The 112,018-nt window shown below is 67.7% G+C and carries 101 protein-coding genes and 3 tRNA genes (1 of these 104 cut by a window edge); 38 read left to right on the top strand and 66 right to left on the bottom strand.

Annotated elements, in window-relative coordinates:
* The first annotated feature begins 210 nt into the window (after window positions 1–210).
* Window positions 211–1,347, top strand: coding sequence for a C45 family autoproteolytic acyltransferase/hydrolase (locus tag H0523_RS01560; RefSeq protein WP_006393373.1), 1,137 nt, complete (start codon window positions 211–213; stop codon window positions 1,345–1,347).
* Window positions 1,348–1,420: 73 nt separating this feature from the next.
* A complete protein-coding gene (locus H0523_RS01555) occupies window positions 1,421–2,983 on the top strand; it encodes an ABC transporter substrate-binding protein (protein ID WP_054429680.1) in 1,563 nt (520 codons plus the stop codon).
* Window positions 2,984–3,290: 307 nt separating this feature from the next.
* On the opposite strand, the gene H0523_RS01550 is transcribed toward H0523_RS01555, so the two are convergent.
* From H0523_RS01550 to H0523_RS01520, 7 genes are all read right to left on the bottom strand, one after another.
* Entirely contained in the window at window positions 3,291–4,850 is a 1,560-nt protein-coding gene (locus H0523_RS01550) for an ABC transporter substrate-binding protein (protein ID WP_054433390.1), read from the bottom strand.
* A gap of 190 nt (window positions 4,851–5,040) precedes the next feature.
* Window positions 5,041–5,661: a GntR family transcriptional regulator gene (locus H0523_RS01545; protein ID WP_054433391.1), complete on the bottom strand. Its 621-nt coding sequence runs from the start codon at window positions 5,659–5,661 to the stop codon at window positions 5,041–5,043.
* 91 nt (window positions 5,662–5,752) lie between these two features.
* Window positions 5,753–7,408 (bottom strand): ABC transporter ATP-binding protein, encoded by a 1,656-nt coding sequence (locus H0523_RS01540; RefSeq protein ID WP_054433392.1) that lies wholly within the window; start codon window positions 7,406–7,408, stop codon window positions 5,753–5,755.
* The gene (locus H0523_RS01535) at window positions 7,405–8,226 is read right to left on the bottom strand and encodes an ABC transporter permease (RefSeq protein ID WP_054433393.1); all 822 of its coding nucleotides are present in this window, start codon (window positions 8,224–8,226) and stop codon (window positions 7,405–7,407) included. The genes H0523_RS01540 and H0523_RS01535 overlap by 4 nt, the downstream gene beginning before the upstream one ends.
* On the bottom strand, window positions 8,223–9,167 hold the full coding sequence (locus H0523_RS01530; protein WP_006393367.1) for an ABC transporter permease: 945 nt from the start codon (window positions 9,165–9,167) through the stop codon (window positions 8,223–8,225). The genes H0523_RS01535 and H0523_RS01530 overlap by 4 nt, the downstream gene beginning before the upstream one ends.
* 61 nt (window positions 9,168–9,228) lie before the next feature.
* Window positions 9,229–10,092, bottom strand: a complete 864-nt coding sequence (locus tag H0523_RS01525; protein WP_054433394.1) for an alpha/beta hydrolase family protein — start codon at window positions 10,090–10,092, stop codon at window positions 9,229–9,231.
* Between the two features lie 641 nt (window positions 10,093–10,733).
* Window positions 10,734–11,159 (bottom strand): Lrp/AsnC family transcriptional regulator, encoded by a 426-nt coding sequence (locus tag H0523_RS01520; RefSeq protein WP_025137021.1) that lies wholly within the window; start codon window positions 11,157–11,159, stop codon window positions 10,734–10,736.
* A 299-nt stretch (window positions 11,160–11,458) separates the two neighbouring features.
* Here H0523_RS01520 and H0523_RS01515 point away from each other — a divergent pair, with 299 nt between their 5' ends.
* Window positions 11,459–11,767 carry a DUF1272 domain-containing protein gene (locus tag H0523_RS01515; protein ID WP_054433395.1) on the top strand — a complete coding sequence of 103 codons (309 nt, stop codon included), beginning with the start codon at window positions 11,459–11,461 and terminating at the stop codon, window positions 11,765–11,767.
* Here H0523_RS01515 and ytfE read toward each other — a convergent pair.
* On the bottom strand, window positions 11,764–12,444 hold the full coding sequence (gene ytfE / locus H0523_RS01510; protein ID WP_054433396.1) for an iron-sulfur cluster repair protein YtfE: 681 nt from the start codon (window positions 12,442–12,444) through the stop codon (window positions 11,764–11,766). The two genes, H0523_RS01515 and ytfE, sit on opposite strands and share 4 nt — an antisense overlap.
* 150 nt (window positions 12,445–12,594) lie before the next feature.
* Here ytfE and norR point away from each other — a divergent pair, with 150 nt between their 5' ends.
* On the top strand, window positions 12,595–14,115 hold the full coding sequence (gene norR, locus H0523_RS01505) for a nitric oxide reductase transcriptional regulator NorR (protein ID WP_054433397.1): 1,521 nt from the start codon (window positions 12,595–12,597) through the stop codon (window positions 14,113–14,115).
* Window positions 14,116–14,136: 21 nt separating this feature from the next.
* Here the strand turns inward: norR and H0523_RS01500 are convergent, their stop codons facing one another.
* Window positions 14,137–14,481 carry a gamma-glutamylcyclotransferase family protein gene (locus H0523_RS01500; RefSeq protein WP_054433398.1) on the bottom strand — a complete coding sequence of 115 codons (345 nt, stop codon included), beginning with the start codon at window positions 14,479–14,481 and terminating at the stop codon, window positions 14,137–14,139.
* Window positions 14,482–14,720: 239 nt separating this feature from the next.
* Between H0523_RS01500 and H0523_RS01495 the strand changes: the two genes are divergently transcribed.
* Entirely contained in the window at window positions 14,721–14,891 is a 171-nt protein-coding gene (locus H0523_RS01495; RefSeq protein ID WP_180179996.1) for a hypothetical protein, read from the top strand.
* Window positions 14,892–15,059: 168 nt separating this feature from the next.
* On the opposite strand, the gene H0523_RS01490 is transcribed toward H0523_RS01495, so the two are convergent.
* Window positions 15,060–15,419, bottom strand: a complete 360-nt coding sequence (locus tag H0523_RS01490; RefSeq protein ID WP_231689971.1) for a hypothetical protein — start codon at window positions 15,417–15,419, stop codon at window positions 15,060–15,062.
* A gap of 206 nt (window positions 15,420–15,625) precedes the next feature.
* On the opposite strand from H0523_RS01490, the gene H0523_RS01485 reads away from it, so the two are divergent.
* From H0523_RS01485 to H0523_RS01475, 3 genes are all read left to right on the top strand, one after another.
* Complete coding sequence (locus H0523_RS01485; protein WP_054433399.1) at window positions 15,626–16,390, top strand: SDR family oxidoreductase; 765 nt, start codon at window positions 15,626–15,628, stop codon at window positions 16,388–16,390.
* A gap of 187 nt (window positions 16,391–16,577) precedes the next feature.
* A complete protein-coding gene (locus tag H0523_RS01480) occupies window positions 16,578–16,832 on the top strand; it encodes a type II toxin-antitoxin system RelE family toxin (RefSeq protein ID WP_054501956.1) in 255 nt (84 codons plus the stop codon).
* A gap of 19 nt (window positions 16,833–16,851) precedes the next feature.
* Entirely contained in the window at window positions 16,852–17,211 is a 360-nt protein-coding gene (locus H0523_RS01475; RefSeq protein WP_054433400.1) for a helix-turn-helix domain-containing protein, read from the top strand.
* A 103-nt stretch (window positions 17,212–17,314) separates the two neighbouring features.
* Here H0523_RS01475 and phbB read toward each other — a convergent pair whose 3' ends face one another.
* A complete protein-coding gene (gene phbB, locus H0523_RS01470) occupies window positions 17,315–18,055 on the bottom strand; it encodes an acetoacetyl-CoA reductase (protein WP_054433401.1) in 741 nt (246 codons plus the stop codon).
* 39 nt (window positions 18,056–18,094) lie between these two features.
* Window positions 18,095–19,435 (bottom strand): CitMHS family transporter, encoded by a 1,341-nt coding sequence (locus tag H0523_RS01465; protein ID WP_054433402.1) that lies wholly within the window; start codon window positions 19,433–19,435, stop codon window positions 18,095–18,097.
* A 538-nt stretch (window positions 19,436–19,973) separates the two neighbouring features.
* On the opposite strand from H0523_RS01465, the gene H0523_RS01460 reads away from it, so the two are divergent.
* Genes H0523_RS01460 through H0523_RS01450 form a run of 3 tightly spaced genes read left to right on the top strand, consistent with a single transcriptional unit; the run spans window position 19,974 to window position 23,155 of the window.
* A complete protein-coding gene (locus H0523_RS01460; RefSeq protein WP_054433403.1) occupies window positions 19,974–20,672 on the top strand; it encodes a response regulator transcription factor in 699 nt (232 codons plus the stop codon).
* On the top strand, window positions 20,641–22,083 hold the full coding sequence (locus H0523_RS01455) for a sensor histidine kinase (protein WP_054433404.1): 1,443 nt from the start codon (window positions 20,641–20,643) through the stop codon (window positions 22,081–22,083). Before H0523_RS01460 ends, H0523_RS01455 begins: the two co-directional genes overlap by 32 nt.
* Window positions 22,073–23,155: an ABC transporter substrate-binding protein gene (locus H0523_RS01450; protein WP_054433405.1), complete on the top strand. Its 1,083-nt coding sequence runs from the start codon at window positions 22,073–22,075 to the stop codon at window positions 23,153–23,155. Before H0523_RS01455 ends, H0523_RS01450 begins: the two co-directional genes overlap by 11 nt.
* A 130-nt stretch (window positions 23,156–23,285) precedes the next feature.
* Here H0523_RS01450 and H0523_RS01445 read toward each other — a convergent pair whose 3' ends face one another.
* The 7 genes from H0523_RS01445 to H0523_RS01415 form a co-directional block, all read right to left on the bottom strand.
* Entirely contained in the window at window positions 23,286–23,909 is a 624-nt protein-coding gene (locus H0523_RS01445) for a response regulator transcription factor (RefSeq protein WP_054433406.1), read from the bottom strand.
* On the bottom strand, window positions 23,906–24,985 hold the full coding sequence (locus H0523_RS01440) for a sensor histidine kinase (RefSeq protein ID WP_082404692.1): 1,080 nt from the start codon (window positions 24,983–24,985) through the stop codon (window positions 23,906–23,908). The genes H0523_RS01445 and H0523_RS01440 overlap by 4 nt, the downstream gene beginning before the upstream one ends.
* Before the next feature lie 389 nt (window positions 24,986–25,374).
* Entirely contained in the window at window positions 25,375–25,569 is a 195-nt protein-coding gene (locus H0523_RS01435; protein ID WP_054461150.1) for a hypothetical protein, read from the bottom strand.
* An 18-nt stretch (window positions 25,570–25,587) separates the two neighbouring features.
* Window positions 25,588–28,359: a magnesium-translocating P-type ATPase gene (gene mgtA / locus H0523_RS01430; RefSeq protein ID WP_054433407.1), complete on the bottom strand. Its 2,772-nt coding sequence runs from the start codon at window positions 28,357–28,359 to the stop codon at window positions 25,588–25,590.
* Between the two features lie 116 nt (window positions 28,360–28,475).
* On the bottom strand, window positions 28,476–28,817 hold the full coding sequence (locus H0523_RS01425; protein ID WP_054433408.1) for a hypothetical protein: 342 nt from the start codon (window positions 28,815–28,817) through the stop codon (window positions 28,476–28,478).
* 312 nt (window positions 28,818–29,129) lie between these two features.
* Window positions 29,130–32,075 carry a TonB-dependent receptor gene (locus tag H0523_RS01420; RefSeq protein ID WP_082404694.1) on the bottom strand — a complete coding sequence of 982 codons (2,946 nt, stop codon included), beginning with the start codon at window positions 32,073–32,075 and terminating at the stop codon, window positions 29,130–29,132.
* Between the two features lie 164 nt (window positions 32,076–32,239).
* Window positions 32,240–33,295: a hypothetical protein gene (locus H0523_RS01415; RefSeq protein WP_054433410.1), complete on the bottom strand. Its 1,056-nt coding sequence runs from the start codon at window positions 33,293–33,295 to the stop codon at window positions 32,240–32,242.
* A 246-nt stretch (window positions 33,296–33,541) separates the two neighbouring features.
* Between H0523_RS01415 and H0523_RS01410 the strand changes: the two genes are divergently transcribed.
* Both H0523_RS01410 and H0523_RS01405 read left to right on the top strand, forming a co-directional pair.
* On the top strand, window positions 33,542–34,048 hold the full coding sequence (locus tag H0523_RS01410) for a sigma-70 family RNA polymerase sigma factor (RefSeq protein WP_054433411.1): 507 nt from the start codon (window positions 33,542–33,544) through the stop codon (window positions 34,046–34,048).
* Window positions 34,049–34,075: 27 nt separating this feature from the next.
* Window positions 34,076–35,002, top strand: coding sequence for a FecR domain-containing protein (locus tag H0523_RS01405; RefSeq protein ID WP_054433412.1), 927 nt, complete (start codon window positions 34,076–34,078; stop codon window positions 35,000–35,002).
* A 31-nt stretch (window positions 35,003–35,033) separates the two neighbouring features.
* Here H0523_RS01405 and H0523_RS01400 read toward each other — a convergent pair whose 3' ends face one another.
* The 7 genes from H0523_RS01400 to H0523_RS01370 form a co-directional block, all read right to left on the bottom strand.
* Complete coding sequence (locus H0523_RS01400) at window positions 35,034–37,448, bottom strand: TonB-dependent siderophore receptor (RefSeq protein WP_054433413.1); 2,415 nt, start codon at window positions 37,446–37,448, stop codon at window positions 35,034–35,036.
* 99 nt (window positions 37,449–37,547) lie between these two features.
* On the bottom strand, window positions 37,548–39,992 hold the full coding sequence (locus H0523_RS01395) for a TonB-dependent siderophore receptor (protein WP_054433414.1): 2,445 nt from the start codon (window positions 39,990–39,992) through the stop codon (window positions 37,548–37,550).
* An 88-nt stretch (window positions 39,993–40,080) separates the two neighbouring features.
* A complete protein-coding gene (locus tag H0523_RS01390; protein ID WP_054433415.1) occupies window positions 40,081–41,031 on the bottom strand; it encodes a FecR domain-containing protein in 951 nt (316 codons plus the stop codon).
* 6 nt (window positions 41,032–41,037) lie between these two features.
* Window positions 41,038–41,565, bottom strand: coding sequence for a sigma-70 family RNA polymerase sigma factor (locus tag H0523_RS01385; protein WP_054433416.1), 528 nt, complete (start codon window positions 41,563–41,565; stop codon window positions 41,038–41,040).
* A 117-nt stretch (window positions 41,566–41,682) separates the two neighbouring features.
* Window positions 41,683–44,112 carry a TonB-dependent siderophore receptor gene (locus H0523_RS01380; protein ID WP_054433417.1) on the bottom strand — a complete coding sequence of 810 codons (2,430 nt, stop codon included), beginning with the start codon at window positions 44,110–44,112 and terminating at the stop codon, window positions 41,683–41,685.
* A gap of 68 nt (window positions 44,113–44,180) precedes the next feature.
* The gene (locus tag H0523_RS01375; RefSeq protein ID WP_054433418.1) at window positions 44,181–45,170 is read right to left on the bottom strand and encodes a FecR domain-containing protein; all 990 of its coding nucleotides are present in this window, start codon (window positions 45,168–45,170) and stop codon (window positions 44,181–44,183) included.
* The gene (locus H0523_RS01370; RefSeq protein WP_049055481.1) at window positions 45,167–45,673 is read right to left on the bottom strand and encodes a sigma-70 family RNA polymerase sigma factor; all 507 of its coding nucleotides are present in this window, start codon (window positions 45,671–45,673) and stop codon (window positions 45,167–45,169) included. Before H0523_RS01370 ends, H0523_RS01375 begins: the two co-directional genes overlap by 4 nt.
* 304 nt (window positions 45,674–45,977) lie before the next feature.
* Here H0523_RS01370 and hxsB point away from each other — a divergent pair, with 304 nt between their 5' ends.
* The 3 genes from hxsB to hxsA are packed head-to-tail and all read left to right on the top strand — an operon-like array spanning window position 45,978 to window position 49,203.
* On the top strand, window positions 45,978–47,426 hold the full coding sequence (gene hxsB, locus H0523_RS01365) for a His-Xaa-Ser system radical SAM maturase HxsB (RefSeq protein WP_054433419.1): 1,449 nt from the start codon (window positions 45,978–45,980) through the stop codon (window positions 47,424–47,426).
* Window positions 47,414–48,553 (top strand): His-Xaa-Ser system radical SAM maturase HxsC, encoded by a 1,140-nt coding sequence (gene hxsC, locus H0523_RS01360; protein ID WP_082404695.1) that lies wholly within the window; start codon window positions 47,414–47,416, stop codon window positions 48,551–48,553. The genes hxsB and hxsC overlap by 13 nt, the downstream gene beginning before the upstream one ends.
* On the top strand, window positions 48,550–49,203 hold the full coding sequence (gene hxsA, locus H0523_RS01355; RefSeq protein WP_082380370.1) for a His-Xaa-Ser repeat protein HxsA: 654 nt from the start codon (window positions 48,550–48,552) through the stop codon (window positions 49,201–49,203). Before hxsC ends, hxsA begins: the two co-directional genes overlap by 4 nt.
* A 39-nt stretch (window positions 49,204–49,242) precedes the next feature.
* On the opposite strand, the gene H0523_RS01350 is transcribed toward hxsA, so the two are convergent.
* The 5 genes from H0523_RS01350 to H0523_RS01330 all read right to left on the bottom strand — a co-directional run bounded on the left by H0523_RS01350 (window position 49,243) and on the right by H0523_RS01330 (window position 54,393).
* Window positions 49,243–49,686: a CopD family copper resistance protein gene (locus H0523_RS01350; protein WP_054461155.1), complete on the bottom strand. Its 444-nt coding sequence runs from the start codon at window positions 49,684–49,686 to the stop codon at window positions 49,243–49,245.
* A 20-nt stretch (window positions 49,687–49,706) separates the two neighbouring features.
* Complete coding sequence (locus H0523_RS01345; RefSeq protein WP_054433421.1) at window positions 49,707–51,836, bottom strand: TonB-dependent receptor family protein; 2,130 nt, start codon at window positions 51,834–51,836, stop codon at window positions 49,707–49,709.
* 94 nt (window positions 51,837–51,930) lie between these two features.
* A complete protein-coding gene (locus tag H0523_RS01340; protein WP_054433422.1) occupies window positions 51,931–52,614 on the bottom strand; it encodes an ABC transporter ATP-binding protein in 684 nt (227 codons plus the stop codon).
* Window positions 52,607–53,401 carry an ABC transporter permease gene (locus tag H0523_RS01335; protein ID WP_054433423.1) on the bottom strand — a complete coding sequence of 265 codons (795 nt, stop codon included), beginning with the start codon at window positions 53,399–53,401 and terminating at the stop codon, window positions 52,607–52,609. The genes H0523_RS01340 and H0523_RS01335 overlap by 8 nt, the downstream gene beginning before the upstream one ends.
* A complete protein-coding gene (locus H0523_RS01330; protein ID WP_054433424.1) occupies window positions 53,398–54,393 on the bottom strand; it encodes an ABC transporter substrate-binding protein in 996 nt (331 codons plus the stop codon). The genes H0523_RS01335 and H0523_RS01330 overlap by 4 nt, the downstream gene beginning before the upstream one ends.
* Window positions 54,394–54,454: 61 nt before the next feature.
* Between H0523_RS01330 and H0523_RS01325 the strand changes: the two genes are divergently transcribed.
* Both H0523_RS01325 and H0523_RS01320 read left to right on the top strand, forming a co-directional pair.
* Window positions 54,455–55,174 carry a Crp/Fnr family transcriptional regulator gene (locus tag H0523_RS01325; protein ID WP_054433425.1) on the top strand — a complete coding sequence of 240 codons (720 nt, stop codon included), beginning with the start codon at window positions 54,455–54,457 and terminating at the stop codon, window positions 55,172–55,174.
* 129 nt (window positions 55,175–55,303) lie between these two features.
* Window positions 55,304–56,035, top strand: coding sequence for a TehB-like domain-containing protein (locus H0523_RS01320; protein WP_054433426.1), 732 nt, complete (start codon window positions 55,304–55,306; stop codon window positions 56,033–56,035).
* Between the two features lie 30 nt (window positions 56,036–56,065).
* Here H0523_RS01320 and H0523_RS01315 read toward each other — a convergent pair whose 3' ends face one another.
* Window positions 56,066–56,791 carry an META and DUF4377 domain-containing protein gene (locus tag H0523_RS01315; protein ID WP_054433427.1) on the bottom strand — a complete coding sequence of 242 codons (726 nt, stop codon included), beginning with the start codon at window positions 56,789–56,791 and terminating at the stop codon, window positions 56,066–56,068.
* A 566-nt stretch (window positions 56,792–57,357) separates the two neighbouring features.
* Between H0523_RS01315 and H0523_RS01310 the strand changes: the two genes are divergently transcribed.
* Window positions 57,358–58,128, top strand: coding sequence for an extracellular solute-binding protein (locus H0523_RS01310; protein ID WP_054433428.1), 771 nt, complete (start codon window positions 57,358–57,360; stop codon window positions 58,126–58,128).
* Window positions 58,129–58,207: 79 nt separating this feature from the next.
* Window positions 58,208–59,140 (top strand): hypothetical protein, encoded by a 933-nt coding sequence (locus H0523_RS01305; RefSeq protein WP_054433429.1) that lies wholly within the window; start codon window positions 58,208–58,210, stop codon window positions 59,138–59,140.
* Window positions 59,141–59,145: 5 nt separating this feature from the next.
* Here H0523_RS01305 and H0523_RS01300 read toward each other — a convergent pair whose 3' ends face one another.
* Together H0523_RS01300 and H0523_RS01295 are read right to left on the bottom strand one after the other, a co-directional pair.
* A complete protein-coding gene (locus H0523_RS01300) occupies window positions 59,146–59,760 on the bottom strand; it encodes a hypothetical protein (RefSeq protein ID WP_054433430.1) in 615 nt (204 codons plus the stop codon).
* Between the two features lie 207 nt (window positions 59,761–59,967).
* Window positions 59,968–60,567: a nitroreductase family protein gene (locus H0523_RS01295; RefSeq protein WP_054433431.1), complete on the bottom strand. Its 600-nt coding sequence runs from the start codon at window positions 60,565–60,567 to the stop codon at window positions 59,968–59,970.
* A 39-nt stretch (window positions 60,568–60,606) separates the two neighbouring features.
* Here H0523_RS01295 and H0523_RS01290 point away from each other — a divergent pair, with 39 nt between their 5' ends.
* Together H0523_RS01290 and H0523_RS01285 are read left to right on the top strand one after the other, a co-directional pair.
* On the top strand, window positions 60,607–60,813 hold the full coding sequence (locus H0523_RS01290; RefSeq protein WP_156350395.1) for a hypothetical protein: 207 nt from the start codon (window positions 60,607–60,609) through the stop codon (window positions 60,811–60,813).
* A gap of 133 nt (window positions 60,814–60,946) precedes the next feature.
* Window positions 60,947–61,762, top strand: a complete 816-nt coding sequence (locus H0523_RS01285) for an aminotransferase class IV family protein (RefSeq protein ID WP_054433432.1) — start codon at window positions 60,947–60,949, stop codon at window positions 61,760–61,762.
* 36 nt (window positions 61,763–61,798) lie between these two features.
* Here H0523_RS01285 and H0523_RS01280 read toward each other — a convergent pair whose 3' ends face one another.
* On the bottom strand, window positions 61,799–63,388 hold the full coding sequence (locus H0523_RS01280) for a methyl-accepting chemotaxis protein (RefSeq protein ID WP_241065441.1): 1,590 nt from the start codon (window positions 63,386–63,388) through the stop codon (window positions 61,799–61,801).
* 410 nt (window positions 63,389–63,798) lie between these two features.
* Between H0523_RS01280 and H0523_RS01275 the strand changes: the two genes are divergently transcribed.
* Window positions 63,799–64,104, top strand: a complete 306-nt coding sequence (locus H0523_RS01275; RefSeq protein WP_054433434.1) for a hypothetical protein — start codon at window positions 63,799–63,801, stop codon at window positions 64,102–64,104.
* Between the two features lie 141 nt (window positions 64,105–64,245).
* Here H0523_RS01275 and H0523_RS01270 read toward each other — a convergent pair whose 3' ends face one another.
* Together H0523_RS01270 and H0523_RS01265 are read right to left on the bottom strand one after the other, a co-directional pair.
* Entirely contained in the window at window positions 64,246–66,342 is a 2,097-nt protein-coding gene (locus H0523_RS01270) for a PhoX family protein (RefSeq protein WP_054433435.1), read from the bottom strand.
* A 212-nt stretch (window positions 66,343–66,554) separates the two neighbouring features.
* A tRNA-Leu gene (locus H0523_RS01265) sits at window positions 66,555–66,639 on the bottom strand.
* A 337-nt stretch (window positions 66,640–66,976) separates the two neighbouring features.
* Between H0523_RS01265 and H0523_RS01260 the strand changes: the two genes are divergently transcribed.
* On the top strand, window positions 66,977–67,156 hold the full coding sequence (locus tag H0523_RS01260) for a hypothetical protein (protein WP_054433436.1): 180 nt from the start codon (window positions 66,977–66,979) through the stop codon (window positions 67,154–67,156).
* 91 nt (window positions 67,157–67,247) lie between these two features.
* Here the strand turns inward: H0523_RS01260 and secG are convergent, their stop codons facing one another.
* The 3 genes from secG to H0523_RS01245 form a co-directional block, all read right to left on the bottom strand.
* Entirely contained in the window at window positions 67,248–67,742 is a 495-nt protein-coding gene (secG, locus tag H0523_RS01255) for a preprotein translocase subunit SecG (RefSeq protein WP_054433437.1), read from the bottom strand.
* Between the two features lie 21 nt (window positions 67,743–67,763).
* A complete protein-coding gene (gene tpiA / locus H0523_RS01250) occupies window positions 67,764–68,510 on the bottom strand; it encodes a triose-phosphate isomerase (protein ID WP_054433438.1) in 747 nt (248 codons plus the stop codon).
* Window positions 68,511–68,638: 128 nt separating this feature from the next.
* On the bottom strand, window positions 68,639–69,616 hold the full coding sequence (locus H0523_RS01245; protein ID WP_054433439.1) for an NAD(P)H-quinone oxidoreductase: 978 nt from the start codon (window positions 69,614–69,616) through the stop codon (window positions 68,639–68,641).
* A gap of 121 nt (window positions 69,617–69,737) precedes the next feature.
* Between H0523_RS01245 and H0523_RS01240 the strand changes: the two genes are divergently transcribed.
* Window positions 69,738–69,827 (top strand) — tRNA-Ser (locus tag H0523_RS01240).
* Window positions 69,828–70,040: 213 nt separating this feature from the next.
* Window positions 70,041–70,673, top strand: a complete 633-nt coding sequence (locus tag H0523_RS01235; protein ID WP_054433440.1) for a class I SAM-dependent methyltransferase — start codon at window positions 70,041–70,043, stop codon at window positions 70,671–70,673.
* 25 nt (window positions 70,674–70,698) lie between these two features.
* Here H0523_RS01235 and H0523_RS01230 read toward each other — a convergent pair whose 3' ends face one another.
* The 5 genes from H0523_RS01230 to H0523_RS01210 form a co-directional block, all read right to left on the bottom strand.
* A complete protein-coding gene (locus H0523_RS01230) occupies window positions 70,699–71,967 on the bottom strand; it encodes a hypothetical protein (RefSeq protein WP_054433441.1) in 1,269 nt (422 codons plus the stop codon).
* A 75-nt stretch (window positions 71,968–72,042) separates the two neighbouring features.
* Entirely contained in the window at window positions 72,043–72,969 is a 927-nt protein-coding gene (locus H0523_RS01225) for a hydroxymethylglutaryl-CoA lyase (RefSeq protein WP_054433442.1), read from the bottom strand.
* Window positions 72,970–72,998: 29 nt separating this feature from the next.
* On the bottom strand, window positions 72,999–73,958 hold the full coding sequence (locus H0523_RS01220; RefSeq protein ID WP_054433443.1) for a Bug family tripartite tricarboxylate transporter substrate binding protein: 960 nt from the start codon (window positions 73,956–73,958) through the stop codon (window positions 72,999–73,001).
* Between the two features lie 73 nt (window positions 73,959–74,031).
* A complete protein-coding gene (locus tag H0523_RS01215) occupies window positions 74,032–75,255 on the bottom strand; it encodes a CaiB/BaiF CoA transferase family protein (protein WP_156333487.1) in 1,224 nt (407 codons plus the stop codon).
* Window positions 75,256–75,396: 141 nt separating this feature from the next.
* Window positions 75,397–76,317 (bottom strand): LysR family transcriptional regulator, encoded by a 921-nt coding sequence (locus H0523_RS01210; protein ID WP_054433445.1) that lies wholly within the window; start codon window positions 76,315–76,317, stop codon window positions 75,397–75,399.
* A gap of 159 nt (window positions 76,318–76,476) precedes the next feature.
* On the opposite strand from H0523_RS01210, the gene H0523_RS01205 reads away from it, so the two are divergent.
* Both H0523_RS01205 and H0523_RS01200 read left to right on the top strand, forming a co-directional pair.
* Entirely contained in the window at window positions 76,477–77,526 is a 1,050-nt protein-coding gene (locus H0523_RS01205; protein WP_054433490.1) for an RDD family protein, read from the top strand.
* 27 nt (window positions 77,527–77,553) lie between these two features.
* The gene (locus H0523_RS01200) at window positions 77,554–79,089 is read left to right on the top strand and encodes a tetratricopeptide repeat protein (RefSeq protein WP_180179995.1); all 1,536 of its coding nucleotides are present in this window, start codon (window positions 77,554–77,556) and stop codon (window positions 79,087–79,089) included.
* A gap of 70 nt (window positions 79,090–79,159) precedes the next feature.
* On the opposite strand, the gene H0523_RS01195 is transcribed toward H0523_RS01200, so the two are convergent.
* Window positions 79,160–80,104 carry a LysR substrate-binding domain-containing protein gene (locus H0523_RS01195; RefSeq protein WP_054433447.1) on the bottom strand — a complete coding sequence of 315 codons (945 nt, stop codon included), beginning with the start codon at window positions 80,102–80,104 and terminating at the stop codon, window positions 79,160–79,162.
* A 91-nt stretch (window positions 80,105–80,195) separates the two neighbouring features.
* On the opposite strand from H0523_RS01195, the gene H0523_RS01190 reads away from it, so the two are divergent.
* The 3 genes from H0523_RS01190 (at window position 80,196) to H0523_RS01180 (ending at window position 83,149) form a co-directional block, all read left to right on the top strand.
* Window positions 80,196–81,119, top strand: a complete 924-nt coding sequence (locus H0523_RS01190; RefSeq protein ID WP_054433448.1) for a carbon-nitrogen hydrolase family protein — start codon at window positions 80,196–80,198, stop codon at window positions 81,117–81,119.
* Between the two features lie 473 nt (window positions 81,120–81,592).
* Window positions 81,593–82,525, top strand: a complete 933-nt coding sequence (locus H0523_RS01185) for an alpha/beta hydrolase (RefSeq protein WP_231689870.1) — start codon at window positions 81,593–81,595, stop codon at window positions 82,523–82,525.
* A gap of 63 nt (window positions 82,526–82,588) precedes the next feature.
* Window positions 82,589–83,149, top strand: a complete 561-nt coding sequence (locus H0523_RS01180) for a PIN domain-containing protein (RefSeq protein WP_054433449.1) — start codon at window positions 82,589–82,591, stop codon at window positions 83,147–83,149.
* Window position 83,150: 1 nt separating this feature from the next.
* Here the strand turns inward: H0523_RS01180 and H0523_RS01175 are convergent, their stop codons facing one another.
* From H0523_RS01175 to rpsO, 4 genes are all read right to left on the bottom strand, one after another.
* Window positions 83,151–84,368: a threonine ammonia-lyase gene (locus H0523_RS01175; RefSeq protein WP_054433450.1), complete on the bottom strand. Its 1,218-nt coding sequence runs from the start codon at window positions 84,366–84,368 to the stop codon at window positions 83,151–83,153.
* A gap of 13 nt (window positions 84,369–84,381) precedes the next feature.
* Window positions 84,382–85,107 (bottom strand): hypothetical protein, encoded by a 726-nt coding sequence (locus H0523_RS01170; protein WP_054433451.1) that lies wholly within the window; start codon window positions 85,105–85,107, stop codon window positions 84,382–84,384.
* A 203-nt stretch (window positions 85,108–85,310) separates the two neighbouring features.
* A complete protein-coding gene (pnp, locus tag H0523_RS01165) occupies window positions 85,311–87,467 on the bottom strand; it encodes a polyribonucleotide nucleotidyltransferase (protein WP_054433452.1) in 2,157 nt (718 codons plus the stop codon).
* 90 nt (window positions 87,468–87,557) lie between these two features.
* Window positions 87,558–87,827 carry a 30S ribosomal protein S15 gene (rpsO, locus tag H0523_RS01160; RefSeq protein WP_006223612.1) on the bottom strand — a complete coding sequence of 90 codons (270 nt, stop codon included), beginning with the start codon at window positions 87,825–87,827 and terminating at the stop codon, window positions 87,558–87,560.
* Between the two features lie 318 nt (window positions 87,828–88,145).
* Here rpsO and H0523_RS01155 point away from each other — a divergent pair, with 318 nt between their 5' ends.
* Window positions 88,146–88,664, top strand: a complete 519-nt coding sequence (locus H0523_RS01155) for a hypothetical protein (protein WP_054433453.1) — start codon at window positions 88,146–88,148, stop codon at window positions 88,662–88,664.
* A gap of 63 nt (window positions 88,665–88,727) precedes the next feature.
* Here the strand turns inward: H0523_RS01155 and pssA are convergent, their stop codons facing one another.
* The 4 genes from pssA to H0523_RS01135 all read right to left on the bottom strand — a co-directional run bounded on the left by pssA (window position 88,728) and on the right by H0523_RS01135 (window position 93,093).
* The gene (pssA, locus tag H0523_RS01150) at window positions 88,728–89,501 is read right to left on the bottom strand and encodes a CDP-diacylglycerol--serine O-phosphatidyltransferase (protein ID WP_006389119.1); all 774 of its coding nucleotides are present in this window, start codon (window positions 89,499–89,501) and stop codon (window positions 88,728–88,730) included.
* Window positions 89,502–89,736: 235 nt separating this feature from the next.
* Window positions 89,737–90,753: a ketol-acid reductoisomerase gene (ilvC, locus tag H0523_RS01145; protein ID WP_054433454.1), complete on the bottom strand. Its 1,017-nt coding sequence runs from the start codon at window positions 90,751–90,753 to the stop codon at window positions 89,737–89,739.
* 68 nt (window positions 90,754–90,821) lie between these two features.
* Window positions 90,822–91,313, bottom strand: coding sequence for an acetolactate synthase small subunit (gene ilvN / locus H0523_RS01140; protein WP_006217868.1), 492 nt, complete (start codon window positions 91,311–91,313; stop codon window positions 90,822–90,824).
* 10 nt (window positions 91,314–91,323) lie between these two features.
* Window positions 91,324–93,093 carry an acetolactate synthase 3 catalytic subunit gene (locus tag H0523_RS01135; RefSeq protein WP_255353196.1) on the bottom strand — a complete coding sequence of 590 codons (1,770 nt, stop codon included), beginning with the start codon at window positions 93,091–93,093 and terminating at the stop codon, window positions 91,324–91,326.
* A 440-nt stretch (window positions 93,094–93,533) separates the two neighbouring features.
* Here H0523_RS01135 and H0523_RS01130 point away from each other — a divergent pair, with 440 nt between their 5' ends.
* On the top strand, window positions 93,534–95,756 hold the full coding sequence (locus H0523_RS01130; RefSeq protein ID WP_054433455.1) for an FUSC family protein: 2,223 nt from the start codon (window positions 93,534–93,536) through the stop codon (window positions 95,754–95,756).
* Window positions 95,757–95,835: 79 nt separating this feature from the next.
* On the opposite strand, the gene yaaA is transcribed toward H0523_RS01130, so the two are convergent.
* The 3 genes from yaaA to H0523_RS01115 form a co-directional block, all read right to left on the bottom strand.
* Complete coding sequence (gene yaaA / locus H0523_RS01125; RefSeq protein ID WP_054433456.1) at window positions 95,836–96,606, bottom strand: peroxide stress protein YaaA; 771 nt, start codon at window positions 96,604–96,606, stop codon at window positions 95,836–95,838.
* Window positions 96,607–96,622: 16 nt separating this feature from the next.
* Window positions 96,623–97,405: a 3-hydroxybutyrate dehydrogenase gene (locus tag H0523_RS01120; protein WP_049071820.1), complete on the bottom strand. Its 783-nt coding sequence runs from the start codon at window positions 97,403–97,405 to the stop codon at window positions 96,623–96,625.
* 148 nt (window positions 97,406–97,553) lie between these two features.
* On the bottom strand, window positions 97,554–98,798 hold the full coding sequence (locus H0523_RS01115; RefSeq protein ID WP_054433457.1) for a cation:proton antiporter domain-containing protein: 1,245 nt from the start codon (window positions 98,796–98,798) through the stop codon (window positions 97,554–97,556).
* 257 nt (window positions 98,799–99,055) lie between these two features.
* On the opposite strand from H0523_RS01115, the gene H0523_RS01110 reads away from it, so the two are divergent.
* Window positions 99,056–99,146 (top strand) — tRNA-Ser (locus H0523_RS01110).
* Between the two features lie 78 nt (window positions 99,147–99,224).
* On the opposite strand, the gene H0523_RS01105 is transcribed toward H0523_RS01110, so the two are convergent.
* From H0523_RS01105 to H0523_RS01095, 3 genes are all read right to left on the bottom strand, one after another.
* A complete protein-coding gene (locus H0523_RS01105) occupies window positions 99,225–100,205 on the bottom strand; it encodes a Bug family tripartite tricarboxylate transporter substrate binding protein (RefSeq protein ID WP_054433065.1) in 981 nt (326 codons plus the stop codon).
* 102 nt (window positions 100,206–100,307) lie between these two features.
* Window positions 100,308–101,216 carry a dihydrodipicolinate synthase family protein gene (locus H0523_RS01100; RefSeq protein ID WP_054433064.1) on the bottom strand — a complete coding sequence of 303 codons (909 nt, stop codon included), beginning with the start codon at window positions 101,214–101,216 and terminating at the stop codon, window positions 100,308–100,310.
* A gap of 13 nt (window positions 101,217–101,229) precedes the next feature.
* Window positions 101,230–102,357, bottom strand: coding sequence for a mandelate racemase/muconate lactonizing enzyme family protein (locus H0523_RS01095; RefSeq protein ID WP_054433092.1), 1,128 nt, complete (start codon window positions 102,355–102,357; stop codon window positions 101,230–101,232).
* A 158-nt stretch (window positions 102,358–102,515) separates the two neighbouring features.
* Between H0523_RS01095 and H0523_RS01090 the strand changes: the two genes are divergently transcribed.
* A complete protein-coding gene (locus tag H0523_RS01090) occupies window positions 102,516–103,391 on the top strand; it encodes a LysR family transcriptional regulator (protein ID WP_054433063.1) in 876 nt (291 codons plus the stop codon).
* A 41-nt stretch (window positions 103,392–103,432) separates the two neighbouring features.
* On the opposite strand, the gene H0523_RS01085 is transcribed toward H0523_RS01090, so the two are convergent.
* Window positions 103,433–104,632 (bottom strand): amidohydrolase family protein, encoded by a 1,200-nt coding sequence (locus H0523_RS01085; protein WP_054433061.1) that lies wholly within the window; start codon window positions 104,630–104,632, stop codon window positions 103,433–103,435.
* A 38-nt stretch (window positions 104,633–104,670) separates the two neighbouring features.
* Window positions 104,671–104,871 (bottom strand): hypothetical protein, encoded by a 201-nt coding sequence (locus H0523_RS01080; protein WP_054433060.1) that lies wholly within the window; start codon window positions 104,869–104,871, stop codon window positions 104,671–104,673.
* 190 nt (window positions 104,872–105,061) lie between these two features.
* On the opposite strand from H0523_RS01080, the gene H0523_RS01075 reads away from it, so the two are divergent.
* A complete protein-coding gene (locus H0523_RS01075) occupies window positions 105,062–105,565 on the top strand; it encodes an ASCH domain-containing protein (protein WP_054433058.1) in 504 nt (167 codons plus the stop codon).
* A gap of 349 nt (window positions 105,566–105,914) precedes the next feature.
* Complete coding sequence (locus tag H0523_RS01070; RefSeq protein WP_054433055.1) at window positions 105,915–106,253, top strand: virulence factor; 339 nt, start codon at window positions 105,915–105,917, stop codon at window positions 106,251–106,253.
* 256 nt (window positions 106,254–106,509) lie between these two features.
* Here the strand turns inward: H0523_RS01070 and H0523_RS01065 are convergent, their stop codons facing one another.
* From H0523_RS01065 to H0523_RS01050, 4 genes are all read right to left on the bottom strand, one after another.
* Window positions 106,510–106,758 (bottom strand): hypothetical protein, encoded by a 249-nt coding sequence (locus H0523_RS01065; protein ID WP_082380555.1) that lies wholly within the window; start codon window positions 106,756–106,758, stop codon window positions 106,510–106,512.
* 294 nt (window positions 106,759–107,052) lie between these two features.
* Window positions 107,053–108,399, bottom strand: a complete 1,347-nt coding sequence (serS, locus tag H0523_RS01060; RefSeq protein WP_054433054.1) for a serine--tRNA ligase — start codon at window positions 108,397–108,399, stop codon at window positions 107,053–107,055.
* Between the two features lie 42 nt (window positions 108,400–108,441).
* Complete coding sequence (locus H0523_RS01055; protein WP_054433052.1) at window positions 108,442–109,782, bottom strand: replication-associated recombination protein A; 1,341 nt, start codon at window positions 109,780–109,782, stop codon at window positions 108,442–108,444.
* A gap of 135 nt (window positions 109,783–109,917) precedes the next feature.
* A complete protein-coding gene (locus H0523_RS01050; protein WP_082385573.1) occupies window positions 109,918–110,709 on the bottom strand; it encodes a deaminated glutathione amidase in 792 nt (263 codons plus the stop codon).
* Window positions 110,710–110,939: 230 nt separating this feature from the next.
* On the opposite strand from H0523_RS01050, the gene H0523_RS01045 reads away from it, so the two are divergent.
* On the top strand, window positions 110,940–112,018 hold the 5' portion of the coding sequence (locus H0523_RS01045) for an amino acid deaminase (RefSeq protein ID WP_054433050.1). Its footprint extends 193 nt past the window's final position; the window shows 1,079 of its 1,272 coding nt (coding positions 1–1,079); its start codon is at window positions 110,940–110,942; its stop codon lies beyond the right edge, outside the window.

Raw genomic sequence — 112,018 nt, 5'->3', positions numbered from 1 at the left:
GCCGGCGCGGCCTGTCCGCCGGCCTGGCGGCGGGAGCCGGCGGACGCGGCGGCGCCCCTCCCAGACCGCTGCCGCGGGTCTTTCGCGGGTCCTGGCGGACCGTTATCCCCGGGCAAACCCTGGGTAATATTGGCGCCAAAATAAGCTAATATTTTTGCAACATTCCCTCCTCTCCCCCGACCTCACGGCGCCTTGCGCCGCTATCCGTCCATGACCCAGATCACCCAATTCCCGTTCGTATCGGTCTCCGGTACCCCCGAGGCCCGCGGCCGCGCCTACGGCCAGCAGGCCGCCGACCGCGTGCGCAAGAGCGCCGCCATGTACGGCCAGACGCTGGTCGACCTGGGCTACGACGCCATGGCGCGCACCCGCCTGATCGAAAGCTTCGCCCGCGAGATCGAGAACTTCGCGCCGCATTACCTCGAGGAAATGCGCGGCATCGCCGCCGGCGCCAACGTGCCCTTCGAAGACATCGTGATGGTCAACGCCCGCACCGAAGTCATCGCCAAGGCCCGCGCCGAAAAGAAGAAGGCCGCCGAGCTCGAACCGGGCGACGGCTGCACCGGCGCCCTGATCCTGCCGACCCGCTCGGCCAACGGCCGCCTGATCCACGGCCAGAACTGGGACTGGCGCGCCGAGTGCGCCGAGACCGCCATCGTGCTGCGCGTGCGCAACGACAACGGCCCGGACATCCTGACCTTCGTCGAGGCCGGCGGCCTGGCCCGCAGCGGCCTGAACAGCGCCGGCGTGTCGATCACCGCCAACTACCTGGAGTCCGACCGCGACTTCCGCCAGCTCGGCGTGCCGCTGTCGCTGATCCGCCGCAAGGTGCTGGAGCAGGAACACTTCGCGCTGGCCATCAAGGCCGTCAGCACCACCCAGAAGTCGTGCTCGAACAACATCATGATCGGCATGGCCGCCGGCTTCGGCGTCGATTACGAGTGCACCACCGATGAAGCCTTCCCGATCTACCCGGGCGCCGACGACCTGATCGTGCACGCCAACCACTGGGTCAGCGAAGTCGCCCTGGGCAAGCTGCGCGACACCGGCCGCGCCAGCACCCCGGAAAGCGCCTACCGCGACTGGCGCGTGCGCCGCCTGCTGAACGAGAAGGACAAGCTGACCCGCGAAGACCTCAAGCGCGCGCTGTTCGACGACTTCGGCACGCCCTACTCGGTCTGCCGCCCGCCGCGCCCCGGCAGCCACGACAACCTGTCGGCCACCGTCGCCATGGTCGTCATGGAACCGGCCGCCGGCCTGATGGAAGTGGCGCCGCTGCCGGCGCTGAACCGCACCTTCACCCGTTACAGCCTGGACGCCGAGCCCGAGCTGCTGGCCGCGGCCTGAGCTTTCCCGGTCCCCTGACCGCTGGCGGCGGCCGGATCCCCCGGCCGCCCGCGCAACCCCTGGAAACGCATCCATGAAAACAAAACTCCTGACTACCGCGGTTGCCCTGGCGTTGGGCACGCTGGCCGGCTCCGCCCTGGCCCAGGCGCCGGCCCCGCTGCGCATCTCGTTCACCGCCGACATCCGCTCGACCGAGCCCGGCGTCAACCGCGACAGCAACAGCGACGCGGTGGTGCTGCACATCGTCGAGGGCCTGGTGGCCTACGGCGAGGACGCCGAAGTGCGCCCGCTGCTGGCCGAGTCCATCGACATCAGCCCCGACGGCAAGACCTACACCTTCAAGCTGCGCCAGGGCGTCAAGTTCCACAACGGCGCGCCGCTGACCTCGGCCGACGTGCTCTGGACCTGGCAGCACTACACCGCCGCCAACTCCGGCTGGCGCTGCGCCAGCGAATTCGATGGCCGCGGCACCGTCAAGGTCACCGGCGTCGAGGCGCCCGACGCCCAGACCGTGGTCTACCACCTGGAAAAACCCAGCAGCCTGTTCCTGGCCTCGCTGGCGCGCGCCGACTGTGGCGGCACGGGCATCCTGCAGAAGGCCTCGGTCAAGGCCGACGGCAGCTGGGACAAGCCCATCGGCACCGGCCCCTTCGCCTTCGCCGAATGGAAGCGCGGCGAATACGTGCGCCTGACCAAGTTCGCCGACTACGCCAACCGCGACGGCAAGCGCGACGGCTACACCGGCTCCAAGCGCCCCCTGGTCGATGAAGTGCGCTTCGTCATCGTGCCCGACGACTCCACCGCCAAGGCCGCCCTGCAACGCGGCAACATCGACATCATCGAGGACGTCTCCAACAACGACGTGCCGGTGCTGCAAGGCACCCCCAACGTCAAGGTCGCCTACGCGCCCGTCATGAGCATGACCGCGCTGCTGCTGCAGACCAAGGACCCGCTGCTGTCCAATCCCAAGATCCGCCAGGCCCTGGCCCACGCCATCGACTACGACCAGTTGGCCGCCGCCGTCACCGAAGGCCTGGCCAAGCCCAACAACTCCATCGTCCCGCTGGTCTCGCCGTACAACGACGCGACCCAGAAGGAAGGCTGGAAATACGACCCCGCGCTGTCCCAGAAGCTGCTCAAGGAAGCCGGCTACAAGGGCCAGGAGCTGGAGCTGATCACGACCAAGCGCTACCCGCAGTCGTACAACTCCGCCGTCATCATCCAGGCCATGCTGCAGGCCGTCGGCATCAACGCCAAGCTGTCCGTGTCCGAATGGGCCACGCAGCTCGACCGCTACAACGCCGGCACCTACCAGATGATGACCTTCCCGTACTCCGCCCGCCTGGACGCGGCGCTGAACTACGAAATGGTCACCGGCGACAAGGCCAAGCAGCCGCGCAAGGTCTGGGACAACCCCGACGCCCAGAAACTCCTGGACGCCGCCTCGGTCGACACCGACCACGCCAAGCGCCAGGCCTCCTTCGACCAGCTGCACAAGCTGTTCCTGGCCGACGTCCCCAGCATCCCGCTCTACAACGGCCTGGACATCGGCGCCTTCCGCACCGACATCAAGGGCTACACCCCCTGGGCCGTGAAGAAGCCGCGCGCCTGGGAAGTGGAACGCGTGGCGAAGTAACCACCGCAACACCGCACCAAACGAAGAGGCCGCGAAAGCGGCCTCTTTGCATTGCGACACCCGAAAAAATAAAACCGCCCCGGCAACCGTCAAGCTTCAACGGTGGAGTCCGGGGCGGCGTTGGCCTGGCGTGCGCGGGGCGTGTAGATGCGCCCGAGGGAATCTGAAGGAACAGCCGAAGGCTGTGACGAAGATGACGAAGGGAAAGTCCGGAGCGAACGCTCCGGACCGCAATCGTAGCCCCGCGCACGCCAGGCCAACGCCGCCCCGGACGGCCCCAGAAAAAAGATCGCCCGAAAAAAGCTACTTACTTGCCAACGATCTTAGTCTCCCAGGCCCGCGGCTTCCCCTCCCAAACCGAAAACCCCTCAACCCGCTTATTCGTAGCCCAGGCATCCGCCCCGTTATAAAGCACCAACATCGGCGTCTGCTCCAGCATCAACGTATGCAGCTGGTCAAACAGCTTCTGCCGCTTCGCCGGATCCGACTCCAGGAAGCTCTCGTCGATCAGCTTCTGCGCCTCGGGATCATCCCAGACCTTGCGCGGCTGCTTGGTCTTGTCGCCCGCGAACTGCTCGAAGCTCAGCGCCGGATCGATCCGCGACGAGAACGTGAACGAACTGATCTGGTACTTGCCCGTGTTGTAGCGGTCCAGCTGCGTGGCCCATTCCAGCACCTCGATCTTGGCATTGATGCCCACCGCCTGCATCATCGCCTGCGCGATCACCGCCACCTGATAGCTCGGCACGTGCGCCCGCTTGTTGGCGTAGATGACGATCGGCTCGCCCTTGTAGCCCGCTTCCTTGAGCAGCTGCTGCGCGCGCGCCGGATCGTACTTGTAGGTGCGCTTCTCGGTCTCCTGGTAGTAGGCCGACCCCGCGTACACCGCCGAGTTGTTCAACTGGCCCAGGCCTTCGGAGGCCGCCGCCACCACCTGCGGAATGTCCAGCGCCGCCGCGATCGCCTGGCGCAGCTTGACGTTCTTGAGCACCGGATCCTGCGTCTGGAACAGCAGCGTGTGCTTGGTGGCGTCGTGCGGGCTCATCACCGACACGGTCTTGCTCTTCTTGAGCTCGGCCACGTCCGTGATGGTGATCTGGCTGGCGTCGATCGCGCCCGACACCAGGCCGGCCTTGGCGGTCGACGGGTCCGGCACCACCAGGAACTTGACCTCGTCGGCCAGCGGGCGCTTGGCGCCGACGTAGCCGTCCGGCTTGTCGCCGGCGCTGGGCGAGACGTAGTCCTTGAACGCGGTCAGCAGCACGTACTCGCCGCGCTTCCACTCCTTGAACTGGTACGGGCCGGTGCCGACCGGCTCCTTCCAGGAGCCATCGGCGTTGACCGAATCCTTGCTCAGGATCGCGGTCATGCCGCAGTCGGTGCGGGCCAGCGAATCGAGGAACACGGCCGACTTGCGGTCGATCTTCATGATGACGGTCTGCGCATCGGGCGCGGTCACGTCCGTGACCTTCAGGCCATTGCGGCCGTCGAAGTCGCTGCGGCAGCGCCAGTCCGTCTTCGCGTCCATGTAGCGCTGCCAGCTCCAGATCACGTCGGCCGAGGTCAGCGTGGCGCCGTTGTGGAACTTGACGCCGTCGCGCAGCTTGAAGGTATAGGTCAGTCCGTCTTCGGACAGGTCGACCGATTTGGCCAGCAACGGCGCCACCGTGCCGTTCTCCCGGTAGCCGACCAGGCCTTCCACCATGTTCAGCACCACGCCGTCGGTGGTGTTATCGCGGTTGACGCCCGGATTGGTCGAGCGGATGTCGGCCGGCTGGGCGATGGTCAGGGTGGCGGCCTGGGCCGCGCCTGCGGCGGCCAGGGCCAGGCTGAGCGCGAGCGCTCGGGAAACAGGAAGGTGGTGCATTGCGGAAATTCCCCCGGGGGCATGCGACGCCGGATTCATGACTATATTGGCGCCAAAATAGCTGCCCATTATGCAGGCTAATGGCCGATGCGGTATCCGGGGTATCCCTGAAAGCGGCCCCGAAATGACCGCGGCGGCCTCCTTTTCAGGAAGGCCGCCGCGAAAACCGGGCCGTCGCGCCCGCGTCGGGTCAGGAAATGTCCTGGCCGACGTGCTGGGCGATGATCTTCTGCAGGCGCTTGACGTCGCGCGCCTCGAGCGCCTCGACCATGTCGAAGTGCTCGCGCGCCGAGATCTCGATGCGCGAACGCGTGACCCATTCCTTGGCCGGCGCCGCCGGTCCGCGCGCGCGCGTTTCCTGGATCAGGGCCGCTAGTTCGCGGTTCGAGCACATGTCGTACATGCCGGCGTGGAACGCCAGGTTGACCTCGTACTGCTCCAGCAGCGTGCCGTCCTGCAGCAGCTTGGAGAAACGCTCGGCCAGCGTGCGCAGGGCGCGCACCTTGGCCGCCGTGACGTTGGGCATCAGGTCGGCCGCGGCGCCGGTTTCCAGCAGCACGCGGATGTCGCGGATCTGCACATGCTGGTCCGGATCCATCGTGTAGACGTGGTAACCCCGGTTGGGGATGTGCGCGATCAGCCGCTTGGCGGTCAATTGGTCGAGCGCGCGCCGCACGTCCAGGCGCTTGGCGCCGTAACGTTCCTGCAAATCGATCTGTTTCAGCCACGCGCCGGGGCCGTATACCCCCGACTGAATATCCAGGGCAATACGGTCAACCAGGCCCGGCTGTGTCGCCGCCGCTTTCGGCATGGACCACTCCCGTGAATCAAATCCAAACCGCGTATTTTATGCATAAGTCCGCGCCGGGACGGCAAGCCCCGGCCGGCGCGGACCCGTCCCCTCAGGCCGTGGCCCGCGACGGCTCCTGCTGGTCCAGCCGCCAGCGCAGGCGCACGCCCCCGGTTTCGGTCGATTCCAGCGCGGGAATCGCCGACAGCAGGCTGCGGGTGTATTCCTCGCGCGGCTGGTCGAACACCGTGTCGCGCGTGCCCTGCTCGACGATGCCGCCGTCGCGCATCACCACCACCCGGTCGGCCACCTGTTCCACCACGCCCAGGTCGTGGCTGATGAACAGGCAGGAGAAGCCGTGGCGTTCCTGCAGGTCGGCGAACAGGTCCAGCACCTGCGCCCGCACCGTCACGTCCAGCGCCGACACCGGTTCATCGGCGATGACGAAAGACGGCCGCCGCACCACCGCGCGGGCGATGGCCACGCGCTGGCGCTGGCCGCCGGACAGTTCGTGCGGAAAGCGCTTGGCGTATTCCGAGCCCAGGCCGACTTCGGCCAGCACTTCGTCCACGCGGCGGCGCTTGTCGGCGGCCGGCATGTCGACCAGCATGCGCAGGCCCTCGCCCACCAGCTCGCCGATGGTCATGCGCGGGTCGAGCGACGAATACGGGTCCTGGAACACCATCTGGCAGTTCAGGCGGTAGTCGCGCCATGCCGGCGAACGGCGGCTGACCGGCTGGTTGCGGAACAGGATCTGGCCCGAAGTCGGCGACAGCAGGCCGGCGATGGCGCGGCCCAGCGTGGTCTTGCCGGAACCCGAGCCGCCCACCACCGCCACCACTTCGCGCGGCTTGACGTGCAGGTCGATGCCATTGAGCGCGCGCTTGGCGCCGGTGCGCGAGAACAGGCGCTGGTGGCCGGCGTAGTCGACCACCAGGTTCCTGACCTCGACGATCGGCGCTTCCTGGATCGGCGGACGCGCCGGCAGGCGGCGCGGCATCGCGTCCAGCAGCTTGCGGGTGTAGGGATGCTGCGGCCGTTCGAGGATGCCGGCGGTGGTGCCGGTCTCCAGCACCTTGCCGTGCTGCATCACCACCATGCGTTCGGTATAGCGCGCCACCATCGGCAGGTCGTGGCTGATCATCAGCACGGCCGTGTTGTGCTCGCGCGTCAGGTCGACCATCAGTTCCAGCACGTCGCGCTGCACCACCGCGTCGAGCGCGGTGGTGGGCTCGTCGGCGATCAGCAGCGCCGGCTCCAGCAGCATCACCGAGGCCAGCATCATGCGCTGGCGCATGCCGCCCGAGAACTCGTGCGGCCAGGCCTCGACGGCGGCCTTCGGGTCGCGGATGCCGACGCGGCGCAGCATCTCCAGGATGCGTTCGCGGCGCTGCGCCGTCGACAGGTCGCGGCGATGCAGCTTGAGCCCTTCGTCCAGCTGGCGCCCGATGGACATGGACGGGTTGAGCGAGGTCATGGGTTCCTGGAACACCATGCCGATGCGCGCGCCGCGCAGCTTGCGCAGCGCGGCCGGGCTGGCCTGGGTGACTTCCACGCCCTCGAAGCGGATCGAGCCGCCGGCCACCACCAGCGGCGGCGGCGTCAGGCCCATGATGGCGCGCGCCGCCTGGGTCTTGCCGCTGCCGGACTCGCCGACGATGCCGACCATTTCGCCCGGCGCCACCTCGAAGGACACGCCGCCGACGATTTCGCGGCCGCCACGGCCGACGGTCAGGGACAGATTCGATACAGTAACCAGTGCGCTCATTGCACGCCCCTCATGCGGGGATCAAAGCGGTCTCGCACCGCGTCGCCCAGCAGGTTGATCCCGAGCAGCGCGAGCGCGATGGCCAGGCCGGGAAGAATGGAAAGATAGGAGGCCTGCGCCATGAACGGACGGGCGGCGGCCAGCATGTTGCCCCAGGTCGGCGCGGGAGGCGGCACGCCCAGGCCCAGGAAGGACAGCGCGCTTTCCGCCAGGATCACCCAGCCGAACATCGAGGTCGCCAGCACCGTCAGCGGCGCGACGCAATTGGGCAGCACGTGGCGCACCATGGTGTAGAGCTCGGAGTTGCCCAGCACGCGCGAGGATTCGATGAACTCCTTCTCGCGCAGCGACAGCACCGTGCCACGCACGATACGGGTCACCGACGGCGTGTAGGCCAGGCCCAGCGCCAGGATGATGCCGTACTTGTTGGCGCCGACCACCGCCAGCAGGCCCAGCGCCAGCAGCAGGCCGGGGAAGGCCAGCAGGGCGTTGTTGAAGGCCATGATGATGCGGTCGGTCCAGCCGCGCACGAAGCCGGTCAGGGTGCCGATGATGGTGCCGGCGACGATGGCGAAACCCACCGTCAGCAGGCTGATCCAGACGCTGCTGGAAGCGCCGGCCAGCAGGCGCGACAGCTCGTCGCGGCCGAACTCGTCGGTGCCCAGCAGGAATTCGCCGCCCGGCGGCTTCAGGCGCGCCACGAAGTTGATCTTGAGCGGGTCGTGCGGCGTCCAGAAGGCGCCCATGATCGCCGCGACGATCATCGCCGCCACGATCACGCCGCCTATCAGCGCGTTAGCTGCAATTCGCTTTTTCATTCGGCGGTCACTCTCGGGTCAAAGATGGGATAGCAGAGGTCGATCAGCAGGTTGACGATCACGTAGATCACGCCGACGAACAGCAGGCAGCCCTGGATCACGGGATAGTCGCGGGCGAAGATCGAATCCACCAGCAGCCGGCCCAGGCCGGGAATGGTGAACACGGTTTCGACCACGGCGATGCCGCCGAGCAGGTTGCCCAGCACCAGGCCGATCAGCGTCCAGGTGGGGCCGAAGGCGTTGCGGAAGGCGTGGCGCATCAGCACCGCGGATTCCGAAAGGCCCTTGGCGCGGGCGTGGGTGATGTAGTCCAGCCGCAGCACTTCCAGGGTGCTGGCGCGCGCCATGCGCATCAGCACGCCGATCTCGTGCAGGAACAGCGTCAGGATCGGCATGGCCAGGTACAGCAGGCCGGCCTTCCAGTCTTCGCCGATGGACACGTAGCCCACCACCGGCAGCCATTGCAGCTTCAGGCCGAAGAAGATCAGCAGCAGCAGGCCGAGCCAGAACGTGGGGATGGACACCAGCAGCGTGGCGGTGCCGACCAGGATCAGGTCGGGCGCCTTGTTCTGCTTCCAGGCGGCGATCATGCCGGCGGGCACGGCCACCAGCGCGGCGAACAGCACGGCCACCAGCACCACGCGGCCGCTGATCAGGAAGCGGTCCCACACCAGCGGCAGCACGGGCTGGCCGGTGTTGATGGACGAACCCAGGTCGCCATGCAGCATGTTGCCGAACCAGATGCCGAACTGGGTGGGCCAGGTCTGGTCCAGCCCCAGGCGCGCGCGCAGGTCGGCCAGCGCCGCCGGCGTGGCCAGGTCGCCCAGCAGCAGTTGCGCGGGATCGCCCGGAATCAGGCGGATCATGACGAACACCGCCACTGCCACGATCAGCAGTGTCGGAATGGCCATGACGATACGGGATAGCGCGAAACGCAGCATGGCCCTCTCCTATCGCGGCAGACAGGCGCTTGCGCGCCCGCCGCCGATCTTGTTTTTGATGTTATTCATTTCGCAGTTTGCGCAGTTCGGCGGCCAGGAAGTCCTGCACCTGGCCGACGCACTTGAGACCGTCGTGCGGCACGTTCTCGACCACGTCCAGCACGGCCTTGACGCCGGCCGCCTCGAACGAGCGGCGCAGCGATTCCAGGCGTTCCGGGCGGGTGGCGCCGGCGGAGTTGGCGCCGGGCATGAAGAACTTGCCGCCTTCGCGGTGGGTGATTTCCCAGGTTTCCAGGTCGGCCTTGCCGACGATCATGTGCACCGCGACCTGGCGCAGGGCCTCGATGTCGACAGCCTTGCCGAAGCGGGCTTCGGCGCCGCGCACGCCGACCCACCAGTCCTGGCTGGGGTCGAGCAGCGTGACCGAGCCGGGCGCGCCGATCGAGGCGGCCCACAGGGTTTCCGGGTGCAGCAGGGTGTAGCGGTTGACGAACTGGCCGCCGCCCGAATAGCCGAACAGGGCGAAGCGGGTGAAGTCGCGGCCGAATTTCTCGCCGACTTCGGCGACCATGCCCTGCAGGATGTGGTCGTAGCGGATGTCGCCTTCGATCAGCTGCTTGAAGCCGTCGCGGTTGCCGTCGCCGAGCGGGCTGACGGGGAACAGCGGGCACAGCACGATGCAGTCGTTCCAGCGGGCGAATTCGGCGAAGGCGTCGCGGTATTCGACGAAGGCGCGGCCGGTGCCGTGCATGATGACGACCAGCTCCATCGGGTGCTTGGCCTGGTCGATGTGCGGGGGGACGTACATGCAGTACGAGAAGCGCGGGTCGATGCGCGAGGCGAAGACGGTGCTGTGGCCAAGGTCGTACATGGCGCGGGCGCGGGCGGCGTCGGGGGCCAGGGTGGGTGCTGCGGTGGACTGCATGATTTCCTCGATTCCCGGGGAGTGTGGAAGGCCGGGGGGTGTTGCTGGCGGGGGATGTTTGACTAAATTGGCGCCAATTTTAGGAACAGGGGGTGTTGGGGGCAACCGGGGGGAATCCCTAACCGGTGATTGTGGCGGGGGGATGACTTGGGGGCTTTTTTTGGCGACGGTTGGAGTTCTTTTGACGCGTGGCGGCCTGTCCGGGCGGAGGGCGGGGCTACGATTGCGGTCCGGAGCCTTCGCTCCGGACTACCCCGTCCTCATCCTCGTCCTCGCCTGCGGCGACTCCTTCGGATTCCGTCGGGCGCATCTACACGCCCCGCCCTCCGCCCGGACAGACCACCACGCTGCGTCAGTGTGTTTTGAGGCGCCGCTGGGGAGTACCGGGTGCTTGGGCTTCGTGGCGGGGCGGGTTCGTTGGAGGGAAGGTCTTGCGGGGTTGCCCAAAGGCGGCCGCGCGGGCGGCCTGTTTGGGCGTTTGGGCGTGCCAGGGGGAGCGTTGAAGGGGGGCCTTCAACGGGACAGGGGTGGCGATTGGGCGCTTTCGACGGAAGGGTGGGCGCGGGGGCCGGGGTCGGAAGGTGTGGCGCGGGCGACATGTTCCGGGGCGGACCAGCTGACTGGCTTGGTCGCGCGGCCGGTCAATCGAGTTTGTAGCTTTTCAGGTGGATGCTGGTTTCCGTCGCGGAGATGGCCTTGATGAGGCGAACGCGGTCCAGGACGCGGGACATTTCCTCGATGTTGGCGACGCGCAGTTCGGCCAGCAGGTCCCAGCGGCCGTTGGTGTCGTGCAGGGCGACGACGGCGGGGTCGCCCAGGAGGATGCTGACGACGCGGCGGGTTTCGTTGCCATCGACGGCGATGTTCATCCAGGCGCCGATCTGGTCGGGTTCGGATTCGGGGCGCAGCCTGACGGTATAGCCGACGATGATGCCGTCGTCTTCCATCCGCGCGATGCGGTTGTTGATGGTGCCCCGTGAGACGTCGAGCTTTTTGGCCAGGGTTGCCACGGTTGCGCGTGCGTCGGCGCGCAACAGCCCCAGCAATTGCTGATCTAGTGTGTCCATGATTGTTCCCGCGTAAAAATTGGCGCCAATTTCGCATCTTATACGGATTCGGCACGATACAGGCGCGGGATGACCGGCAGGCCGGCGTGCCCGCGCCTGGGGCGCTGTTACCACGGCCCCAATTTACCGCGTTTCGCAGGGTATTGATTTTGGGCGGATTTTTGGCTGGACAGGGCCGACCGGCGCGGCCCTGCCGCCTCGGCGCGTGGCCGTTTCCGGCCGCGAATTGTCCGACCATGTCCTCGATCCGCCGGCGAGTGCCGGGTACGCTGGCTGACCATCCTTTTCAGGAATCCGCCATGCTTGAATTGCGCCCCAGCTGTGAACACTGCGACGCCGACCTGCCCCCGGCCAGCGCCGACGCGCGGATCTGCAGTTTCGAATGCACGTTTTGCGTGCGTTGCGCCGACGAGGTGCTGGGCAATGTCTGCCCCAACTGCGGCGGCGGCTTCGCGCCGCGGCCGGTCAGACCGGCCGCTGACTGGCGCAATGGCAATTTCCTGGGCAACTATCCGGCCACGACCGCGCGCAAGCACCGCCCGGCCGACCTGGCCGCGCACGCGACCTTGCTGCGCCGGCTGCGCGACCTTCCCGCGCAGGAACGCTAGCCGCGCGGCCGGACCGCCTCGGCCTCGGCGTTCTCGAACAGGATGTTGTTCTCCAGGTGGATGTGGGCCATCAGGTCCTGCTTGAACGTGCCGATTCCCAGGTACAGCGCGCGCCAGGTATTGCAGGCGGCGCGCGGCAGCGTCAGGTCGTGCGTCAGCGCCATCAGGCGCTCCAGCGCCACGCCGTGATCGTCGTGCTCCATGCGCATCATGGTGATCGGCATGACCGCCATGGCGCCATGGCCGCGCGCCAGCATCGGGAACAGCACCTGCTCTTCCTTCTGCATATGGCTTTCCAGCTCCTGGCGCATGTCGCGCAGGTGGTCGGCCAGGCCGGTCGGGCAATCGGGGCTGTCGGCATGCACCTGCTCGACCTTCATCGCCAGCCGGATCAGTTCGGGCAGCTGCTGCCGGTGGACCTCGTGGTAGCGCGCCAGGATGTGGTCGATCAGGTCGCCCGGGCTGGCCTGGCCCCAATCGCGCTCGTCCGACGCCGCGCCCGCCAGGGCCTGCAGGCGCGCCTCGATCTGGGCCGCGTCCAGCGAGCGCTGCGCCGCCGCCTCGGCCAGGCTTTTCTTGCCGCCACAGCAGAAGTCCAGCTGGTACTCGTGGAACACCTGGGTGGCGCCGGGAATGCTGCGGGCCAACTGGCCCAGGGACTGCTCAACCATGCTCATTGCGTTTCTCCATGCTTGATGAGGGTGCTTGAGCAGTAGCGAGATCCATGCCAGGAAATGCTTGCGCCAAATCAAGGGCTTGCAAATTAAAGGGTGAAAACCACCCGGCCAGGATGCGGTATTTATGACCCGCAAGGGTACGATCAACCCATGCAAAACCTGTTGCTTACCGACCTGGTCGTGGACCTGCCCGCCGCCGTGCGATTGCAGCGGCTGGCAGCCGGACTGCGGGCCCATTTCCGCTGCGGCGCCGTCGCCCTGCTGCAGCTGGAGGCCGACCACCTGCGGCCGATCGCCGTGGACGGCCTGACCCAGGATGCGCTCGGTCGCCGCTTCGCGGTCCAGCAGCATCCGCGGCTGGCAGCCATCCTGGCGCGCCGCGGCGTCACCTGTTTCCACCATGACAGCACCCTGCCCGATCCGTACGACGGCCTGATCAACGGCATGGCGGGCGAACCGCTGCCGGTGCACGACTGCATGGGCACCAGCCTGCATATCGAGGGCCAGCCCTGGGGCGTGCTGACGCTGGACGCGCTGGAGGTCGGCACCTTCGACGCCGAGGCGCAGTCGGACCTGCGCGAGATGATCGTGCTGGTCGAGGCAGCCCTGCGCGTGACCCGCCTGGAGGCCGAAACGCGCGCCCTGCGGCTGGCGCGCGGCGCCGCGCCGACGGACAGCGCGCTGGCCGACGACAGCGACATCCTTGGCCAGAGCGAGGCCATCGGCCGGCTGCTGCACGAGATCGAGGTGGTGGCGGACTCCGAGCTGCCGATCCTGCTGCTGGGCGAGACCGGCGTCGGCAAGGAATTGTTCGCGCATCGCGTGCACCGCCAGTCGCGCCGCCGCGGCAAGCCGCTGGTGCACGTGAACTGCGCGGCGCTGCCGGAATCGCTGGCCGAAAGCGAACTGTTCGGCCATGCCAAGGGCGCGTTCTCCGGCGCGATGAGCGAGCGGCCCGGCCGCTTCGAAGCCGCCAATGGCGGCACGCTGTTCCTGGACGAGGTGGGCGAATTGCCGCTGGCGGTGCAGGCCAAGCTGCTGCGCACGCTGCAGAACGGCGAAATCCAGCGGCTTGGCGACGACCGCCCGCGCACCGTGGACGTGCGCATCGTTGCCGCCACCAACCGCGACCTGCGCGATCGGGTGCGCCAGGGCGATTTCCGCGCCGACCTGTACCACCGCCTGTCGGTCTATCCGGTGCCGATCCCGCCGCTGCGCGAACGCGGCCGCGACGTGCTGCTGCTGGCCGGCCGCTACCTGGAACTGAATCGCGCCCGCCTGGGGCTGCGCAGCCTGCGGCTGTCACCCGAGGCCGAGGACATGCTGAGCCGCTACCGCTGGCCCGGCAACGTGCGCGAACTGGAACACGTCATCAGCCGCGCCGCCATCAAGGCCGTCAGCCATGGCGCTCATCGCAACGAGATCGTGACGCTGGGCGCTGGCCTGCTGGACCTGGAGGACGGCGCCCTGCCGGCGCCCCCACCCGAACAACCGGCCCTGCCGGCCGGCGCCACGCAGACGCTGCGCGGCGCGGTCGACGCCTGCCAGCGCCAGGCGATCCGCCAGGCGCTCGAACGGCACCAGGGCAGCTGGGCCGGCGCCGCGCGCGCGCTTGAAATCGACGCCAGCAACCTGCACAAGCTGGCGCGCCGTCTTGGCCTGAAGGGCTGAGACGGCGCCATCCGCGCCGGCTCAGGCCTTGACGTACACCCAGGCCTGCGCGCCGGACTTCAGGCGCACCGAGACCCGCTTGTAGTCGGACACTTCGTAGCGGTCGGCGGCTTCGAGCTCCTGGCCGGTGATCTCGAACACCATGCCCGCCACCTCGTCGCGCGGGTCGTCGCTGGCGCTGACGATGGGATGCCGCGCCAGGCCGCTGGTCTTGATCACCTCGGGGTCGGTGATCTCGACCCAGCGCTGCACGTAGCCCAGCATGGCGTCGGCCCGGCCGTTGAGTTCGCGGCCGAAGTTGGCGCGCTGCACGGCCTTGTCCTGCAAGGTTCCATAGGAGAAAAGCAGCACGCCGGTTTCGTTCATTTCAGGCACCTTTGTGTCCTTCAGGAAATATGGTGTTCTCCACTTTACACCAGTTATCACCGCACGCCTGCGCTCGGACAGGCCCCGGGATCCGGCCCGACCGCTGTCAGCGCCCGCGCCTGCCACACGCACGTTTGCCGGCAAGATTGTTTGTTTCAAATGAACGTTAGGGGATATCACCGCAGCGGACTACCGTGGGTTGGTGGCATCTCGCCGCATCCAACCAAGAGGTACGCATCATGACTTTCCCCACCCGCTATCAGGCTTCGTCCAACCAACCGGACCAGAACCAGTCGCCCAACAAGCAACAGGAACAGCAGAGCCAGCAGCAGAAAGAAGACGCCGCGCGCAAGCAGGCGCAAACGGAAAAGGACAAGACGTCCGCCGCCGCCAATCCGCAACGCGCCTGACGCCGTTCGCGGCACGGTCCGCGCATCACCCCGCAGTATGACGGGCACATCGCCCGCAGCGCCCGCGGCCTTCCCGCCAACAGACTTGGCCAGGCCTGAGCACCGCTGAAAGACACGAAGGCCGCCCCGTCATCCAGGGCGGCCGTGTTGTTGGCGCCGCCGTGGCGCCTACAGGTCCGGAATCTGCTTCAGGCAGACATTGACCACGGCCATCACCTGCGCGCCCAGCTTCTCGCTTTCGGCGTTGTTGACCTTGGTGGCCAGCAGCTCGTCGTAGCGCAGGAAATCCTTCACCGGCACCTTGGACTGCAGGCCATCCATCACGCACTGGCAATAGCCCTTGGCCTTGGCGTCCACATCGCCGGCGGCGATGGCGGGCGGCGCCTTGGCCTTGAAGCCTGCCAGGCAGGAACCGTAGGTGGCGCGTTGCACCTCGGGCGGATATTCCGTCTTCTTGCCGCAAGCGGCCAACAGCAGCAGAGCCATTGCGCCCGCGCCCAGGGCGGCGCGGCGGGACCGGACTGTCATGGCGTTCCTCTGTATTCGATCAACCAGCGCCGATTGTGGCACGGCCCAGGCGCGGCCGCATGCCAGCGCGACCGCCTCGCCGGCGCGACCCGAGGAGACGCCGGAACCGCCCCTTCAGGCGCGACCGGCCGGGAACGCAAGAACCGGATAGCGCGGCCGACGCGGCCTGCCTATCGTGGCGGCTCATTCACCCACAAGGAACCATCATGCAGCAACTGACCGGCAAGGTCGCCATCATCACGGGCGCCAGTTCAGGCATCGGTTACGAAGCGGCCAAGCTGTTCGCGCGCGAGGGCGCGGACCTGGTCCTGGTGGCGCGGCGCCAGGCCGAACTGGAACGCCTGGTGGCGGACATCGAGGCCGCCGGCGGCCGCGCCGTGCCGCTGGCCGGCGACGTGCGCGACGAGGCCGTGGCCGAAGCCGCCGTCACCGTCGCCGAGCGCCGCTTCGGCGGACTGGACATCGCCTTCAACAACGCCGGCATGACCGGCGAGGCCGTGCCCCTGCACCAGCTCGCGCCCGACGCATGGCGCCAGATCCTGGACACCAACCTGGGCAGCGCCTTCCTCGGCGCGCGCCACCAGATCCCGGCCCTGTTGCGGCGCGGCGGCGGCTCGCTGGTCTTCACGTCCACGTTCGTCGGCCATACCGCGGGCTTTCCGGGCATGGGCGCCTACGCCGCCAGCAAGGCCGGCCTGATCGGCCTGGTCCAGGCCATCGCCGTGGAATACGGCGCCCAGGGCATCCGCGCCAACGCCCTGCTGCCCGGCGGCACCGACACGCCGATGGGCCGCGCCTCGATGGACTCGCCCGAGGCGCGCCGCTACATCGAAGGCCTGCACGCGCTCAAGCGCCTGGCCACGCCGGCCGAGATCGCGCGCTCGGCCCTGTACCTGGCCTCGGACGCGTCCAGCTTCACCACCGGCACGGCATTGCTGGTGGATGGCGGGGTGTCGGTCAATCGGGGGTAATAGCGCCGCCGTGGACATTCTCGCGCCGCAGACGCTCGGCGAAGAATCAGTCGATTGTCCTAGAAACACGCAACAAGCTTGATACGTGTGGGCAGGAACCTTAGAAAGTCTCAGGTTCCTGCTTCTTTTGCTTTGGCAGGGCGTAAACCTATATAGATTAAGCTATATACTGGACAGGCTCCGCATTGTGTACGTCATCAACTGGGCAAAGAAGGCCGTCAGGCAATTGTTGAAACTCCCCGTCAGCGATCAACGACGCATCCTTGGAGAAGTCGCCAAACTGGAAGCCTTCCCGGCCATGCACAACATCAAGGCACTCAGCCAACACCAATATGGCTTCCGTCTGCGGATCGGCGCGTACCGCGTCCTGTTTGATGTCGCAACCGCCGTTCGCATCATTGACGTTCAGGAAGTTAAGCGACGCGACGACAATACCTATTGATACCAACCGTGGAACCTCCATGCGCCTGCACCCCACTATTCTCGAGTCCGACGGCAAGCCTGCGTTCGTCGTCCTTCCCTACGCGGAATACCTGGCGTTGACCGGCAAGAAATCGCGCCAGACCCGGCGTCCTGCGCGGGTACCCGCGGATGGCTCGATTCCCCATGAGGTCGTTGCGTTGATGAGCGGAAATGGCTGGAGCATCGTACGCGCGTGGCGCGAGTACCTGGAGATCACCCAGATCGACATGGCCACCCGGCTGGGCATACGTCAACCCAGCTACGCGGCGATGGAAGCCCCCGATGCCAATCCTCGAAAGAGCACGCGTGAGCGCATCGCGGCAGCCCTCGGCATCCAGTTCGACCAGCTCGACGTGTAGCTCGGGAAAAGGAATGGCCCTTCAGGCGGGCCATTCCCCACAGTGATCACCGATTGCCTTAGGTCCGGACGACACCACCGACAGCAAGCTCGCCAAGCCCCCCTCAACTCATATACACGCCGCCATTGATCGCATAGTTCGCGCCCGTCACGAACGCCGCCTCGTCAGAAGCCAGCCAGGCGCACAGCCCGGCCAGGTCCTTGGCGGTGCCCAGGCGGCCCACCGGCACGCTTTCGATGATGCGGTCCAGCAGCGCCGGCGGGAACGCCTTGACGGTGTCGTCGGCGATAAAGCCCGGCGACACCAGGTTGACGGTGACGCCGCGCGCCGCCACTTCCTGCGCCAGCGAACGGGTGAAGCCGATGACGCCGCCCTTGGCGGTGGCGTAGTTGATCTGGCCGATCTGGCCCTTCTCGGCGGCGACCGAACCGATGTTGATGATGCGGCCCCAGCCGCGCTCGGCCATGCCGTCGACCACCTGCTTGGTGCTGTTGAACAGCGTGTCCAGGTTGCTGCGCAGCACCGCCGACCAGTCGGCGTGGCTCATCTGGCGAAAGCGCATGTCGAGCATGGCGCCGGCGTTGTTGACCAGCACGTCGATCTCGCCGACCTCGCGCCGCACCTTGGCGAAGGCCGCCTCGGTCGAGGCCCAGTCGGTGGCGTCGCCTTCCGAGGCGATGAAGTCGTAGCCCAGCGACTTCTGTTCCTTCAGCCAGTGGTCCTTGCGCGACGAGCGCGGCCCGCAGCCGGCGATGACGCGGTGGCCCGCGTGGTGCAGCGCCTGGCAGATCGCGGTGCCCGTGTGGCCCATCCCGCTGGTGACGTAAGCAATGCGCAAAGCCATGAACGTTCTCCTTTCAAGAAACGCGTAGAGGCGCGGCCGTCAGGCGACGGAACCGACCAGGGGGAACAGGCCGAACGCCAGCGCGGCCGCCAGCATCACCAGGCACACCATCGTGGCCCACTTGAGCGAATAGCGCTGGTGGTCGCCGAACTCGACGCCCGCCAGGCCCACCAGCAGGTAGGTCGACGGCACCAGCGGGCTGAGCAGGTGCACCGGCTGACCGATCAGCGAGGCGCGCGCCATTTCCACCGGCGAGATGCCGTAGCCCTGCGCGGCTTCGCTCAGGATCGGCAGCACGCCGAAGTAGAAGGCGTCGTTCGACATGAAGAAGGTGAACGGCAGGCTGACCAGCGCGGTGATGCCGGCCAGGTACGGCCCGAGCGCGTCGGGGATCACCGCCAGCAGGCTGCGCGACATGGCTTCGACCATGCCCGTGCCCGACAGGATGCCGGTGAAGATGCCCGCCGCGAAGATCAGCGACACCACCGACAGCACGTTGCCGGCGTGTTGCGCCACGCGGCGGCGCTGCTCGGCCAGGTTCGGATAGTTGATGATCAGGGCGATCGCGAAGGCGATCATGAACAGCACCGGCAGCGGCAGCACGCCCATCACCAGGCTCACCATCAGCGCCAGCGTCAGGCCGGCGTTGACCCACAGCAGCCTGGGACGGCGCAGGTCGTGGTCGACCTCGATCTCGGGCAGGTTCTTGGGACCGTCCTCGTCGTAGCCGGCGTGCAGCGAGGCGCCGTCGGGCAGCGACAGCACGCCCAGGCGGCGGCGTTCGCGCAGGCCCAGGAAGAAGGCCAGGACCAGGATCGCGACGATGGCCACGCCCATCACCGGCACCAGCGGCACGAAGATGTCGCCGGCGTCCACGTGCAGCGCGCTGGCGGCGCGCGCGGTCGGCCCGCCCCACGGCGTCAGGTTCATGACGCCGCTGGCCAGCATCGCCAGACAGGTCATGGACAGCGCGTTCATCTTCAGGCGGCGGTACAGCGGCAGCATCGACGCGACCACGATCATGTAGGTGGTGGAGCCGTCGCCATCCAGCGAGATCACCAGCGCCAGCACGGTGGTGCCGACCACGATCTTGAGCGGGTCGCCCTTCACGGCGCGCAGGATGCGGCCGACGATGGGGTCGAACAGGCCGGCGTCGATCATCACGCCGAAGTAGAGGATGGCGAACATCAGCATGACGCCGGTGGGCGCGATCTTGCGGATGCCGTCGAGCATCATCTTGTCGATGCCGGCGCCGAAGCCGCCGAGCAGGGCGAAGAGGATGGGGACGAGGATCAGCGCCACCAGGGGCGACAGGCGCTTGGTCATGATCAGCGTCATGAACGTGATCACCATGCCGAAGCCAAGCAGGGTCAATAGCATGAGGGGTATCTCCGGGCTCGTTGTTATTTGCACGCCGGTGGGGCGCTGGGGCGGAAGACTAGGAAGAAAAGCTGTCTGGAACCTGTCGTTTTTTTTAGGGCCGGGGTCGGGTGGGGAGTGGGTGACAAAGGAGATGTAGGCCGTCCAGGGCGGGCGGGTGTCGCGGGGCGCGCCTGCGATTGCGGTCCGGAGCGTTCGCTCCGGACTGCCCCTTCCTCATCCTCGTCCTCGCCTGCGGCGACTCCTTCGGATTCCGTCGGGCGCATCTGACGGCGCGCTCCGCGACACCCGCCCCACCCCGGACTACCGGTGTCTTGGTTTGGTGCGTTGCTGGACCTCGGCGGCGTGGGAGCGGTTTGGGGGGCCCGCCTTTTTGGGCCGCGCGGGCGGCCCAAACGGCTTACGCGGTGGGGGATGGCGTGAGGGTGTTCGCTGCGCGCTGATGGGGAATCTGGGAGCTATGACAGGGCGTTACAAGGGGACGGATGTAGTCGCTGGGTGCGCGGGTGGCGTGGGGCGCTATGCGACAATCTCGCGCATGCGGATTCTGGTGATCGAAGATGATGAGGACCTGGCCGACGCGCTCGTACGGCGACTGCGTCGTCTTGGGCATGCCGTCGATTGCCAGATGGATGGGTTGAACGCGGACGGGGTGTTGCAGTACGAGACCTTTGACCTGGTGATCCTGGATATCGGATTGCCGCGCATGTCGGGGTTCGAGATCCTGCATCGGTTGCGGGATCGGGGCAGCAAGACGCCGGTGCTGGCGTTGACGGCGCGCATCGATATCGAGGATCGGGTGCATGCGCTGGATACGGGGGCCGATGATTACCTGGCCAAGCCGTTCGACTTCCGCGAGCTGGAAGCGCGCTGCCGGGCGTTGCTGCGGCGGCCCAGCGTGCAGGCAGCGGGAGTGTTGCGGTTTGGCGAGCTGGTGATCGACAGCGCGGCGCGGCAGGTCAGCCTGGCGGGGCAGCGCATCGATCTGCCCAAGCGCGAGTACAGCCTGCTCGAGATCCTGCTGGCCGGCATGAACCGCGCGGTCAGCAAGGCCGAGATCGCCAACAAGCTGTTCGCGTTCGATGACGACGCCGCGCCCAATGCCATCGAGGTCTACATCGCGCGATTGCGCAAGAAGCTGGAAGGCTCGCCGCTGCGCATCGAGACGCAGCGCGGCACGGGTTATCTGCTGACGGCGGCCGGGGATGCCGACGCCGCCCTGGCGCCACGGGACTGAGGCGGTGCCGTCCCACCGCATTTCCGTGCGCCGGCGCCTGCTGGCGATGCTGCTGGCGCTGTTCGTGGTCGGGCTGAGCGCGCTGTACCTGCTGGTGCGCGGCTATGCGCAGCAGACCGCCGACACCACCTACGACCAACTGCTGCGCGCCTCGGTGCTGTCGATGGCGGACAGCCTGCAGCTGGTGCAGGGCGAGTGGCAGATGGACATGCCCTACGCCGCCCTGGCACTGCTGGAACAGGCGCCGCGCGACCGCGTGTTCTACCGCGTGGCGGCCGCCGACGGCGCGCTGATCTCCGGTTACGCCGACCTGGCCGCCCCGCCCGGCCACGGCGCCGATGCCGCGGCCGCGCCGCAACTGTTCACCACCGGCTACCAGGGCCAGCCCGTGCGGGTGGCATGGATGGAGCGCAAGATCGCCGGCCCGCGCGCCACCGAAACCGCGCTGATCCAGGTGGCGCAAACGCGCGAGGCGCGCAACGCGCTGGCCGAGAGCATCCTGTGGCAGGGCACGCTGACGCTGATCGGCTTCACCGCCGCGGCGCTGGCGCTGGCCTATTGGGGCCTGCAGCGCTCGCTCTCGCCGATCCAGCGCATCGAGCGCGAGCTGGCCGCGCGCAGCGCCGCCGACCTGCATCCGATCGCCGCGCCGGTGCCCGAGGAACTGGACACGCTGGTGCATTCGCTCGACGGCTTCATGGCGCGGCTGTCCGAGAACCTCGATACCCTGCGCCTGTTCATCGCCGAGGCCGCGCACCAGCTGCGCACGCCGCTGGCGGCGCTGCACGCGCAGATGGAAGTGGCGCTGGACGAGGAAGATCCGGCCGAACAGCGCCGCAGCCTGCTGGCGGTGCTGCGCAACGCCGAAAAGCTGTCGCGGCTGGTGAACCAGCTGCTCAGCGACGCCAGCGTCATCCATCGCAGCAACGTGCGCAAGTTCGGCCCCGTGGATCTGGCCGAGCTGCTGTCCCAGGCCGTCTACGACACCGTGCCGCAGGCCGACCCGCAACCCGACGTGCGGCTGCGCCTGCCCGACGCGGAAGATGGCGCGCCGCCCCGCATCGCGGGCGACAGCCTGATGCTGCGCGAGGCCTTCAAGAACCTGATCGACAACGCCCTGCGTCATGGCGCCTCGGCCGACGGCCACATCGACGTGCGGCTCGAACGCCACGACGCCGGCTGGCGCATCACCGTGGCCGACCAGGGGCCCGGCATCCCGCCCGCGCTGGCGCAAAGCGCCTTCGAGCGTTTCTCGCGCGGCCCCAACCCGCGCACGCCCGGCGCCGGCCTGGGGCTGTCCATCATCAAGCGCGTGGTCGACATCCACCAGGGCCGGCTCAGTCTCAGCAACCGCCCCGGCGGCGGCCTCGAAGCCGTCGTCTACCTGCCCGCCAACGCCCATGACGCCTAGATTTCCCCTGCTCGCGCGCCTGGCCGCGGCCGGCGCCGCCCTGCTCCTGACGAGCGCCAGCCCCGCCGCCGAGACCAGCGCCGACGGCCTGACGCTGGGCCCGGCCGACAGCAAGCACGTGCTGGTGCTGCACGCCTCCAACAGCGTGCAGGTGTTTCGCGGCGTGCTGGAGGACTTCAGCCAGCTCAACCCCGGCGTGCGCCTCGAATACACGGAGCTGTCGACCCAGGCGCTGTATGCCGAAGTGACCGCCCGCGCCGCGCAGGCCCCGGGCGAGAAGGCCGGCCCCGACCTGGTCATCAGCAGCGCCATGGACCTGCAGACCAAGCTGGTCAACGACGGCCATGCGCAGCCGCACGTGTCGCCGGACACCCGCGCCCTGCCCGCCTGGGCCAACTGGCGCGACGAGGTCTTCAGCATCGGCACCGATCCCATCGTGATGGTCTACGACACCCGCACGCTAGACGCAGCGCGCGCGCCGCGCACCCGCCGCGAACTGCTGGCCCTGCTGCAGGCGCCCGACCAGCCGCTGGCCGGCCGCATCTCGACCTACGACGTCGAAGGCAGCGGCATCGGCTACCTGGCCGCCACCCAGGACGCGCGCCTGGACAGCCTGGCCGGCGCGCTGCTGGCCGCCTTCGGCCGCAACGGCGTGAGCGTCCACGAATCGACCGAGCACGCGCTCGACAAGCTCGAACGCGGCGAGATCACGCTGGCCTACAACCTGCTGGAATCCTATACCCGCCACCGCATCGACCAGGGCGCGCCGCTGGCCATCCTCTATCCGCAGGACTACACGCTAATGCTGTCGCGCTCGGCCATCATTCCGCGGCAGGCGCCGCGCGCCGACCTGGGCGCGCGCTTTCTCGACTACCTGCTGTCGCCGCGCGGCCAGGACATGCTCGCGCGCCAATCCGGCATGCGGCCGGTCGGCGCCTCGGTGGTGCCGGCGGCGGGGGTGCGGCCGGTGGCGCTGGGCGTGGGCTTGCTGGTGTACCTGGATCCGCTGAAGAAGCGCCACTTCCTCGACCTGTGGCGCGCGGCGGCGCAACCGCCCGGCAAGGCGGACTGACAAGGTCGACTGACAAGGCGGCCCGCACCGCGACGTCAGCGGTCTGTCAAGGCGGATTGAGGCCGCCTGTACACGGCGGCGACGGCCTGCCAGCCGCGACCGGAGGCTGGCCGTTCCATGGCCAGGGACGCTAGCCGCCCAGTTGCCCGCCCGCGCGCACCAGGTCCGCCAGCGTGCGCACCTGCATCTTGCGCATGACGCGCCCGCGCCGCACCTTGACCGTGATCTCGCTGACGTTGAGTTCGGCCGCGATCTGCTTGTTCAGCATGCCGCGCACCACCCGCTCCATCACCGCCTTCTCGCCGTCGGTCAAGCTGTCCCAGCGGGCCTGGACCTCGTCCGAACCCGACGCGCTGGCCAGTTGCGCGCGATCCTTCTCGACCGCCGCGTGGATGGTGTCCAGCAGGTCCTGGTCGCGGAAAGGCTTGGTCAGGAAGTCCACCGCGCCCAGCTTCATCGCCGCGACCGACATGGGGATGTCGCCGTGGCCGGTGATCATCACCACCGGCATGCGCCGCCGCGCCTGCTGCAGGCGCCGCAGCAGGTCCATGCCGCTCAATCCCGGCAGGCGCACGTCCAGCACCAGGCAGGCCGGGCCGGCGCCCGGATCGGCGTCCAGGAATTCCTGCGCCGAGCCATAGCCGCGCACCGGCAGGCCGACCGAATGCATCAGGTCCTCCAGCGACTCGCGCAGCGAGGCGTCGTCATCGACGATGTGGATCGTGGCCGGCTCGGGCCGCGTGCTTGCGATCATGCAGACTCATCCTCGGCCGCCGCCGGCAGCATGAAACAGAACACCGCGCCCTCGCGCGCGGCGGGCTCGGCCCACAACCTGCCGCCGTGGCTCTCGATGATGCCGCGGCTGATGGTCAGGCCCAGGCCGGTGCCCTCCGGCTTGGTGCTCCAGAAGGTATCGAACAGGCGCTCGCGCGCCTGCGGGTCCAGGCCCGGGCCGGTGTCGGTCAACGAACACTGCACCTGCCCCGGCTCCTGGCACGACAGGCGCAGCGTCAGATGGCGCGCGCCGGCCGGGGTCTGCTGCATCGCCTCGATGGCGTTGAGCACCAGGTTGACCAGCACCTGCCCCAGCTGCACGCGATCGCCCAGCACCGCCGGCACGCGCTCCTGGATGCGGGTGGACACCACCACTTCGTTGCGCGCCAGTTCGCCGCCGGCCAGTTCCAGCACCTCGCCGATCACGTCGGCCAGGTCCAGCCGCTCGCGTTGCGGCGCGGCATTGCGCGCATCGCGGCGGATGCGCGCCACCACCTCGCTGGCGCGGTGCACGTCGCCGGTCATGCGCTGCAACGCGCGCAGGGCCCGCTCGATGTTGGGCGGATCGTGCTCCAGCCAGCGCTGGCAGGCGCTGCCGCTGGTGGCGATGGCCGCCAGCGGCTGGTTGATCTCGTGCGCGATCGACGCGGTCAGCTCGCCCAGGCTGTGGATGCGCGCCATGCGCGCCAGCTGCGTGCGCGCCTCGAACGCCGCGTCCTCGGCCGCCGCCCGCTTGAGCGCCAGGTAGGTGGTCACGCCGATGGCGGCGATGCTGATGAGCGCATTGATCAGCCCCAGCTCGCGCAGCACGCCGCCGTTGGGCGTGAGGTACAGGCTGAGCAGCGTCAACGCCGCGCACGCCACCGCCACAATGGTGACGCCGCGCCGCGGCAGGAAGCTCAGCGCCGCCAGGATCACCGCCACGTAGAACACCGCCACGGCGATTTCCAGGCGGGTGAAGGTGTCCACCAGGAACACCAGCGCCATCAGCGCCACCAGCAACGCGACGCCCGCGCCGGGACGCTGCTTCAGATACCTGGCCGGCTTGAGGAACATGGCGCTGCCACCCCGTTGAATGGACGCCGGCGCCGGGCCCCGATGGCCGCGCGCCGCGAGACGCCATTGTAGAGACAGGCGCGGACCGCGGCGCACTTTCGGAAAGCCGGCATATACCAAGGTATATCCCCGCCATCCCAATGGCGCCTCGCCCGCGCAGGGGCCGGTTCCTATAATTTTCGGGTCCCCCAACGACGCGTCCGCAGGGCGCGCCGTCCCGCCAACGCCTACCGGCAGCCTCCCCATGAAACCGTCCATCAAGGCCCTCTGGATCGTCCGCGGCGCCGTGCTCGTCGGCATCTGGATCGCGCTCGGCGTGATCCAGGCGCTGCACCGCATCGCCTGAGGCAGGCGGGCGGCGCCTTGCCGCCCGCCTGCCCGTCCCGCCGTCAGGGCAGGAAACACAGGATCCCGCCCACGCCCAACGTCCACGCCAGCAGCATCGGCACCAACAGCCGCAGCGGGATCAGCGGACCGTCCGGCAGGTCCGGCGTCTGTCCGGGCCGGCGCAAGGCGGCCCGTTCGACCTCGTAGGCGTGCATGTCGCGCGAGAACTTGCGCATTTCCTCGAACGCTTTTTCCATGTCGTCTCTCCCGGCATGTCAGTACCAGCGGCCATAGCGGCGGATGTAGAAGGTCTTGACCTGCTGCGTCAGCGCGATGTAGCCCAGGATGGTCAGCGCCAGCCAGCCGAAGTAGATCGGCGGCAGGGCCACGAACCCGATCGACTCGGCGATCGGCGAGAACGGCAGCCAGCACGCCAGCGCGATCGCGGCGGTGGTCGACAACAGCACCGGCAGCGACGCCGTGCTCTGCAGGAACGGGATCTTGCGGGTGCGCAGCATGTGCACCACGAAAGTCTGCGATACCAGGCCCTCGATGAACCAGCCCGAATTCATGATGGTCTGGCCGCCGTCGCCGCCGTGCAGGGCATAGGCCGCGCCCGCGCCGAACACCGTCCACATCAGGAAATACGTGGTGATGTCGAACACCGACGAGGTCGGCCCCAGCCACAGCATGAAGCGCTGGATATTGCCCGCTTCCCACTTGCGCGGCTTCTTCAGGAACTCATCGTCCATGCGGTCCCACGGCAGGGTCAGCTGCGAGATGTCGTACACCAGGTTCTGGATCAGCAGCTGCAGCGACAGCATCGGCTCCCACGGCAGCCAGGCCGACGCCACCAGCACCGAGAACACGTTGCCGAAGTTCGAGCTGGCGGTCATGTTCAGGTACTTGAGGATGTTGCCGAAGGTCTCGCGGCCCTTGATGACGCCCTGTTCCAGCACCATCAGGTCTTTTTCCAGCAACACGATGTCGGCGGTCTCCTTGGCGATGTCGGCGCCGCTGTCCACCGAGATGCCGACGTCGGCGTCGCGCAGCGCGGGGGCATCGTTGATGCCGTCGCCCAGGAAGCCCACGGTGTGGCCGTTGGCCTGCAGCGCCTTGACCACCCGCGACTTCTGCAGCGGCGTCAGCTTGGCGAACAGCACCGCGGTCTCGGCGCGGCGGCACAGCGTCACGTCGTCCATCTGCTCGATGTCGGCGCCCAGCAGCACGCGCGCGTCGTCATCGCCCAGATCCAGGCCCACCTCGCGGCAGACCTTGGCCGCCACGATGGGGTTGTCGCCGGTCAGCACCTTCACCGCCACGCCGTAGTCGTTGAGCGCGCGGATCGCGGCCTGCGCCGAATCCTTGGGCGGATCCAGGAACGTCAGGAAGCCGCGCACCACCAGCCCGCTTTCATCGCTGGCCTGGAACTGCGTGCGGCCGCTGTCCTCGAGACGGCGCGAGGCCACCACCAGCACCCGGAAGCCATCGCGGTTGTAGGCCTCGGCGCTGCGCAGCAGGCGCTTGCGCATGGCCGCGTCCAGCGGCCGTTCCTGCCCGTCGATCATCACGCCCGTGCTCACCGCCAGCATTTCCTCGACCGCGCCCTTGGTGATCATCTCCAGGCCGCCGTCGACGCTGCGCACCACCACCGACAGGCGCCGGCGCACGAAGTCGAACGGAATCTCGTCGACCTTCTCGTGATGCGCGCTGCGGTCCCAGCCGCGCAGCTCGCGCGCCCGGGCCAGGATGGCGCGGTCCATCAGGTTGCGCTGGCCGCTCTGGTTGGCGCTGTTCAGCCAGCCCAGGCGCAGCACCTGGTCATCAATATCGCCATCGACGTTGAAATGGTGTTCCAGGATGATGCGGTCCTGCGTCAGCGTGCCGGTCTTGTCGGTGCACAGCACATCCATCGCGCCGAAGTTCTGCACCGAGTTGAGCCGCTTGACCACCACCTTGCGCCGCGCCATCGCCACCGCGCCCTTGGCCAGGTTGGCCGAGACGATCATCGGCAGCATTTCCGGCGTCAGCCCCACCGCCACCGCCAGCGCGAAGGTCAGCGCGGTGACCCAGTCGCCCTTGGTCACGCCGTTGATGACGAACACGATCGGCACCATCACCAGCATGAACTTGATGAGCAGCCACGACACGCTGTTGACGCCGCGGTCGAAGCTGGTCTCGACCCGCTTGGTCGACACCACGTTCTTGGCCAGCGAGCCGAAGTACGTATTCGGCCCGATGCCCACCACCACCGCGGTGGCGGTGCCGCTGACCACGTTGGTGCCCATGAAGCAGATGTTGGCCAGATCCAGCAGATCGGCGTTCTCGCCGGCTTGCGCCTCGGCGCGCTTGGCGCTGACGCTGCCCAGCGTGTCGTACTTCTCGACCGGCAGCGCCTCGCCCGTCAGGATGGCCTGGCTGATGAACAGGTCGCGCGATTGCAGCAGGCGGATGTCGGCCGGAATCATGTCGCCGGCCTGCAGCTCGACGATGTCGCCCGGCACCAGTTCGTTCATCGGCAGTTCGCGCCGCACCGGCTCGCTGGAATGGCTGTCGCGGCGGACCACCGTGGCGGTGCTGCGCACCATCGACTTGAGCTTCTCGGCGGCGCGGCCCGAGCGGTATTCCTGGATGAAGCGCAGCAGGCCGCTGACCGACACCATGGTCAGCATGATGATGATGCCGGTCCAGTCGCGATCGGCCGGCGCCGCGAACTGGATGTCGGTCAGGTACGAGACCGCGGCCAGGCCCAGCAGCACCAGCACGAACGGATTGCGGAAGGCGCGCAGCAATTGCAGCCACGCGGGCGCCGGCTTGTCGTGCGCGACCTCGTTCAGGCCGTCGACGGCGCGGCGGGCCGCGACCTCGGCGTCGCTCAGGCCGGCGCGCTGCGTCTGCAGCGTCTGCAGGCTTTCGTGCACCGACAGGCCGGCATGGCGCGCCACCGGCATGGTGCGGTTCTTGCCCGGCGCGGCGCCGGACGCGGAGGTCTTCTCGCTGCGCGGCCCGCGCGGGGCCGGCAACGAGGCTTCTTGGACTTGCTTCATGTTCGCTGCTCCCGCCCGCGCGCCGTCGGCGGGAGCGCGCCCGGCTCAAGGCGCGAGCGTCCCCCGTCCACGGCCCGCGCGGGCTTGGTGGATAGTGAGAATCGGGTAAGGCGGGATCAATGCGGGACGGGAACGGCCGAGGCCTGCGCGCGCGGCGCCGGCGCCACGCCGACACGCAGCGTATGCACACCGAGCTCGCGGCACAGGTCGCTGAGCCAGGTGATCACGGGCCACGGGTTGCCGCTGTCGCTGCGCAGGCTGATGGCGGTGCAGGCCTGCTCGCCGTCGGTCGAATAACGCACGTCGGCCACGGTCTCAGACCGCTGCCGCAGCTCCTCGTAGAGGCGCTTGCGGATCAGGGCCAGCACCGCGGGGCTGCCGTAGAACGTCAGGTTGATGAAGGCCGGCGCGGGGGCCGCGCGGCGCACGGGGTTGGGGGACAGGATATGGGACAGCATGCGCGTCTCCTGGAAACAGGCGGTTCCGCCCGCAGGGGTTCAGGTGGCGCATGCAAGCCGTCGCGGCTCCGGATCGATCCGGACGGGCGTGGCGGCTGGCAGAAAAAACGTGCAGACCCGCTAGACCCGGCGTGCGCCGTGGGTTCTGGTACTTCCGTCGTCTTCCACGGCGGGCTCCTATAGGGTTGCAACAGGCGGCAGTGTAGGTCTGGGGCGGCGTTCCGAACAGATCATGGGGCGTATACCTTGGTATAGATCCCGGCCCGGGCAGGCATCGCATGCTGGCTGCCCGTCCACGGACGCCGCGCACGCTCAGAAGCGCGTCTGCATGCCGATCCGCACTGTCCGGCCTGGCGCCGGCATGAAACTCTGCGCCAGCGGATCCAGGTAGTAGCGGTTCGTCAGGTTCTGCACCGAGATGCTCACCATCATCTGTTCGCGCAGCCGATAGGTCATGAACAGGTCGAACAGCGTCACTGGGTGGTACACGAGCTGCTTCGTCGTCGGCGTTTCCTGCCATGGCAGGTCGGTCCTGACCGTGGGGCCCGCGGTGTAGGCCATACGGCCGCCCAGCGTCAGCGTTTCGTTGAAGAAGCGCAGGCCGGCGGTCAGGCTCAAGGCCAGCCTGGGCGGATTCTGGGTGTTGGTATACGAACCCATGAAACTTCCCGGCGTGCACGTCGGCGTGTTTTCCGTGTGCCGGGAAGCGCTGGGGTTGTCACGCAAGTGCTGCGCGAAGGCCGCGTCGCAGGTCTCGGTCTTCAGGTAATACGTGGCCGCCAGATCCGCGAACACCCACCCGGCGTCATAGCGCGACTGGAATTCCAATCCGCTGGTCTTGTAGCGATCGGTGTTTCTCATCTGCAGCGCCTTTTCGGTCAGCGCCTCCACGCCGTCATAATCGTAGTAGCGCACGATGTAGTGCTTGATGTTGTTGTTGAAATAGACCAACTTGGCGGCGACCGTGTCGCCATCGGCCAACAGGTTGCCACGCACCGTGCTGGCGCCGAATTCCCAACTGTTGGAACGTTCGGGCTTGAGTCCCCTGCCCGGAGAGAGGCTCATCGTGCCGAGGCTGGTCTCGAACAGCGATGGCAACCGCAGCCCCTGGGTGTACGAGGCATAGACGAAGGTGTCCGGCACCAGTTCCAGGTTCAGGCCCACCGACGGGGCAAAGCCCCCGGCGCGGCTGCGCAGCCTGGGGGCATGCGCATAGCCGGTGACGACCTCTTTCACATCCTCGTCATAGACGCGGGTCGAGCCCGCGCCGAAATCGTCGTACGGCACGCCGACCTCGGGGCGGTTGCTGTCCTGGTACACGATGCCGTTATGCAGGCGCGGATCGGTGGCGTCCGTGTACCGGCCATTCTCGTCCGGCCACCACGTCTGGTAGCCGAAGTTGCCCGGCCACCACCACTCGCCCGGCTTTTTCACCATGATGGCGCGATAGGGGCGCAGTTCGCGGATGGCGGTGGAATACACGCCGCGATCCCTGACGTCGTAATGGCTGTAACGGCCACCGCCCCACAGCGTCAGCGACGCCACCGGCCGGTATTCCAGCTTGCCGTTCAGGCTGAATTCCCGGCGCGAGGCATCGCGCAGCACGCGGTTGCCGTCGATGTCCTGCTGCGTCGTCACGACGCCGCGCTGCGGCCGGATATCCTCGACCTGGAATGAGCCGCCCAGGTTGAGGTTGACATCGCCGTGCGCCGTGCGCCACCGCGAGGTGTTGGCCAGATCGCCGCCGATGCGGCGGTCGGCCTGCCGGGTCCATCTGCGGTCCGTCACATAGGCCTGGGACGCGGGCGCCCACACCGAGGTCAACTGGCTGGTCTTGGCATCCGTCATCCACAGGTTCACCCCCAGGTCCACCAGCGGATTGTCCGCCGGCTGGAACTGGTAGCGCGCCGTATAGGTGTCGATACCGGCTTCGCCCAGCGGATACTGCGTGATGCCCGCCGTGCCGGAACGGATGATGTCCGACGGCATGATTTCGCCGATTTTTCCGTCGTAGCGGCGGTAGCCCAGTTCCAGCGTGTGGCCTGCGGCGGGTCGCAGCGTCAGTTTCAACAGCGTCGACTCGGTTTCGGCCGACGAATTCAACACTTCTTCGCCAGGGTTGTAGGCCTTGGCCACGCTGTTCATCTCGTAGCGACCACCCGGGTAATACATGCGATAACGCTCCCGCCCCTTCTTGCCCGAGAAGTAGTTGCCCTGGTTGCGGTGCGCGTAGGCCGCCACGAAGTCGAGGCGGTCGTTGGCATAGGCAAACGCCAGGCTGCCCGATTCCGCGCGCGACCCGAACAGGCTGCCATGGCTATCATGCGGAACGGCTCGCAGATCATTCGCCGAGGGCTCCCCTGTGGAGGAAGATGGAGGATTGACGCCACGATGCGGCGGCGCCACGCCGTTGTTCCATAACTCGCCCTTCAGGCGCAGGCCGATCTGGCTGCCTTCCGTCAGGATGTCCCGCACGCTCAGCGTGCGCATTTCCACCGAACCGCCGATGGCGCCGGACGTCACGGAGGGACCTTTGTTGACGGTCACGTCGCTGATCAGGTCCGGGTCGATATAGCTGCGCTGGGCCGTGCCCGCGTATCCCCGGTACACGTCCAGCGCCTGCTCGGAGCCATCGACCCGCACCGCCACCCGGCTCTGCCCCTGGATGCCGCGGATGTTGACGTCCAGCGCCCCGCCATTGCGGCTGTCGCCGACCTGCACGCCCGGTATGCCGGCCAGCAGGTCGCCGACCGACACGCGGCCGAACCGGTCGAGGTCCTGACTCGACAGGTACGCCGAGGAACGCGGCGCGGTGTACACCGCTTTCTCGGGCAAGGCGTCGGCGTCGACCTCGACCGGCGGCAGCACGACCGATCCGGCCGCTTCCCCCGGCACCGCCACCAGCACGTAACCCGACACACCCCGGCGGGCCGCCAGCCCCGTGTCGCGCAGCAGCTGCGCAAAGCCTTCATCCACCTCGTAGCGACCATGCAGCCCCGCGCTCTGTTGCCCGGCAACCTGCCCGGCGACCAGCGACAACGCCACGCCCGACTGCGCCGCGTAGCGGCTCAGCACCTGCGCCAGCGGCCCGGCGCTGATGTCGTACTGCACCCGCGCCGGCTGCGCCTGCGCCGCTGGCCAGGACGCGCCGCCCAGGACGGCGAGCGTCAGCCGGCAGGCCAGGGCCAATCCGGCGGCGGCGCGGGATCGCGGAAAAGGGGAACGGCGGCGCGGGCGCGCCCGGTACGGTCGGTGCATGGTCTGCCTCCTCGGCGTGAACGCCAGGGCGGATCCATGCAACAAGCAGGGCCCTGGTCATCGTCTTCAAGAGACATGACGCGCCGGGCCGCGAAACGCGAACGCAGAATGGAGAAGATGGCGGGTCAACCGCCGTAAGCAGGACTGTTCCTACACTATCGCCTTCACGCCAGATACGCCGCCACCTCGTCCGGCGTCAGGTAGCGCGTGAACGTCATCGACGGCTGCTGCGCATCGTGGATCGCGCCGTTGAAGCCCGACCAGTTGCGCTTCATGCCCTCGTCGCTTTCCAGCGCGATCAGCACGCGCTTGCCGTGCCTGGCCAGGTTGTCGCGCAGCGCCGCCTCGCCCCAGGCCAAGCGCATGTCGTTGACCAGCGCGCCATTCGCATAGGCATCGGCCTGCAACCACTGGAAGTCGGCGCTGTCGCGCTCGGCGTCCGGCTCGCGCGCTGCGATCTCGCGGCGCACGCCCAGGGGCTGGACGTGGTCGCGCATCAGGTTCTGCAACAGCGTGAAGGCGTGGAAATTGTTGTTGATGCCGTGCGCCCGCGCCACGAAGCCCGTGCCGGAAGCGGGCAACACCACCACGAGCTCTTCCTCGTAGCTGATGCGCGAGGCCAGCCACAGGTAATGCAGCTGCTCGAACGGCAGGTTGTCGTTGAGCGTGGTCATGGCGTACAGCTGGTCCATCAGCCCGGCATCGGCCACGAAGGCCTGGTGATTGCGCTGGTCGCGCATCAGCATGGCCATCATCGGCAGCACCAGCGTATCGATCGCGCCGACGCGCGCATCGAGCTCCCAGCGCTGGTCCTCCGGAATGGCTTCGAGCCGCGCCACCGCCTCGTTCCAGGCCTGGCGGTCGGCCTCCTCCACGTCGGCGTCGCCCTCCTCGACCTCCAGCGCGCAATACGGCCGCAGGGTCTGCAGCCACGGGCCCAGCAACGCCTGCAACGTCGGGAACAGCAGCACGGGATCGGCGCCGTCCTCCACCAGCGAGCCGCACATCAGCGCCAGCGCCGACGCCCGGCTGGGATGCAGCGTCGGCAGCAGTTCGGCGCAGAAACGCAGGCCGGCGTCGGTGTGCGCCGGGTCCTGCGCATCCTCGTAGAACGCGCGGACCTCGGGGCGCTTGAAGAACGCATCGAGGGTTTCCACATCGTCGGCCGAGGTGACGGGGAAACGGAGCGCGGCGGCAAGCGAGGCATGGGTAGCGGACATGGCGGAAAACCGGAGAGTATCGTTGTCGGAGGCAGGGCGAGCCCCGTGTGCGAGCGCGATATCGCGCGCGGTCGGGCGGCGGGCATCGCCCCGCGGGCCAGTGTACAGAACCGTGGCGCGGCGTCGGCGCCACATCCGCGCCATCGCCCCCATGCGCCGCATTGCCTGGACGCGATGGATCTCCTAAAATGCGAAAAACTCTTATTTGCATTTAGGCTGCCCCCTCAGCCCCCCCGGGAGACGCCCATGGAGGCTGACCACTGCGATCCGCGGCAGCAAGTCCATACCCTGTACCGCGACCACCATGCCTGGCTGCAGCATTGGCTGCGGCGGCGCCTGGGCAATGTCGGCGATGCCGCCGACCTGGCCCACGATACCTTCGCCCGCATCCTCGATTCGCGCCTGCCGGCGGTGCTGCACGAGCCGCGCGCCTATCTCACCACCGTGGCCCGCGGCATCCTGGTCAACTGGTACCAGCGCCGCGCGCTGGAACAGGCCTACCTGGAAGCCCTGGCGCGCGTCCCCGAAGACGAAGCGCCCTCGCCCGAGCGCCAGCTCATCATCCTGCAGACCCTGCACGAGATCGACGCCATGCTGGACGCCCTGCCCGCGCCGGTGCGGCGCGCTTTCCTGCTGTCGCAGATCGAGGGGCTGACCTACGAGGCCATCGCGCGCGAGATCGGCGTGTCCCTCATCACGGTCAAGCGCTACATGGCGCGCGCCTTCCGCCTGTGCCTGGAATGCATGGAATAGGCCCATGAGCCCACTGGGAAACCTCGCATGAACGCCACGGACAACCCCCTCCTGGACGAAGCCGCCGAATGGCTGGTGGCGCTGCATGCCGGCGCCATTTCCACCGAGACGCGCCAGGCCTGGATGGCATGGCGCGCGCGCAGCCCCGCCCACGAGCACGCCTGGCAGCGCGCCGAGCGCCTGATGGCCCGGCTGGGCGACATGCCGGCCGCGCTCGCCATGCCGGCGCTGGACCGGCCGCGCGCGCGCCGCGCCGCCTTGGCCAAGCTGGCCGCGCTGCTGGCCGTCGCGCCCGCGGCCTGGGGCGCCTGGCGCTGGTCCGATGCCGAGGGCTGGACCGCCGACTACCGCAGCGCCACCGGCGAACGGCGCGACATCCGCCTGGACGACGGCACCCGCCTGACGCTGAACACCGGCTCGGCGGTCGACATCCGCTACGACGCCAGCCAGCGCACGGTGCTGCTGCGCGCCGGGGAAATCCACATCGAGACCGCCGGCGACGCCCGCCCCTTCGAAGTCCGCACCCGCGACGGCGTGCTGCGCGCCCTGGGCACGCGCTTCAACGTGCGCCAGCAGGAAGACCACACCCGGCTCGCGGTACAGGAGGGCGCCGTGCGCGTCACCACCGGCCAGGACCTGCGCGTGGTGCGGGCCGGCGAACAGGCCGACTTCTCGGCGCGCGGCATCGACGCCGCGCCGCTCGACCCCGCCGCCACCGCCTGGACGCAAGGCATGCTGCTGGCCGATGGCCAGGCGCTGGGCGACGTGGTGGCCGAGCTGGCGCGCTACCGCAGGGGCGTCGTGCGCTGCGATCCGGCCGTGGCGCGCCTGCGCGTCTCCGGCACCTTCCCGCTGGCCGACACCGACCGCGCGCTGGCGATGCTGGCCGCCACCTATCCGGTGGCGATCGCCTCGCGCCTGGGCGGCTACTGGATCCTGGTGGGGCCGGCCTGACGGCCCGCCCCACGCGGCCCCGCCACCCGGCTCACCACTTGTACGTCACGTTGGCGACCACGCTGCGACCCGCGCCCAGCAGGCAGGCGCTGTTCAGGAAGCAGCCCGCCACGTAGTACTTGTCCGTCAGGTTGCGCACGTTGAGCGACGCGCTCAGGCCCCTGAGCGACGGCGTGGCGCGGCCGAAGTCATAGCCCACCATCGCATCCACCAGCGTGTAGGCCGGCACCTTGAAGGTGTTCTGCGCATCGCCGAACGTCGTGCCGGTGTAGCGCACGCCCGCGCCCAGCGTCAGGCCGTCCAGCGCGCCGCTGGACAAGGTGTAGTCGGTCCACAGCGACAACAGGTGGCGCGGCACCCGCACCGGCGCCTTGCCCTTGTTGCTCATCCCAGCGAAGTTGGGATTGTCCTTGGTGACTTCGACGTCGTTGTAGGTGTACGACGCGATCACGTTCCAGCCGCGCAGCGGCCGCAGCACGCCTTCCAGCTCGATCCCGCGCGAGGTCACCTCGCCTTCCTGCACGCTGAACGAGGTGTTCTGCGGGTTGGGCGTCAGCACGTTCTGGCGCCGCAGGTCGAACGCCGCCAGGGTCACGTAGCTGTCCGAGCCCGGCGCCTGGTACTTCACGCCCACCTCGTACTGCCGGGCGGTCTCCGGCTTGAACTGCGCGCCATTGATGTCCGAACCGCTCAGCGGCGAGAACGATTCGCTGTAGCTGACATACGGGAAGAAGCCGCTGTCGAAGGCATAGCCCAGGCCGGCCCGGCCGGTGAAGTCCTCGGCCGCCGAATCCGCGCGCGTGCCCAGCAGGCGGTTGCGGTTGCGCTGGTTGACCCAGTCGTAGCGGCCGGCCAGCGTCGCCACCCAGCGGTCCAGCTTGACCTGGTCCTGCAGGTACACCCCCAGTTGGCGGGTGCTGTCTTGCGTGCTGAGCCGCGAGGTATAGCGCGACGTGTCGATGGCCACGCGCACCGGGTGATAGATATTGATCGCCGGGGCATTGCCGGTCTGGGTATCGGCGTTGCGCGTGTTGTATTGGTAGTCCACGCCCGCCAGCAGCGTGTGCTCGAGCGGGCCGGTGGCGAACTTGCCCACCAGGCGGTTGTCGGCCGAATACGTATCGCTGTCGTAAGTGCGCAGCTGGTAGTAGCGCGCGATCATGGTGTCGTTGATCACGCCGCTATTGCGGAACAGCTGGTCCTCATAGCCCTTGAAATGGCCGTAGCGGAAGTTCTGCTGGAAGGTCCACGCATCCGAGAAGGCATGGCTCAGCTCGTAGCCGATGTTGGTCAGCTCGCCCTGCTCCTTGTCGAAACCCGGCTCGTTGAGCGAACGGTGGCGCGGCACGCGGCCATTGGGATTGGAGCCGTCCAGCACCGCGTACGGCAGATTGCTGGTGAAGAGGTTGCGGTTCTTCTGGTACGAAGCCAGCAGCGTCACCGAAGTGCGCGCGCTGGGCGCCCAGGTCAGGCTGGGCGCCACGTAGACGCGGTCGTCGGCGATGCCGTCGATGTTGCTGTCGGCATTTCGGCCCAGCGCCACCAGGCGATAGGCCAGCGTCCCGGGCGCGTCGATCACGTCGCCGATATCCATCGTGCCCTGCAGCCGGTTGTTGCTGCCGGTCGACAGGCCCACTTCGCGATGCGACTCGAACAGCGGCCGCTTGGACACGATATTGATGATGCCGCCGGGCGAGCCCTGGCCATACATCACCGACGACGGCCCCTTGAGCACCTCGATCCGGTCCATGCCGTAGGGCTCGGGCGCGAAATACCCGGTGTTGTTGTTGCGCAGGCCGTCGGTGAAGGCATTGGTGGTGAGCTGCTGGAAGCCGCGCACCATCAGGGTGTTGTCGGTCGGATTGTCGCCCGCCACATTGGCGTGCACCCCGGCGGTATAGCTCAAGGCGTCCGTCACCGTCTGCGCGCCCTGCGCCGCCATGCGTTCCTGCGTCACCACCGAGATCGACTGCGTCGTCTCCATCAAGGGCGTGGCGGTCTTGGTGGCGGTGGTGGCGCCGCCGACCAGATAGGGATTGGCGCCGGCATAGCCCGACGCGCCCGTCACGGTGATGGCCGGCAGCGTCGTCGCGTCGGACACCGTCTTGCGCAGCGTGTAGCTGCCATCGGCGCGCGCCACCATCTCGAGCCCGCTTCCCGCCAGCAGGCGGCGCGCCGCCTCGGCCCGACTCAATTCGCCCGACACGCCGGGACTGTGCAGGCCGTCGGTCCAGGCCGGCTCGAACGCCAGCGACAGACCCGAGGCCAGCGCGAAGCTAGCGATGGCCTTGCCCAGCGGGCCGGGCGGAATGTCGTAGGCCTGGCGGGCCTGGATGTCGACCGGAGAAGGCGCGGGCTGCGCGTGGACGGCCGCGCCCGTGGTCAGGCTGCCGGCCAGCAAGGCCACGGAAATCGCGCGGCGGCGCCTGGCGGAGGGGGAACGCATGGAATGAGCCTCTCGGACTGGGGAAGATACCTGCTATGCCAGCCGAGAAAGGAAAAGGTATCAGGCCCCACGCACTTTTTTTTCCTGCGCCCCTTCCTTTCAATAGCGGTAATTCACCCCCAGCATCGCACTGAACGGCGCCCCGTAGTAATTGCTGTAGACGTTGGTGCTGGCGTAGTACTTCTTGTCCAGCACGTTGTTCAGGTTCAGCGTGGCCGACCACTGGCGGTTGAACTGATAGCGCGCCATCAGGTCGACCAGCGCATAGCTGCTTTGCGAGGAATCCAATTGCTGGCCGCCGGGGCCGCGGCTGGTAAAGCCGCTCTGGCTTTCCCAGCGCACGCCGCCGCCCACGGTCAGCGCGCTCCAGGCGCCGGGCAGGCGGTAGGTGGTGTAGAGCTTGGCGATGTGGCGCGGCAGGCCGACCTGGGTCGTGAAGCCCGTCGGCAGGCGGCGGTCCACGTAGGCATACGACAGCTGCATCTGCCAGCCGGGCATGAGCTCGCCGCTGAGCTCGGCTTCCACGCCGCGCAGCACGGCGCCGTTGGCGGCGACATAGGCGTTGTCGCCATTGGGCGCCAGCTTGTCGCCGTCCAGCATGGCGTAGTTGTCCTGGCGGGTGCGGAACAGCGCCAGCGCGCCGTTCAGGCGGCCGTCCAGCCAGGCGCTTTTCAGGCCGATCTCGTAGGTATTGCCCTTGATCGGCGCGACGCCGCTGCCCGACACGGTCTGGGCCTGCTGCGGCAGGAAGATGCTGGTGTAGCTGGCATAAGCGGACAGCGTCGGCGTCAGGTCGTAGACCAGGCCCGCATACGGCGTGTACACGCCCTGCTCGCGCATGTTGTCCGGATAGGCCGAGCCGTCGTTGTAGGTGTACGAGGCCTGCTGGTCCCACCAGGTGATGCGCGAGCCCAGGATCACCGACAGCGCGTCGGTCGGCCGCAACCGCAATGCGCCATAGACCGCGTTCTGCTTCTCGGTGTAGTAGCGCTTGCCGGTGGCTTGCCACTGCGGCTGCGGCATGTCGCCATCCCAGGCGCGCACGTCCGGGATGACCGGGTCATAGCCGGGCGCGGTCCACAGCGGATAGGTGTCGTAGTCGGCCTTGGTGCGCGACAGGCTCACGCCCAGCACCAGGTCATGGCGGCGGCCCAGCGCGTCGAAAGCGCCGCTGAGGCTGGCGTCCAGCGCGTTCTGGGTCTTGGGGATCGGCCATTTGGCGACCCAGACCGACGCGCCCTGCCCGGTCTGCGGGTTGGCCCAGCCGTTGCTGCTGAACCAGCCATAGGTGCGGTCATTGTCGTCGCCGGTGCGCGACAGCGTCAGCGACCCCTTCCACGATGGCGCGAACTCATGGTCGAGCGAGGCGAAGACGTTGTAGCGCGTGCGTTCCTGGCGGCTCCAGTTGGTGGCGGAATTGAACCGCTGGCGGAAATCGGTCTTGGAGCCGTCGGCGTAGTAGGCGGGAAAGCCGAAGTACGAGCACGCCGTGCACTTCTTGCGCTGGTATTCCGCGCCCAGGGTCAGCAAGGTGCGCTCGGTCAGGTCCGCCTCGACCACCCCGTACAGCAGCTGCGAATCCTGCTTGACGCGGTCGATGAACGAACCGCCCTCCTGCCAGGCGCCCACCAGCCGCCCGCGCAGCTTGCCCGACGCATCCAGCGGACTGCCCAGGTCGAACTCGGTGCGCTTGTAGTCCCACGACCCGATGCTGGCGCCGACGCCGGCCTCAAACTCGCGGGTCGGCCGCTTGCGCACCAGGTTGATGGAGGCGGCCGGGTTGCCCGCCCCGCTCAGCAGGCCGGTGGAGCCGCGCACCACTTCGATGCGGTCATACAGCGCCGTGTCCAGCCCCAGGGCATTGAAGTCCTTGTGGGTCGGCACGCCGTCGACCTGCATGTTGGTGATCTCCATGCCGCGCGCATACAGGCCCTTCTCGTTGTCGTCGGCCGAGCCCTTCTTCTTGAAGATCAGGCCGGGGGTGTTGACGATGGCGTCTTCCAGCGTGTTCAGGCCCTGGTCGGTGAGCCGCTGGCGCGTCATCACCGAGACCGACTGCGGCGTCTCGCGCAGCGTCATCGGCAGCCGGGTGGCGGTGTTCGACACGCCGACCGTATACGAGTCGGTGCCTTCGCTGGGCGCGGGTTCGCGCGCGCCCAGCACTTCGACCGGCGCCAGCGTCTGCGCATTGGCGACGCGCAGGCCATAGCGGTTGCCGCCCTGGTTGACGGCCTCCAGCCCGGTGCCCGACAGCATCGCCGCCAGGCCCGCGGCCACGCCGTAGTCGCCCTGCAGGCCGGCGCTCTGGCGGCCCTGGGTGAGCGTGGCGTCGAACGACAGCACCACCCCGGCCTGGGCGGCGAACCGGCTCAGGGCCAGGCCCAGCGGGCCGGGCGGCACCTCGTAGTGGCGCGACGCCTGCGCGCTGGGAACGGCCTGCGCCTGCGCGGACGGCGTGGCGCCCAGGGCGGTCAGGGCGATGACAACGGCGCGCGCCAGGGGCGCGAGTTTGGCGGAGTGACGAAGCAAAGGGACAGAAGGCATGGACTCAGGTTTCCGTGTGGCAGATCCGACGTAATCCCTGCTAAGTCGGACGAGCGCGGAAAAAGGACAATGCCGAGCGAAAAAAAAATCAGTGGCGGGCGACGATGCGGACGTAATAACGGGTAAAGCGCACGATGTTCACGGGCAGCGCGCGCGTCACGGCGGCCAGCGCCTGGTCGGTGTCGTCGACCGGAAACGCCCCCGACAGGCGCAGCGCCGCCACCGCATCGTCGCATCGCAGCAGCCCGGGCCGATAACGGTCGAGCCGGGCGATGAAATCGTCCAAGCGCCAGTTGTCGACCACCAGCAGGCCCCGCGTCCAGGCGTCGGGCTCGCCGGTGATGGCGCCGGCCGCCTGCGCCCCCGCCGGCGCCAGCGTGCCCTGCTCGCCCGCCTTCAGGATCACTGGCGCGCCGCCCGTCGCGGGTTCCAGCGCCACCGCATGGCGCAGCACCGCGACCCGCGTCAGGTCGTCCTGCCGCGTGACGATGAAACGCGTGCCCAGGGGACGCACCGCGCCATGCGCGGTGAGCACGCGCAAGGGCGGCAGGCCGGGACGGACGTTTTCGGTATCGACCAGGATCTCGCCGGCATGCACGAAGATGCGCCGCTGGCCGGCGTCGACAGTCACGTCGACCGCGCTGGCGCTGTCCAGCCAGAGCAAGGTGCCATCCGCCAGCCGCAGTTCGCGGCGCTCGCCCGCCCCGGTGCGGTAGTCGGCCAGCATCCGCTCCATCGGCAGGGTGCGCCAGGCCGCCAGGCCGCCGGCGCCCAGCAGCGCCACCGCGCCCAGTCCGTTGCGCAGCGCCGCGCGGCGGCGCGAGAAATGCAGGTCGGCGCGGTTCAGGGTGTCGGCGGTCAGGCGCGCGGGCGCCGCGCCGAGCGTGCCGCGCAGGCGCTCCACCTGCCCCCAGACGCGCACGTGTTCAGGGTCGGCCGCCAGCCAGCGCCCATGCGCCGCCCGGTCGGCCGCGCTGACATCGTCCGCACAGAGCCGCGCGTACCATTGCGCCGCCGCGGCGATGGTCTTGTCCGCCATGGCCGCCTACTGCCGGGCCAACGCGTACACCAGGCAATGCTCGGTGGCGCGCGCCATGTACTTCTTGACGGAACTGACCGTCACGCCCAGGCGGGCGGCGATCTCGGCGTAGCTGGCCCCTTCCAGCTGGGACATCAGGAAAGCGCGCCGCACCTTGTCGCCCAGGCCGTGCAGCATGGCGTCGATCTCGCGGATGGTCTCGAGCAGGATGGCCTGGGTCTCGGGCGACATCGCGCAGGCCTCGGGCTGCTGCGCCAGGGTTTCGAGCCAGGCGCGTTCCAGCACCTGGCGGCGGATGTGGTCGACCAGCGTGCGCTGCGCCACCGTGGCCAGGAAGCTGCGCGGCTGCCGCACGCCCTGCAATTGCGCCATCGACGCCGGCGAGGCCAGCAGCCGCAGGAAGGTGTCCTGGGCCAGGTCGGCGGCCTCGGCCGGCACGTTCAGGCGCCGCAGCAGCCAGCCGCGCAGCCAGCCGTGATGGTCGCGGTACAGCCTGCCAAGCTCGCGGTGTTCCAGGGATTCCGTGGACGACATGGCCGTCGCGTCAGCGCCTTGTGAATTTCGGGAATGGGAATTGTAATCATTATTGATGAAGGCGTTCAATCGCCCGCCTTCCCACTCCCGCCGCGACGGCTACCCGCGTCGCGAGGCCTAGAACCTGTAGCTCACCTTCATCCACACGTTCCGCGGCGTGCCGTAGTTGTAGCCGTTGTACCCGCCCAGCCCGCTGTAGTAGCGCTTGTCGGTCAGGTTGTCGATATTGATCGACGCCGTCACCTGCTTGCTGAACTCATACCGCGCCATCAGCCCCAGCAGGGTCACGCCCCCTTGCGAGGCGCGGCCCAGGCCGCTCGACTCGTCGTAGTAGATGCCGCTCTGGTAATTGACGCTGCCGCCCACCGTCAGCTTGCTCCAGGCGCCCGGCAGCCGGTAGCTGGCCGCCACCCGGAACAGGCGTTCGGGATAATTGGGCAACAGCAGCGCGCCCTCGTTGTCGCGCTTGGCGAAGTAGGTGTAGCCGCCCATCACCTGCAGGCCGCGCGCCACCTCGCCCGCCACCGTCACCTCGAAGCCCTTGCTGCGCGCGCCGGCCACCGACCGGTACGGCGTGCTGCCATCGGGCAGCGGCGGCGCGCTGGGGTCCTCGACCGGCACGTTCGCTTCCTGGGTGCGGAAGACGGCGAAGCTGGTGTTGAGCTTGCCGTCCAGGTGCTCGCCCTTCAGGCCCAGTTCGTAGTTCTTGCCGGTCTGCGGCGGCAGCAGCGCGTTCGACGAATCGCGCTCCGAACGCGGAATGAAGATGCGGGTGTAGCTGGCGTAAGCCGAGAAGTTGTCGTTCAGGTCCACCACCGTGCCGGCATACGGCGTGAACTCGCCATTGACCTTGGCGGTGGGGTTGGTGGTCCAGAGATTGGCGGGGCCGTTGTAGGACGAGGACTTTTCCTCATACCAGGTGGCGCGGCCGCCCAGCACCAGCGACACCGGCTCAGCCAGCTTCAGGCGGGTGGAACCATATACGGCGGTTTCCTTGGCGTCCAGGAAGGTGTTGAAGTAGGTGTAGAAACGGCTCGGCTTCGGAAAACTCTGCAGCTGGTAGAAGTTCAGTGGACGCCGGTCCCAGCCGTTCGGATTGGCCGAATTCAGGTTGAGTTCGCTGGTGTAGTCGTTGACGCTGACGCCCAGCGCGGCCTGGTGCTCCATGCCGAACGCCTGGAAGGGGCCGGTGGCGTAGAGATCGAACGACTTGTTGGTCGAAGTGGCCGGGTTCTGGCGGATCTCGATGGTCGAATCGCCATTCTGCTCGACCGGGAAATACTCGAACAGGTAGCCCCAGAGGGCCTTGCGTTCGTTCTTCAGGCGGCTGGCGTCCATCTTGACGCGCCAGCCGTTGGCGAAGCGATGGTCCAGCGTGACGAAGATCTTGTCGCTGTACATGTCCCACTGGCTCCACGGCGTGCCGGGGTTGAACGAGCGCGAGAAATGGGTGCGGCTGCCGTCGCTGTAGAACAGCGGCGCCTGGCCGAAGTTGGCGCCATCGATGGCGGTCTTCTGGTGTTCGAAGCCCAGGCTCAAGGTGGTGTTGGACGCGACATCCGCCTCGAGGATGCCGTAGAAGACGTCGTCGGAGCGCTTCTTGTCGTTGATGAAGCTGTCGCCCGCGGTGCGCGAGCCGATGACCCGGCCGCGCAGGCTGCCGCTGTCGTTCAGCGGGCCGCCGACGTCCAGCTCCAGGTTGTAGTTGTTCCAGCGGCCCACGCCCGCCGTGGCGTGACCGGCGAATTCGGCGGTGGGCCGCTTGCGCACCAGGTTGACCGAGCCGCCCGGCTCGCCCACGCCGTTGAGCAGCCCGGCCGCGCCGCGCACCACCTCGACGCGGTCGTAGATCACGGTGTTGATCATGCCGATCTCGGCCGCCGGCGTCTTGAACGCGAACGTCGGCACGCCGTCGATCATGGTGCTCAAGGCAAAGCCGCGCGAGGTGAAGGTGACGCGCTCGTCGAGCTTGTCGGCGACCACCCCCGGCGTTTGCCGCATCACGTCGTCCAGGGTGACCAGGTTCTGGTCGTCCATCTGCTGGCGCGTGACGACGCTGACCGATTGCGGGGTTTCGCGCAGGGACAGGTCCATGCGCGTGGCGGAGGTGGCCACCCGCGTCGTGTACGAACCGGTGCCTTCGCTGGGCGCGTCGCCATCGCGGCTGCCGGTCACGGTGACGGCCGGCAGCGCGGTCACGTTCGAGGCAGGCGCGCGCCGCAGCGTGTAGCCGCCATCGGCCCGCCGCACGGGCTCCAGGCCGCTGCCCTGGAGCAGTTGGCGCAAGCCCTCTTCAAATCCGTAGCTGCCGTTCAGCCCCGGGGTCGTCAAGTCCCGCGTCAGCACCGGATCGAATGACAGCAGGACGCCGGCGCGCGCGGCATAGGCCGAGAGCGCCGCGCTGAGCGGGCCGGGCGCAATCGCCACGGCGGTGGTCTGCGCCTGCAGGGGCGCGGCCAGGACGGCCAGCGGCAAGGCGAACAGGCGGGCGCCGCGCACGGCGCGGCGGGACGCGCTTGCGCGCAGGCGGGGGAAACGCGGGGGCATGACGGGGTAACTCCTCACGGTGGGTCTTACCCTCGTAGCCAATCGAAGCGCGAAAAGTGCTAATCGCGTTACAAATTCGTTCCACTGGCGCCGCGCGGCAGCACCGATACCCAGTAGCGCGTGCGGTAGCGCAGGCGCAACGGCAGCGTGTCGGCCACCGTGGCCAGGACGCGGTCGGTGTCCTCCAGCGGAAAGGCGCCCGAGATCGGCAGGTGCGCCACTTCCGGGGCGCAGTCGATCCAGCCGCTGCGGTAGCGCTGCAGTTCCGCCAGAAAGGTCCGCAGCGGCATGCCGTCCACCTGCAGCATGCCGCGCTGCCAGGCCGACGGGTCGCCGGCCACCGGCGCCAGGCCCTCGTCGATGCCGTCGCCAAAGCGCAGGCTCATGCCCGCCGGCACCTGCCGCGCGCGGTCGGACGCGGCGCCGCGGGGCGCCACCCGCACCGCCCCGTCCAGCACCTGCACGGTCGACACGCCATCGTCGCGCCGCACCACGAAGCGCGTGCCCAGCGCGGTGATGCTGCCTTCGCGCGTCCGCACGATGAACGGCCGCGCGACGGGCGCCGGATCGGGCGAGGTCTCGACCAGGATCTCGCCGGCGTGCAGCGCAATCAGGCGTTGCCGGGCGTCGAACAGCACGTCCATGGCGGTCGCGGCATTGAGCACGATGCGGCTGTGATCCGCCAGCATCACCTCGCGGCGCGCGCCGACGGCGGTGCGGTACTGGGCCGTCCAGCCGCGCCACGCATCGTCGCGATACGCCAGCCAGCCAGCGCCGCCGGCGCTGGCCAGCAACACCAGCTTGCCGAGCGCGCGCCGGCGCCCGGCCGAGCGCGGCTGGCCCAGCACCGGCAGCACGCCCTTGGGCAGGGCCTCGAAGCGGCGCGTCAGGGCTTCGGTGCGCAGCCAGGCGCGTTCATGTTCGGGATCGGCGCGGCGCCAGGCCTGCCAGGCCTCGTGGTCGGCCTGGCTGGCGGTGCCGGACGTCAGCCGCAGGAACCATTCCACCGCCCCATCCAGCGCGCGCGGATCGATGCGCCCCGCCCCGCTCGCGCTCACGGCGCCAGCTCCAGGCACTGGCGCAGGGCGCGCGCGATGTAGAGGCGCACCGAGCCCACCGACACGCGCAGCGTGCTGGCGATCTCGGCATGCGTCATGCCTTCGAGCTGGCACAGCAGGAACGCGCGCCGCGCCGCCACCGGCAGGCCATCGAGCATGGCATCGATCTCGACCAGGGCTTCCAGCGCCAGCGCGCGCGCCTCGGGCGACGGCGCCAGCGGCTCGGGCAACTGCGCCAGCGTTTCCAGGTAGGCGCGCTCCAGGTCCTTGCGCCGCAGGTGGTTGACCATCAGCCCGTGGGCGATGGTGGCCAGATACGAACGGGGTTCGCGGATCTCGCCGGGTTCGCGCCGACTCAGCACCCGCAGGTAGGTGTCATGCACCAGGTCGGCGGCATCCAGGGCGCACCCCAGTTTCTTGCGCAGCCAGCCTTGCAGCCAACCCTGGTGATCCTGGTAGAGCGTATGCAAGGGATGCTGCGGAGAGGGGTCGGAGGCAGCCATGGGGGGTCGCGCGGGCAGAGATGAGAATCACTACAATTTACAACATTGCATCAGAGGCTGGGAGATAAGCGACTTCCAAACTTCAAGTGCGAGTCCCGTCCCCCGTTGTTTCAAAAAAGTAGCCTGGTATCACGCGCCTGCGATTGAGCTTGCTATCAGTGCCACTAACGCAGTGGCACCCAAAACGAGAGACTTTCCCAGAAGATATTTCCAATTAGATTTAGCAACCAATATGTGCAATTATGTTGCTAAATAAAATTAGATGTGCCGGCCATGGGAGCCGCGCTAGGAGAAGCGCGTGAATATGTACGCCGTAAAGACAATGCCCTATCAGACCAGGCCACTCGCAGGTGAGTGGTTGGCGGTCAGCTCTGCTGGTGACTATGTTTTTCTGAACAAGGAACAGGCCGAGTTGTTGGCGCAAGGTCGAGTGTCTGACCTCCCCCTGTCGATGCAGGCAGACCTGAAGGCGCGCTACTTCATAGCAAGCCAGAGCGGAAGCGGTACTCGTCGCCTGTTGGCTTCGCGCCAGGCAACCAAACGTGAGACCGTCACGAGTGGTCCCAGCCTACATATTATCGTTCCCACCTTGCAATGCGCCCACTCCTGTCAATACTGCCAAGTTAGTCGATCGTTGACAGATACGGGCCACACGATATTGCACAAAGACCTATTGGCAGCATGTGACAGCATTTTTGAAAGCAAGGCTCCAACCTTGACGATCGAATTCCAGGGAGGCGACCCTTTACTGCGGTTCGACTTGGTACAGGAAGCCGTAATACGTATTCAACAACGGAACCGAACAGAAGGGCGACAGTTGCGATTCGTTATCGCCTCGACACTCCACCAACTGACCTCGGACATGTGCGATTTCCTTGCACAACATTCTGTATTTCTCTCCACAAGTATCGACGGTCCGGCTGAACTGCATAACCGCAATCGACCTATTCCCGGCCGTAACTCCTATGAACGCACCGTTGCGGGAATCGAACTGGCGAGAAACAGGCTGGGAAAGGATGCAGTGGCGGCATTGATGACGACAACCAAGGCCTCTCTCGCTCATCCTGAGGCCATAGTCGATGAGTACGTAAAACTTGGATTTCAGGAGATCTTTGTTCGACCGCTCAGCAGCTATGGCTTTGCCAAGCGCAACCAGCTACTGCTTGGATATAAGCCCACTCAATTCTATGATTTTTACCGTCGCGCGCTTGACCGTGTTTTTTATTGGAACAAACAAGGCATCGCTTTGCGCGAAGTCTACGCGTCGATCATCCTGAACAAGATCCTGTCTCCCTTCGACTCGGGATATGTCGACCTTCAAAGTCCCACGGGAGCGGGCCAGAGTGTCCTGGTCTACAACTACGACGGCTTTGTGTACCCGAGCGACGAAGCCCGCATGCTGGCAGAAAGCGGAGATTCATCGCTTCGTTTGGGCCCAATTGGGGCCACCTTGGCCTCATTGAAGCACTCCGACGTGCAACAAATGCTGATTGCCTCCAGTCAAGTCGAGTTGATGTCCGATTGTCGGAATTGCGCGTACCAAACATTCTGTGCCCCAAATCCGGTCGATGCTCAGGCCCAGTTTGGCAAGATGGAGGTTTCTCCCCACCTCACTGAGCATTGTCAACGGCACCAATGGCTATTTGACTATTTCTTTTCTGCAGTAAGAGAAGCAGACACAGATCGCTTGGATTTGTTCCACTCATGGGCGCGCCCTGTCATTGCAACGGAGGCGATTCAATGCGACGTTTGAAAGCGGCTTTTGGTCCGAACGCAACGAATGATCGCCATGTGTGGAGAATAGTCGACGCCGATCTATTGGCATCGCAATGGCAGCCCGATCTGCAATTTCTGATTCCGGCCCTCACTCCGTCACAACGAGACTTAGTTGCCCACTATCGAGCTTCAGGCCTATCCAATGTCGAGTGGGTGGATGCAATCGGCCTTCAGTCCGGGGACATTGTCTCAGCCACTCCAGAGCGATGTGAAGCTTCCATCCTGTATCGCGAATCAGACTTGCATCATGGTCTCCAGATGACTAACCGATGCAATAGCTACTGCTTGATGTGCTCACAACCCCCCACCCCGCAAGAAGACTCGTGGATGGTTCGGGAAGTGATTGACGTAATACGACATATGGAGAATTCGCCAGCGGTACTCGGCCTTAGTGGAGGAGAGCCTCTGCTCTTGGGCCCCCATCTCAGAACGGTACTGGATTCCCTTACAAAAAAGCACCCAAGCACCCGAGTAGAAATTTTGACCAATGGTCGACTACTCGCTAATTCTGATCAGAGCAAACTCCTGCTAGACGGCTTGAACACACCAACAACTTGGTTAGTACCGCTGTATGGACATGCGGACTTTCTACACGACTTCGTGGTTCAAGCACAGGGCGCCTTCGAACAGACTATTGCAGGGCTACTCAATCTTCAGCAGTACCACCAACCTATTCAACTTCGGATAGTGTTAATTCGCCCTGTTCTGGAGGTACTTCCAGAACTTTGCATGTTCATCGGCCGAAACTTGCCGTTCGTCAAGGAAGTGGCGTTAATGGCGTGCGAACCCATTGGCTTTGCACTTGCCAATCGCGAGCACTGCGAGGTAGATCTGCTTGAATGGGAAAACGTCATTCAACAAGCAGCCCTTCAGCTAACCCGCCATTCAATCCCCTTTCTATTCATGAATACACCGCTATGCGCTTTGTCGAAGCCGCTACGGCGGCATGCTCACCGTAGTATTTCGGACTGGAAAAACGTTTACACCCCCACCTGCGACACCTGTGACATGAAGCCGGATTGTTCTGGATTTTTTTCCTGGCATGAACGTGGCTGGAAACCGTCCAAAGTCATCAAAGTTCTGAACGAGGAATATGCGACATGAGTCGCTTCATAAAAAGCATTAGTGTATTTATTGCCGGACTTACCGCTATCGGGACCAAACCCATAAGTGCGGCACCGTCTGCCGAAAAACTCGTATTAGATGCGCTCAATGAACCGCAAGCTGTGCCGCTGCGCCCTCTGAATTTTGGGTACGACAACCTGTTTGCGGGTCATCGATCGCACTCAAGCCACCGATCTCACTCCAGCCATAGCTCACATTACTCCGGCTCCGGTAGCCGCGGATCATCTGGCTACTACTCTGCTCCCGCCACGCCGGTATCTCCACCTGCCAAACCCAGTCCACTCTACACCCCTTCAGGCTCGTCATCAGGAAGCAATGGCGGAGTGCCAAGTGCTGGATCAGCCCCAAGATCAAATGCCAACCCCTCGGCAAGCGACACCTCAAAAAAAAGCGGAAGCGCATCGCAAGATACTGTGGATTTGAGTCGTTCCGAAAAACTCAAACTGCAAATCATCCGCGTGCAGATAAAGCTAACTTCACTCCATCTCTACGAGGGTCCAATCAATGGCGTATTAGGGCCTGCTACGACTGCCGCGCTCAAGCATTTTCAAACAGTCAAGTCATTGCCAGCTACCGGTCTAATGACCACAGAAACAATGAACGCGCTGGGAGTTGTCGTGGCACGATAAAACGTTATGACCCTTGTTGGAGATACGCTGAATAGCGTGTCACCAGGTCACATAGAACATCGCCTTGGCCAGCACCACGATGCCGATCATGTGACAGAACACACTGAGATGCACGCGCCGCTGCCATACCGGAGTCAGCCGCCGCTTGCGCGACAGCGCCAGCGCCGTGACGACGTGCGCCGCCACGCTCACGGCCAGCGCGATCTTGACCGACAGCAGGATGCCCAGCGGCGAGCCGGCCGGATGCGCCAGCACGCCGCGGTATTGCCAGGCCAGCCCCAGGCCGGCCAGATACAGCGCCAGCACGGCCCACGGCACCGTCCCCCGCACCCGCGGGCCGAGCTGGGCGCCAAGCGCCTTGCGCACCTCCGGCGGCAGGCGCCGGTGCACCGGTTCCAGGAACAGCACCTCGAAAGTCACCGTGCCGACGAAGACGAAGGCGGCCAGCAGGTGCAGGATCAACAGCAAGGGATAGGTGTTCATGGCGGTGCCCGGATAAGTCGTCAGAAGCGGTAGGCCACGCCGGCGCTGAACGCCCGGCCGTTGCCCGGCAGGAAGATCGGCATGGCCGCCGTCGCGCTGTTGCGGATGGCGTAGCTGCTGGCGTAGGTCTTGTCGGTCAGGTTGTCGGCCTGCAAGAAGGCGCTCCAGTGCGCGTCATGCTCGTAAGCGATCTTGAAACCCAGCAGCGCATAGGCATTCTGCTGCGTGCCCGGCGCGTTGGCGTGGTTGGTTTCAGTGTCGCTCATCAGCCAGCGCAGGTTGGGCCCGACGCGCCAGCCGCCCTTGCGATACATCAACTCGGCGCTCAGCAAGTGGCGCGGCACGCCGGCGATGCGGTTGCCCTGGAACTCGCCGTCGCGGAAGCGGAAGTCGCTGAAGGTGTAGGCCACGCGGTAGTCCAGCAGGCCGTCGCCCGGCGCGGGCAGGCTGCCGGACAGGCCGGCCTCGATGCCCTGGTGGCGGGTGCGGCCGCGATAGTTGTAGGTGCCGGCCGGCGTGCCGTTGGCGTTGGTGACGGACATCAGTTCGTCCTCGACCCGGCTGCGATAGAGCGACACGGTCCAGCGCAGGTCGCGGCCCGCCACGGCGAAGGTGCCATCGCCGCCCACCTCGTAGGTCAGCGCGCGCTGCAGGTCGAGCTTGCTCATGGAGGTCACGGCCGTGGCGGGGTTCATCGGCGCGGGCACTTCACCGTTGACGATCTCCCAGAAGGTCGGCGCCTCGTTGCTGCGGCTGACGTTGGCATACCAGCGCTGCGTCTGCGCCGGCTGCCAGACGATGCCCAGGCGCGGGGTGGCGTAGTTCCAGTCCTGGTCGAGGGTCTTGCCGCTGCCGCGCTCGCGGGCGTCGCGCACCGCCTGCGTGTACTTCAGGTCGCCGACCAGGCTGAGCTGCCCGGTGACATGCCAGTCCAGGCCCACCAGCGCGCTGCGGTTCTCGGCGGTGAGCGCATAGTTGCCGAAGCGCTGCAGGCGGCGGCCATCCGCCGGACGGATGGCGTAGAGGTCGCGGTCCATGTCGCTGCGCTGCCAGTCCAGCGCGATGCGGTAGTCGACGCTGCCGGCCTTGCCGGCCAATTGCCACGCCAGGCCGTAGGTGTCGCCGTCGGTGACGTTGGCGACCTGCGGATTGGTGAAGTCGTCGTTGGTGCGCTGCCAATAAAGGCCGGCGGTCTGGTTCAGGTCATCGCCGCCCCAATAGCTCCGGTTGGCGATGCGGAACTGGCTGGTGTCGCGGTGCGGATCGCGGTTGTAGACGTTGTTGGCCAGGTCCTGCGGCGAATTGCCGTCGCCCAGCACGCCGCGCGGATCCGCATACATGCGGGCCTTGGGCACCGGCTGGGGAATGTCGAACTTGAGGTCGGTGTATGACAGATAGGTGCGGTTCTCGAAGGTCCCGCGACGAAAGCCCAGGTTGCCCTGGAAACTCGAACGTTCGGACGCGGAGTGATGGCGGTAGCCATCCGACTTGTCGTAGCCGAAGCTGAAGCGGCCATCCAGGCGCTCGTCCTCGAAGCCCTTGGACAGCGTGACCGAACGCGTGCCGAAGCTGCCTGTGCCGAGCCGGACCTGGTCGCTCTGGGTGCCGGTGAGCGACTGGAAATCGACCTCGCCGCCCAGCGTCGTGGCGCCGGGCGAGAGCGCGTTGGCGCCGCGCCGCACGGCGATCAGGCCGGCATTGCGCGGCTCCAGCAGGCTGATGACGAAGGAGCCGTCCGCATCGTTCAGCGGCAGGCCGTCCTGCATCAACAGGATGCCGCGGCTGAGCGGATTGCTCTGGATGCCGGAACCGCGGATGTTCAAGCGCGGCTGGTCCAGCCCGCCGAAGAATTCCTGCACCACCACGCCGGGCTGGTAGTCGAGCGCGTCGCGCAGCGTGATCAGGCGCACCTCCTGCTGCGGCAGGATCAGGTTGGCGCCGCCCGGCACGGCCTGCTGTTCGGCCCGGACCCGCTGGGGGCCGGGGTCGAGCCCGCGCGTGGCGGACTCGCCGGACACGATCACCGGCGACAGCGACGGCACGGCCTGGCCGGCCGCGGCGGGGGGCTGGGACTGGGCATGGGCCGCGGACAGGCCGAGCACACCCAGGGTAAGGCTGGACGCCAACTGGCGCAGGAGGGGGGACGTCATGCGAATACTTCCACGTGGCAAGGAAAGAAAACGTTCATGGCAAGGCCGGCGAACGGAGAAATCGGAACGGCGGGAAACCCTGGTAACACCCGTATCAAGGTGCGGCGCCGGCCTCCAGCAACAGCGCGCGCAAACGCGCGGCGGACAAGCCGCCGCCGGCATCGGGCTCGATCGGCATGACGCGGCCCTGCCGCACCAGCACGCAGCGGTCGACCAGGCCCAGCAATTCCTCGGGGTCATGGCTGATGCACAGCAAGGCGGCGCCGCTGCGGGCCAGCTCGTCGCGGCAACAAACGGCCAGCTGGCGCCGCAACGCCGGATCGAGCGCGCTGAAGGGTTCGTCCAGCATCAACAGGTCCGGCCCCAGCGCCAGCGCGCGGGCCAGGGCGACGCGCTGCGCCATGCCGCCCGACAGCTCGCCGGGCCACGCCTGCATCGCCGCGTCCAGGCCCACGCGGGACAGCCATTGCGCCGCCAGCGCCCGCGCCCTGGCGGGCGCATGGCCGGCGGCGCGCAACGGCAGCGCCACGTTGTCCAGCGCATGGCGCCAGGGCAGCAGCCGCGGTTCCTGGAACATCAGCACGGCGTGGCGGAAATCGTTGCGCAAGACGCCGGCGCTGGGCCGCGCCAGGCCGGCGGCCAGGCGCAACAGGCTGCTCTTGCCGGCGCCGCTGGGGCCGATCAGCCCCAGCCGCTCGCCCGGCCGCAGGCGCAGGTCGACATCGCGCAGCACGGATTGCGCGCCGTAGCGCAGGGACAGGCCGCGCAGCTCAAGCATGGCTCGGCTCCATCCAGCGCCCCAGGCGGCGCTGCAGCGGTTGCAGGAAAACGAACTCCAGCAAGGCCACCAGGCCCAGGATCAGCAGCACCCAGGCATACAGCTCGGCGGTGTCGAAGGTGCCGCGGGCATTGGCCAGCGCGTAGCCCACGCCGTTCTCGGCCCCCAGCACCTCGGCCATGACCACCAGCCGCACGCCGCCGCAGGCGGCGATCAGCAGGGCCGCCAGCAACGGCGCGCTGAGCGCGGGCAGGTACAGGTGCCGCAGGCGCAACCATGCGCCATAGCGGTAGACCTGCGTCATCTCGATCAGCTTGCGGTCCACGTGCAGCATGCCCTTGACGGTGTTGACGTACATGCCCGGCGCCATCATCAACGTGGTGATGAAGATCACCATCGACGAGCCCAGCCCGAACCACAGCATCGCCAGCACCACCACGACCACCGGCGGCATCGCCATCAACAGCCAGCGCAACGGCTCGATCAGGCCGCGTAGCCGGGCGCTGTGGCCGGCCAGCATGCCCAGCGTGAAGCCCAGCGATGCGCCAGCCAGCACGCCCACGCCAATGCGCATCAGGCTGACGCCAGCGTTGGCGAAGAACTGCGGACTGCGCACCAGCGGGCCGATGACGCGCAGCGCCTCCCAGGGCGTCGCCATCAGCAGCGGCCCGAGCTGGCGCGCGGCCAGATGCCAGGCCAGCACCAGCAGCAACACGCCGGCCACGCTCCAGGCGCGCGAGGTGCGCAGGACGGGCGCGTTCAGGCGCGACGAAGAGGGGCCGCTCATGGTCCGTAGAAGCCGACGGCCGGCAGGCCGCCGCCGATGGCTTGGGGATAGCGGTTGGCCAGCAACTGGTACAGGGCTTCGATCTCGGGCCGCGCCTCGCGCGCGCTGCGGCTCTGCAGGCGCGTCTGGCGGATGGCGGCTTCGAGCGCGGCCTGCGGCATGTGCGGCAGATGCTCTCGCACCAGCGCCGCGCATTCGGCCGGGTGATCCATGCACCAGCGCGCCGAGGCCGCATAGGCCGCGTCGACCGCCTGGCACAGCGCCGCGTCGTCGGCCACGCCGACGGCGGCCATGACGCCCGCCTGCGGCAGGGACGGCTGCGCGGGAAACGCGGCGCGCCAGGCCTGCTCCAGGCTGGGGCCGCGATGCAGCGCGGGCGCGCCGGCCTGCTGCCGCGCACGCCACAACAGCAGCGACGCCATGGGCTCCACCAGCAGCGCGTGTTCGGCCTGACCGCCGAGCATCAACGCGATCGCGTCCTGGCCGTCGCGTGTGCGGCGCAGCTTGACGGGCGCCAGGCCTCGCGCGGCCTGGGCCTCAAGCAGCGTGTCCAGCAGCACGGCAGGCAGGTCGCGTTGGAACGGCACCGCCAGTTCGCGCCCGGCCAGGTCCTCGAACGACTGGATGGCCGGATCGCGGCTGACCAGCCAGAGAATGCCCCAGACGGAAATGTTCAGCAGGCGCACCGGCAGGCCGCGGTTGCGCAGCAGGGCCGGCAGCGTGCTGGGCGCGGCGCTGAAGTCGACGTCGCCGTTCACCAGCAGCGCGCGCAACTGGTCGGCGCTCTGCCACAGGCGAAAACGCACCGAATCCGCCTGCCCGGCCAGGGCGCCGGTCGCGGCCATGTGCATCAACGGGTAGCTGACCACGGCGCCGGGTCCGGCCAGCGTCAGCGTGGCGCGCGGGCGGGCGCGGGCCACGCCCCAACCCGGCAGCAGCGCCGCGGCGGCGATCGCGGCGCAGAAATGGCGGCGCGTCAGGGTGTTTTTCATTGGATTTCAAATGGGAATTGTTATCGTTTAAAATTCTCCCATTCACGCCGAAAGACCCAGAATGACAAATATCAATCTGCCCGACCCGGTCGCGGCGGACCTGCTTTCCCGCCATCCGCTGCTGCGCGGCCTGCCGCCCCAGGCGGCCGCCGAGGTTGCCGCGTACCTGGCGGGCGACGCCGTGCCGCTACATGCCGATGCCGGGCAGATCCTGTTCGGCGAAGGCGATGTTGCCCGCCACTACCTGCTGGTCGGCCACGGTCAGGCCGAGGTCATGCGCTATGGCTACAACGGCGACGAACGCGTCTTCCGCGTGTTCGAACCGGGCACGCTGATGGCGCACGCCGCCATGTTCATGCCGCATGGCCGCTATCCGATGCAGGCGCGCGCGCGCACCGCCTTCCAGGGCTGGCGGCTGTGCCGCCGCCGGCTGCACGACGCCTGCCGTCAATGGCCGGACCTGGCGCTGGCGCTACTGGCGGGGCTGAGCAAGAACCTGTACGACCAGGTCAACAAGGTCGACTGGATGACGTCCAGCTCGGCGCCCGAGCGCTTGGCCAACTATCTGATTGGACTGCGCGAGCGCCAGGGCGACGCGGTGACGCTGCCGCTGAACCAGCGCCAGCTGGCCGCGCACCTGGGCATCCGCGCCGAAACCCTGAGCCGGCTGCTGAACGACTGGCAGACCCAGGGCCACGTCAGCGGCAAGCGCCGCGACTGGGTGCTGCACACGCCGGCCTATCTGGAAAAACTGGCGACCACGGCCAAGCGGCCATTCTGACGGGCTCGCCCGCCGCGCCCGGAATGGCGCGCGGGCCGCGATGCCGGCCCCTGCCCGCCAATGACATTCGTCATCGGCGCCGTCCCTCTCCCGGGCGGACAATGCGGCGATCCTGTTCCTTGCCCAGTCATGCCGCCCACCTCCCCCGACCTGCCCGCCGCCCCGATCACCGAGGACGACATACAACGCCTGGTGCACCGGTTCTACGCCCGCGTGCGCCAGGATGCCGCGCTGGGGCCGATCTTCAACGCGCGGGTGACCGACTGGCCGGCGCACCTGTCCATGCTGTGTGACTTCTGGTCCGCCCTGCTGCTGGAGACGCGCCGCTTCAAGGGCGCGCCGATTCCCGCGCATGCGCGCATTCCAGACCTGTCGTGGCCGCTGTTCCAGCGTTGGCTGGCGTTGTTCCACGAGGTCACCGCGGAACTCGGGCCGCCGGCGCTGCAGGCACGCGCCGATGCCATGGCCGAACGCATCGCCGCCAAGTTGTGGCATGTCTGGCAGCACCGGCAAACCGCGCCCGGCCTGCCGGACGCCCTGCCCGCGGGCGTGCGGCCCTACCGCGACAGCCCGATGTTCACGCCCGAGAATCTGCCGGCCGCGCTGCGCTCGACCCATGCGACCAAGGCGGGAACCTGGGGACTGTTGACCGTGCACAGCGGCGTGCTGCGCTACACGCTGGACGACCCGCCGCACACCGAGGTGGTGCTGGCCGCCGGACAGCGCGTGTTGATCGCGCCGCAAGTGCGGCACCACGTCGCCTTCGAACTGCCGGGGAGTTTCCAGATCGCGTTCTGCCGGGCGGACGAGGCGTCGCCGGATGACGCGGACCGCCCGGCGGAGAACCCGCCGGGCGCATGACGCATCGCGCCCGCGCGGGGCGCGACCGCCTTACTTCTTCTTGCCCGAGGCGTCCTGCTCGACCACCAGGTCCAGCACGTACACCTTCGACGGCGCGTCGGCCGGCGGGTTCTTCCAGTCGTAGCGCTTGACGCGCAGCACGGTGCGCACGCCGTCGCGGTGATCGTAGCCTTCGATCGACTGGTACAGCGGATGCCAGTCTTCCTGCGGCGGCAGTTGCACGCCGGCGTCGTTGTAGCGGCGCTCGCGCACCATCAGGCACTGGTAGCGCGGGATCATGGGATGGCTGCAATCGGCGCGCTTGGGCGCCACTTCCAGGAACATGATCTCGCCGGCGCTGCCGTACAGGGTTTCCGGCGTCGGCTCGCCGACGAACTTCAGCACGCTGCCGTCCTGCGCCACCAGTTCCAGGGCCGGTTCGGTGGACTCGCCGCTGAGCGTGGCGCGCAGGTCGCCCTTCAGGCGCTGGCCGATCTCGGCATCCAGTTTCATCAGGCCGGGTTCGCACGCCTTCATCGTCGAAGCAAGGTTGGCGACATGCAGCACGCCGTCCTTATAGGTGTAGCCGCCGAACTGCGTGTTGCAGCCGCCGCGGATGTTCATGCCATCGGCCGAGAACGACAGGCGCAGCGGTTGTTCGATGCCCTTCTGCAAGGCGGGAATGGCCTTGCCCGAGGCATCGGTGGCGGACGCCAGGCGCCAGTAGTAGGCCGGCAGGCTCAGGGCGGACTGGGACGACGACGCGGTGGTGGGCATGGTGGATGATCCTTCGCCAGGAGAGGAAACCGGCGCGCATGCCTGCAGCAGCGCGGCGCAGACGGACGCCAGGAGAATTGTTTTTTTCATGGGTTGTTCCTATCAAGCGTGTGGCACTGGTGAAAACCCGGATTCTACGTCCGCGTCGTGGACGAAAAGGGCCGACGGGACGCCAGGACGTATCAAGATCTTGCCGCAAAACGTCCGATTCCGGCGACGCCGCGGGCAGCCAGGCAAGCTGTCTTCCCGCTGAAAATGACAGCATGAACGCCTACTGTCATGCGGGTTTTCCCTGATCCGCGGTATTACAGTCAGACACCTTCCTCGCACATCCGCCGCAACACTATTGCGGCCACGCGCAAGCCGATGCCCGGCGCGCAAGGATCGCGGCGGCCCGTCCTCGCCATGGCGACGACCGCCAGCCCGCCGCGCGGAATATTCGCACCCTCGCTCGTGTCCACCCTTTCGAGGCGACGCGCAGCCCGATGCGGCGCCGCCCCCGCCCGCCACCATCCGCTGGCCGCGCGTCGTCCTGGCGCGGGCCGGTACAACCGGAGCATTCCCGCATGAAGTCGAACAAGCGATTGGCCAGCATCCTGCTGGCGCTGGCCTCCCTGGCCGCCCACGGCGCCTGGGCCGCGCAGGACCTGAACGTCTACGGCCCGGGCGGCCCCGCCCCCGCCATGAAGGAAGCCGCCGAAGCCTTCGGCAAGCAGCACGGCATCCAGGTCAAGGTCACCGCCGGCCCCACGCCGGCCTGGGCCGAACAGGCCAAACAGAACGCCGACGTGCTGTTCAGCGGCGCCGAGAACATGATGAGCGGCTTCGCCGCCACCCTGCCCGGCGTGTTCGACCTGCGCGATGCGCGCACCCTCTACCTGCGACCGTCCGCGATCCTGGTGCGGCCGGGCAACCCCAAGGGCATCCAGGGCTTCAAGGACCTGCTCAAGCCCGGCGTCAAGGTCATGGCGGTGTCCGGCGCCGGCCAGACCGGCCTGTGGGAAGACGTGGCCGGCCGCCTCGGCGACATCGAGACCGTGCGCGCGTTCCGCGCCAACCTGGTGCTGCCCGAGGCCGGCAACAGCGCGCAGGCGCGCAGTCAATGGACCGAGGACAAGAGCATCGACGCATGGCTGATCTGGAACATCTGGCAGGTCTCCAACCCGACGCTGGCCGACGTGGTGGCGGTGGAAGAGCCCTACCGCATCTACCGCGACGCGGGCGCGGTGGTGACCCGGCACGGCAAATCCAATCCGCAGGCGCAGGCCTTTATCGACTACCTGGGCTCGGCCGAGGGCCGCGCGATCTTCAAGAAGTGGGGCTGGAAGACGGACTGACGCGACGGGCGCGCGTCAGCGGCGTTCAGCGATAATCGGGCAACTCCACTACCGCCTGGTTCATCGCCAGGCCACGCCGATGCGTATCCGCGCCGCTTTGCTGCTTTGCCCGCTGGTCCTCGCCCTGCACGCGCCGGCCGCCCTGGCCGATACCCGGGTGCAATCGCTGGACCAGGTTCCCGGCGCCATCAAGACCCAGGACGCCCGCAAGATGTACGACAGCCAGATGAGCGGCGCGCCCCGGCCCGATGGCCTGGGCACGCAGTTGCCGGCCGGCTTCAGCAGCGATTTCCTGCTGCGGCAGCTGGCGCCCGGCCAGAACCCCAAGCGCCTGCTGGTGGCCGGCGCCAAGGCCTGGCCGCAGCGCCCCGGCGCCTACGTGGCGCTGGTGTGCCTGGCGGCCAGCGCCGAGCGCGCGGAACGGCTCAAACAGTACGGCGGCGGCGACTGCAACAGCCTGTCGCAAGACGAAGACCGGACCGACGTCTGGGTCGGCGTCTTCGACACGGCGCCCGGCGCCGCGCCCAGGCTGGTGGCGCGCACCGAATCTCCTGTGACCACGCCGACCGACTGGAGCGACACCAATATCGACCCGCCCATCGACCTGGCGATGCAGGACGCCGGCGCCCCCATGTTGTCCGCCCCGGCAAGCTGGAAACGATTCGACCTGGCGCCCTACAAGATCGCGCCGGACAGCACCGCGTTCGGCCTGCGCGCCGGCTGGAGCGAAGGCTACGCGGGCGGCGGCGCCGACTTCGAGGCCCTGTATCTGTTCCGCATCGACGGCGCGACGCTGCGCGTCGCGTTCGCCCGGCCCATGTCGTTCGTCAAGACCATCGCCGGCGACTGGAATCCCGACGGCACGCGCGAGCATGACGAATCCGACGCCAGCAATTCCCTGGTGATCCTGTCGGGCAAGACCGGCGGCTATTTCGACCTCCAGCTGCGCCAGCAAGGCGGCAAATGGAAGCGCACGTTCAAGTGGTCGGCGGACAGGCAGGCCTACGAATAGGCGGCTCAGGCCGCATCCACATAATTCGGTTTTCCGCCCAGGAACTTCAGCAATTCCTCGGGCTGACTGACCTGCGCCAGCGGAATGAAATACACCTCGTCCGGCACGTCCTGGCGCTGCACCGGAATGATCTGCAGATAATCGGGCGTCAGCGCGATCAATTCGATTTTGTCGTTTTCGTAGGCGGACTCGAAATGGCTGCCATTCTGGTCCAGCACGAAGCGGTCCGCATAAAAGCGCGCCGCTCCCTTCAGGCTCGCCGCGCCCTTGAAAATGGTCTTGCGGATCATGCGCTTGAGCACCCACTTCGGCGTCGGCTGGCCGTTGCCCAGGCCCTTGATGATGCGGCGGGTCTTGGCGGCGGCGATGAAGCTCAGCGCCATCAGCAGCATCACGCTGGCGAAGACCGCGGTGTGGGCGCCCACTTTGCCGGTGGTCAGCTTCTCGATGCCGACGATGACGATCGACGCCAGGAACGACCCATGGCGGATCCAGGTCCAGGTGCGCGTGGCCGCGTTGACCACGTCGGCGGCGCGCTGGCGTTGCGCCAGCAGATGGGCCTCCAGCGTCTCGAGGGGCAGGTCGTAGTCGGCTTGGCTGATGGGTACGGCGTCGGTCACGGCAGGGCCTTTCTGGATACGGACAAAACCTCGGATTATGCCTGCCCGCTGTCCCGGCCGGCCCCTGCCCGCTGGCGCGTCCGCGGGGCCCGCGGGTTTTCCCGATCTCTGCCGGACGGGCGCGTGGCATGAAAAAACCCGCAGATCCCGTGGGCGGGATGTGCGGGTGTTGCGGTCCGAAGCCGGGCGCGCCTGGCGCCCGCCGGATCAGCCGATCACGCGGAAGCGTTCGGCGTCGTCCATGAAGCCCTTTTCGCCAAAGCCGTTTTCGTTCGAGCCGAACGGCATCTGCGCGCGCAGCTTCCAGCTGGCCGGGATGTTCCATTCACGCGCCACGGCGCCGTCGATCAGCGGGTTGTAGTGCTGCAGGCTGGCGCCCACGCCGGCGTTGGCCAGCGCGGTCCAGACCGACAGCTGGGCCATGCCGCCCGCCTGTTCCGACCACACGGGGAAGTTGTCGGCGTACAGCGCGAATTTCTCCTGCAGGCTGCGCACCACGTCCTGGTCTTCGAAGAACAGCACGGTGCCGACGCCGGCGGCAAAGCTCTTGAGCTTGGCTTCGGTCTTGTCGAAGCCTTCGGCCGGGGCGACCTTGCGCACTTCCTCGATGGCCAGGTTCCACAGCTTGTCGCTTTCGGCGCCAAACAGGACCACGGCGCGCGAGCTCTGCGAATTGAACGACGAGGGGCTGTGCTTGATCGCTTCCTGGATCAGGGACGCCAGTTCCTCTTTCGAGGCGGACAGGTTGCGGCCCAGCGAATATTGCGTACGGCGCTTCTTCAGTGCGTCGAGGTATGCGTTGCTCATGAGGATATGCCTTTCGACTGGTAGATAGAGGGGTAACGAGTGAGCAAATTCTACTGGCCGAGGCCGCGAGCGGCCACCTTTCCGAGCCATAAAACGGCGCTTTTTCCCGGAACAAACTGTTCCAGTTTTGTAGCGAATGACGCTCGATGGGCGGAACGGCGCACCGATTCGAACCGGCATGCGTCGCGGGGCGGCAACTCCGCCGCCGGCATGCCGATCTTCAAGTTCCGCTTGAAGATCGGTTGAAAATCATTCGTTTCCCAGGCCGCTCGCGCTCGGGGATAGTAGCCACAACCGGACAGGCTTGACGCCTCGCTCCCGCCACACCATCCCCCCGCCCGGCCGTCCGCGGCAACGCGGACATTTCTGGAGATTTCCCATGCCGGCACCTGCCGATTCCTTTGTCGTTCAACTCGATGGCCAGCCCGCCAGCGGCGCCGACCTGGCGCCGCTGGCCTTCGCCGGCTACGCCCATTTCACGGCGATGCAGGTGCGCGGGCGCCAGGTGCGCGGCCTGGACCTGCACCTGGGACGGCTGCGCGCCGCCTCGCAGACGCTATTCGGCCAGGCCTTGCCGGACGACGAGATCCGCGCCCGCCTGCGCGCGGCGATCCAGGCCGGACCGGCCGACCAGTCATTGACCGCCACCCTCTATTCCCCCGCCGGCGAATTCACCGTGGCCGGCCCGGACGCGCGGCCGCGAGTGCTGGTGCGCACCGGTCCGCCCGCCAATGGTCCGGCCGGCCCGCTGGCGCTGGCCACCGTCTCGCACGAGCGCCTGGTGCCGTCGATCAAGCACGTGGGCGAGGCCGCCAAGACCTATTACCTGCGGCAGGCCGCCGAGGACGGCTACGACGACGTCGCGTTCGTCGACCGCCAGGGCCGCCTGAGCGAGGCCTCGATCTGGAACCTGGCGTTCTGGGATGGCGAAGCGGTGGTGTGGCCCGAGGCGGAGATGCTGGTCGGCACCACCATGGGCATCGTGCAGCGGCAGCTGGCGCGGATGGGCGTGCCGCAGCGGACCCGCCCCATCGCGCCCGCCGACGTCGCCGGGCTGCAAGGCGCGGCGGTCATGAATTCCTGGACGCCGGGCATCGCGGTCAGCCGGGTCGCCGGCATCGCCCTGCCCCCGGCGGACGCCTTCATCGAGCGGCTGCACCGCGCCTACCAGGCGGAACCGCTGGCCGCCGTGTAGCGCGCCCGGCCGCCCGCCCCGGCGGCCGCGACGCGATCAGGCCGGCAGCAGCAGCCCATTGCCCGCGGGCGCGATGCGCACATCCGCCCTTGCCCCCGCGCCGCCCACGCGGAACGCGGAAACCGCCTGCCGCAGGTCCGCGGCCTGCTCGCGCAGCGCCTCGGCCCCGGCCGACGCTTCCTCGACGCGTTGCGCGTTCTTCTGCGTATCCTCGTCCAGCTGCGCGATGACCCGCGCCACGTGCTCGATGCGCCCGGTCTGCTCGACCGAGGCCTGCACGATGCCGTGCATGGTCGCGGTGGTCTGGGTGATCGAGTCCAGGATCAGGTCCATGGTCTCGCCCGCGGCGCCGACGCGCTCGACGCCCTGGCGCACCGTCTCGGCCGACTGGCTGATCAGCGTGTTGATCTCCTTGGCCGCGGTGGCCGAGCGCTGCGCCAGCGAGCGCACTTCGCTGGCGACCACGGCGAAGCCCTTGCCCTGCTCGCCCGCGCGCGCCGCCTCGACCGCGGCGTTCAACGCCAGGATGTTGGTCTGGAAGGCGATGCCCTCGATCACCGACGTGATCTCGGAGATCTGCGCCGACGCCTTCGACAGGTGTTCCATGGTATCGACCACCGCATGCATGGTCTGGCTGCCCTGGCGCGCCGCGTCCATGGCCTGGCCCGCCATGACGCCGGCCTCCTGCGCGTCGTGCGCATTGCGCTTGACCGCGCCGGTGAGCTCTTCCATCGAGTCGGCCGTCTGGCGCAGGGCGCGGGCCTCGTCGCTGGTGCGGGCCGACAGATCGGCATTGCCCTCGGCCAGTTGCACGCTCACCACCGACACCGCGTCGGCATGCTGGCGCACGCCGCCCACCACCGAGGCCAGGTTGCGCTGCATGCCCGCCAGCGTCGCCAGGATGCTGCTCTCGTCCCCCGGCTTGACCGCGATCGGGCTGGCCAGGTCGCCGGCGCTGACCGATTGCGCGATGCGCTTGAGCGCGGCCGGTTCGGCGCCCAGCGCGCGGGTGATGCGGCGGGCGATCAGCCAGGCCAGGCCCGCGCCCAGCAGGATCGCGGCGCCGGTCAAGGCCAGCATCAGCTGCTGGAAGTCGATCCCCACGCGGCGCGCCATGTCGCTCTGGTCCTTCATCAGGCGCTCTTCCAGGTCGATCATGCGGTTGATGGCGGCCAGCCACTGCACGAACAGCGGCCGCGCCTGATCCAGCAAGGGCCGCGCCTGCGCCGCGTCACCCCGTTCCAGCGCCGCCAGCAGGCGCTGCACCACGGGCAGCGTGCGTGTCTCGACATCCTTGATGCCGGCCAGCGTCTCGCGTTCCTGGTCCGACACCTCGGCGCCCTGGACGAACAGGGCATCCATCGGCACGGCGGCCTCATCGTATTGCCGCTTCAGGCGCTCAATGTCGGCCGCCAGCGCGCGCAGCTCGCCGGGATTGGCCAGCACCGCGTCGCGCAGCGCGATCGAACGGTCGTGGACGCTGCCGCGGAAGGTGATGGCGTAGCGCTGCTTGACGCCATGGACGTCGTTGATGGCGCTGAGCGCGCCATTCATCCGGTTCACCTGGGTGATGCCGACCACGGTCAGCAGCACCATCAGGCAAAGGACGACGGTGAACCCGAGCATGATCAAACCGCCCGTGCTGCGCAGGGAGCGTGAGGGGGAATGGGAATCCTGCATGAAACCTCCTGCGGCAACCGGCCTGGCCGGGAATGCCTATCTGGTGAATTTATTAAAACTATTAAATACGTATTATTAATTATATATAACTATGATTACAAAAAATACCCTAGTCCATGGCGTGAACGCCGCAGTGATCCGCGGCGCGCGTGCAGGGTGGACGATGGGACGGGCATGGATATTCCGTCGGCCGGCACCGCGGACTGGTCGCGACTGGCGCCGTGATGCTGTCATGCCGTGATGCCGCGACGCCGTAATGCGGTAATGCGGTAATGCCGCGATGCCGGCAAACCGCCGGTTTCGGCGCCGGCGCATCGGTGTCAGACTAGGCGCGTGCCAACCCGGAGATCCCATCGATGCTGAAAGACCGACGATTCCTGATCTGGCTTGCCGTGTTCGTCGTGATCGCGGGCTGGCATGTCGCCCTGCTCTGGCCCAAAAGCCCCGGCTATCGGTCCATCGGCGGCGGCGGCTACGATCTTTCGAACTTCGTCTACACGCTGACCCTGCTGGCGTTCACGGCGCTGTGGTCGCTGGTGGCGGCGCTGATCGGCATGGCGCGGCGCGATGCCCTGGCGGCCAGGCGCGCCAACTGGCTGGCGGCGGCGGGCGCCATCACCTTCGTGGTGGCGGCCATCGCCTTCGGCCACCATCTGCGATAGCGGCGGCCCGCGCTCGCGCGGTCGTCCCCCATCGGCGGACAAGACGCCCGCGCAAGAAAAAGCCGGCGCACAAGGCGCCGGCCGATACATCATCAGGCATGCCGGCGGCCACGGGACAGGTCCGCGGCCGCGCTCGCGGCTTCAGCTGCCGACGGCCGTGCCGTCCTGCTTCCAAATCACCACCGTGGCCGGACGCGGCCGGCTGGCGCTGGCGTCGTCGGGCCACTTCGAGGCCATCAGCGGGTTATTCTGCGCATCCGTCACGCTCGGGCCTTCGCCCGGGTGCTGGATGTTGATGAACAGGTACTTCTGGTCGGGCGTCCAGGTCAGGCCGGTCACTTCGCAACCGACCGGGCCGGTCATGAAGCGGCGGATCTCCTTGGTGGCCGGGTTGGCCACCAGCATCTGGTTGTTGCCCTGGCCGGCGTAGACGCCGGTGTTGGAGTAGTTGCCGTCCGTCTCGATCCACAGCAGGCCGCGCTTGTCGAAGGCCAGGCCGTCGGGGCTGTTGAAGGTGTTGTCGGCGGTGACGTTGGCCGAGCCGCTGCGCAGGTCGGTGCGCGGGTACAGCGTCGGGTTGCCGGCCAGCACGAAGATGTCCCACTCGAAGGTCAGCGACGCCGGGTCGCCGTTCTTCTCGCGCCAGCGCACGATCTGGCCGTACTGGTTGCCGGTGCGGGGGTTGGCGTCATTGGCGCCCGGGTGGTTGGGGCCGCCCGGATAGCGCGCGCTGCCGCTGCCGCGCGAGCTGTTGTTGGTCAGCGTGACGTAGGCTTCGCGGGTGGTCGGATGGGTGGTGATCCACTCGGGCCGGTCCATCGGCGTCGCGCCCACGGCGTCGGCGGCCTGGCGCGTCTTGACCAGCAGTTCGCCCATGTCCTGGTTGAACAGCGCGCCCAGCGTGCCGCCGGCCTGCGCCGGGGTGTCGAGCTTCAGAGGAATCCACTCGCCCACGCCCATGGCGTCGCCCTGCGCCGCGCCGTCCAGGAAGCGCGCGACGTACAGCGTGCCCTTGTCCAGCAACAGGCGGTTCAGCGCCGGGCGGGCCGGGTCGTACTTGCCGTCGGACACGAACTTGTAGATGTATTCGCTGACCTGGTCGTCGCCCATGTAGACCACCACGCGCTTGTCGTCGGCGAGCGTCATCGCGGCGTTCTCGTGCTTGAAGCGGCCCAGCGCGGTCAGCTTCTTGGGCGTGGAGTTCGGATCGAACGGATCGATTTCCACCACCCAGCCGCAACGGTTGTATTCATTGGGCTCCTGCGCCCAGTTGAAGCGATTGTCGTAGTGGTCCCAGCGGTACGAGCTGCTGGAGGTCTTGCCCGAGCCCTTGTAGCGCTCCATGTGCGCCTGGTATTCGGCGTCGGGGTAGTTCACCGTGGCCGGGTCGGCCGTGCCGACGCCGAAGTAGTCGGTGAAGTTCTCTTCGCAAGTCAGGTACGTGTTCCACAGCGTGTAGCCGTTGCCGCAGTTGCCGAAGGTGCCGAAGCAGCGCGTGCCCGACGGGTCGGCGTTGGTGCGCACCAGGCGGTTGCCCGCGGCCGGGCCGACCAGCTGCATGGCGACGTTGGCGTTGACGCTGCGGTTGAACGGCGAATCCAGCACCGCTTCCCACTTGCCGTTGGCCAGGCGCAGGTGGCGCACCGACACGCCGTGCGCGTGCTGCGACTTGCGCACCCAGTCCAGGTTCCACTGCGCGTTGCCGGGCTGCACGCCGACGGGGTAGAAGTATTCCGGCGTGGTGTATTCGTGGTTGGTGACCATCAGGCCTTCCACGCTGCTGCCGTTGACGCTGTCGCTGCCGTCGATCGGGAAGAAGTGCAGGCCGTCGTGGTTGTAGCCCAGCTGGCGGGCCTGGTCGTCGCCGCCGTTGCTGGCGTCGGCCTTGAATGCCGGCGCGCCGGTGAAGAGCGGATCGCCCCAGCGGCTGATCACGGCGAACTGGTAGCCCTCGGGGACCACCACGGTGTCGGCGGTGCTGATGGGCACGGCCTTGAAATTGAGCTCCACCGGCTTGGCGGGCGTCTCGCCGCCCGGGTTGCCAGGGTTGCCATTGGACGAATCATCGTCGTCATCGCCGCCACAGGCCGTCAGGCCCGCGCCCATGAAACCGACGGCGCCGGCGCCCAGGCCGGCCTTGAGAAAGCCGCGCCGCGACACGGCGCGTCGTACCACTTCGTTGAAATGCGGTGCCGTGGAGGGGTTGGACGGGATATCGTCCTGGTCCGAAGAACTCATCAGTTTTCCTGTCAATGTCGCTGTTATCGACTGGCTCACCCGCGACCCAGCCTGCCGGCATGATCGCTGTCAAAGATGACGGCGCAATAACAGATAAATGAAAGGTTTGATGCGGACGTGGAAATCGTTCCGCCCTAGGCAGCGAGAGCGCGCTGCAAAAGTAAAAGGCCCGCTGAAACTTGCGTTTCAGCGGGCCTTTTACGAGGAATCCTTGGTGCCGACGGCGAGACTCGAACTCGCACAGCTTTCGCCACTACCCCCTCAAGATAGCGTGTCTACCAATTTCACCACGTCGGCTAACTTCACCCAGAAAAGCAGTGCTTTCCTGGAAAGTCGAACATTCTATCACGCAATTGCCGTTTCGCGTCAATTCGTCCCGGCACGCCGGTCACCCCGCCGCTGCCGGGCACGCGGTCCCCGCCCGGGCAACAAGCCCTTACAAGCCGCTCCGCGCCTGGCATCAATCTGTCATGTCGGTCGGCAATACTGGCTTCGCCGCGCGCACACCCGGGCCATGCCCGGGGAATTCCTCCCGGATATTCATATGAAAGGGAATTCGTTGGCGCGCATGCCCGGCCGGCTTACGATGCCAGCCATACACAACAGGGCCTCAGGCCCGTAGAAAGGCTCCACCATGCAACGTCTGATATCCCCGATCCTGACCCGCCGTCCCACGCTGCTCGCCGGCCCGCGCAGCTCACGCCGCTACGATGCCGTCGTGTCCCTGCGGGCCTACCGCGAAGCGCGCCAGCTGCGCGAATCCGCCGAGCGCATCCTCGCCATCTCGGCGCGCCACATGCTGCCGGGCGCCTGAGCGCATCTCCCGCAAGACCCTCGGCGTTCCAAGGCGGAACGCCATAAAAAAAGGCCGGCGATAGCCGGCCTTTTTCATGGGGTCGGGACGCTTACTTGGCGGGCGTCTCGGCCGGCTTGTCGCCAGCGGCGGGCGCCGGGGCCGACGGCACCGAGGCGTCCGGCTGGGCGGCCGGGGCCGAACCGGCGCCAGGAACCGACGATGCGGCGCCCGGCACGGACGAAGCGCCCGGCACCGACGAGGCACCGGCGCCTTGCGGGGCGGGCGCGGCGCCCGGCACCTGCGGCACGGAACGGTCGGCCGGGAAGTTCTGCATCACGCCGGACTCGACGGCGGGGCCGCTCGTGCCCTTGTGGCTGACATAGGCCAGGCCGGCCGTGGACGCGAAGAAGACCACCGCGGCCCACTTGGTGGCGCGCGACAGGAAGTTGGCCGCGCCGGTGGCGCCGAACAGGCTGCCCGACGAGCCGCTGCCGAACGCGGACCCCATGTCGGCGCCTTTGCCCTGCTGCAGCAGGACCAGCACGATGATAGCCAGCGCCGAGATCACTTGGACGGCCAGCAGAAGTTTGAGCATCAAGGGCATTACAGACTCCGGAACGGAAACTTAGATGGCGGCGATTCGCAAAAATTCTTCGGCCACGAGCGACGCGCCGCCGACCAGGGCTCCGTCGATATCAGTCATGGCGAACAAACTGGCGGCATTGGCAGCTTTGACGCTGCCGCCGTACAAAACCTGAACCTGTGCCGCGCCCAGCGCGGCCAGCGCGGCGCGGATGGCGCCGTGGACTTCCTGCGCCTGCTCGGGGCTGGCGGTGCGGCCGGTGCCGATGGCCCAGACGGGCTCGTAGGCCAGCACCATGCGCGATACGGCCTCGGCGCCCAGCGCCAGCACCGGCTTGAGCTGGCGCTCGATCACGGCCAGCGTGTTGCCGGCTTCGCGGTCGGCCAGGGACTCGCCCACGCAGACCACCGGGGTCAGGCCGGCGGCCAGGGCCGCGCGGGCCTTGTCGGCGACCATCTGGTCGGTTTCACCGTGCAGCACGCGGCGCTCGGAGTGGCCGGCCAGCGCATAGCGGCAGCCGAATTCCTTGAGCATGGCGCCCGAGACTTCGCCCGTGTAGGCGCCCTTGTCGTGGGCGCTGACGTCCTGCGCGCCCCAGGACACGGCGCTACCGGTCAGGGCCGAGGCAGCCTGCGCCAGGTAAGGAAACGGAACGCAGACGCCGATTTCGCAATGGCTGGCGGCATCCGCGGCGCGCAGTTCGGTCAGCAACGCGGCGTTCTCGGCCAGGTTGCCGTGCATCTTCCAGTTGCCCAGCACGAGGCGGGCGCGGTGTTCGACTGAAGTCATGGCGCAAATGTCAGAGTGGATGAACCCGGGGGAAAAGCACCCGCCCACGGGCTGGCCTGGAAATAATTCCAGGCGAAACCCGTGATTGTATCCTGTTGCGCGGCGCCGCGCCGAACACCGCGCGTTTCTTACACGGTCAGGATGATTTTGCCGATGTTCTCGCCGCTTTCCATCATGGCGTGGGCCTGGGCGGCCTGGGCCAGCGGGAAGGTGGCGTGCACGATCGGCTTGATGGCGCCCTGCTCCAGCAACGGCCAGGCGCGCTGGCGCAGCGCGCGGGCGATGGCGCCCTTGAAGTCGACCGGGCGCGGCCGCAGGGTGGAGCCGGTGATGGTCAGGCGGCGGCGCATGACCTGGCTGGTGTCGACGTTGGCCTGCGCGCCGCCCAGCTGGGCGATGATGACGATGCGGCCGTCGTCGGCCAGGCATTGCATGTCGCGGGCGATATAGTCGCCGGCCACCATGTCCAGGATCACGTCGACGCCGCGGCCGCCAGTGGCGTCCTTCACTTCCTTGACGAAGTCCTGCGTCTTGTAATTGATGCCGCGCGCCGCGCCCAGGGCCTCGACCGCGCGGGCGCGCTCGTCGCTGCCGACGGTGGCGTAGACCGTGTGGCCCATGGCGCGGGCCAGCTGGATGGCCGTGGTGCCGATGCCGCTGGCGCCGCCGTGCACCAGCAGGATCTCGCCGTCGGCCAGGCGGCCGCGGTCGAACACGTTGCTCCAGACGGTGAAGTAGGTTTCCGGCAGGCCGGCCGCCTCGATGTCGGACAGGCCCTTGGGGATCGGCAGGCACTGGGCCGTCGGCGCGACACAGTATTCGGCATAGCCGCCGCCCGCGACCAGCGCGCAGACCTTGTCGCCCACCGCGAAGCCGCTGCCGGCCAGGTCGCCGCCGACGATCTCGCCGGCCACTTCCAGGCCCGGCAGGTCGGACGCGCCGGGAGGCGGCGCGTAGTTGCCCTTGCGTTGGAACACGTCGGGGCGGTTCACGCCGGCGGCGCTGACCTTGATCAGGGCTTCGCCCTTGCCGGCCTCGGGCGTGGGGCGTTCGACGGGGACCAGGACCTCGGGGCCGCCCGGGCGGGAGATTTCTACAGCGTGCATCGCGTGCCTCCTTCGCAGCAAATGGATTATTATTGCGCCCTTTACGGCAAGTCGTGTTTCCGCCGGGTAGAGTGTTTGCCTGGCGGCCGGATTGCCGCTTCCGCAGTACATTGCGGCAGCAGGAAGCGTGGCAGAGTGGTCGATTGCACCGGTCTTGAAAACCGGCAAGGGGTTAAACCCTTCGTGGGTTCGAATCCCACCGCTTCCGCCAGAAGACCGCCCCCCATCCCCTTCGGTTCACCCGCGCCACCCGCCCGCCATCACGGTCCAGGGCGCGTCCGCTCGCGCCCCTGTTGCGCAGATATCATTAACAGCTGAAAAACCCCTGAATAGAAACGATTTCGTCTACTATCTGGCGCATTCCGGGCGGCTCGCGGTGGCGAACCCGGTCAAAGAACCGGCGACACAGCCAGGCGCGATCCGTATGCCCAAACTCAAAGACGCATTCAAATCAGGCCTGTTCCGGCTGTCTCCGGCCCTGGCCGCGCGCTGCGGCGTGCAATTCCCGCTGCGGGCGCCGAACCGGGCCTTCCTGGAACAGCAGATCTTCGACTATCTCAACCACCAGGCGGACGGCCCGCAAGGCCCGGGGCGCTGCCTCTTCCTGGGCATGGGCGAATACACCTGGCACTATCCGCGGCTGCTGAAGCCGGAATTCCATTCGCTCGACATGGATCCGGAACAGGCTCGCTACGGCGTGCCCGGCCGCCACCTGACCGGCAGCGCCACCGAGATGGCGGCGCTCTACGAGCCGGGCTATTTCGACGTGGTGATCGCCAACGGCCTGATCGGCTATGGCCTGAACGAGCAGGCCGGCTATGAACGCATGCTGGAGCAATGCCACGCCGTGCTCAAGCCCGGCGGCCTGCTCATCCTGGGCTACAACGACACGCCCGAACGCGCGCCCTTCCCGGTGCATATCGACGCGCTCGGCCTGTTCGCGCCCTTCGTGCCGCCGATCGACGGCGTCGAACAGCCGCGCCATCCCATGCGCGACAAGTACCACCACGTATTCGTCTTCGCCCGCCGGCGGGAACGCGACGCCGTCGCGGCCTGAGCGCGCGCCGGGCCCACTACCAGTCCTATTTGTTGATGACGGCGCCGTCGCCGCGATGCTCGCGGCTGCCCGCCCTGGCGGGCGCCTGGGCGCCCGCGGGCGTCGCGGGCTCGGCCTGCGGCCGCTGGCGCTGGATCTGCTCCAGCCGCGCCGCCGCCTCGTCGCCTTTCAGCTCCGCCACCCGGCCGCGCACGACCGCATCCATGTACTGGCGCGTGAAGGGTTCGCCCACGCGCCATGCGTCGCCCTCCTGCAAGAACTCGAAATCGCCTTCGAACACCTGCCAGTCGGCGCGGCCGATGGCCGACATCAGCCGGTCACGGTACTCGCCCTGCAGGCGGCATGACCACCGGCCGCCGCCAAGGTCCTTGCAGTCGCCCAGCGGCTGGATATTGCGCACGGTGCGCGTGTCGGTTTCCGGCGGCAGGCCCATGCGCTCGCGCTGCCTGTCTTGGGCCGCCTTGCGCGCCGCGCCCCGGGTCAGCTCGTCGAAGGCCGCCGCCCCCTGCTCGAAGGCGGCGGCGAGCCTTGCCGCGCCCGCCGGCTGGCCGACAGCGCGCGGCTTGCCGTCGGCATCGAGCTGGCCGTAGCGGGCTCGCACCACGCGCGGGTCCGCACCGGCGATCATCATCTCGCCCTTGTCGTTCGGACCGATGGTGTAGGCCAGGGCCGACGCGGCCTCGCCGACCTTCAGCGTCGCGGTGCAGCCGCGCGATCGCTCCGGCTTGATGTAGCCGACTTCCTTCACATCCGAAAACGTCGCCAGGTACAGGTCGGCCGGCGCCACGCCCCCGGCCAGCGGGTTGCGGGACATCTGCTGGAGACGCGAGGTGAACAGGCTGGCGCGCAGGGTTTTCTGCACATCGCCGTCATCGCACTGCGGCGGCGTGGCCGGCGCGAACAGATACCAGGCCGCCGCGGCCACGGCGATCGCGCCGCCGCCCAGCCAGGCCCAGCGCGGACCGGGAAAGGCGCGCTTGAGCGCGACCTGGCGTATCTGCCGTTCGTATTCCTCGAGCTTGCGCTGCATCAGCGCGTCCATTTCGGCCAGCGCCTGCTTGCGCGTGGCGTTGCTGGCAAAGGCGACCTCGGTCACGGACAGCTCGCCGATGGCGGCCAGGTCCTCGTCGGACACGATGTGCTCGTCCACCAGCCAGAACAACGCCTCGCCGAGCGTGCTCCAGGGCTCCGCCGTGGCGTCGCCCAGCCGCTGGCGGGCGGCGTCGTGATGCTCCTGGCGGATGACGCCGTCGGTCAGCAGGCGGTCGAGCAGCGGGGTGGAGACGATGGCCATGGATGCGCGGCGGCGGGCCGCCTGAATGAGGACGGCTCATGATACCGCTGCCTCATCTTCCCTCCCGCGCGGCGCTCAGGCGGCCATGGCCGCCGGATAGGTCCTGGGAATGCCCGCCGCCGCCACCCCGCTGCGCAAGGTCTCCCGCGGCAGCGACGCCGCCAGCAACGCGCGCGCGGCCAGCAGCCGGGGCAGGTCCACGCCGGTGCGATAGCCCATGCTCTCCAGCATGAACACCAGGTCCTCGGTGACGATGTTGCCCGACGCGCCCGGCGCGAACGGGCAGCCGCCCAACCCGCCGAGGCAGGCGTCGAAAGCGCGGATGCCTTCGTCCAGGCCGGCCAGCGCGTTGGCCAGGCCCAGCCCCATGGTGTCGTGCAGATGCAGTTTCACCAGCCGCGCGCCGACCGCGTCCTGCGCCGCCCGCACCGCCTCGCGCACGCCCGCCGGATGGGCGTAGCCGACCGTATCGGCCAGCGCGATCTCGTCGGCGCCGGCGCGCATCACCGCCGCGGCCACCTGGGCCACGCGGCGCACCGGCACCGCCCCTTCCATCGAGCAGCCGAAGGCCGTGGCGACCGCCACATCCAGCCGCGCCGGCCGCGCCTGCGACCGCAGCCAGTCGGCGATGGTGGCCACGGCCTCGACCTGCGCGTCCGTGCCCTTGCCGACGTTGGCATGGCTGTGCGTGTCGCTGACCGACACAGGGATGGCGATCACGTGCGCGCCCGCCTCGTAGGCCGCGATGGCGCCCTTCAGGTTGCAGGCCAGCGCGCACACCGTCAGGCCGTCGATGCCCAGCACTTGCGGCAGCAGCTGCCCGGTATCGGCCATCTGCGGCACCAGCCGGGGCGACACGAAACTGCCGACCTCGATCTCGCGCAGCCCGGCCGCCGCCAGCTGCCGGATCCAGCGCAGCTTGTCGTCGGCGGCCATCATGCCGCGCGCCATCTGCAGGCCATCACGCGGCCCGACCTCGCACAACCTCACTTCCTGTTCCATGGCATTTCCCTGGTCGAATGCGCCGGCCGTTACTGCTGCACCACGATGCCCGCGGTGGCGATGGTCTGGCGCGCCTTGCCGATGTCCGAACGGATCAGGGCCGCGAACTCTTCCGACGACACCGGATCGGCCTCCAGTCCCTGCGAGGCCAGCGCATCGCGCACGTCCTGGCGCGTCAGCAGTTTGTTGAAATCGGCGTTCAGCCGCGCCACCACGGCGGCCGGCGTCTTGGCCGGCGCCAGCACGCCGTAATAGGTCACCACGCTGAAATCCTTGTAGCCCAGCTCGGCCACGGTCGGCACGTCGGGCAACGCGGGATTGCGCTTGGGCGAGGTCACCGCCAGCGCGCGCACCTTGCCGGCCTTGATCAGCGAGGCCGCCGACGAGATCGACGAGCCAGCGAACTGCAGGTGGCCGCCCATCAGGTCGGCCAGCGCCGGCGCCGAGCCCTTGTACGGCACGTGCTGCATCTTGAAGCCGGCCGCGTGCTGCAGCATCTCCATGGCGATGTGCACGCCGCCGCCCGTGCCCGAGGTGCCGTAGGACAGCGTGTTGGGCGCCTTGCGGGCCGCCTCGATCACCTCCGGCAAGGTCTTGAAGGGCGAGCTGTCGGACACCAGCAGCACCATCGGCGTGGTCGCCACCAGCGCCACCGGCGCCAGGTCCTTGACCGGGTCGTAGGCCACCTTCATCAGCAGCGGAATCAGCGTGACGTTGTCGGACTGCCCGATCACCAGGTCATAGCCCTGCGCCGGCGCGCGCGCCGCCTCGGCAAGTCCCAGCGCCGTGCCGGCGCCCGGCTTGTTTTCAGGCACCACGGACCAGCCATTCAGTTCATGCAGCTTGTTGCCCATCAGGCGCCCGATGTAATCGGTGCCGCCGCCCGGCGTGGACGGGATGATGATGCGGATGGGCTTGCTGGGATAGTCCTGCGCGTGCGCCACGCATGCGACGGCCATCGCGGCCACCGCCAAGAGTCTGCGGATCATCGGATTGTCTCCTCTTTGATGGATGTCTTGGCGGTCTGGCGCCGCCTCGACGGGGACCGGCTCTACGGCCGGTTCATGCTTTGTCCTCGCAATGCACCACGCCCGCCGAGCGCAGGGCGTCGATGCGCGCGGCATCCAGCCCCAGCCCTCGGAGGATGGCTTCGGTATCGCGGCCCTGGGCCGGCGGATCGAACCGCTTGCCGGCCTTCAGGCCATCGAATTCGATCGGCAGCGCCGCCGCGGCGATTTCGCCGCCGTCCGGCAAGGCCGTGGCCAGCAGCGCGCCGCCGGCGTTCAGGTGCTCATCGTGCAGCAGGTCGTGCGGCTGGCGGATCGGCCCGTACGACAGATTGGCGGCCTCCAGCGCCGCGCACAATGCGTCGGTCTTCCAGGTCTTGAGGATCGCGCCCACGCCGGGCACCAGCCACGAACGCGCCGCCTCGCGGTCCACCGCGGTGGCCAGGCGCGGATCGGCGGCCCATTCCGGCGGCAGGAATTTCTGCGCGAAGTTGCGCCATTGGGCGTCGCCCACCACCGCCACGAACACCCGTCCGTCGGCGGTCTCGAAGACGTCGTACACGCCCCATGGCGGCTTGCGCTCCGCGCCGAAGGGTTTGGGCGCGGCGCCGGTCAGCTGGTACTGCGCGATGAACTGCGCCACCAGCAGCAGGTTGTTCTCGAACAGGCCCGAGCGCACGTGGCGGCCGCGCCCGGTGACGTGGCGGTCGTGCAGCGCGGCCAGCGCGCCCACCACGCCGAAGGTGCCGCCCAGGATGTCGTTGACCGACGCCGCCACCCGCTGTGGCGTGTCGGCGCCGCCGTTGATGTAGGCCAGGCCGCCCATCATCTGCACCACTTCATCCAGCGCGGTGCGGTGCTTGTAGGGGCCGGACAGGAAGCCCTTGAGCGACACGTAGATCAGCCGCGGGTTCTCGGCCGACAGCGAGGCGTAGTCCAGCCCGTACTGCGCCAGGCCGCCGTCGCGGAAGTTCTCCACCACCATGTCGGCCCGCAGCGCCAGTTGCCGCGCCAGCGCCTGTCCCTCGGCCGATTTCAGGTCGATCGACAGGCTCTGCTTGTTGCGGTTGAAGACGGGAAAATAGCCGCTGCCCGATCCCTTCAGGCGGCGCGTGCGGTCGCCGTCGATCGGCTCCAGCTTGATCACCTCGGCGCCCAGGTCGGCCAGCGCCAGGCCGGCGGCCGGCCCCATGATCATGTGGGACAGCTCCAGCACCTTGATGCCGCGCAAGGGCAATTCGCTGTGGTCCATGAAGGGTGAAGCGGGCGCTGCGCTCATCGACGTTTCCTCTGCCTGCGGCGTGGAGGCCCGGGCGCATGCCCCAGGGCCGGTACGCAGCCATCATCGCGGGCGCGGCGGCATCGCGAAAGCGGTCTTTCAGCACCGGGGCATTCTCGTTTCGGAACGTCCGGGTAAGCCCTAGGGCCAGGGCGCCGCCCCCAGATGCGCCAACAGCGCGCGCGCCGCGGGCGGCAGCGTATCGAGTTCGCGCACGGCAATGCAAAGCGGCGTGCCCGACCAGGGGCCGGACAAGGCGATGAAGCGGATGTCCTGGCTGGCATGGCGCGGCTTCAGGTACATCGGCACCACCGCCACGCCCATGCCGCGCGCCACCAGGTTGCAGATGGTCTCGTGCGAACTGACCCGGGCGCTGATGCGGCGCGCCACGCCGGCCTCGCGCGCGGCCTGCTCGAACACCGCGCTGATGCCGTTGTCGCGGTTCAGCTCGATCTGTTCGTAGGGCAGCAACTGCGCATAGTCCAGCAGCTCGCTGTCGGCCAGCAGGTGCTGCGCCGGCACCACCGCGGCCAGCTCGCAATAGCCGCAGGCGAATACCTGCAGGCCATCGTGGCCGAAGTCCGATCCCACCGCCACATCGGCGTGGCCCGCCAGCACTTCCTGGAAGACCTGCTGGGTGGTGCTTTCCTCGAGCGCGATCTCGATCTGCGGATACGCGCGGCGGAACGACTGGATCTGCGCCGGCAGGTCGCCCGACAACGCCGCCACGCTGGCCGCCAGCCGGATGCGCCCGCGCACGCCGGTGGCGAAGCCCGCCATCTCGCGGCGCATGCGCTCCATCTGCTGCAGCACCAGCCGGGCATGGCCCGCCAGCGCCTGGCCGGCCGGCGTGGCCTGCACGCCCTTGACGTCGCGCGCCAGCAGCGGCACGCCGAGCATTTCCTCCATCTCGATCATGCGCTTGCTGACCGCGGACGGCACGATGTTCTCGCGCGCCGCGGCGCGAGCCAGGCTGCCCTCTTCCAGCGCCGCCAGGAACAGGCGCAGGGAAACCGGGTCGATATCGCGGGGATGGGCGGGGGTGGGCAACGGACGCTTCATGGCCGCCAGTGTCCCGCGTTGGCGGCTCGGGCCGGGATCGGGGTTTTCCCGAGCCGTCCATCCGCCGGGTCCGATACACTGCGCCTGGCCATTGCGCGGCGCACCCGCGCGACGCAGGACACTCTCCGTTTGATCGGCAACCAGAATAAGACTCGCATCATGCAGTGCCCCAAATGCAATTGGCAGAACCCGGCCTCCCACACCCAGTGCTTCAGCTGCCACGCGCCCCTGCCCGCGCCGACCACGCCCAGCATGGCTGCCGCCAACGTCCCCGCCCTCCCCGGCATCTGGTCGCGGCTGGCCGCGAGCGTGATCGATGCGGCCGCCATGATCGCCGCCATGTTCGCCTTCTCGGCCGCCGCGTCCCTCAGCTATGAAGCGTTGCTGGAGCAGCCCCGCCCCCTGGCGCTCGCCCTGGCCGCGGGCCTGCTCGGCCTGCTGTTGCCCGCTTTGATGGACGCCTGGGGTTCCGGCTCGCCCGGCAAGCAGCTGTTCAAGCAACGCGTGGTCACGCGCAACGGGCAGAGTCCCGGCCTGCTGCGGTCCCTGTGGCGGCACCTGATGAAGTTCCCCCTGAACCTGGCCCTGCCCGGCGTGTTCCACCATATCCAGCAGGCCATGTTCGGCGAACGCGCCATGCACAACTGGGCCGCGGGCACTTACGTCGTTTCGAGCCGGGCCGATCCGCGGGCAATCCAGGCGGCCCTGGGCCAGACGCGCTCGATCACCGGCGCCGGCAAGTTCCTGCTGTTCGCCGCGGGCGCGGTGGTGCTGGTGCTGGCCGGCTTCGTGCTGGCCGCGCTGACGCTCGGTCCGCGCGACGCCGACAACCCCGTGATGGCCGACGTACGGCGCCTGGATCGGGTATCGCAGCCGGTCCGGATGCTGGCGGAAAACCACTACCGCGGCACCGGCAAGTTCGCCGCGACCTTGCAGGACCTGGGCGTGACGCGCGAATCGCTGGCCTCCAGCGGCTTTTCCAACCTGGAGCTGAACCCCGTCAATGGCGTGCTGCGCTTCACCATTGCCGGCCCCGCAAATGCCGATGACGCCTCGCCCCTGGCGGGCAAGCATCTGGTCTACCTGCCCGAGCTGCGCGCCGAACGCAAAGGCGGCGGCATCCGGCGCTGGCAATGCGGCAGCGACGACATCGCCGCGAGCGACCGCCACTATGGCTGCCGCCACGCCGCCGGCGCCGCCGCCCCCTGACGCCTGCCTGCCGCCCGAGGAATCCGCATGTCCAATCTGATCGAATCCATCCTGCGCGCCGAGGACGGCGACGACACGCCACGCATGCTCGCGCTGTGCGAGCAAGGGCTGCGCGAGCAGCCGAATACCGCCGTCATGTGGGCGTTGCGCGCCCGCTGCCATGCCAGGCGCGGGGCCGCGGCCGCGCGCGACGCCGACCTGGCGCGGGCGCTGGCGCTCGATCCCCATTGCCCGGATGCCATCGCGGTGCAGGTCACTGCACGCTATGACGAGGGCGACCCGCAAGCGGCCTGGCGCCTGCTGCGCGACGCCAGCCAGCGCACTTCCGGACATTTCGGGCTTCTGCTGGCCGAAGCCTACCTGCTGATCAACGACCGCCGCCTGCAGGATGCCATCGACTGCTGGACCCGCGCGATCCAGCGGCGCCCGCAGGCCGGCGCGCCGCATTGCTACATCGCGTCCAACCTGGCCAATGCCGGACGCCACGGCGAAGCCGTGCCCTACTTCGAACGCGCGGTCGCGCTTGCCCCTGGCAACGGCCGCTTCATGTACGACGCCGGCAACACCTATCGCAGCCTCGGCGACCTGCACAAGGCCATCGCCATGTTCGACCGGGCCCGCGCGATCCTGGGCGAGGAAAACGCCATCCAGCACAACCGCGCCTCATGCCTGCAGGCGCTGGGCCGCGATGCCGATGCGGTGGAAGAGTGGACCAGCCTGCTGCGCCGCGAACCCGACTGGGACTGGCCGCTGGAAGGCAAGGCCCGCTCGCTGCACCGCCTGGGCCGGGCCGGCGAGGCCGCCCCGCTGTGGCAAAAGCTGGATGCGCTGTCTGACAATGGCTGGGAGGGCCGCAAGGAACAGGCCCGCGAGTATGTGCGCAGCCGCCACCCCGAGCTGGCGCAGGAGGCCTTGCGTGACCTGGATCCGATGACCAGCGGCGATGCCCAATTGCTGTTCGTGGCCGGCAACGCGCAGCGCGACCAGGGCGAGTGGGAGCAGGCCCTGGCGTACTACCTGCGCGGCTACGTACTGGCGCCGGACAGCGACTTCCTGCCCGGCAACGCCGCCGACATGCTCGCTCGCCTGGACCGCTACGACGAAGCCTTGCCCCTGTCCGAAGTGGCGATCTCGCTGGACCCCGAGTGGCTCAAGTGGCGTCGCGTGCGCATCGACGCCTTGACCCGTCTGGGCCGCGGCGCGGAGGCGGTGGCCGATGCCGAACGCGCGCTGCAACGCTGGCCCGACAACAGCATGCTGCAGGCCGACGCCGTCAACGCCCTGATTGCCGCGGGCCGCCACGACGACGCCCTGGCGGCCTGCGACCGCCTGATCGCGATGGACCCGGAGTTCCGCAGCTGGGCCCTGTTCTCGCGCGGCGAGATCTACGGCGCCATGAAACGCCACGCGGAATCCGCTTCGGCATTCCGCCAGGCGGCCGCGGCCTACCAACAGAACGGCAAACCCCAATACCAGGAACTGTCGCTGGACAACGCCCTGGCGGCCGAACGGGCGGCCAGCGCGCCACGCGGCCTGCTGGGGCGGTTGTTCGGCCGCAAGTAGCCATCGCGGACGGCATGCCGCGCCGGATTCGGCGCCGGCGGGAATACCCAGGCCGACGCCATGGCGGCACTCACTCGGGCAGCGCCGGCGCGGTCACCCAGCCAAACCCCTGCAACAAGCCCAACAGGCAACGGCGCGCCACCGCCACCGCCTCATCGCGCAGCGCATCGGCGCGCCAGCCCATTTCGATGGCGTAGCCCGGCATGGCGATCGGGCACGGCAGCAGCCGCAGGCCCGCGACCTCGGCCAGCCCGCGCGCCGCATGCGCCGGCAGGGTGGCCAGCGCCTCCCCGCCGCGCAGCAGGAACGCCAGCGCCGAGAAATGCGTGGTCGCCGCCAGCACCCGCCGGTTCAGGCCCAGGTCGTGCAGCACTTCATCGACCACGCCGATAAAGCCGCCCGACGACACCAGCACGTGCGCACGCCGGGTGAAATCCTCCACTGACAACGCGTCCTGGCCCGGCGCCAGGCTGGCCGGGTCAACCAGGCAGGCATAGCCGCCCTGCCCCACGGTCACGCGCTGCAAGGTCGGCGCGGTCAGGCCGCCGGATGCGATCACCAGGTCGACCTCGCGCGCCATCAGCATGTCGGCCACCAGGCGGCTGTGGGTCTGGCGGAAGATCAATCTCAGTCCCGGCGCCGCCACGGCCAGCGCCGCGATCGCCTCGCGTCCCAGCGCGATCTCGAAGTCATCGGACAACCCCAGCGTGACCGAGCGTCCGCCGAACCCCGCCGCGCCCGGCCGCGCCAGCGACAGGCTCTGCCGGCACTTGTCCAGCGCCTCGCCGATGATCGGCCGCAGTTCGCGCGCCCGCAGGCTGGGCGACAGGCCACGCCCGGTGCGCACGAACAGCGGGTCGGCATAGAGCACGCGCAGCCGCGCCAGCGCCGCGCTGACCGCCGACTGGGTCACGCCCAGGCGCAGCGCGGCGCGGCCCGCGCCGCCCTCGTCGTAGATCGCCTCGAACACCTTGAGCAGGTTCAGGTCGGTCGACTCGATATCGATCTGGTTCATATCATTTATCGCCAGGCAGGATTGATTGATTTTAGGCCGCCCCCGACACTAGGACGCATCGACTCCCCTCCCCCGTGAAAAAGGAACCCCCATGACCGCCACCACCGTCGCCGCGCTGCAGATCGGCGCCTCGCCCGAAGGCAAGGACGCCACCCTGGAACGGATCCTGGCCTTCGAGGCCAAGATCAGCGCCTCGGGCGCCGCGCTGGTGGTCATGCCCGAGGCCCTGCTGGGCGGCTACCCCAAGGGCGAGATCTTCGGCACCCGCCTGGGCTACCGCCTGCCCGAAGGCCGCGACGCCTACGCCCGCTATTACCAGAACGCCATCGACGTGCCCGGCCCCGAGACCGACACGCTGGCCGCGCTGTCGCAACGCACCGGCGCCAGCCTGGTGATCGGCGTGATCGAACGGGCCGGCAGCACGTTGTACTGCACCGCGCTGTACTTCGATCCCGCCACCGGCCTGGCCGCGAAACACCGCAAGCTGATGCCCACCGGCACCGAACGGTTGATCTGGGGCCAGGGCGACGGCTCCACCCTGCCCGTGCTGGAGACGGCCGCGGGCCGCATCGGCGGCGCCATCTGCTGGGAAAACCACATGCCGCTGCTGCGCACCGCCATGTATGCCAAGGGCGTGCAGATCTGGTGCGCGCCCACCGTCGACGAACGCGACATCTGGCAATGCTCGATGCGCCACATCGCCCACGAAGGCCGCTGCTTCGTCATCAGCGCCTGCCAGGTGCAGCCCTCGCCCGCCGAGCTGGGCCTGGACGTGCCCGGCTGGGATCCGCAACGCCCGCTCATCAACGGCGGCTCGCTCATCGTCGGCCCGCTGGGCGACGTCCTGGCAGGCCCGCTGCACGGCCAGACCGGCCTGCTCACGGCGAGCATCGATGTCGACGAGCTGGTGCGCGCGCGCTACGACTTCGACGTGGTCGGCCACTACGCGCGGCCCGACGTCTTCACCCTGGAGGTGGACGAACGCGCCCGCCAGACGGTGCGTTTCATCGGCTGAGTTTTCCACAGGGGCGGTCTTGCATGACGGGCCGCCCGCCCGCGAGTGGTATAGTCACGCCCGCCGGATACCGCAGCGCGCTCGCGCGGCACACCAGGTATCCCATTGCGGTTTCCTGTCGGAACCCCAATGCCCGAGTGGTGAAATTGGTAGACACAAGGGACTTGAATCCATTTGAGCCCTCCGGAGGAAACTCCAGAGGTGTAGCCCGTCAAACTCGGCGAATGCCCTGGACTTGTTCCGAGCCAACGCCGAGCCAAGCCCGGATCGAAAGAACCGGGAAGGTGTAGAGAGCAGACGGCGGGCACCTAAGGCCGCAAGGCTATGGTGAAGGCGTGCTCCAGACCACGAACGGCGCTCCGCGCGCCGGCGGCGAAAGCCGAAGTGGTACGAAAATCCCTCGGCCGCAAGGCCGTACCGGTTCGATTCCGGTCTCGGGCACCATTGCCGTCCCCCCTGATCCGGAGACCTGCGTGAGAGCTGCCGCATTGTTCACCCTGATGTTGCTGTCCGCGGCCTGCTGGCCGGGCGGCGCGTCCGCGAAAGACACGCCGGCCGCCAAGCCCGCCTTCTGGCAACGCGGCGCGGGCCAGCCCTACGAGGTGGCCGACAGCACGGTATGGGACGTGCCCGATCCCGTCTCCGGTCGCGCCTACCAGGTGTTCGTCGCGCTGCCGCCCTCCTACGCCGATCAACCGCAGCGCCGCTATCCGGTGCTGTACGTCACCGATGCCGACTATGCCTTCCCGATCGTGCGGCAGATCGCGCGGCGCCTGAATGGGGAAGGGCCCGCGGTGGAGGAATTCATCCTGGTCGGTCTTTCCTATGCGAAGGGCGACGGTGGCATGCACAGCCGGCGGCGCGACTACACGCCCACGCCGGCCGGCACGAAGGACGCCCCGGCCGCCGACATTCACGGCGAATCCGCGGCCTATATCGCCTATCTGCGCGATGGCGTCGTGCCGTTCATCGCCAGCCGCTACCGCACCGACGAGCAACGGCGCCTGTTCCTCGGGCATTCCTACGGCGGCCTGCTCGGCGCCGAGATCCTGCTGAGCGATCCGCGCCTGTTCACGGGCTACATCCTGGGCAGCCCGTCCCTGTGGTACGACAAGCGCTACATGCTCGGCCGGGAGGTCGCCTATGCCACCGGCCACAAGGATCTGCCGGCGCGGGTCTACATGTATATCGGCGAATACGAGGAAGTCCGCAAGGGCGATCCCCGCTATGCCAGGACCTACAACATGGTGTCGGACACGAAGGCATTGGAAGCGGCGCTGAAGTCCCGCCGCTATCCGTCGCTCAAGCTGCGCGTCGACATCCTGAACAACGAAAACCACCTGACCGTCGCGCCTCGCGGCTTCACGCAGGGCCTGCTATACCTGCTGCCCGATTCTCGGCGCTGACCCCCGATCTTGACCACCCTGCCCGCTACCCCGCCCTTCATCGTCCTGGACGCCTGCGTCCTTATGTCCGGCATCCTGCGCCGGCTGTTGCTGCGCCTGGCCGAGGCCGGCGTGTTCCAGCCCGTCTGGACCGAGCGCATCGGCGAGGAATGGCGCCGCAACGCCTGCCGCATCTGGGACATCCCGCCCGAGGTGATGGCCGAGTTCTGGGCCGAGATGAACGCCCGCTTCCCGCAGGCCATCGAGCATGACACCCAGGTCTACGAAGCAGCCCTGCGCTACAGCGATCCCAAGGACTTCCACGTCATCGCCGCCGGCCTGGCGCGCCGCGCCCGCTGCGGCCTGGCGCAAACGCCCGTGGTGCAGGTGCTGACCTGGAACCTGAAGGATTTCAACCGCTCGGAGCTGCGCCGCCAGGGCCTGGACGTGTACAACCCGGACCGCATGCTGGCGCAATGGTGGCAGGACGGCGCCGACCGCATGCGCGACGCCATCGGGCAGATCCCGGCGGACTACGTGGCGCTGGGGCGCGAGCCCGAGCCGCTGGCCGCGACCCTGCATCGCGAGCGGCTGTACCGGCTCAAGAACCAAGTGGGACGGGACCCGCGACTGGGCGGCGCGTAATTCAATGATCGTGGTTGCTAGCCGCGAAACCGGCCGCGTTGAGGATGTCGATGACTTCCTGGATGTGCTCCGGCCCGCGCGTCTGCAGCACGAAGTCGACCTCCACGTTGCGCACCGGCAGTGAGGTGAACGCGCGCTGGTGATGCACTTCGGTGATGTTGGCCTGGGCATCGGCGATCAGCTTGGTGGCGTGGGCCAACGCGCCCGGCAGGTCGCGCAGGTCGACGCGGATGCGCGCCAGGCGGCCGGCGCGCACCATGCCGCGCTCGATCAGCTCGCCCAGCATCAGCGGGTCGATGTTGCCGCCCGTCAGCACCAGGCCGATGCGCTTGCCCTTGAACCGCTCGCTGCCCGCTTCCTGCGCACGCAGCAGCGCCGCCAGGCCGGCCGCGCCGGCGCCTTCGACCACGGTCTTTTCGATTTCCAGCAGCACCACGATGGCGTGCTCGATGTCGGCCTCGCTGACCAGTTCGATGTCGTCGACCAGCCGGCTGACGATGGGCTGCGTCAGCCCGCCCGGCGATTTCACCGCGATGCCTTCGGCGATGGTGTACTGGCCCTGCGGCATCGACACGCCCTTGACCGCGGCGTACATGGCGGGGAAACGTTCGGTCTGCACCCCGATGATCTCGATGCCGGGCTTGAGCGCCTTGGCTGCGGTGGAGATGCCCGAGATCAGGCCGCCGCCGCCGATGGCGATCACCAGCATGTCCAGCTGCGGCTGGTCTTCCAGCATTTCCAGCGCCACCGTGCCCTGCCCCGCGATCACGGCTTCGTCGTCATAGGGATGGATCATGATGAGCCCGCGCTGCTTGGCCAGCTCGTAGCCATGCGCCTTGGCGTCATCGAAGGTATCGCCGGCCAGCACCACCTCGGCGCCGAAGCGGCGCGTGTTGGCGACCTTCACGGTCGGCGTGAAGCGCGGCATCACGATCACGGCGGGCACGCCCATGCGCTGCGCGTGGTAGGCCACGCCCTGCGCGTGGTTGCCGGCCGACACGGCGATCACGCCGGCGCGGCGCTCTTCGTCAGACAGCGTCAGCATGCGGTTGAGCGCGCCGCGCTCCTTGAAGCTGGCGGTGAACTGCAGGTTCTCGAATTTCAGCCAGATCTCGGCGCCGAAGATGTCGGACAGCGTGCGCGACAGCGTGAACGGGGTCTTGAGCACCTGGCCGCGCAGATTTTCGCGGGCGGTCTGGATGGAAGCGATATCGATCACGATGGAAATCCCGTTAGCGCACCGGCAGGAAATTGAAGAGTAAAAGGCCTTGCGCGTAGTTGATGCCGATACGGCGCGAATTCTCGCCAAGCAGGTTGGCGATCAGGTCGAGCCGGCCGATGATGGCGCCGAACTCGCGCTCGAAACTGAGGTTGGTGGCCTGCTGCGACATTTCATTGGCCAGCAGCAACGGCTCGCCACGGTTGTTGCGGCGCGACGCCAGCAGCCAGGCCGCCGCCTCGACGTTCCGTGCGGCATTGTAGACCCGCTGCCCGTCCAGCGCGTCGGTGGCGTACAGGCGGGTCTTGCCGTTGTGGGCGGCGATGATGGTGTCGGCCAGGCCGTAGATGAAGGCGCCGACCCGGTCGCCGGTGTAGTTGGGGTCGAGCGAGACCGCCAGGATCTGGATGTCGTGCAGGCCGGTCAGGTCGGCCGGCGGGATGCGCACCTCGATCGCGTGGCGGGCGCGCGCCACCGCGGTCGCGTGGTCGGGCGCGCCGGTCTTGCGCCATTCGCGCGGATTGCGGCGGTAGAGCTTGTCCAGCAGGCTGTAGAGGCTGGCCAGGTTGTCGCGCACTTCAAGCGTGACGGTGCGGTTGAAATCGGTCTGGACCAGCTGGTCGGCCGACATGCTCTCGCCCTTGGGAGATCCCTGGCCCGGCCCCGGCGGCGACATGCAGCCCGCCAGCAGCGGCCCGAGCAGCAGCATCGCGGCCGCGGGTGCTCGCCATCGCCTCATGCTCGATCCATCCCTATCCCCCTGTCTGGCGCCTGGCCGGCTTGCGCCGCCGACGCTCGTGTCACGCGCAAGACTTTACCGTAAGGCACGCGAAGATGGGAGATGCGGGGGATTCGAAGACGAAAGGAGATGAATCAGCCTGCGACCGCGCCAAAGAAAAACGGCGCCTCGCGGCGCCGTTTTTCAGCAGGGAAAGGCAGGCCTTATTCGGCTTGCGGTTCCGCTTGCGGGGCGGCTTCGGCAGCGGCTTGCTGCTGCTCGATGCCGCCGATCGCCTTGATGGACAGGCGCAGGCGGCCCTTGTCGTCGGCCTCGATGACCTTGACGCGGACTTGCTGGCCGACCTTCAGCACATCGTTGATGTTGGCGATGCGGTAGTTGGCGATTTCCGAGATGTGCAGCAGGCCGTCGCGGCCCGGCAGCACTTGCACGATGGCGCCGAAGTCCAGCAGGCGCAGGACCGAGCCGTCGTAGATCTGGCCCACTTCGACGTCGGCGGTCAGCTCGACGATGCGGCGCTGGGCTTCCTTGGCCTGCGCTTCGTCGACGCTGGCGATCACGATCGTGCCGTCGTCGGAGATGTCGATCTGGGTGCCGGTCTCTTCGGTCAGCGCGCGGATGGTGGCGCCGCCCTTGCCGATCACGTCGCGGATCTTCTCGGGGTTGATCTTGATGGTCAGCATGCGCGGGGCGAAAGCCGACAGCTCGCCGCGCGAACCGTCCAGCGCTTCCTTCATCTTGCCCAGGATGTGCAGGCGGCCTTCGCGGGCTTGCGCCAGCGCCACTTGCATGATTTCCTTGGTGATGCCCTGGATCTTGATGTCCATCTGCAGCGCGGTGACGCCGTTTTCGGTGCCCGCAACCTTGAAGTCCATGTCGCCCAGGTGATCTTCGTCACCCAGGATATCGGTCAGCACGGCGAACTTGCCGCCGTCCAGGATCAGGCCCATGGCCACGCCGGCCACGTGATCCTTGACCGGCACGCCGGCGTCCATCATGGCCAGCGAGCCGCCGCAGACCGAAGCCATCGACGACGAGCCGTTGGACTCGGTGATTTCCGACACGATGCGGATGGTGTACTGGAAGTCTTCCGGGGCCGGCAGCAGCGGAATCAGCGAGCGCTTGGCCAGGCGGCCGTGGCCGATTTCGCGGCGCTTGGGCACGCCGATGCGACCGGTTTCGCCGGTGGCGAACGGAGGCATGTTGTAGTGCATCATGAAGCGGTCACGGTACTCGCCCATCAGCGCGTCGATGATCTGCTCGTCCTGCTTGGTGCCCAGCGTGGCCACGACCAGCGCCTGGGTTTCACCACGGGTGAACAGGGCGCTGCCGTGCGCGCGGGGCAGCACGCCCAGACGCACGCTGATCGGACGCACGGTGCGGGTGTCGCGACCGTCGATACGCGGTTCGCCGTTCAGGATCTGGCCGCGGACGATGGCCGATTCCAGCGAGAACATGATGTTGTCGACGGTGACGGCGTCCGGCGCCGGCTCGCCCTTTTCGGCGGCGGCGGCGTTCAGCTTGGCCGACACGTCAGCCGACACTTCGCGCAGCTTGGTGGTGCGGGCCTGCTTTTCACGGATCTGGTAGGCGGCGTTCAGGCCTTCCTGGGCGGCCGCGGTCACGGCGGCGATCAGGGCCTCGTCCTTGGCGGGCGCTTGCCAGTCCCAATCGGGCTTGCCGGCGTCCTTGACCAGTTCGTGGATGGCGTTGATGACGGCCTGCATCTGCTCGTGGCCGTAGACCACGCCGCCCAGCATGATTTCCTCGGACAGCTGGTCGGCTTCCGATTCCACCATCAGCACGGCGTTTTCGGTACCGGCGACCACCAGGTCCAGCTTCGACGACTTCAGCTGCGACGCGGTCGGGTTGATGGCGTACTGGCCATCGATGTAACCCACGCGGGCGGCGCCGATCGGGCCGTTGAAGGGGATGCCGGAGATGGCCAGGGCGGCCGACGCGCCGATCATGGCGGCGATGTCCGGATCGATTTCGGGGTTGACCGACAGCGTGTGGATGACCACCTGGACTTCGTTGTAGAAGTCTTCGGGGAACAGCGGACGCAGGGGACGGTCGATCAGGCGCGAGGTCAGCGTTTCCTTCTCGGACGGCTTGCCTTCACGCTTGAAGAAGCCACCGGGGATGCGGCCCGCGGCGTAGGTCTTCTCGATGTAGTCGACGGTCAGGGGGAAGAACGTCTGGCCGGGCTTGGCCTTCTTGGAGGCCACGACAGTGGCCAGGACGACGGTGTCCTCGATCGACACCACAACGGCGCCGGAGGCCTGGCGAGCGATTTCGCCAGTTTCCAGGACGACCGTGTGCTGGCCGTACTGGAACGATTTTGTCACTTTATTGAACATGACGATTATTCCTTACAAATGAAAAACCGTGGCCGTCGCGACATGCGTCGCACCGACCACGGTTGCGTCATGGGGAGCCAGCCCCGTCGATCACTTGCGCAGACCGAGTTTTTCGATCAGTGCGCGGTACGAATCGGGATTGCGGCCCTTGAGATAGTCGAGCAGCTTGCGGCGACGGCTGACCATACGCAGCAGACCGCGGCGCGAGTGATGGTCCTTCATGTGTTCTTTGAAGTGACCGGTCAGCTCGTTGATACGGGCGGTGAGCAGAGCCACCTGAACTTCGGGGGAGCCGGTATCGCCTTGAGCGCGTTGGAACTGCGCAACGATATCGGATTTCTTGATGTCAGCTACGGACATTGATGACCTCTTCGGACATGCGACAGGGCCGAGGCGCCCTGACGTGGTTTGGAAAAAAATCGCTGCCGGCGGTAAGCGTTGTTGCGTTCTCACTGCTGCTTCGAGACTGCCCTGGCAATGCCGGAAAACAAGGCTGAAAGCCCCATTTCATTCCGATCCAGTCCAGCCCCGTTGCCGGCGCAAAGCATCGTGCAAAATCAATACACTTGATAAAGCCTGCTGATTATAGCCGATTCGCTAGAATTACCCCAGTGACACCACCGACCCGCCGCCGGATGTCGCGCCACCGCCTCGGCGGCAGGCCACAGGAGCAACAACATGTCAAATTATTACAAACTTGCCCGCACCACCCTGGCCGCCGCGGCCCTCGCCAGCCTGGCCGCCTGCGCCAACCTGGCCCAGGTTGCGCCCGGCACGCCCCTGGCCGACGTCCAGGCCCAGTTCGGCCGCCCCAACTTCGAATGCCCGCAAGCCAACGGCGGCCGCCGCGTGATCTGGACGCAACAACCCATGGGCCAATACGCCTGGGGCGCCAATGTCGGCGCCGACGGCCGGGTCGACCGCGTCCTGCCACTGCTGACCGATGCCCACTTCAAGGTGCTGGAGCAAGGCCAATGGAGCCCCGAGCGCGTGCGCTGCGAGTTCGGCCCCCCGGCCCGCATCGACCAGGCCGGCCTGGGCGAGAAGCGCGAGGTCATCTGGTCGTACCGCTACAAGGAGAACAGCGTCTGGAATTCACTGATGTATGTCTACATGGGACGCGACGGCACCGGGGTGACCCACTTCCACCCTGGTCCGGACCCGATGTACGACGACGACCGCTTCATGTGGCGCTGATCCTTCCCGGGCCGCCCAAGAAAAAACCCGCCGAAAGGCGGGTTTTTTCTTGGCAGCGCCGGATCAGGACGACTGGCCACGCCGTTCCTGCTGCAGCCGGCGGGCGCGGTTCCAGCGCCAGGCCCAGATGACCCAGCCCGAAAAGCCGTACAGCACGAACAGGCCGAACAGCACCACCGGGGGATCGCTGGAGACGAACACGAACACCGCCACCACCAGCAGGATGCCCCAGAACGGCACGCTGCGGCCCAGGGCGAAGCTCTTGCCGCTGAAGAACGGGGCGTTGGACACCATGGTGATGCCGGCGTACATGGTCAGCGTGAACGCGACCCAGGCCATCACACTGTCGTGGATCGGCAGCTTGTTGTCGACCGCCAGCCACACGAAGCCGGCCACCAGCGCCGCCGCGGCCGGGCTCGGCAGGCCCTGGAAGTAGCGCTTGTCGACCACCGCGATATTGGTATTGAAGCGCGCCAGGCGCAGCGCGGCCCCGGCCACGTAGACGAACGCCGCGAGCCAGCCCCAGCGGCCCAGGTCGTTCAGGATCCATTCGTACATCACCAGCGCCGGCGCCACGCCGAACGAGGTCATGTCGGACAGCGAGTCGTATTGCTCGCCGAAGGCCGATTGGGTGTTGGTCAGGCGGGCCACCCGGCCGTCCATGCCGTCCAGCACCATGGCCACGAAAATGGCGATGGCGGCGACCTCGAAGCGGTTGTTCATGGCCTGCACCACGGCATAGAACCCCGCGAACAACGCCGCGGTGGTGAATGCGTTGGGCAGCAGGTAGATGCTTCGGTGGCGGTTCTCGGAATCGCGCATGGAAAAATTGGGCATGGTCTCAATTACTTACGACAGACATTGAAAGGTTAACTCATCTGGCCCCACAACGGGCCGCAGCAAGGGGCATGCCCGCCGCGATCCGGCCCCGCCGGCGCGAAAAGCCCGCCCGCGCCCCGGCGGCGCGCCCGCCTTCGCGCACTTTCTGCGCAAATAAAAACGGCATGCCCTCGCGAGGCATGCCGCTTTCGGCCGGTGCGCGCGGGGCGCAAACCCCGCGCGGAAACCGGAATCAGTTCTTGGACTTGTCCACCAGCTTGTTGGCGGCGATCCAGGGCATCATGGCGCGCAGCTTGCCACCCACCACTTCGATCTGCGATTCCGCGTTGATGCGGCGGCGCGAGGTCAGCGTCGGGGCGCCGGCGGCGTTTTCCAGGATGAACTTCTTGGCGTATTCGCCGGTCTGGATGTCCGTCAGGCACTGGCGCATGGCCTTGCGGGTTTCGTCGGTGACGATCTTCGGGCCGGTTTCGTACTCGCCGAACTCGGCGTTGTTCGAGATCGAGTAATTCATGTTGGCGATGCCGCCTTCATAGATCAGGTCGACGATCAGCTTCAGTTCGTGCAGGCACTCGAAGTACGCCATTTCGGGCGCGTAGCCGGCTTCCACCAGCGTGTCGAAACCGGCCTTGATCAGTTCGACTGTACCGCCGCACAGCACGGCCTGTTCGCCGAACAGGTCGGTTTCGGTTTCTTCACGGAAGTTGGTTTCGATGATGCCGGCACGGCCGCCGCCGTTGGCGCTGGCGTACGACAGGGCCACGTCGCGCGCGGCGCCCGACTTGTCCTGGTACACGGCCACCAGGTGGGGCACGCCGCCACCCTGCTTGTAGGTGTTGCGCACCGTGTGGCCGGGGGCCTTCGGGGCGATCATGATGACGTCGATGTCTTCACGCGGCACGACCTGGCCGTAGTGGACGTTGAAGCCGTGGGCGAAGGCCAGGGCGGCGCCCGCCTTGATGTTGGCGTGCACTTCCTTGTTGTAGACCGAGGCGATGTTCTCGTCGGGCAGCAGCATCATGACGATGTCGGCCGACTTGACGGCGTCCGCCACTTCCTTGACTTCCAGGCCGGCGTTGGCGGCCTTGTTCCACGAGGCGCCGCCCTTGCGCAGGCCGACGATGACCTTCACGCCCGACTCATGCAGGTTCTGCGCGTGCGCGTGGCCTTGCGAGCCATAGCCGATGATGGCAACGGTCTTGCCTTTGATGAGGGAGAGATCGCAGTCTTTGTCGTAGAAAACTTTCATGGGGTGCTCCAGATATCTTGGATATTCGTTGGTTCGTATGTAGGGTGCGGCTTGGCCTGGAAGGCCGGTCAAATCTTCAGAATCCGTTCACCGCGGCCGATGCCGGACACGCCGGTGCGCACGGTTTCAAGGATGGCACTGCGGTCCAGGGCTTCCAGGAAGGCCTGTACTTTTTCCTGCACCCCGGTCAATTCGATGGTGTAGGACTTGTCGGTCACATCGATGATGCGCCCGCGGAAGATGTCCGCCATGCGCTTCATTTCCTCGCGTTCCTTGCCGACCGCGCGCACCTTCACGAGCATCAGCTCGCGCTCGATGTGCGCGCCTTCGGTCAGGTCCACGACCTTGACCACGTCCACCAGGCGGTTCAGGTGCTTGGTGATCTGCTCGATGACTTCATCCGAGCCGGTCGTGACGATGGTCATGCGCGACAGCGTGGCGTCCTCGGTGGGCGCCACGGTCAGGGTCTCGATGTTGTAGCCCCGCGCCGAGAACAGGCCGACCACGCGCGACAGCGCGCCGGGCTCGTTTTCGAGGAGGACGGAAATCACGTGCTTCATGGTGGCCTCCTTACAGGTCTTCAGAGCCGAGCAGCATTTCGGTCAGCCCGCGGCCGGCCTTGACCATCGGCCACACGTTTTCGGTGCGGTCGGTGATGAAGTCCAGGAAGACCAGGCGCTCCTTGTGCTTCTTGAACGCTTCGCGCAGCGCCGGCTCGACGTCGGCCGGGCGCTCGATGCGCAGGCCCACGTGGCCGTAGGCCTCGGCCACCTTGACGAAGTCGGGCAGCGAATCCATGTACGACTCGGAGTAGCGCGAGCCGTAGTCGATCTGCTGCCACTGCCGGACCATGCCCAGGAAGCGGTTGTTCAGGCAGACGATCTTGGGCGTCAGGCGGTACTGGGCGCAGGTCGACAGTTCCTGGATGTTCATCTGGATCGAGGCCTCGCCGGTGATCACGGCGATGTCATGACCCGGATTGGCCATCTGCACGCCCATGGCGTAGGGCAGGCCCACCCCCATGGTGCCCAGGCCGCCGGAGTTGATCCAGCGGCGCGGCTTGTCGAACTTGTAGTACTGCGCCGCCCACATCTGGTGCTGGCCCACGTCGGAGGTGACGAAGGCGTCGCCGCCGGTCACTTCCCAGAGCTTTTCCACCACGTACTGCGGCTTGATGACCTCGTCCGAATTGGCGAACTTGAGGCATTCCTTGCCGCGCCAGGTCTCGACCTGCTCCCACCACTTGGCGATGGAAGCCGGCTTGTGCTCGGCGGCGGCGGCCTCGTACTGCGCGCTCAGGTCGGCCAGCACATCCTTGACGTTGCCGACGATCGGGACGTCCACGCGCACGCGCTTGGAGATCGACGACGGGTCGATATCGATATGGATGATCTTGCGGGCGTTCTGGGCGAAGTGCTTGGGATTGCCGATCACGCGGTCGTCGAAACGGGCGCCGATGGCCAGCAGCACGTCGCAGTGCTGCATCGCCATGTTGGCCTCGTAGGTGCCGTGCATGCCGGGCATGCCGACGAACTGGCCGCTGCTGGCGGGGAAGCCGCCCAGGCCCATCAGGGTGCTGGTGCAGGGAGCGCCCAGTTGCGACACGAGCTTGTTCAGCTCGGGCGCGGCGTTCGACAGGATGACCCCGCCGCCGGTGTAGATCATCGGCCGCTCGGCGGCCAGCAGCATCTGCACGGCTTTCTTGATCTGCCCCTGGTGGCCCTTGTTGACGGGCGCGTAGGAACGCATCGAGATCTCGCCCTTGGGCGGGGTGTACTTGCACTGCGCGACGGTGATGTCCTTGGGGATGTCCACCAGCACCGGGCCGGGACGGCCGGTGCGCGCGATGTAGAACGCGCGGCGCATGGTTTCGGCCAGGTCCTTGACGTCACGCACCAGGAAGTTGTGCTTGACGCAGGGACGGGTGATGCCGACGGTGTCGCATTCCTGGAAGGCGTCCTCGCCAATGGCCGCAGTGGGCACCTGCCCGCTGATGATGACCATGGGGATGGAGTCCATGTAGGCGGTGGCGATGCCGGTGACGGCATTGGTCACGCCCGGACCGCTGGTCACGATGCAGACGCCGACCTTCTGCGACGAGCGCGAGTAGGCATCGGCCGCGTGCACGGCGGCTTGCTCGTGACGAACCAGGATATGCTGGAATTTGTCCTGCTTGAAAATCGCGTCGTAGATGTAGAGCACCGCGCCGCCAGGGTAGCCGAAAACGTGTTCCACGCCTTCATCGGCCAGGCAGCGCACGACGATATCGGCGCCATTCATTTCCATGTTGTCTTTCCTTTCAAAACCGGCCCTGCAACCCTGACTGCTGCGCGCCCGGATACGGCGGCAACTGAACCCATACCGGCTACGGCAACATGATCCGGCGCTTAGCGGCTCACGGAGCCACGCCACCCGGACACCCTGCCGACCCGGCACACGCTCGACAGAACGCAGTGCTAACGCCCCTGGGGGACGCTGGAGGTCGAAATGGAAGCCTTGGCAACACACGCTTGTGGCGCGGCCAACGGCAAATGTATCTGCTGCAGGATGGCTGGGAGGTGACCCTGGCCATCCGCCTCATCGCACCGGTTTCGGATAGGCAGACCGGCGCAAGTGGAGCAATTTACCGCGTTGCGTCAAAGCTAGCAAATCGAGGTTTCGCGGACGTTGCACGGAAGTCGCGCCGGCCACTGCGGGAAAGTCTGGTAACCATCCGACCCCTAAAACGCAGCCAGCCTCTCTATACTTGACGCGTCACCCGGAACCGAGCCCCGCCGCCCATGGATCTGCGCATTGCCAGCATTCGCCGCTTCCTCTACAGCCACTACTTCTTCGGAGGGGTGCGCCAGGGGGTCGGCATGCTGTTGCCGGTGCTGGTGCTGGGCGGACTGTTCGGCCACTACACCACCGGCCTGGTCGCCACCTTCGGCGCCCAGTGCCTGGCCATCATCGACCAGCCCGGCGGCCCGCAGCGGCATCGCACCAACGAGATGCTGGGCGGCGCGGCGCTGGGCACGCTGACCGTCATCATCACCGGCCTGGCCTCGACCCATCCCGTGCTGATCTGGCTGGTGGTCATCGCGCAGTGCTTCGTCTATTCCATGTTCACGGTGTTCGGCAAGCGCGGCGGCCTGATCGGCTTTGCCGGCCTGCTGCTGATGACGCTGACCATGCATTCGCCGCTCGAGGCCCACGAGGTGCTGGCGCACGCCGCCGCGACCCTGGGCGGGGCGCTGTTCTACGTGGCCTTCAGCCTGGGGTTCTCGCGCCTGTTCTGGCTGCGCGAGGAGCAGCAGGCGATGTCGGTGGCGTTGTTCGCCACCGCCGATTATGTCGCCGCGCGCGCCGCGTTCTACGACGAGACCGCCGACCTGGACGAGGCCTACCGCAACCTGATCCAGCGCCAGTCGATCATGACCGAGAAGCACCAGGCCGCGCGCGACATGGTGCTGCGCGCCCTGCCCCGCGGCAAGGGCCTGGGCGACCGCCGCCGCGTGATGATCTGGAACATGTTCGTCGACATGCTGCAACTGCTCGACACGCTGGTGGCCACCCACACCGACTACGCCGCGCTGCGGCGCGCGCTGGCCGGCAACGACTGCCTGATGTTCATGCGCGACGCGCTGGTGAAGATGTCGCTGGAGCTGAACCGCATCGCGCTGGACGTGTCGCGCGGCCGCAAGGTGCAGTACCGCAGCAGCGCCAAGGCCGAGCTGCGCGCCATCGAATACGAGATCGAACAGCTCAAGCAGCAGGGCCTGGGCGAGCGCGAGCCGGAAATGCTGGCGCTGATCGTGCAGGTGCTGCGGCGGCTGCGCAACTCAGCCCGCATCGTCGACCGGCTGGCCGACCACACCGCCGCCTCGCCCCACGCCCAGCCCACCGACGTGCTGCGCATCAACAAGTCGCTGACGCGCTTCATCTCGCGCCAGGAATTCCGGGTCGGCCTGCTGACCAGCAACCTGCGGCTGGATTCCCCGCATTTCCGCTATGCGCTGCGCGTGACGGCCGCCGCCGCCATCGCCATGACGCTGGCCAGCCGCTGGCTGTCGCCGGCGTTCTCGGCGCACAACTACTGGATCATGCTGACCATCGTCATCATCATGAAGCCGGGCTTCGCGCTGACCCGCCAGCGCAACGGCTGGCGCCTGATGGGCACGCTGATCGGCTGCATCTGCGCGCTGCTGCTGTTCAACGTCACCGACAAGCCCGCCATCCTGTTCGCGGTGCTGATGGGCGCCTGCATCATGGGCAACAGCATGGTGCAGCTGAACTACATGGCCAGCGCCATCTTCAACACGCTGTTCGTGGTGCTGGTGTTCCACTTCGTCTCGCCCGGCACGGTGTCGATGTCGGTGATCGGCGAACGCGCCATCGACACGCTGATCGGCTGCGCGCTGGCGCTGGTGTGCAGCTACATCCTGCCGTGGTGGGAGGCGCGCTACCTCAAGCCGCTGGCGGCGGCCGCCACCCGCGCCAACCGGGAATACCTGATGGCCGGCATGCGCTACGTGGAAGCGATGCAGACGCATGGCGCGCCGGTGGGCGCGGCCGCCGACGCGACGCCCGCGGTCACCGACGCCGACCTGGCCTGGCGCCTGGCGCGCAAGAACGTGCACATCGCCTTCAGCAATTTCGCCGAGGCCTTCTACCGCATGATGAGCGAGCCCAAGTCGCACCAGGTCAGCGTGCCAGAACTGAACAACCTGCTGATCCAGAACCACGTGCTGGCCTCGCAGATCACCGCCGCCATTCCCATCCTGGCCGCTTTGCCGGCCACGCCCGAGGCGGTGCAGCGGGCGCTGGCCGGCATGGTCGACCTGCTGGACGAGAACCGCGCGCAGGCGCCCGCCGACCTGCCCACCCAGTTCGACACCGAAGGCGAACAGGCGGCGCTGGTCTATCCGGTCAAACAGATGCTCAAGGCCACCCACATGATCCGCCAGGAGCTGCACGCGCTGGCCGATCCGCAGCACGCGCCGCCGGTGGCGGCGCCGGCCTGACGCATCCACGCACGCTTCCAGCACAAAAAAAGCCGGCCCCGATCAGGGGCCGGCTTTTTACCTGGCGCGTCCGGATCGCTCAGAGCTTGCGGCGGAACACCAGCTTGTTTTCGGTGGAGGCCGAGGCGTCGTACTGATAGCCTTCCAGGTCGAAGCCGTGCAGGCCCTCGGGCTTGGACACCTTGTGCAGGATGGCGTAGCGCGCCATCAGGCCGCGCGCGCGCTTGGCGTGGAAGCTGATGATCTTCCAGGCGCCGTTCTTCCAGTCCTGGAACACGCACTGCACCACGCGCGCCTTGAGCGCCTTCAGGTCGACCGACTTGAAATACTCTTCGGACGCCAGGTTGACGATGACCGGCGCCTTCTGGCCGGCCTGGCGCTCGTTGAGGTAGTCGGCGATGCCGCTGCCCCAGTATTCGTACAGGTTCTTGCCCTTGGGCGTTTCCAGGCGCGTGCCCATTTCCAGGCGGTACGGCTGCATCAGGTCGAGCGGCCGCAGCACGCCATACAGGCCGCTGAGGATGGCCACGTGTTCCTGGGCCCAGTCCAGCTGCCTGGCCGACAGCGTCGAGGCCTCCAGGCCTTCATACACGTCGCCATTGAAGGCCAGCACGGCCTGGCGCGAATTGGCCTGCGTGAAGGTGCGATTCCAGTGGCCGTAGCGCTGCACGTTGAGCTCGGACAGGGCCGGGCTCAGGCTCATCAGTTCGGCGATGTCGTCCGCGGTCTTGGTCTTCAGGACCTTGATCAGGCCGGCGGCCTGGTCCACGAACAGCGGCTGGGTGTGCGTCTCGACGTGCACCGGCGAGTCGTAGTCCAGCTTCTTGGCGGGGGAAAGCAGAAACAGCATTCGGAGATTCCTTTGATCAGCGCGCCGTCCAGCCGCCATCGACGGAGACGGTCGTGCCGGTGATTTGCGCGGCGGCATCGGAGGCCAGGAAGACGGCCGTGCCGCCCAGTTGTTCGGGCGTGACGAATTGCAGCGACGGCTGCTTTTCGCTGAGCAGTTCGCGCGCGGCGGTTTCCTGGTCGACGCCGTTCTTTTCGGCCAGCGCCGAGATCTGCTTTTCGACCAGCGGAGTGCGCACCCAGCCCGGGCAGATGGCGTTGGCGGTGATGCCCTGGCCGGCGGTTTCCAGCGCGGTCACCTTGGTGAAGCCCACCACGCCGTGCTTGGCGGCGACGTAGGCCGACTTGTTGGCCGAGGCCACCAGGCCGTGCGCCGAGGCGATGTTGATGATGCGGCCGAAGCCCTGCTTCTTCATGTGCGGCAGCGCGGCGGCGGTGCCATGGAACACGGCCGACAGGTTCAGCGCCAGGATGGCGTCCCATTTTTCGGTGGGAAAGTCCTCGATCAGCGCGGTGTGCTGGATGCCGGCGTTGTTGACCAGGATGTCGATGCGGCCCATCTGGCGCACCGCGTTGTCGACCAGGCCGCGCACGGCCTCGCCCTTGGACAGGTCGGCGCCGTCGTACAGCACCTTGACGCCATGCTGGGCGGCCAGGCCGGCGCGCACCTTTTCGATCTCGGCGGCGTCGCCGAAGCCGTTCAGGACGATATCGGCGCCCTGCGCGGCCAGCGCGGTGGCGATACCCAGGCCGATCCCGCTGGTGGAACCGGTGACGACTGCGACTTTTCCTTTGAGCATAGATGTTCTCCTGTGGCGGGGCGCGGAAGGCGGGCGGCGGCCGGAACGCGCCGGCCGCCGCCGTGGGCGAAACACGGGCTGAAAAACAGCGTCAAGTGTAGCTGCCCGGCAAGGCGCCCATCATGCCATGCCCCCACGCGGCGCGGGGTCAAGGATGCGGCGACGGGGAATCCGGCGGCTCCGCCTGGCGCGGCGGCGGCGCGGAATCCGACCGGTCCTGCGCCGTCTCGGCGGGCGGCGGCGCCGGCAGGTCCGCCATGCCCCCCAGGCGCTCCGGCACGCGCTCGAGCAGCTTGATCAGGATCGGCACCACGCCCATCGACACCGCCACCACCACCGCCAGCACGTCGCGCTGGTCCAGGTCCATCAGGCGGTTGCTCCAGGCCTCGTTGAAGATGGCGAAGCTGAATTCACCGCCCTGCGCCAGCACCATGGCGAACAGCAGGCGGTGATAGCGCGGCAGGCCCAGGAACCGCGCGAAGCCGTACAGCACCAGCGCCTTGACCAGCAGCAGCGCCGTCACGCCCGCCAGGATGAAGGCCCAGTGATCCGCCACCACGTGCAGGTTCACGGACATGCCGATCGCGACGAAGAACAGGCCCAGCAGCAGCCCCTTGAACGGCTCGATGGCGTTTTCCAGTTCGTCGCGATAGCGCGACTCGGCCATCAGCACCCCCACCAGGAAGCCGCCCAGGCCCGCCGACAGGCCGGCGTAGTTGAACAGCTGGGCGGCGCCGATCACCATCAGCAGCGCCGCCGCGGTGAACAATTCCTTCAACTGCGCCTTGGCCGCCCAGCCCAGCAGCCGCAGCCGGTAGGCCACCGCCACCACCGCCACCGCCACCAGCGCTTCCTTGAACGACGGCTCCGACGCCTGGCCGCTGCCCAGCAGTCCGGCCGCCACCAGCATCGGGATCGCCGCCATGTCCTGGAACAGCAGCACCCCCAGCGCCGAGCGCCCCATCGGCGTGCGCGTCAGGCCGCGCTCTTCCAGCAGCCGCATGGCCACCGCGGTGGACGACAGGGCCAGCGACAGCCCGCACAGCACCGCCACCTGCCAGCCCATGCCGGCCAGATGGCGCAGCGCGGCGCCGAACACCAGCCCCAGCAGCAGCCCGCAGGCCAGCATCTGCGACGCCCCCAGCGTGAACACCTCGTGGCGCATGGCCCACAGGCGCCGCGGCGCCAGCTCCAGGCCGATGATGAACAGCATCATCACCACGCCCCACTGCGACACATTGACCATGTCGCCCACGTCGGTCACCAGCTTCAGGCACGACGGCCCCACCAGCACGCCGGCCAGCAGGTAGCCCGGGATCGCGCCCAGCCCCAGCCGCTGGGTCAGCGGCACGCACAGGACGGCGGCAAGCAACAGGATGAGGATCAGATTCATCGGCGCGAGGCGTGCGGATCGAGACAGTCCGATTCTGCGCAAAGATTGCCCAACGGGAAAGCCGGGGAAACCGTCTGAAGCGCCCGACATCGAAAGGCTTTACACAAAAGTTTTTTTTGCTGTAGAATTGCGGGCTTCGCTGCTCCGACAACGCAGATTCTTCCGACCAGGAATCTGATCGTGGGAAACCAGGAACCGCTGATGGGCTCGCCCCTGATACCGGCCACTGGAATTTCACCGTTGCGGAACCCAGCCACGGAGAGGTGGCAGAGTGGTCGAATGTACCTGACTCGAAATCAGGCGTACGGTATCCCCGTACCGTGGGTTCGAATCCCACCCTCTCCGCCAGTATTCAAAAAAGGCCAATCCCTCGGGATTGGCCTTTTTCTTTGCACGCTTGCCGCGGTATTTTCCCCTAATCCCGCCCTACCCCTCGGCCACGATCTTCGCGTCCTGGATGGTCTTGGCGTACTTGCGCTGCTCGTCGCGCATGAAGTCGGCGAAGCGCTGCACGCTGCCGCCGCCGTCTTCCGCGCCAACCTGCGCCAGCTTTTCCTGCACGTCGGCCATGGCCAGGACGCGGTCGATGTCCTGGTTCATGCGCGCGATCATGTCGGCGGGCATTTTGGCCGGACCCACCATGCCGAACCAGATGCTGGCCTCGAACCCGGGGTAGCCCTGCTCGGCCACCGTCGGCACGTCGGGCTGGCTCTTGGAACGCTGCTGCAGCGTCTGCGCCAGCGCCAGCACCTTGCCGGACTGGATCAAAGGCGTGGCCGTGGTCATGCCCTCGAAGCAATACTGCACGTGGCCGCCCAGCAGATCGTTCATCAGCGGCGCCGAGCCCTTGTAGGGCACGTGCAGCACGTCGATGCCGGCGCGGGCCTTGAAAATCTCCAGCGCCAAGTGCTGCGCCGACCCGCTGCCGGCCGAACCGAAGATGATCTTGCCGGGTTGCGCGCGGCACAGCGCCACCAGCTCGGGCAGCGTCTTGGCCGGCTGCGCCGCGCCGCCGATCAGCAGCGTCGGCGTCTTGCCCACCAGCGCGATCGGCGAGAAATCGCGCTCGGCCGAATAGGCCAGTTTGGGCTGCAGGCCCGGCGCGATGCCGTGGCTGTTGACATGCGCCATCAGCAGCGTGTTGCCATCGGGCGGCTGGCGCGCCACCTGCTCGGCGGCGATGATGCCGGCCGCGCCGGCGCGGTTCTCGACGATCACCGGGATGCCCCACATCACGCCCAGCTTCTGGCCCAGCAGGCGCGCCAGCACATCGGTGCCGCCGCCCGCCGGAAATCCCACCACGATCTTGACCGGCCCCGGCGGCAGCGGTTGCTGCGCCCTGGCCGATGGCAGGACGAGCGCCGCCCCCAGCGCCGCGGCGCCGGTAATGAATTCCCTACGTTGCATGGTTGTCTCCTCGCGCGCCGGGTCCATGCCCGGCGACTGTTGGTAAGCCTTGCCCGCCGCGGCCGGCTGGGCCGCGGCGTCCTGCGGGTCCTGCTGACGCGGTCAGGCCGCGGGCGCCGCCAGCCGCTGGGCCAGTTGCGCCGACTGCGCGGCGTCCAGCTCCACCAGCGGCGGCCGGACCGTGGCCCAGACCGGATCGTTGCGCCGCTGCGCGATCGCGGCTTTCATGGCCGGGATCATCGGGTACGACTGGAAGATGGCGCGGGTCTCGTTCAGGGCGCGCTGCCGGTCCTCGGCGCCGGCCTCGCGCCACGACCGGTACAGCGCGACGATCGGGCCGGCATTGACGTTGCCGGTGGCGGTGATGCAGCCCGCGCCTCCCGCCCGCATGGTTTCCAGCAACACCGTTTCGGTGCCGGCGAACACGTCGAAGCCGCGCGGCTGGAAGTCGCGCAGCATGGCCTGGGTGTTGGCCCAGTCGCCGGAACTGTCCTTGATGCCGGCGACGATGCCGGGAAATTCGCCCAGCAGCCGGTCGATCAGGCCCAGGCTGATCGGCACGCCCGACACCGGCGGGATGTGATACAGGTAGATGCGCAGGCGCTCGTCGGCGACCCGCTCGATCACGTGGGCGAAGGCGCGGAACAGGCCCTCGTCGCTGACGCCCTTGTAGTAGAACGGCGGCAGCATGAGCACCCCGCCGCAGCCGGCGCCGACCGCGTGGCGGGTCAGCTCCACCGCGTCGGGCAGCGCGCAGGCGCCGGTGCCGGGCATCATGCGCGCGGCCGGCAGGCCGGCATCCAGCAAGGCATCCAGCAGATGGCGCTTTTCCGCCACGCTGAGCGAATTGGCCTCGGAGTTGGTGCCGAAGATCGCCAGCCCCGCGCCCTGTTCCAGCAGCGCGCGGCAATGCCCGACGAAGCGCGGCGCGCTGGGCGACAGATCCGCGTTGAAGGGCGTGAGGACCGGGGAATAGACGCCTTGCGGCCGGCCCGCGGCTCGTGTGCTCATGAAGACTCTCCTGTCAGCGGCCGATACGGGTCCACTTGCCGTAGCGTTCGACCATGCGTTCATCGAAACCGAATCCCAACCCCGGCTCCTGGTGCAGCACCACGCGACCCTGCTTGTGGGTCAGTTGGCGGTCCACCAGCTTGCGGAAATTCAGGACCTGGTCGTCCCAGAAAAATTCAACATAACGCGCATTGGGCGTGGCGGCCACCAGCGGCGCGTGCACGTCGTGGAACCAGTGCGGGCACACCACCACGCCGTAGCTCGCCGCGGTCGCCGCGATGCGCTTCCATTCGGTGATGCCGCCGCACACCGCCGCGTCGGTCTGCAGGATGCCGGCCGCGCCCTTGTCCAGCAGCTCCTTGTGATACCAGCGGCCGTAGCCGATCTCGGCGGTGGCGATAGGCAGGTGCGTCAGGCGCGCCAGCTTGGCGTGGCTGTCGATGTCGTCGGGGCCGAACGGCTCTTCGATGAAGTACGGCTCGTACTGCTCGAAGCGGCGGATGTACTGCATGGCCTGGGTCACGTCCTGCCAGGCGTTGTTGCAGTCCATCATCAGCTCGACGTCCGGCCCGACGGCCTCGCGCGCCGCCTTCAGCCGCGCCTCTTCCTCGCGCGGCGACAGGCGCCCGGTCTTCATCTTGACGGCGCCAAAGCCCTTGGCGACATAGCTGGCCATTTCCTCGCCCAGGTGCTGCGGCGTCTTGCCGTCCAGGTAGTAGCCGCCGCTGGCGTAGGCCGGCACCGACTCCAGCTCGACCGCGCCGAGGAACTTGTGCAGCGGCAGCCCCGCGGTCTTGGCGTTCAGGTCCCACAGCGCGATGTCGAGCGCGCTGAGCGCGCGCATCACCGTGCCCTGGCGCCCCTGCAGCAGGGCTTCCTGGTACATGGCCTGCCACAGCCCTTCGACCGCGTGCGAGTCCTTGCCCAGCAGCACCGGCGCCAGCAGGCTCTGCACGGCGGCCTCGAAGATCGCGCCGCCGGCGCTGCCGACATAGCAGAAGCCGATGCCTTCGACGCCATCGGCGCTGCGGACCTTGACCAGTCCGTAATGGCGGGTGGAGACGGTGCGGTTCGAAAACGAGGTGACCTTGTCCAAGGGCACCGCGGCGGCGCAAACGTCGATGGATTCAATGATGGGCACGGCTGGCTCCTGATAACGGGAATAGTGCGGGTTGCGCTGCCGGCGCGCCTTGCGCCGGCGCAACGCTCAAGCGCATTCTTGCCGCCGCCAAAGAAACAAACAATTATCTTGATCCATATTTAGAATATGGAAAAAAAATCTTCCCAGGGCGCCAGACGATGGATTCGAGATTCCTGCAGACCTATGTGCACGTGGTGGAGCTGGGCTCGATCGCGCAGGCCGCGCGCCACCAGGGGCTGACGCCGGCCACCGTGCAGCAGCGCCTGCGCGCGCTGGAAGCGGACATGGGCAGCGCGCTGATCGCGCGCTCGGGCCGCACGGTCAAGCCGACCGCGGCCGGCACCCGCATCCTGGAACGCGCCCGCAACGTGCTGCGCGATCTGCGCGACCTGCGCTCGGCGGCCACCGAGTCCGACCTGCCGGCCGGCCCCTTGCGCCTGGGCGCCACGCCCACGGCGCTGACCGGCATCATGCCGCCGGTGCTGCGCACCTGGGCGGCGCGCCATCCCCACATCGAGATCTATATCGAGCCGGCGCCCACCACCCTGCTCTACAGCAAGGTGCTGGCCGGCGAACTGGACGGCGCGCTGCTGGTGCACCCGCTGTTCGCGCTGCCCAAGTCCTGCGTCTGGCGCGACCTGCGGCGCGAGCCGCTGGTGCTGGTGACGCCGGCCGACATGGTGGTGCCCGACCCGCTGGCGGTGATCGCGCGCGAGCCCTATATCCGCTACGACCGCAGCGTAGTGGGCGGCCGCATGGCCGACGACTACCTGCGCGCCCGCGACCTGCGGCCGCACGTGCGCTTCGAGCTGGACGGCATCGACTCGATCGCCAAGCTGGTGTCGGAGGGATTGGGCGTGGCGCTGCTGCCGGACTGGGCCACCACGGGCGCTTCCGCCCCGGTCAGGCGCTGGCCGCTGCCGGGCCCCTGTCCGGCGCGCAGCGTCGGCGCGATCTGGCCGCGCTCGGGCGTGCGCTCGGAATTGATGCGGGTGTTCGTGGAGATGGCGGAACGCCAGGCGGCGGAGCGCTGACCGGCCCGCGCGGCATGCATGCGGCCAGGGGCCGCCGCGCCTTATGCCGCCAGGTCGGCCCTCAGTTGGCCGTTGCGCGCCACCACCTTGCCGCCAGAGATCACCAGGCGACGCGGCGCGCGCTGCGCCACGGCTTCGGCCACGCCGCTGGCCGCCACCAGCACCAGGTCGGCGCGGGCGCCAGGCGCCAGCCCGTAGTCCGCGAAGCCACAGGCGCGCGCCGCGGCGGCGCTGACGCAGTCGAAGGCCCAGCCGATCTCGTCATCGCGGCGCAGGTCGTTGCGCAGGCCGATCATCATGGCGCGCGCCAGCATGTCGGGGCTGCCGTAAGGCGTCCAGGTATCGCGAATGCCGTCGTTGCCGCCGAACAGCGTCACGCCGGCCTCGCGACAGGCGCGCAGCGCCGGCACAGGACGCGACGGCGGCGCCGTGGTCAGCAGCGCCACATCCAGCGCGGCCAGGCGCTTGAGCAGGCCGTCCAGCCGCTTGGCGTCAACGCCGCCCAGGCAGAAGGCGTGGCTGACGACCACGCGGCCGCGCATGTCCAGCGCCTGCACGCGGTCCAGGATCAGGTCGAGCGAGAAGGCGCCCAGGTCGCCCGGCTCGTGCAGGTGGATATCGAGGGGTTTGCCATGCTTTTCCGCCAGCCCGAACAGCACGTCCAGCGATTGCGCCGGGTCGCGGTCGATGGCACAGGGGTCCAGTCCGCCCAGCACGTCGGCGCCCGCGGCCAGGCCCGCATCCAGCAAGGCGGCGGTGCCGGGCCGAACCAGCAGGCCCGACTGCGGAAACGCCACGGTCTGGATCTCGACCAGGCCGGCCAGGGCCTCGCGGGTGGCGTGCACGCCGTCCAGATGGCGCAGGCCGGCGTCGGTGTCGACATCGACGTGGCTGCGGATGCGGGTGGCGCCCTCGCGCAGGAAGGCCAGCGCCAGCGCGCGCGCATGGCTGGCCGCGTCATGGCCGCTGGCGGCGCGCCAGGCCCGTTCGTTGTCGATGCGGTCGGTCAGCGCCGGTCCCACCTGGTTCACATACCACGGCGAATCCCAGGTGGTCTTGTCCAGATGGGTGTGGCCTTCCACCAGGCCGGGCAGCAGCAGCGCGCCGCCGCCCTGCTCGCGCGTCGCATCGGGCGGCGCCTGCAGGTTGGGGCCGATGCCGGCGATACGGTCGCCAGAAATCAGCACGTCGACCGCCGCGCCATCGGGCAGGCGAACGTTGTTTAACAGCATGTCGGTCATGGAGGTATCCGGCGCCGCCGGCACGCGGCGGCGTCCGTTCAGCCTTGCTGGGGCGGTTCGATCCAGAAGAAGCGCTGGCCCTGGCGGATCATGTCCGCCACGCCTTCGGCGCCCAGGCGATAGTCGGTGCCCATCAACGTGGCGCCACCGTCGTCGTGGATATGGATGACGGCCAGCGGGTCATTGGCCATGGTGTACCAGTAGTAACCGGGCTTGAGATCGTGCAGGTCAGTATTCATGCGTCGAGTATACAAACATCCTTGCGACGTATTCAAAAAGACACACAAGTAACCCTTTGCCTGACATGGCGCCAGCGACGCGTCATACTGTTCCATGCGAGGCTTCCGGAGCCCGCCATGTTGGCACGCGTCGACTCGGCCGCAGAACCTTGGGTATGCAAGCGTCGATCGCGAGGGGAACAACACAGGTATGAAAAGGCAGGCACTCCAATTCAGCGAGCCGCTCAAGCAAGCCATCCTGGATGGCGCCAAGGTGCAGACCCGCCGCATCGTCAAGCCGCAGCCCTCCAAACCGACGACCGCCTGGTACGCCGACGCTGCGGACTCGGGCAAGTGGGTCGCCATGGGTCCGGTCCGGGAAGGATCGAGCGAAATGCGCAAGACCTCTCCCTGGGTCAGTTGCCCCTATGGTAAATCCGGAGACAGCATCACCCTCGAAGACGAGTCCGGCAAGCCTTTTGCCAACGCGGTCATCGTCGGCGTGCGCATCCAGCGCCTGCAAAAGCTGTCGGACGCCGACGCGCGCGCCGAAGGCACACAAGCGCTTTATCACGCCTCGGCGCTGTTGCCAGGCGTGCCCTTGCAAACAGCGTTTGCCTTGACCTGGTGCGAGCGCTACGGCGCGCACGCCTGGGCCGCCAATCCGTGGGTCTGGGTGGTCGAATTCCGCTGTCAGCAACCGGACGAAAACTAGGTAGCGTCGACGCTGGACAGCCCGCAGGCGGCGTGGCTGGCGCATTGGCCGCCTGGCGCAGGCGTACCGGTGTTGCCTGCAGGGAACTTGGCGGCGGCGATGGTGAGCAGCTGTAACCTGGCCGCCGTACTTCACCGCATTCCACCTTATTTCAGTCGATTTCAGCCGAGGGTTTACCAGAGTGGAATCCGCCTGCCGCGCCGCAGCATGGGGGCCCGCAACGCATCCGCAACCGTTGCGGATTGTCGCTATTGAGGGACGGTCATTTACCCACGCCGATCCGAAAAGACCGAAAATAGCCTCAACGGAATACTCAACTTTGCTGCATAACGCAGTAGGCAGGTGCAACATGAAAAAATGGCTAATCGCTGGGGCCGGTGTCGCCGGCCTGCTGATCTCCAGCGTCGCGTTGGCCCGCGTCGACGTCGGCATCTCGATCGGCGTCCCCGGGGTCGTGTACCCGGCGCCGGTCTATGCGGCGCCCGCGCCCGTCTACGTGGCGCCGGCGCCCGTCTATGCGCCCCCGCCCCCGGTCTACTACCGCCCGGCGCCCGTGTACGTCGCGCCCCCGGTGGTGTACCCGGCGCCGGTCTACATCCGCGGCGGCGGCTACTGGGGCCACCATGGCGGCTACTGGCGCGGCCCCGGCCCGGGCTACTACCACGGCCGCGGCGGCTGGCACCGCTGATCGCTCCGCGCCGGGCCAGTCATGCCGGCGCCCTGAAAGACAAAGGCCACTCCTTCGAGTGGCCTTTTTTTTCTGCGGCGTAATTTCCGGTACGCCGCGGAAAGCGGGTCAGGCCGCGGGGACCTGAACGGATTTGCCAGCCACGACGGCCGGCGGTTGTTGCGGCGCCGGGGCGGGCTTGCCCGCGGCCCAACGCGACGATTCCTGAACGAGGTCAATCCAGCGGCGCGGGGCGCTGGAGGCCCGCCACCAGCCATTATGCGGACGCATGAGCAAACTCCGGTTCACCGTTGAAACGAACACCATTGATTTCTTCAAACAACTGCCGACTCTCCTGCTCGGCTTCGTGCAAGCTGGCGAACGGCGCCTGTCCCGGCACGGTCCAGCATTTTTCCGGTGCGGTTCCGCCTACGCGGCGGGTCCATATCTGCACCCGAAAGCCCTGCTCGTCATCCTGAGCCACAGAGCATCTCACACGAAAATCTCCAATCATTCTTGAAGTCATGGACAACTCCTTGTTATATAAGTGAATGATGCGTGTCGAACGCAGGTGTATTGTGCCGAACTATCCGGCCCTTTTATTGAAAATACACAATTGCTCACATCAAAATCAAGCACTCAGGTCGTGAAGATAATCTCTCGAGACGACAGAATTATGTCTCGATCATAAATAAGGCGGATTATCCCGCCATCCGCCGTGTGGCCGACTTGCGTTATCAGCAAGCAGCGTGCCGCCCTCGCGGCGGCAATAAAAAACGGAGCCCGAGGGCTCCGTTTTTCATTGCGCGCGGTATCGGCGTCAGGGCTTCAATACCGTCAGGCCGCCCATGTAGGGCTGCAGCGCCTCCGGCACCAGGATGCTGCCGTCGGCCTGCTGGTGGTTTTCCAGCACGGCCACCAGCGCGCGGCCCACGGCCAGGCCGGAACCGTTCAGCGTGTGCACGTATTCCGGCTTGCCCTGGGCATTGCGGAAACGCGCCTGCATGCGGCGGGCCTGGAAGGTCTCGCAGTTGGACACCGACGAAATCTCGCGCCAGGTGTTCTGCGCCGGCAGCCAGACTTCCAGATCGTAGGTCTTGGCCGAACCGAAGCCCATGTCGCCGGTGCACAGCAACACCACGCGGTACGGCAGCCCCAGCAGCTGCAGGACGCGCTCGGCGTGGCCGACCATGTCTTCCAGCGCCTCGTAGGACTGGTCCGGCTGCGTGATCTGCACCATTTCGACCTTGTCGAACTGGTGCTGGCGGATCATGCCGCGCGTGTCGCGGCCGCCGCTGCCGGCTTCGGAACGGAAGCACGGCGTGTGGGCGGTGAGCTTGAGCGGCAGGTCGGCGGCGGCCTGGATGGTGTCGCGGGCCACGCTGGTCAGCGTGATTTCCGAGGTGGAGATCAGGTACTGGTCTTCACGCACGAAGGGCTTGCCGTGCTCGTCGACCTTGGGATCGTCGTCGCCGCCGCCCTTGGACACGGCGAACATGTCGTCCTTGAACTTGGGCAGCTGGCCGGTGCCGTAGAGCGTCGAGGCGTTGACGATGTACGGGGTGTAGCACTCGGTGTAGCCGTGCGTGCCGGTCTGCAGGTCAAGCATGAACTGCGACAGCGCGCGGTGCAGGCGCGCGATCGGGCCGCGCATGAACGAGAAGCGCGCGCCCGAAAGCTTGGCGGCCATGTCGAAGTCCAGGCCCAGCGGTTCGCCCAGGGCGACGTGGTCGCGCGCCTCGAACGGCAGCGCCGGCGGGTTGCCGTCGGCGCCGGCCGCGGCGGGCAGCCAGCGGCGCACTTCGACGTTGTCGTCGGCGGATTCGCCCAGCGGCACGCTGGCGTGCGGCAGGTTCGGCACCGACATGAGCAGCTCGTTGAGCGGCTGCTGCAGGGCGGCCAGCGCTTCTTCCAGCTGCTTCAGGCGCTCGGGCACGGCCTGCGATTCGGCCATGACGGCGCTGGCGTCCTCGCCCTTGGCCTTGAGCTGACCGATCTGCTTGGCCAGCGCGTTGCGGCGGGCTTGCAGGGATTCGGTTTCGGTCTGGACCGCCTTGCGGCGAGACTCCAGCTCGTTGAACCGTTCCGTGTCGAAGGACACGCCACGGCTCTTGAGGCGGTCTACGACGGTTTGCAGGTCTTTGCGCAGCAGTATCGGGTCTAGCATGGTGATGTCGGTGAGATTGCGGGAAGCAACGGGCGTGGCCCGTTACCGTTTCTTGGCACGTTCTTCCGCGTCCAGCTCGCGCAGAAATGCCAACTTCTGCTGGATTTTAGCCTCCAGGCCGCGATCGGTCGGCCGGTAGAAGGAAGGCTTGAGCCCATCGGGGAAATATTGCTCGCCCGCGGCGTAGCCATGCGGCTCGTCGTGGGCATAGCGATAGGCCTTGCCATGGCCCAATTGTTTCATCAACTTGGTGGGCGCGTTGCGCAGGTGGATCGGCACCGGCGCGCTGCCGTGTTCGGCGGCGAATTTGCGCGCCTGGTTGTAGGCGTTGTAGACGGCGTTGGACTTGGCCGCGCAGGCCATGTAGACCACCGCCTGCGCCAGCGCCAGCTCGCCCTCGGGCGACCCCAGTCGTTCGTAGATGTCGGCGCCATTGACCGCCAGGTCGGTGGCGCGCGGGTCGGCCAGGCCGATATCCTCGACCGCCATGCGCACCAGCCGGCGCGACAGGTACTTGGGATCGGCGCCGCCGTCGATCATGCGGCAGAACCAGTACAGCGCGGCGTCGGGATTGGAGCCGCGCACCGACTTGTGCAGCGCGCTGATCTGGTCGTAGAAGGCGTCGCCGCCCTTGTCGAAGCGTCGCAGGTTCTGCGACAGCGAGATCTCCAGCCAGGCCGCGTCCACCGTGTCGCGGCCGGCGGCCTGGGCCGATTCGGCCACCACCTCGACCGCGCTGATCAGGCGGCGCGCGTCGCCGTCGGCCCAGGCCGCCAGCTGCTCGCGCGCGTCGGCGTCGATGAGGATGCGGGCGCCTTCGTCGTGGCCTTCGTTGAACGCGGTGATGGCGCGGTCGACCAGTTGCTGCAGCTCTTCAGGCGTGAGCGACTGCAGCACGTAGACGCGGGCGCGCGACAGCAGCGCCGAATTGACCTCGAACGAAGGGTTCTCGGTGGTCGCGCCGATGAAGGTGAACAGCCCGCTTTCGACGTAGGGCAGGAACGCGTCCTGCTGCGCCTTGTTGAAGCGGTGCACCTCGTCGACGAACAGGATGGTGCGGCGGCCCTGGCCCTGCGCCACCTGCGCCACCGTGACCGCGTCGCGGATGTCCTTGACGCCGCCCAGCACGGCGGAAATGGCGATGAACTGGGCGTCGAAGCCGTCGGCCATGAGGCGCGCCAGCGTGGTCTTGCCCACGCCCGGCGGGCCCCAGAAGATCATGGAGTGCGGACGGCCCGACTCGAACGCCACGCGCAGCGGCTTGTCCGGCCCCAGCAGGTGCGACTGGCCGACGACGTCGGCCAGCGTGCGCGGACGCAGGCGCTCGGCCAGGGGCACGTAGGGCCGATGGGCGGGATCGGCCGCGAAGAGATCGTTGCTCATTGGCAGCAGATGAGGGAAGACGGCAAGAAAATCAAGCCAGTATTACAACATGTCCGGCCGCCCCGCGCCCCCGTCGACCGGACCGGAAGCCGACGCGGGCGGCCCCGCCCGCCGCCCGCTCGGAAAACCCGCGCCTCAGGCCAGTTCCGGCGTGGAAAAACGGCGGTTGGCCAGCACCGGCAGCACCTTGCGGGCATGCGCCAGGCGCTCGGGATCGATGTCGGCGAACACCAGCGCCGGGGCCTCGCCGGCCTGGGCGGTGACCACGCCCAGCGGATCCACCACCATGCTGCAGCCGATATTGCGTTCGCCGCACTCGCCGGTGGCGGCGACATAGCAGGTGTTTTCCAGCGCGCGCGCCGTCACCAGCACTTCCCAGTGTTTTTCCTTCAACGGACCGCGCACCCAGGCCGCCGGCAGCGCCAGCAGGTCGGCGCCGTCCAGCGCCAGGCGCCGGGCCAGCTCGGGGAAACGCACGTCGTAGCAGGTCATCAGGCCGACCTTCAGGCCGCCGATCTCCAGCAGCGGCGGAATGTCGTTGCCGGGCGTGACGTTGGTGGATTCCTTCATGGTGAAGGCGTCGTACAGGTGCAGCTTACGGTACTGCGACACGATGCGGCCGTCCTGCAGCGTGACCAGGGTGTTCCAGACCCGGCCGTCGCCGGTCGGCACGTGCACGCACATCATGGTGGCCAGCGACGAGCCGCGGCTGGCTTCGAGCAGGCGCGTCATGAAGGGGCCGTCCAGCGGCTGGGCGGCCTTCAGCACGATCTGCGGGTCGGTGATGTCGCGCGCCAGGATGCCCTCGGGCAGCACCAGCAGGCCGGCGCCGCCCTCGCGGGCGCGCGCCATGAGATCGACGCAGACCTGGGCGTTTTCTTCCCAGACGCGGCTGACGGCGAACTGGCCCAAAGCGACTTTCAGCATGACTCTTCCTTGTGTGGGGCGGCAAACAGGCAGCGCCGCGGATTTCCTATTGTCGCGCCAATGGCCGCGAGAGGGCAGCGGCCTGCCGGATCGCCTGGCGGGCGACGGCCGCCGACCGCCACGGCAAGCGCCGACTACGGGTAACTCCCAACTCCCGCTTGTAAATTTCTTTCACGATAATGAAAAAAAACGGATTTGACGTAAATATTTTCCAGCCACGAGCGCCCGCCATGCCCCAATCCTCGATCACCGCAGCCCCCCTGGACGTCAACGGCAAGGGCCTGGGCGCGTTTCCCGCCTCCTGTACCAACGCCGACGTGGCGGCGCTGAACTGGAACCTGCTGGCCGAGGACGTCAGCCTGCCGGTGGCGGTGCTGTACGAGGCCCGCGTGCGCCACAACCTGCAATGGATGCAGCGCTTCATGGAGGCGTACCGCGTCAAGCTGGCGCCGCACGGCAAGACCACCATGAGCCCGGCGCTGTTCCAGCGCCAGATCGACAACGGCGCCTGGGGCATCACCCTGGCCACGGCGCCGCAGGTGGTGGCGGCCTACAACCACGGCATCCGCCGGGTGCTGATGGCCAACCAGCTGGTCGGCCGCGCCAACATGGCGCTGATCGCCAACCTGCTGCGCGATCCGGCATTCACCTATTTCTGCATCGTCGACTCGGCCGCCAACGCCGCCCAGCTGGGCCGCTATTTCGGCGAGCAGGGCCTGGTGCTGCCGGTGCTGATCGAACTGGGCCCGAACGGCGGCCGCACCGGCGTGCGCGACGACGCGCAATTGCAGGCCGTGGTCGAGGAAATCGGCCGCTGGCCCGGCCTGGCGCTGGCCGGCATCGAAGTCTACGAAGGCGTGCTGCAGGAGGAAAGCGCGATCCGCGCCTTCCTGCGCCGCGCCACCGACGCGCTGCGCGGCCTGGCGACCGCCGGCCGCCTGCGCAAGCACGGCCCCGCCCTGATCTCCGGCGCCGGTTCGGCCTGGTTCGACGTGGTGGCCGAGGAATTCTCGCAACTGGACATCGGCGCGCCGCTGGAAATCGTGCTGCGTCCGGGCTGTTACCTGTCGCACGACGTCGGCGTCTACCGCTCGGCCGCCGAGCGCATCAACGCCCACAACCCGGTGGCCCACAAGATGGAGCCGGGCCTGCAGCCCGCGCTGCAGGTCTGGGCCTACGTGCAGTCGCTGCCGGAGCCGGGCCGCGCCATCGTGGCCCTGGGCAAGCGCGACGCCGCCTTCGATGCGGGCCTGCCGACGCCGTCGCTGCGCCATCGCCCCGGCCAGGACGGCGCTCCCGGCGCCGCGCC

It is taken from the genome of Achromobacter insuavis (assembly GCF_902859645.1).
Classification (GTDB): Bacteria; Pseudomonadota; Gammaproteobacteria; order Burkholderiales; family Burkholderiaceae_B; genus Achromobacter; species Achromobacter insuavis.
Note: the sequence above shows the minus strand (reverse complement) of the source record. Positions and strands in the feature narration are given on the sequence as shown.

What these genes read in the sequence shown, in the direction of transcription:
- H0523_RS01560 (WP_006393373.1), top strand. Translation starts at nt 211, where the DNA reads ATGACCCAGATCACCCAATTCCCGTTCGTATCGGTCTCCGGTACCCCC.
- H0523_RS01555 (WP_054429680.1), top strand. Translation starts at nt 1,421, where the DNA reads ATGAAAACAAAACTCCTGACTACCGCGGTTGCCCTGGCGTTGGGCACG.
- H0523_RS01550 (WP_054433390.1), bottom strand. Translation starts at nt 4,850, where the DNA reads ATGCACCACCTTCCTGTTTCCCGAGCGCTCGCGCTCAGCCTGGCCCTG.
- H0523_RS01545 (WP_054433391.1), bottom strand. Translation starts at nt 5,661, where the DNA reads ATGCCGAAAGCGGCGGCGACACAGCCGGGCCTGGTTGACCGTATTGCC.
- H0523_RS01540 (WP_054433392.1), bottom strand. Translation starts at nt 7,408, where the DNA reads ATGAGCGCACTGGTTACTGTATCGAATCTGTCCCTGACCGTCGGCCGT.
- H0523_RS01535 (WP_054433393.1), bottom strand. Translation starts at nt 8,226, where the DNA reads ATGAAAAAGCGAATTGCAGCTAACGCGCTGATAGGCGGCGTGATCGTG.
- H0523_RS01530 (WP_006393367.1), bottom strand. Translation starts at nt 9,167, where the DNA reads ATGCTGCGTTTCGCGCTATCCCGTATCGTCATGGCCATTCCGACACTG.
- H0523_RS01525 (WP_054433394.1), bottom strand. Translation starts at nt 10,092, where the DNA reads ATGCAGTCCACCGCAGCACCCACCCTGGCCCCCGACGCCGCCCGCGCC.
- H0523_RS01520 (WP_025137021.1), bottom strand. Translation starts at nt 11,159, where the DNA reads ATGGACACACTAGATCAGCAATTGCTGGGGCTGTTGCGCGCCGACGCA.
- H0523_RS01515 (WP_054433395.1), top strand. Translation starts at nt 11,459, where the DNA reads ATGCTTGAATTGCGCCCCAGCTGTGAACACTGCGACGCCGACCTGCCC.
- ytfE (WP_054433396.1), bottom strand. Translation starts at nt 12,444, where the DNA reads ATGAGCATGGTTGAGCAGTCCCTGGGCCAGTTGGCCCGCAGCATTCCC.
- norR (WP_054433397.1), top strand. Translation starts at nt 12,595, where the DNA reads ATGCAAAACCTGTTGCTTACCGACCTGGTCGTGGACCTGCCCGCCGCC.
- H0523_RS01500 (WP_054433398.1), bottom strand. Translation starts at nt 14,481, where the DNA reads ATGAACGAAACCGGCGTGCTGCTTTTCTCCTATGGAACCTTGCAGGAC.
- H0523_RS01495 (WP_180179996.1), top strand. Translation starts at nt 14,721, where the DNA reads ATGACTTTCCCCACCCGCTATCAGGCTTCGTCCAACCAACCGGACCAG.
- H0523_RS01490 (WP_231689971.1), bottom strand. Translation starts at nt 15,419, where the DNA reads ATGACAGTCCGGTCCCGCCGCGCCGCCCTGGGCGCGGGCGCAATGGCT.
- H0523_RS01485 (WP_054433399.1), top strand. Translation starts at nt 15,626, where the DNA reads ATGCAGCAACTGACCGGCAAGGTCGCCATCATCACGGGCGCCAGTTCA.
- H0523_RS01475 (WP_054433400.1), top strand. Translation starts at nt 16,852, where the DNA reads ATGCGCCTGCACCCCACTATTCTCGAGTCCGACGGCAAGCCTGCGTTC.
- phbB (WP_054433401.1), bottom strand. Translation starts at nt 18,055, where the DNA reads ATGGCTTTGCGCATTGCTTACGTCACCAGCGGGATGGGCCACACGGGC.
- H0523_RS01465 (WP_054433402.1), bottom strand. Translation starts at nt 19,435, where the DNA reads ATGCTATTGACCCTGCTTGGCTTCGGCATGGTGATCACGTTCATGACG.
- H0523_RS01460 (WP_054433403.1), top strand. Translation starts at nt 19,974, where the DNA reads ATGCGGATTCTGGTGATCGAAGATGATGAGGACCTGGCCGACGCGCTC.
- H0523_RS01455 (WP_054433404.1), top strand. Translation starts at nt 20,641, where the DNA reads ATGCCGACGCCGCCCTGGCGCCACGGGACTGAGGCGGTGCCGTCCCAC.
- H0523_RS01450 (WP_054433405.1), top strand. Translation starts at nt 22,073, where the DNA reads ATGACGCCTAGATTTCCCCTGCTCGCGCGCCTGGCCGCGGCCGGCGCC.
- H0523_RS01445 (WP_054433406.1), bottom strand. Translation starts at nt 23,909, where the DNA reads ATGATCGCAAGCACGCGGCCCGAGCCGGCCACGATCCACATCGTCGAT.
- H0523_RS01440 (WP_082404692.1), bottom strand. Translation starts at nt 24,985, where the DNA reads ATGTTCCTCAAGCCGGCCAGGTATCTGAAGCAGCGTCCCGGCGCGGGC.
- H0523_RS01435 (WP_054461150.1), bottom strand. Translation starts at nt 25,569, where the DNA reads ATGGAAAAAGCGTTCGAGGAAATGCGCAAGTTCTCGCGCGACATGCAC.
- mgtA (WP_054433407.1), bottom strand. Translation starts at nt 28,359, where the DNA reads ATGAAGCAAGTCCAAGAAGCCTCGTTGCCGGCCCCGCGCGGGCCGCGC.
- H0523_RS01425 (WP_054433408.1), bottom strand. Translation starts at nt 28,817, where the DNA reads ATGCTGTCCCATATCCTGTCCCCCAACCCCGTGCGCCGCGCGGCCCCC.
- H0523_RS01420 (WP_082404694.1), bottom strand. Translation starts at nt 32,075, where the DNA reads ATGCACCGACCGTACCGGGCGCGCCCGCGCCGCCGTTCCCCTTTTCCG.
- H0523_RS01415 (WP_054433410.1), bottom strand. Translation starts at nt 33,295, where the DNA reads ATGTCCGCTACCCATGCCTCGCTTGCCGCCGCGCTCCGTTTCCCCGTC.
- H0523_RS01410 (WP_054433411.1), top strand. Translation starts at nt 33,542, where the DNA reads ATGGAGGCTGACCACTGCGATCCGCGGCAGCAAGTCCATACCCTGTAC.
- H0523_RS01405 (WP_054433412.1), top strand. Translation starts at nt 34,076, where the DNA reads ATGAACGCCACGGACAACCCCCTCCTGGACGAAGCCGCCGAATGGCTG.
- H0523_RS01400 (WP_054433413.1), bottom strand. Translation starts at nt 37,448, where the DNA reads ATGCGTTCCCCCTCCGCCAGGCGCCGCCGCGCGATTTCCGTGGCCTTG.
- H0523_RS01395 (WP_054433414.1), bottom strand. Translation starts at nt 39,992, where the DNA reads ATGCCTTCTGTCCCTTTGCTTCGTCACTCCGCCAAACTCGCGCCCCTG.
- H0523_RS01390 (WP_054433415.1), bottom strand. Translation starts at nt 41,031, where the DNA reads ATGGCGGACAAGACCATCGCCGCGGCGGCGCAATGGTACGCGCGGCTC.
- H0523_RS01385 (WP_054433416.1), bottom strand. Translation starts at nt 41,565, where the DNA reads ATGTCGTCCACGGAATCCCTGGAACACCGCGAGCTTGGCAGGCTGTAC.
- H0523_RS01380 (WP_054433417.1), bottom strand. Translation starts at nt 44,112, where the DNA reads ATGCCCCCGCGTTTCCCCCGCCTGCGCGCAAGCGCGTCCCGCCGCGCC.
- H0523_RS01370 (WP_049055481.1), bottom strand. Translation starts at nt 45,673, where the DNA reads ATGGCTGCCTCCGACCCCTCTCCGCAGCATCCCTTGCATACGCTCTAC.
- hxsB (WP_054433419.1), top strand. Translation starts at nt 45,978, where the DNA reads ATGTACGCCGTAAAGACAATGCCCTATCAGACCAGGCCACTCGCAGGT.
- hxsC (WP_082404695.1), top strand. Translation starts at nt 47,414, where the DNA reads ATGCGACGTTTGAAAGCGGCTTTTGGTCCGAACGCAACGAATGATCGC.
- hxsA (WP_082380370.1), top strand. Translation starts at nt 48,550, where the DNA reads ATGAGTCGCTTCATAAAAAGCATTAGTGTATTTATTGCCGGACTTACC.
- H0523_RS01350 (WP_054461155.1), bottom strand. Translation starts at nt 49,686, where the DNA reads ATGAACACCTATCCCTTGCTGTTGATCCTGCACCTGCTGGCCGCCTTC.
- H0523_RS01345 (WP_054433421.1), bottom strand. Translation starts at nt 51,836, where the DNA reads ATGACGTCCCCCCTCCTGCGCCAGTTGGCGTCCAGCCTTACCCTGGGT.
- H0523_RS01340 (WP_054433422.1), bottom strand. Translation starts at nt 52,614, where the DNA reads ATGCTTGAGCTGCGCGGCCTGTCCCTGCGCTACGGCGCGCAATCCGTG.
- H0523_RS01335 (WP_054433423.1), bottom strand. Translation starts at nt 53,401, where the DNA reads ATGAGCGGCCCCTCTTCGTCGCGCCTGAACGCGCCCGTCCTGCGCACC.
- H0523_RS01330 (WP_054433424.1), bottom strand. Translation starts at nt 54,393, where the DNA reads ATGAAAAACACCCTGACGCGCCGCCATTTCTGCGCCGCGATCGCCGCC.
- H0523_RS01325 (WP_054433425.1), top strand. Translation starts at nt 54,455, where the DNA reads ATGACAAATATCAATCTGCCCGACCCGGTCGCGGCGGACCTGCTTTCC.
- H0523_RS01320 (WP_054433426.1), top strand. Translation starts at nt 55,304, where the DNA reads ATGCCGCCCACCTCCCCCGACCTGCCCGCCGCCCCGATCACCGAGGAC.
- H0523_RS01315 (WP_054433427.1), bottom strand. Translation starts at nt 56,791, where the DNA reads ATGCCCACCACCGCGTCGTCGTCCCAGTCCGCCCTGAGCCTGCCGGCC.
- H0523_RS01310 (WP_054433428.1), top strand. Translation starts at nt 57,358, where the DNA reads ATGAAGTCGAACAAGCGATTGGCCAGCATCCTGCTGGCGCTGGCCTCC.
- H0523_RS01305 (WP_054433429.1), top strand. Translation starts at nt 58,208, where the DNA reads ATGCGTATCCGCGCCGCTTTGCTGCTTTGCCCGCTGGTCCTCGCCCTG.
- H0523_RS01295 (WP_054433431.1), bottom strand. Translation starts at nt 60,567, where the DNA reads ATGAGCAACGCATACCTCGACGCACTGAAGAAGCGCCGTACGCAATAT.
- H0523_RS01285 (WP_054433432.1), top strand. Translation starts at nt 60,947, where the DNA reads ATGCCGGCACCTGCCGATTCCTTTGTCGTTCAACTCGATGGCCAGCCC.
- H0523_RS01280 (WP_241065441.1), bottom strand. Translation starts at nt 63,388, where the DNA reads ATGCTCGGGTTCACCGTCGTCCTTTGCCTGATGGTGCTGCTGACCGTG.
- H0523_RS01275 (WP_054433434.1), top strand. Translation starts at nt 63,799, where the DNA reads ATGCTGAAAGACCGACGATTCCTGATCTGGCTTGCCGTGTTCGTCGTG.
- H0523_RS01270 (WP_054433435.1), bottom strand. Translation starts at nt 66,342, where the DNA reads ATGAGTTCTTCGGACCAGGACGATATCCCGTCCAACCCCTCCACGGCA.
- H0523_RS01260 (WP_054433436.1), top strand. Translation starts at nt 66,977, where the DNA reads ATGCAACGTCTGATATCCCCGATCCTGACCCGCCGTCCCACGCTGCTC.
- secG (WP_054433437.1), bottom strand. Translation starts at nt 67,742, where the DNA reads ATGCCCTTGATGCTCAAACTTCTGCTGGCCGTCCAAGTGATCTCGGCG.
- tpiA (WP_054433438.1), bottom strand. Translation starts at nt 68,510, where the DNA reads ATGACTTCAGTCGAACACCGCGCCCGCCTCGTGCTGGGCAACTGGAAG.
- H0523_RS01245 (WP_054433439.1), bottom strand. Translation starts at nt 69,616, where the DNA reads ATGCACGCTGTAGAAATCTCCCGCCCGGGCGGCCCCGAGGTCCTGGTC.
- H0523_RS01235 (WP_054433440.1), top strand. Translation starts at nt 70,041, where the DNA reads ATGCCCAAACTCAAAGACGCATTCAAATCAGGCCTGTTCCGGCTGTCT.
- H0523_RS01230 (WP_054433441.1), bottom strand. Translation starts at nt 71,967, where the DNA reads ATGGCCATCGTCTCCACCCCGCTGCTCGACCGCCTGCTGACCGACGGC.
- H0523_RS01225 (WP_054433442.1), bottom strand. Translation starts at nt 72,969, where the DNA reads ATGGAACAGGAAGTGAGGTTGTGCGAGGTCGGGCCGCGTGATGGCCTG.
- H0523_RS01220 (WP_054433443.1), bottom strand. Translation starts at nt 73,958, where the DNA reads ATGATCCGCAGACTCTTGGCGGTGGCCGCGATGGCCGTCGCATGCGTG.
- H0523_RS01215 (WP_156333487.1), bottom strand. Translation starts at nt 75,255, where the DNA reads ATGAGCGCAGCGCCCGCTTCACCCTTCATGGACCACAGCGAATTGCCC.
- H0523_RS01210 (WP_054433445.1), bottom strand. Translation starts at nt 76,317, where the DNA reads ATGAAGCGTCCGTTGCCCACCCCCGCCCATCCCCGCGATATCGACCCG.
- H0523_RS01205 (WP_054433490.1), top strand. Translation starts at nt 76,477, where the DNA reads ATGCAGTGCCCCAAATGCAATTGGCAGAACCCGGCCTCCCACACCCAG.
- H0523_RS01200 (WP_180179995.1), top strand. Translation starts at nt 77,554, where the DNA reads ATGTCCAATCTGATCGAATCCATCCTGCGCGCCGAGGACGGCGACGAC.
- H0523_RS01195 (WP_054433447.1), bottom strand. Translation starts at nt 80,104, where the DNA reads ATGAACCAGATCGATATCGAGTCGACCGACCTGAACCTGCTCAAGGTG.
- H0523_RS01190 (WP_054433448.1), top strand. Translation starts at nt 80,196, where the DNA reads ATGACCGCCACCACCGTCGCCGCGCTGCAGATCGGCGCCTCGCCCGAA.
- H0523_RS01180 (WP_054433449.1), top strand. Translation starts at nt 82,589, where the DNA reads ATGTCCGGCATCCTGCGCCGGCTGTTGCTGCGCCTGGCCGAGGCCGGC.
- H0523_RS01170 (WP_054433451.1), bottom strand. Translation starts at nt 85,107, where the DNA reads ATGAGGCGATGGCGAGCACCCGCGGCCGCGATGCTGCTGCTCGGGCCG.
- pnp (WP_054433452.1), bottom strand. Translation starts at nt 87,467, where the DNA reads ATGTTCAATAAAGTGACAAAATCGTTCCAGTACGGCCAGCACACGGTC.
- rpsO (WP_006223612.1), bottom strand. Translation starts at nt 87,827, where the DNA reads ATGTCCGTAGCTGACATCAAGAAATCCGATATCGTTGCGCAGTTCCAA.
- H0523_RS01155 (WP_054433453.1), top strand. Translation starts at nt 88,146, where the DNA reads ATGTCAAATTATTACAAACTTGCCCGCACCACCCTGGCCGCCGCGGCC.
- pssA (WP_006389119.1), bottom strand. Translation starts at nt 89,501, where the DNA reads ATGCCCAATTTTTCCATGCGCGATTCCGAGAACCGCCACCGAAGCATC.
- ilvC (WP_054433454.1), bottom strand. Translation starts at nt 90,753, where the DNA reads ATGAAAGTTTTCTACGACAAAGACTGCGATCTCTCCCTCATCAAAGGC.
- ilvN (WP_006217868.1), bottom strand. Translation starts at nt 91,313, where the DNA reads ATGAAGCACGTGATTTCCGTCCTCCTCGAAAACGAGCCCGGCGCGCTG.
- H0523_RS01130 (WP_054433455.1), top strand. Translation starts at nt 93,534, where the DNA reads ATGGATCTGCGCATTGCCAGCATTCGCCGCTTCCTCTACAGCCACTAC.
- yaaA (WP_054433456.1), bottom strand. Translation starts at nt 96,606, where the DNA reads ATGCTGTTTCTGCTTTCCCCCGCCAAGAAGCTGGACTACGACTCGCCG.
- H0523_RS01120 (WP_049071820.1), bottom strand. Translation starts at nt 97,405, where the DNA reads ATGCTCAAAGGAAAAGTCGCAGTCGTCACCGGTTCCACCAGCGGGATC.
- H0523_RS01115 (WP_054433457.1), bottom strand. Translation starts at nt 98,798, where the DNA reads ATGAATCTGATCCTCATCCTGTTGCTTGCCGCCGTCCTGTGCGTGCCG.
- H0523_RS01105 (WP_054433065.1), bottom strand. Translation starts at nt 100,205, where the DNA reads ATGCAACGTAGGGAATTCATTACCGGCGCCGCGGCGCTGGGGGCGGCG.
- H0523_RS01100 (WP_054433064.1), bottom strand. Translation starts at nt 101,216, where the DNA reads ATGAGCACACGAGCCGCGGGCCGGCCGCAAGGCGTCTATTCCCCGGTC.
- H0523_RS01090 (WP_054433063.1), top strand. Translation starts at nt 102,516, where the DNA reads ATGGATTCGAGATTCCTGCAGACCTATGTGCACGTGGTGGAGCTGGGC.
- H0523_RS01085 (WP_054433061.1), bottom strand. Translation starts at nt 104,632, where the DNA reads ATGACCGACATGCTGTTAAACAACGTTCGCCTGCCCGATGGCGCGGCG.
- H0523_RS01080 (WP_054433060.1), bottom strand. Translation starts at nt 104,871, where the DNA reads ATGAATACTGACCTGCACGATCTCAAGCCCGGTTACTACTGGTACACC.
- H0523_RS01075 (WP_054433058.1), top strand. Translation starts at nt 105,062, where the DNA reads ATGAAAAGGCAGGCACTCCAATTCAGCGAGCCGCTCAAGCAAGCCATC.
- H0523_RS01070 (WP_054433055.1), top strand. Translation starts at nt 105,915, where the DNA reads ATGAAAAAATGGCTAATCGCTGGGGCCGGTGTCGCCGGCCTGCTGATC.
- H0523_RS01065 (WP_082380555.1), bottom strand. Translation starts at nt 106,758, where the DNA reads ATGACTTCAAGAATGATTGGAGATTTTCGTGTGAGATGCTCTGTGGCT.
- serS (WP_054433054.1), bottom strand. Translation starts at nt 108,399, where the DNA reads ATGCTAGACCCGATACTGCTGCGCAAAGACCTGCAAACCGTCGTAGAC.
- H0523_RS01055 (WP_054433052.1), bottom strand. Translation starts at nt 109,782, where the DNA reads ATGAGCAACGATCTCTTCGCGGCCGATCCCGCCCATCGGCCCTACGTG.
- H0523_RS01050 (WP_082385573.1), bottom strand. Translation starts at nt 110,709, where the DNA reads ATGCTGAAAGTCGCTTTGGGCCAGTTCGCCGTCAGCCGCGTCTGGGAA.